Source organism: Streptomyces sp. NPDC017202, from assembly GCF_044331705.1.
GTDB lineage: Bacteria > Actinomycetota > Actinomycetes > Streptomycetales > Streptomycetaceae > Streptomyces.
The window spans coordinates 1-115,027 of sequence record NZ_JBIRNP010000017.1 but is presented as its reverse complement, the minus strand read 5'-3'; the positions used below and the strand labels follow the sequence as shown (position 1 = coordinate 115,027).

Below are 115,027 nucleotides of genomic sequence, written 5' to 3'. Positions count from 1 at the left end.
TGGTAGCGGCCGTTGAGGACGCCGATACCGTCACGGATCCGGTACGGGGTCGCGGTGTTGGCTGACACGGAGAACCTCCCTGGTCCACGTCGCCGCCCATTCCAGCAGCGCCCTGGGCCCCAAGTCTTCTTCTACGATGCGGAGTTGGCGTCACGAGGCTTCCCCGGGCACGAGCACCTCAAGCAGTTCGGCGGTGCACATCATGTAGCCGTCCGGGGCCGGCAGCCGCTCCAGGTAGTGGGCGAGGTCCGCGCCCAGGGTGAACACCCGCACCGGGGTGCGGGTGGCGCGCGCGGACTCCACCACCGTCCGCACCCCGTCCAGGACGGCCGGATGCCGGGTCTGGTAGGTGCCGGCCACCAGGTGGTTGCTGCGGTCCGCGGCGAGATAGAACTGCACCAGGTCCTTCATGCCGAGGAACAGCTCGCCGGCGCCCGCGGCGCACAGCGCCGTGCTGGCGTGCACCGCCGCGGGGGTCTCCACGAACGCCGACAGGGGCAGCTCGTCCGGCAGTTCCAGGTGCGCCCTGAGCCGGACGAACTCCTTCTCGTCGGTGAGGAACGGCGCCGCGAGGCTCACCCGGCCCGCGTCCTCGCCGAGCCGTTCGCCCAGCAGGGCGAGCAGGGCGTGCAGCGCGTCCCGGTAGGCGGGGGAGCCGAGCAGCCAGCGTGCGCCGTGCAGGCCCAGTTCGGGGTTGGGCTCGACCGCGACCGGGGCCTGCTCGGTGACGTCGGCGGCGTGGTCGGAGCGCAGGTCGAGCAGCCTCAGCACCAGCCGCTGGCCGGGCAGCAGCGCGTCGACGAAGGCGCACAACCGGTCCGCGACGGCCCGCCCGTAGGCCGCGATGGCGGCCGGGCCGCCCACCAGGGCGTCGAGCGGCCGCAGGTTCGCCGCCAGGCACAGGAACTCCTCCCGGATGAAGAAGGACTCCACCCGCTTCGCGTCCGGCCCGCAGGAGTTGACGGTGCGGATGTCGCGCAGGTCGGCGATGACGGCGCAGGCCGATCCGAGGTCGTCCGGTGAGGGAGTCCTCGCCGGGATGTCGGGGCCGACGACGACGGACTGGCTCTCCAGGTGAAGCGTCACCTCGCCGGCCAGGTCGGCGAGATCCGCCGGGTCCACGAGGAGCACGGGTATTCCCCGGCCGCGGCAGATGGACTGCATGTGACCGGTCAGCCCACCCGTGCCGCAGACGACGGCCCGGGCCGCCAGCATCGCGTCGTACAGCCGGGCTTCGAGACGGGGGGCGACGAGAACGGAATCCTTGAGTGGATATCTCGTGCGGTTGCAGATTCCGCGCACCACGCGGTGCGGTCCACCGGTCAAGAGGGAACCCTGAATCCGTCGCCCGTTCAACTAGCCCTCCCGTTGTTCGGAGTTCTCCAGGTTCAACTGCCGGCGCAGCTGCCGGGGACTGACGGACACGTCGGTGAGCCGTTCGACGGCAGCCCGGTTGACGGCCACCCGCAGCAGACGGCGGCGCCGGGAGGCATCCTTCGGCAGTGCCGGAACTTCGCCGACGGACCGAATGCAGGTGTCCAGCCGGGAATCCAGCAGTTCCCGTTCATTACGGGAACGCGTGGCAAGCCTTCGCACCTCCAGAAGTACAGCTTCTTCCCAGCACGCCCGGACCGCATCCTCTGTATTGCTGATCAGCCGTGCGCATGGGGAAGCGTTTCGAGCCGGACCGTCGCCGTATTCGAGTTGCTCGATCACCCGTGCGGCGACCGCGACGGAGTGGTTCTTGATGGCGGCGAGATTGAAGGCGAACGCACCGGTCCGGCCGTTGCGCACGATCTCGTCGCCCTCCCGCGGCACGCCGACCGCCCAGAGCGGTCCGGCCGGCCGGCCGTCGCGGCCCAGCAGCGCCCCCTCGGCGTCGACCTCCACGCCCCGTCCGGTGCGGTCGTGGGGTACGGCGATCCCCTTCCCGACGAGACGGCGCCACAGCGGCTGCCGGGCCTTGCCGTAGTCCCCTTCCCGGCCCACGTTGCACACCACCAGGTCGGCCTCGACGCTGCGCGGCCCCTCCGGCGTGGCGACCGAGACGACCAGCCGCCCGGACCCCGCCGGCCCGATCCCGTCCACCCTGCCGACGAGCAGCCTCACCGGCCCGTCTGCCGCGGCCATCGCCCGCTCGATGACGGTCATCGTGTATTGCACCGCCCCGACCCGGAAAGCGGCTATCACGGTACTGAATTCATCCAGCAGGCTTCGCAGTTCCGGGGAGGGAATGCGCTCGATGATCTCGGGAAGATACGGCTCCCACGCCTTCGTCACCCGCTCCGCCACCACCGCGGGCAGGACGTCGGGACGCTGCCGGGCCACCGACGAACACGCCGTCTCCCACTCGCTGCGCACCCGGGCCAGGAAATCCGCACGGCCCCGGTACGGCTCGAGTAACGATTTCGGACAGGGCAGCCGTAAGACCTCGTGCTCATGGCCGTCCGGATAGGTCCGGAAGAGCGTCCCGGTTCTGGAGATCAGATGAACGGGGCCGGTGTGGCCCCGGCGCAGCAGCAGACCCGCCGAGTCGTAGGCGCTCAGCACCGAACCGACGATCGCGACGGTCGCCCCGGGCGGAAGCGCCATGAGTTTTCGGACACCGTCCGCGGAGTACGGATTCCGCACGAACGACGGATGCGCGAGCACCTCGGTGGCGAAAGGCGGCTCCTTGAGTTCGAGGCCGGTCGCGAGAACGACGTGGTCGGCGGGTATCACCTCGCACTCCGGCTCCCGACCGTCCGCGGACGGCCGTCGCACGGTCACCTCGACGCCCCGGGGGCGCACGTCGACGTCCACCGCCTCGCCGTCCTCCTCGACGAGCACGACGCCGGGACCGGCTTCCCGCGCGGCCTCGGCGAGCCGGTCGATCAGGTAGTCCTGGAAGATGCGCCGGGGCGCCGGGCTCTGTTCGGTGAACTCCAGACCGGCCCACGGGGCCGGCCAGTCCCCGCGGTCGGCCTCGGTGTTGGCCCAGCGGACGAAGTCGAGGACGTCCTCCCGGAACACCGACATCCGGCCCGCCTGGATGTTGAAGACGTGGTCCCAGGGATTGCCCTCCCGGTGGTAGGCGAGGCCGGCGGACCGGTAGTCGGCGCGCCGTTCGAGCAGGACGATCTCGACGGGCCGGCGCGCGAAGCACAGCAGACGGATCGCCGTGGCGGTGCCGGCCAGACCGGCACCGACGATCAGAACCCGCGACCGGCTGCCTGTTCGACTCACGGTGGATCCTCCCCAGTCGAGCGCTGCGAGCCCGGCCAGGCCATCCCCACCGGGCTTACGGACAGGGCCAGTTGACGTCACGTCAGCTTTTCGGCCCGCGCACCAGGCTAGAGGCTGGAGGGTGCGCGCCGCCCGGGAAACCGGGGCGGGCCGCTGGATCCGGCGCGCCCCGGCACGGCGCCCGTGCGCGGATCAGGAATGGGCCGGACGGTCGAGCGAGATGCTGTGACGCTCTCCACGGGCGGGGGCGCAGAAGAGGGGAAGGACGGCGACGCCGTGATCGGCGGCCTGTTCGATCAGCTCCCGGTAGTCCCGCTCGTGGTCGGTGATGGACATGATCACAATGATGCCGGACCCCTGGGCGGACATGCGCTCGGCGACCGTTCTGACGGCCGTCAGCTGGGCGGCGTCGCCGTCCTCGCCCCGGATCGCCACGACGGCGACGTCGATGCCGCCCGTCCACTCCACCAGCTCGGCGGTGTACTCCGCTATCTGGCGACGGTCGAAAAGGTCGACTTCGGCCGCTTCGGCGACCGCGCCGGCGGCAATCACCCGGCGGGCGGCCGCCTCGGCCGCATCCCGTGAAGAATCTGCAAAGAAAATCATAGAACGCTGGCCGGCGAACGCCCTGACCAGCGCAGCGCTGTGCGCTGCCGAAGCACCGTATACCACCACCGTCTTGTCCTCGAGGAGCACGAAAAACACTTCCTATCCATGTACGCAGTTGCGAGAACCGAACCGCTCCCGACCTTGGTAACGACGGCTACCTTCCCACGTGGCGTCGGCGGTCTTGCTCCTTTTCGGACGGCTCGCCGGGCGGCCTCCTTTCGAAAGAGAGTCGGAATGATTAGGGAAGCACTGGTTGTGCAAGTCGCCAGATGCTGGTCACGGACGATCGTGTCGGCGCCCGGTGCGCCATGTCGGCATGTGCACGGCAATGGCAGGGTAGTACAGGAGAGGCCGAATCAGTACCCATCGGTAATCTGTGATCCGTGTCAAGATCACACCGAGCGGGTGATCTTGCGCGCATTCGGCGTTATATGGAGAAACCCGGGCGAGCCGCGCGAAATCCGAATCGCGGGGATCCTGTTTTCGGTGGCCCGCGCCAAAAGTAATCGCCGGGTGATATCGAATAAGAAACTCCGGTTGGCGGGTGACCCGGGAAGGTCACCCCGCCAACCGGAGCTTCGTCATTCGGCCGACCGCCCTGTTTTTCGGGCTACCGCACGAGCTGGGCCGCCCGCGGGGCCGTGTGCTCGAGCCACCAGTGCGCGAGCAGCAGGTTCATGACCCAACTGCCCCACATGGACAGTTCGAGGATGAACGAGATGCTGACGTGCAGGCCCGGGAAGGCCTGCATGAGTTCGGCCAGCACGCGGCCCCAGGTGGTGCCCAGCGAGAGGGCGAAGCTGTAGACCATCCAGCGGCGGTGGTCGACGTACCGGCGCTGACGGACGGCCCGGTAGCCGAGCAGCGTGGTGGCGATCCACAGCACCCCCGACAGCGTCAGTCCGAACGCGCCGAAGGGGGCCTGGCTGTGGGGCACCAGGACGAAGGCCAGCACGGTCGTGGGCAGTGCCGCGGCGAAGATGTAGATCCGGCCGCTCACCCGGTGCAGCCGCGGGTGGTGACGGCGTACCCAGGGCAGGACCTGGAGGAAGACCGTCACCAGGGCGAGGTTGCCGAGCACGGCGTGCAGCACCACGACCAGGAAGTGCTGCGAGAAACCCGGATCCAGCGGGATCCGGGACTGCTCACGATCCCCGGACAGGTAGCGCGGGAGGGCGTACAGCAGATTGAACACCACGATGACGGCCAGCGCCGCCGCCCATGGACTCTGCCACCAGCCGGGTTTCGGGCCCGCCACGCGCCGGGTGCCCGTGCCGCGGTGTCCCACCCTGGTGGCCGGGGCACCGGTTCCCTCTCTGTTCTGTGTCACCGCGGAGCCTCAACTTTCCTCTGGGGCGGTCAGTGGTGCGCGGGCATGGCGGTCAGTGGTGGAACTCGCCGGCGTTGGCGTCCAGGCAGTGACCGGTGACGGCGCGGGACATGTCGGAGACCAGGAAGAGCACCACGTCCGCGATCTCCTCCGGCTCGGGCAGCCGGCCGAGGTCGAGGGTGGCCGCGATCTCGTCGTAGACGTCCTGCACGGTGACGCCCCGCTGCTCGGCCCACTGGCCGAAGCCTTCGCGCAGGGCGTCCGCCCAGATGTAGCCGGGGGCGACGGTGTTGACCCGGATGCCCCGGGGCCCCAGTTCGGTGGCCAGGCTCTGGGCCAGGGACAGCAGGGCGGCCTTGCTCATCTTGTAGGCGCCGAAGAGCCGCTTGGAGTGGCGCAGCACCGCGGAGTTGACCATCACGACCGAGCCGCGGCTGTCCGCCAGCGCGGGCGTGAACAGCCGGGTGAGCCGCAGCGCGGCGTACACGTTGGTCTCGAAGCCGGCACGCACGTCGGCCAGGTCGACGTCGAGGAGGTCGGCCAGCGGCGGAACGGCGAAGGCGTTGTTGACGAGGGCGTCGACCCGGCCGAAGGTGTCCGTGACCACCTTGGCGAGGCCGGCGGCCGACGTCTCGTCGGTGATGTCGGTCGGCACGGCGAGCACGCGGCGCCCGGTCTGCTCCTCGATCTCGGCGGCGATCCGCGCCAGCCGGGACTCGGTGCGGGCGGCGAGCACGACGTCGGCCCCCGACCCGGCCGCCCGCAGGGCGACGGCCCGCCCCAGGCCCGGTCCGACTCCGGAGACGACGACGACCTTGTTCTCGAGCACGGTGAACCTCCGTAAGGGAGCCCTAGGCGGACGGGAGCTCGACGGACAGCGAGTGACGGAAGACGTTGCGGGGGTCGTAGCGCCCCTTGACCTGCCGCAGGCGCGGGTAGTTGGCGCCGTAGTAGATCGTCGACCAGGGCACGCCCGAGGTGTTCCAGGCGGGGTCGGCCAGGTCGGCGTCGGGATAGCCGATGTACGCCCCGGCGTTGACGTCGTCGGGTACGGGCACCCCGCCGGTGCCGGCGTAGACGTCGCGGTAGAACCGCCGCATCCACGCGATGGCGGCCTCGTCCCGGTCACCGGACTGCCAGACCCCGCCGCTGTAGACGACCTTGAGCACCGCGTCCCGCTGGACGGTGGCCGTGGCCCCGGGAGCGACCGTGTTGACCTTGCCGCCGTAGCCGGCGATCACGACGCACGCCGTCGGATTGGACTGCTCGGGATCGGTCAGGTAGCGGTGGATCACCTCGCGCTGGTGCGCGGTGAAGCCCTTGCGGAGGTTGCCCGACTTGTCCTTGTAGCGGCCCTGGGGATCGTTCGGGAAGGTGTAGGAGGGCATCCAGGAGCTGAACCAGGGGACGACCTCGCAGGTGTGCGTCACCGGCGCGACCCCGACGCCCCGGGTGACCCACTCGTACTGCTCGTGCAAGACGCTCTCGGCGTCCGGCCCGTCATGGTCGATCACCACCGTCATCCCGAACATCCCCGAACTCCGGTGGGTGGCGATCAGATTGCTCCACAGTCCCGCCGCCGGGCTGTCGGCGTCGTCGTGCTTCTCGTACCAGGCACCGTAGTTGCGCAGCAGGGTGTCGAAGGCCTCCGCGGTCATGCCCTGCCAGGGCCACATGACGGTGCGCTTCCACACCCGCGCCGGGGCCCTGGGCAGGAGCGCGGCGGGGTCGTCGGAGCCGGCGCCCGGCGTGCGCAGCCAGTACCGCGTCACCACACCGAAGTTGCCGCCACCGCCGCCGGTGTGCGCCCACCACAGATCGTGGTGCGGGTCGTCGGGGTCGGCGGTGGCCACCACGGCCCGCGCCCGGCCCGACCCGTCCACGACGACCACCTCGACGGCGTACAGATGGTCCACCACCAGGCCGTCGCGGCGCGAGAGATGGCCGTAGCCGCCGCCCATGACGTGCCCGCCGGCGCCGACGTCGAAGCAGGTGCCGCCGGGCACGGTCACCCCCCAGCGTTTGAACAGCGTGCGATAGACGTCGCCCAGCGTGGCCCCCGTCCCGACCTCGATGGCGCGGCGCCGCCGGTCGTGGGCGATGTTGTTCAGCTGCGACAGGTCCAGCAGCACGGCGATCTCGGGCGCGGCGGTGAAGTCCTCGAAGCAGTGCCCGCCGCTGCGCACCGCGATCCGCTTGCCGGCGTCCACCGCGTGCTGGACCGCCGCCACCACCTCGTCGGTGTCCACCGGCAGGCACACCCGCTCGGGCCGACCCGTGAAACGGTGGTTGTAGCCCTGGACGAGGTTCTCGTAGCGGGCGTCCCCCGGCTCGATCACCAGCAGGGACGTCGGTTCAACGGCCGTGTCCGTCATGCTTGTTCGCGCCTTCCTGTGTCCGGTGCAGCAGACGTTCGCACGGCGGCGCCACGGTCCACATCTCGCGCCTTGCGCAGATCCTCCCCCGGACCGCCCCGCCCGTCCGGGGCGGCGAGCGACCGCGCCAGCGCGAGGGCGTCCGCACGCACCCGCCCCCCCAGCCGCGGCCGCTGCCCGGTGTCGGAGTACTCCCTGGGCGCGGCGCCGCTGGTGCGGCGGAGCACGGTCATGCTGTTCTGCCGCAGCTTGTGGCTCTCCAGCAGGCTCAGCACCTCGAACTCGCCCGGCCGCAGCCGCTGGCTCTCGGCGATGTACCGCAGGATCGCCTCGCCCTCCGGGTACGTCATCAGATAGTGCATCACCACGATCCCGCCGTCGGGATTGACCAGCTCCCAGCAGTTCTCGAAGAAGTGAAGGCAGTCCCAGGCGTCCACCCACGCGAAGTCGATGGGCCGCCATTCGTCGGGCAGGCGCTCCACGGCGTTGCGCAGATCCGCGTTGACCACCGTCACCCGGTCGGCCAGGCCGAGTTCGGCCAGTGCCCGGGTCACCCGGGGAGCCGACGAACCGGCGTCGGAGAAGTCGTCGATCGCCACGAGCCGGGGCCGCAGGGGCTCGAGATAACCGGACGGCGTCAGCAGCGCGGGCTCGGCCTCGACCCACTCCTCGTCCAGCTCCCTGCCGTCCTCCAGATACGGCACGGTCTTGCGGGCCAGCCCCTCGGCCTCCGCCGCGGCCAGCTCCTCGACCTCGGCCAGCGCACGGGCCAGGTACGGGGTGGTGTGCCCCATGCCGATCTCCAGCACCCGCCGCGGACGCACCAGATGGATCAGGGAGGCCAGGAGCGGCGCCACCACCTCGGTTCCCATGCCCGGCATCCGCAGCGGCTCGACCACGGCCCGGAACCGCCGGTCGGCCGCCGCCTCACGTGGCATTGCCGCCCCCCCTGCCCTGCTCGTGCTCGACCGCCTGGTAGAGCGCCCTGATGTTGCCGCTGCCGAAGGAGCGCGCCCCCATCCGCTCGATGACCTCGAGGAACAGCGTGCCCCTCGGGTGCACGGACCGGGTGAAGATCTGGAACAGCTGTCCGTCGTGGTCCTCGTCGATCAGGATGTTCAGGCGCTCCAGCTCGGCGACGGAGTGCCGCAGCGGTGTCAGGCGGTCCGGCAGCGCCCGGTAGTAGGCCGACGGGGTGGGCAGGAAGTCCACGCCCCGGGACACCAGCGAGTCCACGGAGCGCACGATGTCGTTTGTGGCGAAGGCGATGTGCTGCACGCCGGGCCCGTTGTGGCTCTTCAGGAACTCGTGCAGATGGCCGGTCGCCCTGGCCGGGTCCGGAGTGACCAGGGTGAAGGTGACCGCGCCGGAGCGGCTCTCGACCACCTTGGTGATCATGACCTGGTCGTCCACCTCGATCCGCTCGGTGAAGATCAGCTCGAAGTCCAGCACCGTGCGGTAGAACTCGACCGTCGCATCCATGTCACCGGGCTCGACGGCGATCGCGAAGTGGTCGATCTCCCGCAGACCGCAGTCCACCGCGGTGCCGTCGTCCTCGACCGGGCAGAGACCGGGCAGCGCGCGCTCGTCACCGCCCGCCACACGCTGCACGAACGTGTGACTGATGTCGCCGACCCCCGCGATGGTCGCGGTGACCAGGTCGCCGTGCGCGGTCGGCGCCGACACCGGCCGGGCACCGCGGCGCACCGCCTCCGCGAAGGCGGCGACCGCGTCCGGCACGCTCAGCGCGATGTCGGCCACGCCGTCACCGTGCTTGTCCACGTACTCCGCCCCGGGATGCGTGCCCGCGACCGGCCGGCTCAGCAGCAGCCGGACGTCGCGCCGGCCCAGCGCCACCGAGCGCGCCCCGGACGCCTCCCCCTCGCCGTCCGACCGCGCGTACACGCTCAGGCCGTAACCCCGGGCCAACCAGTCGGTCGTGCCCGCGAGATCGCTGACATGGAACCTGACATGGTCCAGGCCCACATCCGACAAGGCGGCCGCGGCCGCCCTGGTCGGTCCGCTCATCGTCGTCTCCTCGAATGTCCGCAGGCGCCGCACGAGGGTGCGCGGCCTGAGGTCCCTCCAGTGCTCGCCCACATGGGCCAGTGCCGTGGCGCGGGTGCCCGCGGGGCGGGCCACGCTCCACCCCTTCGGCACCTCCGCGCCGGCCGGCCAGAGCGAGTGCCGGCCCTCCGCGTCGACCAGGACCGAGAACATGGCGTGCTCGTCGTCGAAGGAATCGGTCATCGTCGCGCTCCTTCCGTCCGGGCCTTCGGCACCGGTCCGGCCGCCCCGAGCAGGTCGTCCAGGCCCAGCACCGTCGGCGCGTCGAAGAACTGGGTGATCGTCAGGTCCGTGTCGAACAGCGACCGGATACGGCTGACCAGGCGCATCGCCGCCAGCGACTCCCCGCCCAGATCGAAGAAGCTGTCGTCGATCCCGACCCGCGGCACCTCCAGCGCCTCCGCGAACATCACGCACAGCGTCCGCTGCCGCTCGCTCACCGGCTCCCGGCCGGCGGCGTCCGTCTGCGGCCCGGGCTGCGGCAGCGCCCGCCGGTCCACCTTGCCGTTGGGGGTGAGCGACAGCTTCGGTACGGTCACAAAAGCCGTCGGCATCATGTAGTCGGGCAGCAGCGACGCCAGGTGCGCCCGCAGGCCGGCGACGTCGACGGCGTCGCCCGACGGCACGTAGTACGCCACGAGCCGCCGCTCCCCGGACTCCGACGCCACCCCCGTCACCGCCGCGTGACGCACGCCCGGGAAGCGCGCCAGCGCCGCCTCCACTTCGGCGAGCTCCACCCGGAAGCCCCGCACCTTGAGCTGCTCGTCGGCGCGGCCCAGATACTCCAGCAGCCCGTCGCGGCCCAGCCGGACGAGGTCCCCGGTCCGGTACATCCGCTCTCCCGGCGCGCCGAACGGGTTCGCCACGAACCGCTCGGCCGTCAGATCGGGCCGCCCCAGGTACCCGCGGGCCAGACCGCGCCCCGAGATGTGCAGTTCCCCGACGTCACCGGCCGCAACGGCGCGCAGGTCCGCGTCCAGGACGTGCAGCCGGACGTTGTCCATCGGCCGCCCCACCGGCACCGGGCCCTCGACCCCGAAGGGAGCCGTCATCGGCAGATGGGTGCTGAACAAGGTCGCCTCGGTCGCGCCGTACATGGCCCGCACCACCAGGTCCGGGTTGTGCTCGAGCGCGCCTCGCACCGCGTTCGGCGCGATGACGTCGCCGCCGGTGAGCACCTCGCGCACCCCGGTCAGACACCCCGGATCCTCCTCCATCAGCACCCGGAACAGACCGGCGGTCAGATGGAGCCCGGTGATCCGCTCCTCGGCGATCAACCGGCGGATGTCGGCCACGCCGAGGTCCCCCGCGGGGGGCACCACGAGGTGCCCGCCGTGCAGCAGCGGAACCCACAGCTCATAGGTGGAGACGTTGAAGGCGTACGGCGCCAGCATCAGCACCCGCTCGTGCCGGCCGCCCTCCCAGATCGAGTCGAGGGCCAGGCCCAGCGCCTCCTGGTGGGGGACGGCGACCCCCTTGGGCACGCCCGTCGAGCCCGAGGTGTGGATCACGTACGCCAGCTGCGCCGGGTCGACCGGGACGGACGGGGTGGTCGCCGGGTACGCGGCGAGTCCCTTCTCCCCGTCGACGGTCACGACCGCGGCACCCCGCGGGACGCCGCGCCCGCGCATCTCCTCGTCCACCAGCACGACCGGCGCGGCGCAGTGATCCATGATCGCCTGCATGCGCGGCAACGGGTGGGCGGTGTGCAGCGGGAGGTAGCAGCCACCGGCCTTGAGCACGGCCAGGATCGCCACCACCACGTCCACGGACCGCTCCATCAGCACCGCGACCGGCGTCTCGGTGCGCACCCCGAGCTGTCCGAGCCGGTGGGCGAGCCGGTTGGCGCGCTCGTCCAGCTCCCGGTAGGTCAGACGGAGCCCGCCGGACGAGACCGCGACCGAATCCGGCGTCCTGAGTGCCTGTTCGGCGAAATTCCCGTGGAGGGAAGGGGAAGCCATGGTCTTCTCCGATGTGTGGAATCAGCTGTCGAGAAGGTCCTGAACGGATTGCCGCAGGTCGGGGAACGAGGAAAGGTCCGGCACCGTCCATCCGCTGAGGTCGTACTCCGCCATGCACTCGTCGACGAGCGCCTTGTAGGAATCCACCTGACCGTTGGCCAGCTGCGAGAAGAGCAACTCGATCCGAGTGTTCTCGTGGTTTCCCGCGTAGTTGCGCTCGTAGAGTTCATGGCGCCCGCCGAACTCGCTGCCGACGGCGTCCCACAGCAGTTTCATCAGCTTGACGCGCTCGACCGCCTCGACGCCGCCAGAACCGCGGACGTACTTGTCCAGATAGGGCCGGATCTCCGGATTGGCGAAATCCCGGGAGCTGGAGTTGACGTAGATCAATCCGCTGGCCACGTCCTGCAGGACGATCTCCCTGATCCGCGGATAGCCGACCTGCATGAACCAGCGGTACGCGAGACCGTACTGCGGGTTGGGCAGCACCGCCCCGTTGTGCCAGGCGACCGGGTTGCGGGCGGCGGCGTCCGACAGCCCCCAGAACAGATTGCGCCAGGCCAGCACCTCGCCGATACGGCTCTGCACACCCCGGAAGTCGCTCGTCCCGGTGATCTCCAGGGCCTTGGCCAGCAGGCCGGCGATGAACTCCAGCTTCACCGCGAGCCGCGTGCAGCCGTGGAAGGTGAAACGCTCGATGAAGCCCGACTGGCCGGTGAACATGCGGATCTTCTCCGGCTGCCCGTAGACGAAGACGTTCTCCCAGGGGATGAGCACCTTGTCGAGCACCAGGATGGTGTCGTTCTCGTCCAGCCGCGAGGACAGCGGATAGTCGAAGGGGCTGCCCGTCGCCGCCGCCGTCGCCGTGTAGGACGTGCGGCAGATCAGCTTCATGCCGGGGGCGTTCATCGGCACGGTGGCGACCAGCGCGAAGGTGCGGTCCTTGATCGGCAGACCGTAGTGGGCGATGAAGTTGTAGTGCGTCAGCGCCGACCCGGTCGCCACCACCTTCGCCCCGGACACCACCAGGCCGGCGTCCGTCTCCCGCTCGGCGTGCACGAAGACGTCGGCCACCTGGTCCGGCGGCAGCGAGCGGTCGACCGGCGGATGCACGATCGCGTGGTTCCAGTACAGGACCTTCTCCTGCGACTCCGCGTACCAGCGGCGCGCGTTGTCGGCGAACGGCTCGTAGAAGTCCGCGTTCGCGCCGAGCGTGCCGAGGAACGACGCCTTGTAGTCGGGACTGCGGCCCATCCAGCCGTAACTCAGCCGGGCCCAGGCCGCGATGGCCTGCTGGGCGCCGACCAGGTCCTCGCTGCTGCGGGGCGTGGTGAAGAACCGGTGCGTGAAACCGTCGCTGCCGGAATCGGTGGGCGCCGTCAGCACCGGGCGCTGCCGCGGATCGTGCAGGGCGTCGTAGAGCCGGGCGACCATCCGGGCCGGATTGTGGAACGCGGGATGCTCCGTGACGTCCTTGACGCGTTCCCCGTAGAGGTAGATCTCGCGGTCGTCGCGGAGGCTGTCGAGATATTCCCCACCGGTCAGCGGGCGGGTCTTGCGTCCGTCCCCGACACTGCTGTCCCCACCCTCGGTCATCAGACGCCTCCCGTTGCCACCGCCTCGAAGGAACACCTCAGAGCGTCGCACCCCGAACACCCGCCGGGCTTCTCCCAAGATGCGCGGCCCGGACGCCGTGGACCGGCCGACTCGGCAGTCTCGGAGATGCTCCGGCGGGGACCGGTGCAAATCATGGGCAGGGCCCGTCCGGCAAGACCTCCGAAGGAGAACACCGGAATGCGGAACCGCATCGACATTGACATCTGGGTGCCGCTCTACCCGTTCATGCCGTACTTCCTCGACCGGACCCGGGAGTTGGCCGAGCAGTTCATCTCCGCCCATCCCGAATACCGGATCCACGTCACCGGAAAGGACTGGCTGTCGCTGCCCCAGGCCGTGCACGACGCGGCCCGCGAAGGTGCCGCTCCGACCATCGCGCAGTACTTCTACACCTCGACCCGAGAGGCCCTCGACGCCCGACGGCCGGACGGGGGAGCGCTGTTCACGCCGGTGGAGCGGGCGATCGCGGGCCGCACCGAGATCCTCGGCGAACCGGTGGTCCTCGACGACGTCACCGCGGCGGCCCGCCGGTACTACACCTTCGACGGCGAGGTGGCGGCCATGCCCCCGCTCACCTCGACCACCCTGCTCTACGCCAACACCGACCTGCTGGCCCGGGCCGGTGTCGACGACGTCCCCCGGACCTGGGCAGAGCTGGAGGCCGCCTGCCGGGCCGTCGTCGCGCTGCCCGACGGCCCGGCCCACGGGGTCAACTGGCCCAACCACGGCTGGCTGTTCCAGCAGGCGGCGGCCCAGCAGGGCGCGCCGCTCGCCGATCACGACAACGGCCGGTCCGGCCGCGCCGAGACCATGACACTCGACTCGGACGCGATGCTGGCGTACTTCCACTGGTGGCGACGGCTCCACCGGGACGGGCTGTACCTCTACCGAGGCAGGCCGACCGCCGACCGCAGCGACTGGGACGCCAACTTCGCCGCCTTCGCCGAACAGCGGGTCGCCTTCACCCTCACCACGTCGGTCGAGGCCGAGCGCATGATCGGAGCCGGCCGCGACGGCGGCTTCACCGTCCGAGCCTGCCGGATGCCCCACAACGAGCAGGTGCCCTACGCGGGCAACGTGATCGGCGGTGACGCCCTCTGGCTGGCGGACGGCCTGGACCCGGACACGCTCGACGGGGCGCTGGCCTTCATGCAGTTCCTCAACGCCCCCCGGGCCGCCGCCGACCGCCACCGGGACACGGGCTTCATCGCGGTCACCGACGGCGCGATCCGACTGCTCGACGAGGAGGGGTGGTTCAAGGAGAACCCGCACTTCCGCACCGCCCTGGACCAGCTCGCGGCCAACGACGGCTCACCCGCCGCGCAGGGCGCGGTGCTCGGCGACTTCGCCGGCATCCAGGACGTACTGACCCAGGCCATGCACGACGTCCTGGTGACCGACGTGGACGTGCGCGACCGGCTGACCCGGGCCAACGCCCAGGCCCAGCAGGTGCTGGACGACTACACCGCCGCCTGCCGCGGACTCCGTCCCCAGGGCCCGATCCGGGTGGGCTGACCGGACGGGGTGCGGGGCGACCCGGTGGCGGCCCCGCACCCCGCCCGCCTCTCCGACCCAGGGCCTCTCGTCGGGATCGGGCCGGGCTCGCGGAGTCCGGCCCGATCCCACCGAAAGACCCTACGGCTCACCGCGCAGATCCAGCGGCGCGTCCGGCGCGGTGACCACCTCCGACAGGAGACGCCGGAACCGGTCCACCATCGCGGCCACCGAACTCTCGTCGTACAGGTTGCTGTTGTACTGGATGCCCGCGACGACATCGCCCGCCGGATCGAGGTTGAGCGTCCACAACGCGCCGTTCGGCACGTCCGAGCACACCGGCTGGGAGTCCAGCCGGCGCCGTATCTCGGTGTACTCGACGTCGCCGATACCCTCCCCGTCCAGCACGAAGGGGAACGGGAACACCTGGAAGACACAGGCGGCGCGGTCGTCCTCCATGACCGGCTCCATCAACTCCGGCGCCTCCGCCAGAATCTGCACGAACGGGATGTCGTGCGAGTACGCCTCCAGACAACTGGCCCGGACCCGGGCCACCACCTCGCGGAAGTCCCGGCACCCGGCCAGCTCGGTACGGAGCGGCAGCAGGTTGAGGAACGGCCCGACCGTGTGCTGGAACTCCTCCCGCTCGCGCCCCGGTGAGAACGTCGGCACCACCACGTCGGTACCGCCGCCGGCCCGCTGGACCAGGAGACAGAAGGCACCCAGCAGCACCATGAAGGGCGTACTGCGCAACGACCTCGCCATCTCCAGCACCCGTGACACCAGGGGGGCGTCGATCGTGAAGCGGTACACCGCCGTGGACTCCGGCAGACCGGACGACTTCGGCCGGTCCGTGGGCACGGACATGACGCGGGCACCCGCGAGCCTGTCCCGCCAGAAGTCCCGCGACCGCTGCGCCGCCCCGCTCTCGGAGAACGCGCGCTGCCAGGTCACGAACTCCCGGTAGGGGAGCGCGGGCGGCGGTTCGGGCACGGCGCTCCCGCGCCGCGCGGCGTAGCGGAGCGCCAGGTCGCGGATCATCCGCCGGACCGACCAGCCGTCGGCCGCACTGTGGTGCACGATGAGCGCCAGAACCGCGCTCTCCTCGTCGAAACGCAGCAACGTCGCCTTGAACAGGGGAAGTTCACGCGCGTCGATGGTGCCGGACTCGACCTCGGTCAGCAGCCGCTGCGCGGCCCGCTCCCGGGCGTCCGCGTCGAGGCCGGCCGCCTCGCGCACCTCCAGCCGCCCCCGCATCGGCGGGCGGACCTGCTGGTACCACTCCTCGGCGCCCCGGACGACGACGGTGCGCAGCGCCTCGTGACGTGCCACGACATCGTCCAGCGCCTGCTGCAGGGTGTCGACGTGCACCTTTCCGCGCAGCCACCAGCCATGGACGATGTGGAACCGCGGGCCGAACGGCCCCTCGTCGTCACCCCTGTCGAATCCGTAAAGGAACTCCTGGTTGTAGGAGAGCGGAATCCGGCCGACGGATTCGCCGGCCTGTGGCTCCATGTCAGGGCTCATGGGGGTTTCGTCCTCCCATCGGGATCGGCCCAACCGTGCGGGGAACCCTAGCCGCCGGCTTTTCACCGGGGTTCTTCCGGCATGCTGGCAATCCGAAAGATGTGCCGTCCCCTTGCCGCATGTGACCGTGGCTGCCAGCCCATCCGCCCCTGGAAGAACGGCTAAGGAGCTGCGCTGGAATGACGGCCGCCACGATTCGCGCATCCGAACCGCCCTCCCCGCCCGAACCCGACGTGACCCCCGCCGAGATCATCGCCAGGGCGGAGGCGATCGCGCCGACGCTCGTGGCCCGCCAGGCCGAGACCGAGCAGCGCACCTACTACGCCCAGGACACCCATGAGGCGTTCGCCGACGCGGGCTTCTACCGCATCCTGGTCCCTCGGCGCTACGGCGGCTACGAGTTCGGCATCGACACCTTCCTGCGGGTGTCGACCGCACTCGCCCGCGGCTGCCCCTCGACCGCGTGGATGTTCTGCCTCGGCGCGACCCACGCGCTCCCGGTCGCCTCGCTGTTCGGCGAGCGGGCGCAGGCCGAACTCTTCCGCGGGGGTGACTTCATCTGCCCGGCGACCATCGTGCCGAGCGGCACGGCACGGCGGCTGCCGGACGGGGACTGGGAGATCGACGGGACCTGGAAGTACTGCTCGGGAGCGCCGTACGCGACCCACTTCCTCGGCCATGTCCTGGTCGCCGGCGACGACGGGGAACCGCCGGCACCGATGCTGTTCGCCGCCCCCCGCAGCGCGTTCCGCCGGCTCGACGACTGGGGCGGCCAGCTCGGCCTCAAGGGCAGCGGATCACACAGCATCGTCATCGACAACGGCAGGATCCCCGCGCACTTCACCCTGCCCGCAACGCACATGAGCGAGGTCGACACCACCCACGGCACGCCGGGCAGCCGCCTGCACGGCAACCCGGAGTACGGCGGCGGCCCCCTCAGCTTCATGCTGCTGGAGGTCGCCTCGCTCGCGGTCGGCATGGCCCAGGGCGCCCTCGACGCCTACGAGGAGCTGATGCGCGCGCGGACCACCCTGTTCCCGCCGGTCACGACCCGGGCCGAGAACCCCGACTACCAGCTCTGGTACGGAGAGGCGGCCGGGCTCGTCGCGACCGCCGAAGCCGCCGTCCGGCAGGCGGTCCAGCAGTGGCACGACCTGTGCGCCGCCGGCCCGGGCGCCTTCAGCCGGGAGCAGGACCTGCGCCTGGCCACCGTGTGCCGCGAGGTGATCCGGATGTGCTGGCGTGCCGTGGAGGGCCAGCTGTTCCCCACGGCCGGTTCCAGCGCGGTCCGCCAGGGCGAGCGCGTCGAGCGGGTCTGGCGCGACCTGTCCACGCTCCACAGCCATGCCGGAGTCGGCGTCCTCCTGCGGTCCGTGACCACACGGGACCTGGCCCGCGCCCGGTTCGGCATCGCCTAGCCCTCCACGAAAGGAACCCTCGCATGACCCGGACCGAGCCGCCGGCCCTGACGATCGCGCGCCCCGGGGAGGCGCCGTTCGCCGCGGCGACCGCCGTGTTCAACCTGGCCGCCCCGGTCCGCCCCGCCGCGGCGGTCACCGTCCGCACCGCCGAGGAGGCGCGGGCCGCCGTGCGCCACGCGGTGTCCGAACGGCTGTGGGCGCGGCCGCTCACCAGCGGCCACGCCTCCTCCTCGGCCCGCCCGATGCGCGACTCGCTGCTGATCCGCACCGAGCCGGCGGGGCCGGTCGAGATCGACGCCGGGGCCCGAACCGCCCGCGTCCCGGCCGGGACGCGCTGGGGCGCTGTCGTCGAGGCGGCCGCCGCGCACGGACTGGCCGCCGCGCACGGGACGTCGGCGACCGTCGGCGTGGTCGGCTACCTGCTGCGCGGCGGCATCGGCGTGTACGGACGGCACACCGGACTGGGCGCCAACACCGTCCGGGCCGTCGAACTCGTCACCGCGGACGGCGCGGTGCGGCGCGTCGACACCACGTCCGACCCGGAGCTGTTCTGGGCGCTGCGCGGCGGCGGGGGCGGCTTCGGCGTGGTCACCGCGGTCGAGATCGGCCTGTTCCCCGCGGCCCAGGTGATCACCGGTGCGGCGTTCTGGCCGGCGGCGCACGCTCCGAAGCTGTTCACCCGATGGATCCGCTGGACCCGCGACGCCCCCTCGACCGTCACCACGGCGCTGCGGGTGATGAACCTGCCGGACGTGCCCGGGATCCCGCCCGAGCTGACCGGGGGAGCGGTGGTGTGCCTGACCGGCACCGTCCTCGCCCCCACCGACCACGACGCGGGAAGCGCGCGGCAGCGGGCCGAGGACCTGCTCGGACCGCTGCGAGCCGTCGCCCAGCCGCTGCTGGACACCTGGGGCGCCGCCGCGCCGCAGGCCGTGGTCCAGGCACACATGGACCCGCCCGACCCCGTGCCCGTGGTGGGCGACCACCTGCTGCTCTCCCCGCTCGACGGGGACGGCGTCGACACCTTCCTCCGGCTGCTCGGCGAAGGATCGAGGTCGCCCCTGGTCAACGCCGAACTGCGGCAGCTCGGCGGCGCCTTCGCGGCGCACGAGCCGAACGGCGGTGCCCTCAGCCGCCTCGACGCGGCGTTCGCCTTCACGGCCGGCGGCCTGGTGACCGATCCGGCCGCACGGGCCGCGATCGAGGCCCACTGCGCCAAGGTCCGCTCGGCCCTGGCCCCCTGGGACACCGGGTGGACCGCGCCCACCCTGGTCGAGCGGCTCGACCAGCCCCAGCGGCACCTCACGCCCGACGCGGTCGCCCGTGTGGACGACGTCCGCCGCCGGATCGACCCCTCCGGCGTCTTCCGCCACGACGTCCCTCCGGGCGCCTCGGCCCGCTACTGAGAAAAGGGATCAACTCGGGGCTCCCACGATGTCGAATCCCGGCCATCGGCACCGACCTACGGACGAGTGACGTCTGTAGGGGGCGTCCGTGACGTCAGGAGCGCAGGTGTGAAGTACATGCTGATGCTGCACATGGACCCCGCCGCATGGAACGTCCTCACGGACTACGCCCGCGAGGAGTTCGTGCAGCGACACCGCGCCTTCCACAAGAGCGTCGCGGAGGAGGGCGAGCTGGTCGCCGGACACACCCTGGCCCACGTGTCCCAGAGCACCGTCGTCCGTGTGGCCGACGGTGCCGTGTCGGTCTCCCGCGGTCCGCTTCTGGCCCATCCGGTCCAGTTCTCCGGCTTCTACCTGATCGACTGCGAAACCGCCGAGCGGGCTCACGAGCTGGCCGCCCTCCTCCCCGAGGCCCGCATGGCGGGGCTGGGCATCGAGGTGCGGCCGATCATGCTGCCGTCCGGCATCGAGATGTGACCGGCCGGGCGCGCGACCGCGTGGCGGCGCGCGCCCCGCCGGGAGACCGAACCGTGTCGCCCAGCCGTCCACGACCTGGAGAAAGAGGTTGCACATGAGTTCGCCGTCAGCGGCCCCACCGAGAACACTGCGCTCGCTGGAGGGCCTGCGGGCCATCGCCGTGATCTTCGTCTTCGTGAGTCACGCCCTCGTCCTCGGGGCCTTCACCGACCAGGACGCCTCCTCCGTCCTCAACACCCTGACGGGTGAGGGACGTATCGGGTTCCTCGCGGTCTCGTTCTTCTTCGTCCTCAGCGGATTCGTGCTCACCTGGTCGGCCAAACCGGGACAGAGCGCGGTGGGCTTCTGGCGGCGCAGGCTGATGCGCATAGGCCCCGGCCACCTGCTGATCGCCGTCATCGCACTGAGCCAGTTCGCCGCCGCGGGCGAGACGATCAGGTGGGGCCCCGCGGTGGCCAACCTCTTCCTGGTGCAGAACTGGTGGCCCGAACAGGACCTGATCCTGTACCAGTTCAACGGCGCCACCTGGACGCTCGCGGTCGAGCTGCTGTGCTACGCGTTCTTCCCCCTGCTGCTGCGGCTGGTCAACCGGCTCAGCACCCGCGCCCTGTGGTACGGGATCGGCGGCCTGGGCCTGACCGCGATCCTGATCCCGCTGGTCAGCTACCCGCTGCTGTCCGGGTTCCCGCCGAGCGCGTTCTATCCCGCGGGGTCCTGGCCGCAGCTGTGGGCGCTGTACTTCTTCCCGCCCGTCCGCTCGATCGACTTCGTCATCGGCATGTTCCTCGCCCGGATCGTCGCCACCGGACAGTGGCCCCGCATCCGGATCATGCCGGCCGTCCTGGTCAACCTCGGCGTCTTCCTCCTGCTGTTCCACCTGCCCATCCCCTTCGGGATCGCCGCGCTCTACCCGCTGCCGGCCGCGCTGCTGATCGGCGCGCTGGCCACCAGGGACCTCTCCGGCAAGGGCACGGTGCTCGGCGGGCGGTTCATGGTGTGGCTGGGGGAACTCTCCTTCTCCTTCTACATCATCCACCTCACCGTGATGTTCGCGGTGCACGCGGCGTTCGCCGGCGACCTGGTGGGATACGCCCACGCCTACACCCGGACCTCGTTCGACACCCCGACCGCCATCGTGTTCATCATCGGCCTCTACGCCCTGTGCGTCGGGCTCGCCTGGGTGCTGAGCCACACCGTGGAACGGCCGGCCATGCGGCGGTGGAGCCGCCCGGCGTCACCACGCACCCCCCGCAGGCCGGAAACGACGCCCCAGCCTCAGCCCCAGCCCTGACCCCCCCCCACACACACACCGTGATCGGAGACCGCCATGGCCGACGCCGCCGACATACCCGAGACCACCGAGCACCCGGCCTACCCGATGCGCCGGACGTGCCCGTACACGCTGCCGGACGGATACCGCGAACTTCGTGAACGCCCGACCATGGGCAAGGTCAAGCTGCCCAGCGGACGGCTCGCCTGGGCCGCGACCCGCTACGAGGACGTCAAGGCGATGCTGGGCGACAACCGCTTCAGCTCCGACCTGCGCCACCCCGGCTACCCGGTGATGATGGACCACCAGGTCCCCGCGCCCGAGTTCTCCACCTCGCTGGTCGGGATGGACCCGCCGGAGCACACGCTGGCCCGGCGCGCGGTGGCCAACGACTTCACCCCGCGCAGCGCCAGACAGCTGCGGCCCCGGGTCCAGGAGATCGTCGACGAGTACATCGACCGGCTGCTGGACGGGCCCCGTCCCGCCGATCTGATCGAGGCGTTCGCCAACCCGGTGCCCCTGCTGCTGATCTGCGAGCTGATCGGTGTGCCCTTCGCCGACCGCGACTTCTTCCTGCGGATCTCGCACACCGTCATGAACGCCACCACACCCGAGGCCGGCGTCCAGGGCATGGCGGAGCTGATGGGCTACATGGACAAGCTGGTCACCGACAAGGAGCGCGAACCCACCGACGACGTGATCGGGCGGCTGGTGGTACGACGCGGCGAGCCGGGCGTCCCCGACCATCGCGACCTCGTCGCCATGGCGTTCATGCTGCTGATGGCCGGCCACGAGACACCCGCCAACCTCATCGGCCTGGGCGCCATGATGCTCCTGGACCGCCCGGACCTGCGCAAGGCGCTGAGCGACGACCCCTCGCGCTGGCCGGCGGCCGTCGACGAGCTGCTGCGGTACTTCACCATCGCGGAGATCGCCAACTCCCGGGTCGCGCTGGCCGACGTCGAGATCGGCGGGGTGCGGATCGCGGCCGGCGAGGGCGTGATCGGTCTGACCGTGGGAGCCAACCGGGACCCGGAGCGGTTCGCGGACCCCGACGCCTTCGACCTGGACCGCGGGGACCAGCGCAGCCTCGCCTTCGGGTACGGCACGCACCAGTGCCTCGGCCAGCACCTGATGCGGATGGAGCTGGAGGTGGCCCTGTCCACCCTGTTCGCGCGCATCCCCGAGCTGCGGTTGGTCGATCCCGTCGAGAAGCTGCGGTTCAAGGAGGAACACGTCAACTACGGCCTGCACGCGCTGCCGGTCACCTGGTGAGGGGGAGCGCATGCGGATCCGCAGCAACCCCGACACCTGCATCGGCGCCGGCCGCTGCTTCCTCACGGCACCGGAACTGTTCGACCAGAGCGAGGCCGACGCCACCGTCGTCGTCCTGGTCGACCAGGTGGCGGGCGACCGGCTGGACAAGGCGCGCGAGGCGGTCGACGACTGCCCGACACGCACGCTCTACCTGACCGAGGACTAGGTCCTGTCGTCAAATTCCTGCCGTCCGCCTGGAGGGCGGGCTCTGCGGCGTCAGGTGCGTGCTCTCGGCGTGCCGGGCCCTGATCCTCGTACTGGACGTACTCGGGTCAGGGCCCGGTGCGGCGAGAGTGCGTGCATGGCGCCGCGGGGCAGGCGGGAATTTGACGACAGGACCTAGGACCGGGCCCCCGACGACCGAGACCGACGCGGAGCCCTCGGGCCCCGCGTCGCTCATCGGGTCAGGTCATTCGCCGGCCGCGCGGCTCGCCCGCTGGAAGTAGACGCCCGCCAGGACCGCGAGCAGGACGAAGACCGCGGTGGAGACGGCGGCGACCGCGTTCAGCCCGCTCACGAACGCCGCGTGCGCCGAGTCCAGCAGCGCGGCCGAGGCGTCGGAGCCCAGGTGCGAGGCCTCGGCGGAGGCCCCGGCGACGGTCTCCCGCGCCCGGTCCGCGGCGGCCTCGCTCATCCCCGCGGGGATGGCGTCGTCGACGCGGTGGCTGTACACCGCGGAGCCGATCGTGCCGAGGACCGCCAGCCCGAGCGCACCGCCGAGGTAGTTCGCCGTCTCCGCCATCGACGCGGCGGAACCCGCGCGCTCCGGCGGCACCGAATTGACCACCAGACCGGTGCCGAGCGCGAACAGCGGACCTGCCCCCATTCCGATGATCGCGGTGCCGAGCACCGGCAGCCAGGCGCCGTGGTCGTCGTTCACCACGGTCAGCACCGCCGCGCCGGCCGCGGAGAGGAACATGCCGCCGATGATCGCCGTCCGCGGCGTGATCACGCGGGTCAGGGCCGGCGTGGACATGGTGCCCACCGCCATGAACAGGCCCATCGGCATGAACCACAGAGCCGAGGCCAGCGCCGAGTAGCCGAGCACCGTCTGCAGCTGCTGGGTGACGACCAGCGCCGTTCCCGCCAGGACCATCCCGGCGAGCGCCAGCGCTGTCAGGATGAGCGTGAACGAGCTGTTCGCGAAGAGCCGGAGGTCGAGCAGCGGGTCGTCGCCGCGGAGCTGACGACGCACGAACAGGGCGCCGAACACGCCGCCCGCGATCAGCGCCACGCCCGCGACGAGCGTGCTGCCGCTGCCCAGCGAGAACACCTTGATCGCGTACACCAGCGGCAGGATCCCGAGCAGGGAGAGCACGACGCTGGTGATGTCCAGGCGCCGCGCCTGCTCGGGACGGAACTCCGGCAGCAGCACGGGTCCGGCGATCAGCACCACCGCCGCGACCGGGACGGACAGCAGGAACACCGCGCCCCACCAGAACGGGACGAGCACCACGCCGCCGAGCACGGGCCCGACGGCGGCTCCCGTGAAGGTGCAGGTGGCCCAGATCGAGATGGCCTTCCCACGCTGCCTGTCGTCGCGGAAGATGTTGGTGATCAGGGCGAGAGTGGACGGCATCAGCGTGGCGCCCGCCATGCCCTGCACGCCGCGCGCCACGATCAGCATGACGGGGCTGGTCGCCCACGCGCAGGCGAGCGAGGCCAGCGCGAACACCGCCATGCCGATCATGAGGAGCCGACGGCGTCCGATCCGGTCGCCGAGCGTGCCCATGGTGATCACCAGACCGGCCACCATGAAGCCGTAGGCGTCGGTGATCCACAGCTGCTGGACGTTGCTCGCGCCCAGGTCGGCGGTCAGCTCGGGCAGCGCCAGGAGCAGAACGTTCGCGTCGAGCGCGACCAGCAGCGTCGGCAGCGCGAGGACCGCGAGCGCCCACCAGGGCCGTGCTCCGGTTTGTGTGGGGCTTGTTGCCGCCGCAGTGACGGTCATGTCGTGTTCGTCCTCTCGCTCGTCAGAGTGTCGTTCACGACGTCGTCGGAGCGGAGAGCGGAATCTTGCGCCGGATCACGGAACTTTTTTTGCCGGGAGGTCCGCGCGGCGCGGCATGTCAGCCGTCCGGCTTGCCCAGGCGGTCCGCCCGGGACTCCAGGAAGCGCCTCTCCGGGAGGCTGGCCGTGCGCCGCGCCGCCTCCCGGTAGCTCTCGCGGGCCGCGCGGTGGTCGCCGGCCACCTCCAGCAGGTGGCCGCGCACGGCGTGGAGCCGATGATGGTCGGCCACCCGGTCGTCCTCGGCGAGCGGACGCAGCAGGTCGAGACCGGCCTGCGGACCGTGGGCCATGGCCGCCGCGACGGCGTGATTCAGGGTGACCATGGGATTGGGGGACACCTGCTCGAGAAGGCGGTACAGGATGACGATCTGGCGCCAGTCCGTCTCCTCGGCACTCGGCGCCTCGGCGTGCACCGCGGCGATCGCGGCCTGCAACTGGTAGGTGCCCATCGGCCCGCCGGCGAGCGCCTCGGCGGTGAGGGCGATGCCCTCCTTGAGGGCGGCCGCGTCCCAGCGGGCGCGGTCCTGCTCGGTGAGCGGGACGAGGTTCCCGTCGTCGTCGGTACGCGCGGGCCGCCGGGCGTCGGTCAGCAGCATCAGCGCGAGCAGGCCCGTCACCTCCGGGCTGTCGGGCAGCGTGCGGCGCAGCGCCCGGGTCAGCCGGATCGCCTCGCGTGTCAGCTCGACCTGGTGCAGATCGGCGCCGGAGGTGCTGGTGTACCCCTCGTTGAAGATCAGGTAGAGCACGTGCAGGACCACGCCGAGCCGCTGTGGCCGGTCCTTCGGCGGCGGCAGTTCGAACTCCGCGCCCGCCGCCCTGATGCGCTGCTTGGCGCGGCTGATGCGCTGCGCCATCGTCGCCTCGGGCACCAGGAAGGCGCGGGCTATCTGGCTCGTGGTCAGGCCCCCGCACGCCCGCAGGGTCAGCGCCAGCTGGGACGACGGGGACAGACTCGGGTGACAGCACAGGAAGAGCAGGATGAGCGAGTCGTCCTGGTCCGAGGGGTGGAGTTCGGCGGGCCCCGACTCCACCGGCTCGTCCGCCCGCACCATGGCCGCCACGGTCGCCTCCCGGCGCCGGCGGGCGATGTCGCTGCGGGCACGGTCGGCGAGCCTGCGGTGGGCGACCGTCGTGAGCCAGCCCAGCGCGTTGTCGGGCACACCGTCCTTGCGCCATTGCACGATCGCGTCGAGCAACGCGTCCTGGGCGGCGTCCTCGCACTCCTCGAACCGGCCGTAGCGGCGGACCAGGGTGCCCACCACCTGGGGGATCAACTCCCGCAGCGGCGCGCCGACCTCGGTGTCGCGGTTCACCGGGTTCCCCGGCGACGAGCCGGGAGCGCCGAGCGGAGAAGGGATACGGCAGTCATGCGAACTCGGACCATCCCCCGTCGTGCGGCTCGCGGCACTGCCGATCGCCCGGCAGCCGGTGCCGACACAGTACCCCAGGCCGGCCGGGCGATGCCGCTGTGAACCGGCGGGAGCCAGGAGGACGGCCGAGTCAGTGGTGGTATTCGCCGCAGTTGACGTCGAGGCAGTGACCCGTGACGGCGCGCGCCATGTCCGAGGCCAGGAAGACCACCGCGTCGGCGGTCTCCTCGGGACTCTGCAGACGGCGCAGATCCATGTCGGCGGCCACCTCGTCGTAGCCCTCCCGCAGGGACATGCCGCGCGCGGCGGCGAGCTCCCCGACGAAGCCCTTCACCTTGTCGGTCCACATCGGGCCCGGCGCCACGCTGTTGACCCGGATGCCCTGCGGGCCCAGCTCGGTGGCCAGGCTCTGGGCGAGCGCGAGCAACGCGGACTTGGCGATCTTGTAGGCCCCGCAGGCACGCTTGGAGTGCCGCAGGACCGACGAGTTGACCATGACGATCGAGCCGTGGCTGTCGCGCAGCGCCGGGGTGAACAACCGGGACAGCCGCAGTGCCGCGTAGACGTCCACCTCCATGCCGAGGCGGATGTCGTCCAACGAGGTGTCCGCGAGCTCCGTGTGCGGCGGTTCCACGAGCGCGTTGTTGATCAGGGTGTCGACCCGGCCGAACGTCCCGAGCGCCTCGGCGCACAGCGCCTCGGCGGCGACCGGATCGGTGATGTCGGTCGGAACCGCCAGCGCGCGGCCCCCGGCCTCCGCCACGGCCTTGGCCACCTCGTCGAGGTAGGACGAGGTGCGCGCCGCGAGCACCACGTCGGCCCCGGCCTCGGCACACCGCACGGCGAGCGTCCTGCCGAGCCCGGAGCCCACACCCGACACCACCACGACCTTGCCGTGAAGCAACGCGGGAACTTCCATCAACGTACGTCCTCTCGATGCGGACCGGGCGGACTCCGGGGCAGAAGCGGGGCCCGGGGGCACGAGGGCCCCCGGGCAGGCGGTCACGCCGACGCGTCCTCGCTGAACACGATCGGCCGGACCTCGATCCCCAGGCCCTCGACCGCGGCGTCCGGGATCATCGCGGCGACCTCGTGCGCACGGTCCCGGTCCTTGACCTCGACGACGTAGTAGCCGCCCATGAGTTCCTTGGACTCGGCGTACGGACCGTCGGTCACCGCGGGCACGCCACCGCGCACGCGCACCACGGAGCTGTCGTCCGGGCCGCCCAGGGCCACGGTGCCCACGAACTCGCCCGTCTCCTTGATCTTCGCCATGAACTCGCCGTGGCCCTGGAACACGGCGTTGCGCTCCTCCTCCGACAGGGCGTCCAGGACCTCGGCGTTCGGGTACATCATGATCAGGTACTTCATGGTGCTGCTCCTTGCTCACGTGAGGCGTCGAGCGCGCCTCTTCACCTCTTCGTCGGTGCCGAGGCGCCGTTCTCTACATCGGCGCGAGAAATTTTTTCCCGCGGTGGACCACACGCCCGAACGGGCGCGCCCGACCCGGGCCGGCCACCGCATCAGTACGTCACGACCGCCCGGAACCGGACGTCGCCGGCCGCCGTCCGCTCGACGGCGGCGGAGACCTCCTCCTTCGGGAACACCTCGACGAGCGGCGTGACCGAGCCGCTCGCGACCAGGTCGAGGGCCTCCGTCAGATACCGCAGGCCGTTGTGCGTGGCGCCGATGACCTGCTGGCGCAGCGACCAGAACGGGCTGCCCGGCGCGATGGTGAACGAGCCGTTCGGGTCGATCGTGGCCAGGACGATCCGCCCGCCCGGCCGCAGCCCCTGGAGGGCGTCCGTGGCGGACCGGTAGGAGGTGCCGGTGACGAGGATGACGTCCGCGCCGCCCGCCTCGCGCAGTTCGGCGCCGTCGGCCACCACGGTGCCGGCCCCGAGCCGCACGGCCAGCTCGTGCTTGTCGGGCGAGCCCGTGACGGCCACCGTGTCGAAGCCGCAGGCGCGCGAGAACTGCACCGCCAGGTGCCCGAGCCCGCCGATGCCCAGCACGGCGACCCGCTCATGAGGCCGCGGCCGCGCCGCGCGCAGGGCACTCCACGAGGTGTAGCCCGCGCACAGGACGGGCGCGGCCGCCGTGTAGTCCAGGCCCTCCGGGAGCAGCACCGTGCTCGCCGCCTTGACGGCGAGGTACTCGGCGTGGCCGCCCTGGGTGTTGAGCCCGGTCATCACCGACGCGGCGCAGTTCATCCCCGACTGCCCGGTGAGGGGGAGGTTGCGGCGACAGTAGTCACACCGCCCGCAGGTCTCCTGCACCCAGGTCGTCCCCACCCGGTCGCCGACCCGCCGGCCGGTCACTCCCGGGCCGAGCGCCACGATCTCGCCCGCGGCCTCGTGACCGGTGACCGCCGGACTGAAGGAGGGGAACGGGAAGACGCCCTGCGCGGTCCAGACGTCGTTGTGGCAGACGCCGCACGCGCGCACCCTGACCAGGACCTCGCCCGGCCCCGGCTCGGGCGTGGGGATCTCGCGGATCTCCCAGGGCGCCTTGGGCGCCGCGATGACGGCGGCCTTCATCCGCGGCCCCCCTGCGGTCCCAGGCGCACCGGCAGCGATTCCAGCCCGTTCATGATGAACGTGCTCTGCGGCTTGATCTGCTCGGGACGGACGGCCAGTTCGAGGTCGGGGAAGCGCTGGAAGAGCGCGGGCAGCGCGATCTGGAGTTCGGCGCGCGCCAGCGGCATGCCGATGCAGCGGTAGATGCCGTGCCCGAAGGCGAGGTGGGTCTTGTCCTCACGGGACAGCTCGAACCGGTCGGCACCGGCTCCGTGGACCGAGGGATCGCGGCCGACGGCGGCGAACGCGACCAGTACCGGATCGCCCTGACGTATCGTCACGCCGCCGATCTCCACGTCCTCCGTGGCGAACCGGAACGGCAGGTGGGCCACCGGCGCCTCGGCGCGCAGCGTCTCCTCGATCACGTCGTCCCAGGAGGCCTCCCCCTTGCGCACCAGCTCGTACTGGTCCGGGTGGGTGAGCAGCGCGTGGACCGCGTTGCCGATGAGGTTCATCACCGGCTCGGTGCCCGTGGCGAGCATCAGGTGCAGGGTGCCCACGAGTTCGGACGGGGTCAGCCGGCTGCCGTCCTCCTCCTGCGCGGCGATCAGGTCGCTGGTGAGGTCGTCGCCGGGACTGCGGCGCTTGCGTTCCACGAACTCGTGCATCTGCCGGTGCCAGCGCTCGACGTTCGCCGCCGCCTCCTCGGGGCCGGTCGTCGTGTCGACGTTCACCTCACCGCCGCGCAGCAGTTCGGCGCGCTCCTGTTCGGGGACGCCGAAGAGGTCGGAGATGACCCGGGCGGGCAGCGGATGGGCGAACCGCCGCTTCAGGTTCACGGGCTCACCGGGCGCCGTGCCGGCCAGCTCGTCCAGCAGCTCCGCCGTCGCCCGCTCGATCATCGGGCGCATGGACTCCACCCGGCGCGGCGTGAACGCCTTGGCCGTCAGCCGCCGCAGCCGGCTGTGGTCGTTGCCGTACGCCGTCGTCAGGTTGTCCATCAGCACCCACCCGATCAGCGGGAAGTCCGCGCCGATCTCGCCCCGGCGGAACGCGGGCCAGTGCTTGCGGGGGTCCTTGGAGAACCGCGGGTCGCCCAGGACCCGCAGGGCGGCCTCGTAGCCGGTCACCGACCAGGCCGGTACCGACCCGGGGAGCTCGATCCGGGCCACCGGGCCCTGACGGCGCAGCGCGGCCAGCTCGGCGTGGACGTCGGCACCGGTACGGTCGATGACGGTCGGGGGATGATCGGTCACAACGGCCTCCGGAGATGAGGGCGCGAGCCCGCGTCGGCTACACGTAGAGGGTGTTCGGCTCGAGCCCGCAGGCGATGCGCCCGTACAGCTCGAAGTTGGTGTTCGGGTGCAGGATCGCGTGCAGGCTGAGCGTCTGGACGTCGCGCTCGATGCGCTGGATCGGCACCGTGGTGAAGACCGAGGAGCCGCCGCTGGCGTCGTTGAGGATGTCCACGGCCTCCTTGGCGCGCCGGCAGACCGAGCCCAGGTCGAGCCGGACGCGGGCGCGTTCCTCCAGCGTCCACGGCTTGCCGGCGGCGGCGTTGGCGTCCACCAGGTCGGCGGCGCGCCGGGCGTGGAACTCCGCCTCGTCGATCCTGCTGACGGCCTCGGCGACCTGCAGGTGCGTCACGGGCGCCTCGGCCTGGTTCTCGTACGTGGTGTAGGTGATCTTCCGGCCCGGCAGGCGCTCGAAGAAGCTCTCCTTGGCGGCCCGGGCCAGCCCGACGGCGGGCGCGGAGATCGTGGCGCACGCGGTGGCCATGAACGGCGCCCGGAAGACCGGTGACCCGGCGTTGGCCAGCGAGCGGTGCTGCCCCTGCAGAACCGGGCCCATGGGCAGGACCCGCGCCTCGGGGACGAACAGGTCCCGGGCCACGGTGGTGACGCTTCCGGAGGCGCGCAGGCCCGCCGTGTGCCAGTCGTCGACGATCTCCAGGTCGGCGACCGGGACCGCCACCATGACCGGCTGCGGACCCTCCGGCGTCAGCAGCACCGCCGCGTTCGTGTTCCACGTGCTGTGCAGCACACCCGAGTTGAACGACCACTTGCCGTTCAGCACGATGCCGCCCTCGGCCGGCACCGCGGTCGCGGTCGGGCTCAGGATTCCGGACACCCGCACGCCGGGCTTGGCGAAGATCTCGTCCTGGACCTCGTCCGGGAACAGCCCGGCCATCCAGGTGCTGATGGCGAAGACCGACATGACCCAGGCGGTGGATCCGTCGCCGCGGCCCAGCTCGGCGATCACGTCGACCACCGTGCGCATGTCGCACTCGTAGCCCCCGTACCGGGTGGGAACCCGCAGGTTCAGCAGCCCGGACTCGGTCAGCGCGTCGAGGGTCTCCTCGTGGACGCGCCGGTTCTCCTCCCCCCAGAGCGCGTGCTTCTGCAGCAGCGGCACCAACTCCGCGGCGCGGTCGATGAGTTCCTGCCTGGACGGGATGTCGTTCGACATCGGCTGGTCTCCTCGGGGACTGGTGGTCGGACGATCGGCCCCGTCGAGGCTGGCATTCGGGCGGTACTCCCGCATCTCTCTGGTTGCGGCGCCCGGCGCGGCCGTGCCGTCCGTGACCGGGCGCAATCGGGAAGATGCAGCCCGCCGTGGCGGCGTGTGAGCCTGTCCGTCGTCCGGAAGTCGACTGCTGCCGAAGGAGAGGCCATGGCTGCCAACCCGTCGTTGGACACCGGCGACACCGCCGCGCTGAGCGCCGTCCCGCAACACATCGTGGAGGCCTGGGCGGAGCACGACGCCGACCGGTTCGCCGAGGAGTTCACCGAGAACGCGACCCTGATCCTGCCCGGCGACGTCTTCCTGACCAGCCGTGAGGAGATCCGGGGCTTCATGCGCGAGGCCTTCTCCGGCCCGTTCAAGGGGACCCGCGTGACCGGCGCACCGGTGTCGGTCCGGCTGCTGGGGCCCGGCGTCGCCGCGCTCGTCACCCGGGGCGGGGTCCTGGCGCCCGGCGACACCGAGCCCACGCCCGCCCGCGCGATCCGCGCGACCTGGGTCCTGGTGCAGGAGGGCGCCGACTGGCGCATCGCCTCCTACCAGAACACCCCCATAGCCGCCGCGTGATCCGGCCCGGCGGGCAAGCCCGCGGCAGAAGGAGGTACCGGCGATGGGCCGCCATGTAGGGGATCGCGCGGTCGTGCTCGGCGGCAGCATGGCCGGGCTGCTGGCCGCCACCGTACTGACCGAGGCGTACACGGAGGTCCTGGTCGTCGACCGGGACCGGCTGGACGGCGTCACCGAGGCACGGCGCGGCGCCCCGCACGGACGCCACGCGCACGGCCTGGTGGCCCGTGGCCAGCAGGTCTTCGAGGAACTCTTCCCCGGCCTGACCGAGGAACTGCGCACCGCCGGTGTCCGCCCGGGTGACTTCGGCAGCGCCATCCGCTGGTACTTCAACGGCCACCGGCTCGCGACCGGCCACTCGGGGCTGCTGTCCGTGCCCGCGACGCGGCCGGTGCTGGAGTACCACGTCCGCCGCCGGGTCCAGGACATGCCCCGGGTCACCTTCCTCGAGGGGTACGACATCCTCGGCCTGGAGACCTCCGCCGACCGCAGCCGGGTCACCGGCGCCCGGGTCCAGAGCCAGGACGGCGGATCTCCCGAGGTGCTCTCGGCCGACCTGGTCGTCGACATCACCGGGCGGGGCTCGCGCTCCCCGCTCTGGCTGGAGGAACTCGGCTACGCCCGCCCCGAAGAGACCAGGATCAAGATCGACCTGGCCTACACCACCCGCCACTTCGCCCTGGACACCGATCCGTTCGGCAAGGAACTGGCGATCATCCCGGTGGCGACCCCGGCGCATCCACGGGGCGCGTTCTTCTACCGGGTGCCCGGTGACGACGGCCAGGTGCAGCTGTCGCTCACCGGCATCCTCGGGGACCATCCGCCGGCCGACCTGGACGGGTTCCTCGCCTACACCCGGTCACTGCCGGTACCGGACATCTACGACGCGGTCCGCCGGGCCACGCCGACCCTCGACTCGGGGACGTTCAAGTTCCCCGCCAGCGTGCGCCGCCACTACGAGCGGCTGACCCGCTTCCCGGAGAACTTCCTGGTCATGGGCGACGCCGTGTGCAGCTTCAACCCGGTCTACGGGCAGGGCATGTCGGTCGCGGCACTCGAGGCGCTCGCCCTGCGACGGCAGTTGGAGCCCGGCACGCCACCGGACTTCCGCCGCTTCTTCCAGGAGGTCGCCACCGTCGTCGACGCGCCGTGGGATTTCGCGGCCGGCGCCGATCTCGGCTACCGCGGCGTCGAGGGGCGTCGGACGCCCCGCATCCGGATGGCCAACGCCTACGTCGACCGGCTGCACCGCGCCGCCACCCACGACGCCGAACTCACCAACGCGTTCATCCGCGCCGCCGGTCTGATCGACCACCCAGCGGCCCTGATGCGGCCCAGGACCCTGCTCCGCGTCCTGCGGCACTCCGTGCGCCGCCCGGCGGGCGCGGCCGCCACCACGCCCGAACCGACCCACGTCGTACGACGCTCCAGCTGAGAGGCGTTGCCATGCGTCCCTTCCACATCGCTGTCCCGCAGGATGCCGTGGACGACCTGGAGCGCAGGCTCGCCGCCACGCGCTGGCCGGACGAACTGCCCGGCGCCGGCTGGCAGCGCGGGGTCCCCGTCGGCTACCTGAAGGAACTCGTCGAGTACTGGCGCACCGGCTTCAAGTGGCGCCGGGTCGAGGAACACCTCAACGCGTTCCCGCAGTTCCTCACCGAGATCGACGGGGTCGACATCCACTTCCTGCACATCCGCTCGCCCGAGCCGGACGCCATGCCGCTGATCGTCACGCACGGCTGGCCCGGCTCGTTCGCCGAGTTCCTCGACGTGATCGGGCCGCTGACCGATCCGCGCAGCCACGGCGCAGACCCCGCCGACGCGTTCCACCTGGTCATCCCCTCGCTGCCCGGATACGGCTTCTCGGGCCGCCCCCGGGAGGCCGGGTGGGACACCGCCCGGGTCGGCCGCGCCTGGGCCGCCCTGATGGAACGGCTCGGCTACCGGCGCTACCTCGTCCAGGGCGGCGACTGGGGCATGCCCGTCTCACTGCGGACGGCACTGGCCGACCCCGAGCACGTCGCGGGCGTCCACCTCAACATGCTCGCCACCATGCCGCCGCAGGACCCGGACGAGATCGCCCGGCTGGATCCCGAGGACCTGGCCCGGCTGGAGTTCGCGGCCCGCTTCGAGCAGGACGGCGCCGGGTGGCGGAAGATCCAGTCCACCCGTCCGCAGACCCTCGCCTACGGCCTCACCGACTCACCGGTCGGCCAACTGGCCTGGATCGTCGAGAAGTTCAAGGAGTGGACGGCGGCCGAGTCGGCGGCGGAGATCCCGGTGAGCCGGGACTGGCTGCTGACCGACGTGTCGATCTACTGGTTCACCGCCTCCGCCGGTTCCAGCGCCCAGCTCTACTACGAGTCCAACCGGCTGGACGCGGACTTCGTCCGGACCTGGGCGGGCCCGTGGCCGCTGGCCGTGCCCGCCGGGGTGGCCGTGTTCCCCGACGACGCGGTACGGCCGGTCCGCCGCTGGGCGGAGCGGATCCTGCCCACGCTCACCCGCTGGTCCGTCTTCGACCGGGGCGGGCACTTCGCCGCCCTGGAGCAGCCGGACCTGTTCGTCGGCGACGTCCGGGCGTTCGCGCGCACGGTGCGCTGAGCCCGCGGCCGTCCATCCCCCCGGGAACGCAAGAGCACTTCGACCAGCCCGGATCCACGGACCGGCACCGGGCGGAAATGAGGCCGGCTTGACAGCCAACACCCACACGAGCGCCCGCGGGACCCACCGGGGCAGACAGTTCGCGGGGGGCCGGATCGCCCTGACCGGGCTGGCCGCCCTCGCCCTGCTCGTCGGATCGGGCTACACCGCTCCGCAGAGCGCCGGGGCGCAGGCGCAGGAACCGCCGGCCCCGTCCCGGCACGGGCGGGCGACCGACTGGCCCCTCGCCAACGGCGACCTCTCCAACACCCGGGCCACCACCCGCACCCCGATCAACTCCAAGAACGTCGACGACCTGAAGGTGAAGTGGCGGCTGCCGCTGAAGGGCACCCCCACCTTCGCCGGCCTGATGGCCTCCAACCCGATCGTGGTGGGCTCGACGGTCTACGTCATCGACCTCAACTCCACCGTCTCCGCCGTCGACAAGGAGACCGGCGAGGTCCGCTGGAAGCGCGAGTTCGAGGACCCCAACGTCGGCCCGAACGGCGTCGCCTACCGCGACGGGCTCCTCTTCGGCACCACCTTCACCAGCGCCTTCGCCCTGGACGCGCGCACCGGCCGGACCCTGTGGACGAGGAAGCTGATCGACGCCGGCAAGGGCGGCATCGACGTCGCCCCCCAGGTCTACGGCGACACCGTCGTGGTCAGCACCGTCCCGTCGACGTTCGGCGAGTACGTGCCCGGCACGATGGGCATCGTCTGGGCCCTCGACATCGCCACCGGCGAACCCCGGTGGAGCTTCAACACCGTCAAGGACGGAGACCTGTGGGGCCACCCGGAAATCAACTCCGGCGGCGGTCTCTGGTTCCCGCCCGCCATAGACGAGCGGGGCCGGATCTTCCTGGCCGTGGGGAACCCGGCGCCCATGCCCGGCACACCCGAGTACCCCAACGGCTCCAGCCGGCCGGGCCCCAACCTCTACACCAACTCCCTGGTGGCCCTGGACGCCCGCACCGGAAAGCTCCTCTGGCACCAGCAGGCCCTGCCGCACGACATACGTGACTACGACCTCCAGATCTCGCCCGTCATCACCACCGTCCCGATCCGGGGCGTGCAGACCGAGGTCGTGATCACGGCGGGGAAGATGGGGAAGGTCTTCGCCTACCGCGCCGACGACGGCAAGCCGCTGTGGACCCGCTCGGTCGGACTCCACCAGAACGACGTGGGCCCGCTGCCGAACGAACCGGTCACCATCTATCCGGGCGTCCTCGGCGGCGTGGAGACACCGATGGCCGCCGCGCGGGGACGGCTCTTCGTGCCCTGGGTCGACCTTCCGGCCGAGATGAGCGCCACCGGCGGCATGACCTATCCGGGCACGGACGGGGGCCGCGGCGGACTCGCGGCACTCGACACCGACACCGGCGAGGTGCGCTGGAAGCGCGATCTGCCGCAGATGCCGCTCGGCGCCGCGACCGTCGCCAACGACGTGGTCTTCTGCAGCACCTACGACGGCCGGATCTTCGCCTTCGACACCCGCACGGGCGCCACCCTGTGGCAGACGACCGCACCGGCCGGCATCAACTCCTTCCCCGCCGTCAGCGGCGACACCCTGCTGGTGGGTGCCGGTGTCGCCGGCGACTCGAAGGACGCGCGGCCCGAACTGATCGCCTACTCGCTGGACACCGACCGCCCGCGGACGTAGCGGACGCGCCCGACACCGCAGCCCCGGACCGTGCGGCGGTCCGGGGCTGCGCCGCGTGCGGCGTCAGGCCGACGGGACGCTGTCCGCGTCCTCGGCGCCCTGCTGCCGGCCGGTCGGCGGGACGTGCCGCAGCAGCGCGGTGACCAGGACCGCCGCGGCCAGGAGCAGCGCGCCCGCGAGGGCGACCACGAGATGGAGTTCCGTGGTGAAGGCCGCGCGGGCGGCGTCCAGGACGGCGTCGGCGGTGTGGCCGGGAAGCTGGCGCGCGGCCTCGTCGGCGCTCGCGAGCGAGTCCTCTGCCGCTGCCGCGGCCTGCGCGGGAAGCCCCGCGGGCAGGTCGATCGTGCCCCGGTAGACCACGGTGCCGATGCTGCCGAGCGCCGCGATGCCCAGGGCGAACCCGAGCTGGCCGCTGGTCTCGTTGAGCGCCGCGGCGGAACCGGCCTTCTCCGGCGGGGCGGAGCCGATCACCAGGCCGATGCCGAGGGTGACCATGGGACCCGCGCCGAGGTAGACCACGGCGAAGCCGGCGCTCAGCAGCGCGGGACCGGAACCGGCCCGCACCTGGGTGATCAGCGCCATGCCGAGGACGCAGACGAGCAGACCGAGGCCGATGACGTGGGCCGGACGGAAACGCCGCCCGAGCCGGGGAGCGACGACGAAGCTGACGGTGTTGGTGACGATCGCCGGCAGCATCCACAGGCCGGCGTCCAACGGGCTGCGGCCGTACAGGAGTTGCAGCGACTGCGTGACGAAGTACATCACCGCGCCGGCGAGCATGGTGCCCAGGAACAGGCTGACCAGGGCCGCGCAGAGCCCGCGCCGGGCGAACAGGCCGAGGTCGAGCAGCGGGTCGGGCAGGGTGCGCTGGCGGCGGGTGAACACGACGCCGAAGCCGATGCCGGCCAGGACGGCGACGACCGGCCCGCCGTGCCAGCCGCCGGTGGCGAGCTCCTTCATGCCCCAGACGGCCGGGAAGACGGCGGCGCACGACTGCAGGACGCTGACCAGGTCGAGGCGACCGGCATCGGGATCGCGGTACTCCGGCAGCAGCACCGGTCCCAGCACCAGCAGCACCACCAGAGCGGGCACACCGACGAGGAAGGCCGAGCCCCACCAGAAGCGGGCGAGCATCAGGCCGCCCACCAGGGGGCCGACGACGGCTCCGACGGAGAAGCACGCTCCCCAGATCCCGAGCGCCGTACCGCGCTGCCGGGCGTCCGGGAACATGGTGGAGATCAGGGAGAGGGTGGACGGGGCGAGGGTGGCCCCGGCGACGCCCATGACGGCGCGCGCCGCGATCAGCACGCCGGGACCGGTGGCGTAGGCGGCGGCCACGGACGCGACACCGAACGCCGCGGCGCCGACGAGCAGCAGCCTGCGCCGGCCGATCCGGTCGCCGAGGCTGCCCATGGTGATGAGCAGACTGGCGAGCACCAGGGGATAGACGTCGGTGATCCACAGCTGCTGCACACCGCTCGCACCGAGCGCGGCCGACAGCGCGGGCAGCGCGAGCAGCATGACGTACACGTCGATCGAGACCAGCAGGGTCGGCAGCGCGAGCACCGCCAGCCCGATCCACTGCCGCCGGCCGGCGCGCGGGCCCGGTTCGCCCCATGCCGCGTGGGCGCTCATCACACGTCCTTCCAGATCGTCGACGCGGTGACACCGAGATGCCCCGGCACCCCTTGTGTCGGACCCGGAAGAGCGGTTTCGACATCCGCCGGCCGGTACGAGCCGGCGCCGCGCACCGGCCGGTGCCGCGCGGTCACCTTCCCCGGCCCGCCGCCCGGTTCACCCGCGAGCCGCGGGCGGCAGACCCTGCAGGCGCAGCACCAGGTCCGCCACGTCGACCGCGCGGACCTCACCGGCGGACGTCAGCCGGGGCCGCCAGTCGGGTTCCGAGCAGAGCACGACGGGGCCGTCGGCCGGCGAGTCCGGGAGGCGGCCGTGCGAGCCGCGGACACAGGACGGGTCCAGCGGCACCGCGTTCATGGTGTAGCGCAGGCCCAGCTTCTTGCGGGCCAGACCGAGCGCCGCCCGGGCCTTGACCAGCCGGTCCGCCGGGTCGAAGAACAGTTCCGCCGGGTCGTAGCCCGGCTTGCGGTGGATCTCGACCGACCGGGCGAAGTCGGGCGCCCGGTCGTCGTCCAGCCAGTAGTAGTAGGTGAACCAGGAGTCCGGCGCGGCGACCGCCACCAGTTCACCGGAGCGGGGGTGGTCCAGCCCGTACACCGCCTGCTCCTCGCGGCCCAGCACCTCGGCCACGCCGGGCAGCCGGCCGATCAGGTCGCGCACCTTCGGCACGTCGGCCTCGTCGGCGACGTAGACATGCGCGCTCTGATGGTCGGCCACGGCGAACGCCCGCGACGCCCACGGATCGAGGTACTCCATCCCCGCCTGCTCGTACACCTCCAGCCAGCCCTCGCGGCGCAGCGCGCGGTTGATGTCCACCGGGCGGTCGACCGCGGTGATGCCGTACTCGCTGAGCGCGATCACGGCCGCACCCTCCTGCTCGGCCTGCGCCAGCAGCGGCGCGAGTTCCGCGTCGACGGCGCGGGCGGCGGCCGCGGCCTGCGGCGAGTCGGGGCCGAAGCGCTGCAGGTCGTAGTCCAGATGCGGGACGTAGACCAGCAGCAACTCGGGGCGCTCGGTGCGCAGGATGCGGCGGGCGGCCGCGACGATCCACCGGCTGGAGGCCAGCCCGGCGGTCGGCCCCCAGTACTGGAACAGCGGAAAGGGGCCCAGCTCCGCGGTGAGCCGGTCGTGCAGCGCCGGCGGCCGGGTGTAGCAGTCGGGCGACTTGCGTCCGTCGGCGTGGTAGACCGGGCGCGGGGTCACCAGCACGTCGGTGGAGGCGCCCATCGCGTACCACCAGCAGACGTTGGCCACCCGGTAGCCGGGATGCGCGGCGCGGGCGGTGTCCCACAGCTTCGGGCCGCGGACCAGCCCGTTGTGCTGCCGCCACAGGTGGATCTCGCCCAGCTCGCGGAAGTACCAGCCGTTGCCGACGACGCCGTGCCCGGCGGGCAGCCGCCCGGTCAGCAGGGTGGACTGGACGCTGCACGTGACGGCGGGCAGGACCGTGCGCAGCGGGGCGGACCCGCCGCGCGCCGCGAGCCGGGAGAGGTTCGGCATGTACGGCAGCAGACGCGGCGTCATACCCACCACGTCCAGGAGCACCACGGGCCTCATGCCGCCCGCCCCTCGGCCGGCAGCTCGCGCTGCGCCCACGCCAGTTCGGCGGCGATCCCGTCGACGGGGTCGGCCCCGTGCGGCAGCACCTGCCAGGTGTAGGTCTCGACCTCGACCACGGCCGGCTCCCGTACGGCCGCCACGGCCCGCCGCAGCACCTCGGTGGTGCTGCGCAGCGGACGCGCGGGCGCGGCGTGCAGCGGGATGTGGAAGTGCACCCGCCAGGGCCCCCGGCCGGGCAGCTCCTGAAGCGCCTGCGGAAGGTCGTCGGCCGCCAGCACCCGGCCCCGGCCGCCGAGCTCCCTCACCTGGTGCAGGTACCGGGGCTCGGCGTACCCGGCGAGCAGCCGCCGGGCCCGCGGGTCGCGCGGATCGTCGACGTGCAGGGCCGCGGACGCCTGGATCTTGACGACGGCGAGGCCGGCCCGCCCGATCTCGGCGACGGCCTGTTCCGGGTCGGCGAAGGAGACCGCGAGATGAGCGGTGTCCAGGCAGATCCCGACGACCTCCGGGTCCACCCGGGGCGCGAGCCAGCGCACCGCGTCCGCGACGGTGTCCAGGACGCAGCCCGGCTCCGGCTCGACCGCGAGCCGCAGCGGACGCCCGGCCCGCGCGGAGGCCTTGCGCAACTCGCCGGCGGTCCACCGCAGCGCGGCTTCGGCGGCCCGGTCGGCGGCGGGCGACCAGGGAGTGCGCCAGCCGAGCGGCAGCGTGGACAGGCTCCCGCCGTCGGCGTCGTCGGGCAGCAGCCCGGCCAGTACGTGCGCGCAGTCGGCGGTGTAGCGGGCCCGCGCCGGATCGGTCCAGTCCGGGCGGTAGACGGTGTGCTTGACGACCTGCCGGTGGAAGCCGCCGTAGGGGAACGCGTTGAGGGTCAGCACCGCCAGGCCGCGGGCGTCCAGCTCGGCGCGCAGCCGGCGCAGCGCCGCCGGGTCGGCGGCCAGTTCCGCGGCGGCCCCGGCCGCCAGCCACAGACCCAGGCCGAGCCGGTCGTGCCCGAGCCGTTCCCGGACCGGGACCGCGTGGGTGTCGAGCTGACGCAGGATGCCGGCCACGTCCTCGGCGGGGTGGACGTTGGTGCAGTAGCACAGCCCGGTCATGACTGGCCCCGCAGCACCGAGTTGCCCTCGTGGAGGGCCGCTCCGGCGCCGTCCTCCCGCTCCACGTCGAGGATCAGACGCCCGCCGCGCCCGTAGAACTCGACCGGGTTGCGCCACAGCACCCGCTCGACGTCGGCGTCGCCGAACCCGGCCTCCCGCATCGCCAGGCCGACCCGATGGGTCTTGAGCGGGTCCGAACGGCCCCAGTCGGCGGCCGAGTTCACCAGCATCCGGGCGGTGCCGTACTCCTTGAGCACCGCGACCACACGGTGTTCGTCCATCTTGGTGTCGGGATAGACGGAGAAGCCCATCCAGCAGCCGGAGTCGGCGACCATCCGCACCGTGACCTCGTTGAGGTGGTCCATCAGCACCGCACCCGGGTCGATGCCCGATTCCCCGACCACGTCCAGGCTGCGGCGGGTGCCGACCCGCTTGTCCCGGTGCGGGGTGTGCACCAGGACCGGCAGCGACCGCTCGACGGCGAGCGCCAGCTGGCGGGTGAAGGCCTCGTCCTCGGCCGTGGTCATGGAGTCGTAGCCGATCTCACCGACCGCCACCACGCCGTTCTTGCCGAGGTAGCGCGGCAGCAGGTCCAGCACCTCCGCACACCGGGGGTCGTTGGCCTCCTTCGGGTTCAGGGCGATCGCACAGTTGTGGCTGATGCCGAACTGCGCGGCCCTGAAGCGCTCCCAGCCGATCAGGCTGTCGAAGTAGTCGACGAAGGACGCCGGGCCGGTGCGGGGCTGGCCGAGCCAGAACGCGGGTTCCACCACGGCCCGCACGCCGGCCGCGTACATGTTCTCGTAGTCGTCCGTGGTACGGGAGGTCATGTGGATGTGCGGATCGAAGATCCTCATCGGGGGTCGTCCTCTCCTCGCGAGGGCACCGGGGCGGGCGGTACGGCCACATCGAGCAGGGCCCGCAGGTCGGGGCCGGTCTCCCGCCCGGCGGCCCGGCGCTCCTCGGCCAGGTCGCGGGCCATCCGCAGCAGCTCGGCGTCGGCCCGTCGCTCCAGGCCCGCCACCGCCGCCAGCGGCACACCGACGAACAGGCACTTCAGCACGCCCTGCCGCCACGCCCGCTGGTCCAGGTGCGCGGCGGCGAACGGCCCCATCGCCGCCGCCACCAGCCGCGGGTCGTTGCTGCGCAGGCCGTCCGCGACCAGCGTGAGACCGAGCCCTCTCACCGAGGCGGGCAGCACGGGCAGGGCGCGCAGCACCCCGCGCCGTTCGGCGTCGTCACCGTGCCGGTAGAGCCGCTCCGTCTCGCTTCGCAGTTCCTGCGGCGACAGCACCTCGGCCAGCACCGAGAGCAGCCGCGCACGGGCCCGGTCGTCGTCGGTGCCCAGGACCAGCGCGTCGGGACCGGTGCCGTGCCGCACGGGCGGCCGGCCGGCCAGCGGGAACTCCTCGTGGATGGCGCGGGGCCGCTCCCGGACGCGGCGTTCCGCGGCCGCGAGCCGGTCGTCCGCTCGCGCGTCCATGCCTAGACCCCTCCTCTCGTGGACGGCACCGGCGCACCGTCACGGGCCCGGCGCAGCGCCGCCATGGCATCGGCGGCGACCCGGGGCGCGGCGTGAGCGTGCCGCGGCAGTTCGACGGCGGCGACACCGCGGTAGCCGATCCGGTCGAGGGCGGCCAGCGTGCCCGCGAGGTCGAGGTCGCCCTGCCCGAACTCGAGGTGCTCGTGCACCCCGGGCAGCATGTCGTCCAACTGCACGTTGAACAGCAGCGGCCCGGCGCGGCGCACGCACGCGGCCGCGTCGACCGGTTCCACGGCGACGCAGTGCCCCACGTCCAGGGTGATGCCCAGCACCTCCGGCTCTCCGAGGGCCCGGCGCAGCTCCAGCGCCTCGTCGAGCCGCTCGACGACCATGCCGGGCTCGGGCTCCAGCGCGAGCCGCACGCCGCGCCGCTGCGCGTCGGCCAGGACCGGCTCCAGATGCCGGATCATGCGCAGGCGGTTGTCCGGTGCCGGCACGCCCGGCTCGCCGACGCCGGACCAGAAGGACACGCACGAGGCGCCCAGCGACTCGGCGATCCGCACGGCGCGCAGCAGGAAGTCGACGCGCTGCCCGGCCTGCTCCGAGACCAGGGTGGGATGGTGCTTGCGGGACGGATCGAGCAGATAGCGCGCGCCCGTCTCCACCACACAGCGCATCCCCGACGACGACAGCAGCGCCGCCAGCCGGTCGGTGGCCCGGGCCAGGCCGGGCGCGAACGGGTCGAGGTGGTGATGGTCGAGGGTGAGACCGACGGCGGTGTACCCCAGGTCGGCGATGACGCGCACCGCGTCGTGCAGCCGGTGGTTGGAGAAGCCGTTGGTTCCGTACCCCAGGTCGAACGAGTTCATGTGGGACTCCGCTTCATGTGGGACTCCGCACCGTGGACAGCCGACGGACGAGGGGCAGGACGCCCAGCACCAGCGCGGCTGCGTCGAGCGAGCCGGACCGCGCGGCCAGCGCGGCCTGGAGCGGCACCATCCCGTGGATCCCGCACACCGTGGCGGTCCGTACGGCAGCGGGGTCGGCCGGGCCGCCGGCGGTGGAGCGGGCGCGGGCCGCGGCGAGTTGAGCGGTGGCCGTGGTGCGCGCGTAGACCAGGGCGCACAGCGCGGCCGCGCCCCGGTGCCGCGCGCGGGACGTGCCTTTGCCGCAGGCCAGGGCCGCGGAGAGCAGGGTCGTGGTCAGCGCCACCCGGACATCGGCCCGTCGCCCGCCGTGGACCTCGCCCCGGGAGAGCGCGGTCACCCCGAACGTGTGGGCCGCCAGGGCCAGCGCCGGGGTCCGGGCGGACACCCCGCGGCCGGCCCCGGCCCCGAGCAGGACGTCGAGGGCGCGGCAGGCCGCCATGCCCAGCGGCGCCGCCCGGGTCGGCTTGAGCAGGGTGTCGTACGCCCAGATCGCCGCCGTCAGCGGAACCGCGACCCGCAGGGCGTCCCGGCCACCGGCGAACGCGGCCAGCGCGAGCCCGGCACCACTGAGCAGGGCGGCCCCGGCGAGGGCCGCCCCCGGCGCGATCCGGCCCGAGGGAACGGGCCGCTCGGGCCGTTCGGCCGCGTCCACCGCGCGGTCGGCCCAGTCGTTGAGGGCCATGCCCGACCAGTACAGCGCGGCGGAGGCGAGCGGCAGCGCCAGCCGCCGCCCGTGCAGCGGACGCCCGGCGGCGGCGGCCCCGGCCACCGTGTCGCCGAGCACGGTCAGGGCGGCGGGCGCGCGGACCAGTTCGAGCCAGTCGCCCGGCCGGCGGCCTCGCGGCCGAGCGCTCATCGGGACACCGCGATGCGCCGCGCCCAGGCCACCAGGTTGCGTTCCTGCTCGGCGAGCCGGTGCTCGTCGCTGCCGACGGGGTCCTTGAAGAAGAAGGCCAGCGCCCCCAGCGGCCCCGACTCACCGGCCGCGTGTGCGCCCGCCACGAGCCGGGCCAGGTCCAGGACCAGCGGCGCCGCCAACGCCGAGTCGTGGCCCTGCCAGGTCAGCTGCAGGCTCATCCGGGTGCCGAGGAAACCCTCGAAGGAGACGTGGTCCCAGGCCACCTTGCGCTCCCCGAGGTCGGGCACGTAGTCGATGTGCAGCGGCGCGTCGGCCTTGCCGCCGAGCAGCGCCTCCAGCCCCCGGGACTTGGCGGCCAGCTTGCCCGCCGCACGGCCCTCCCGGGCGAGGTTCGCGCCGTCGCCGCCCCCGAGCAGGTTGGTGCCCGCCCACGACCGGACGTGCAGTCCGCGGGCCACGAACATCGGCGCCAGCGCGCTGCGCAGCAGCGTCTCACCGGTCTTGCCGTCGCTGCCCGCGTAGGGCAGGTTGCGCCGGTCTGCCAGCTCGGTGACGGCGGGCAGCCGCAGCCCGGGCGAGGGAGTGAAGTCGACGTAGGGGCAGTCGGCGGAGAAGGCCGCGTAGGCCGCCAGCGCACTGGGCGGGAGCACCCGCCGGCCGGGAGCGGCCAGGGCGCGGTCGAGGGCGGCGAGGTCGGTGTGCTCGGGCAGCGGGCGGACGGGGGGCTCGGTGCTGGAGACGTTGACGACCACGACCCGGTCGAGGGCGTGGGCACGGCGGAACCCGGCGATGTCGCCGGCCAGCTGCTCGACGGCGTCGATCTGGCGGGCGGGCCCGTCGGCGCCGTCGTGTCCCGGCCGGATCTCGCGGTCGGCGGCCTCCAGCTCGTCGGAGAGCGCCGCCGGCAGCCGGGCCGGCAGCACACCGGCGGCGGCGAGTTCCTCGGCCCGCTTGCGCAGCGGGGTCCGGGCGATGTCGTGGCCGCCGACCACCAGATCGGACCAGCCGGGGAAGACGGCCGGATCCAGGTCGAGGCGCTCGCTGACGGAGCCGGTGGCCGGGGACAGCCCCGCCCTGAGCGCGGCGAGGCCGCAGATGGCGGTGGTGGCCACCGAGCCCCTGCCGCCGATCAGCCACAGGCCGCTTCTGCCTTTCATCGTGCAACTCCCTTTCACAACCGGGTGAGCGATCACGTCCCGAGGCCCGTGGGCCGGCTCAGTCGTCGGTGGCGGGGAGCCGGTCCCAGCCGTCCCAGCGCAGCAGCCGGCCGGTGCCGGCCTTGGCCTCGACCCCGTGGTCGGTCATCTCGAACGCACCGAAGTCGAGGACGAACAGCGCCCGGTCACCGGGCGCGAACCCGACGTCGATCGGCCGGTGCAGGTCGGGCTCGGACGGCAGGGCGTAGGCGGACCAGTCGTCCGGGTCGACCATCAGCAGGTGCCGGCCGAGTTTCGGTCCGCCCGCCGGGAGCGTCATCGGGGCCTCGTCCCCGAACAGCGTGACCACCAGATGCCCGGCGAGCGGGGAGCCCGGCGGGGCGACGGCGAACTTGGTCGCCGCGACGTGCGCCTCGAAGTCGAGCACGGGACGCTCCGGAGGCGGCAGACGGTCGTGGCCGGCGAGCAGGAACGTCGGCTGGGGGCCGCGCTCCGGCTTGAACCGCGGGTCGGTGACGGGGATCCCGCCGACGAAGTCCGGCCAGCCGTACCAGGCGCCCTCACGCACCTCGAGCAGCAGGTCGGGCGCGTTGCCGATGGGCCGACTGCCCCGGTCGTCCGCGCCCTGGTCCACCGCGAGCAACCGGCCGTCCGGCAGGAACCCGAGCCCGAAGGCGTTGCGTATGCCCCAGGCCACCAGCTCCAGGTTGCCGCCGTCCGGATCGCAGCGCATGACGGACGCCGTGCAGGGCAGTGCGGCCGGGACGCGCTGACCGGGGCGGGTGGAGGTGCCGAAGGGCACGAACGCGCCGGTGACGGCCTGCGCGTCCGGGACGCCGCTCAGCGGGTCGCGGGTGGTGACGTTGACGCCGGTCAGCTCCACGTCGAGACCGGGAACGTCGTAGGAGTGCGGAAGCCGGCCCAGCCAGCCCAGCTCGTAGGCGTCCAGCCCGATGATCCCCAGGTTGGACATGGCTCCCTGAGCGAAGTACAGCTTCTCGTCGGGGCCGACCACCGCCATGCTGACGTGGTAGTTGCCGGGGCCGGGCAGGCCGTCGACGACGACACCGCGCCGCCCGTCGGGGCCGATCCGGGTGATCCGCCCGGCACCGCCCTCGGACACGTACAGGGAACCCTGGTGCCACAGCAGCCCGGTCACCGGCTGCGCCAGCCCGTCGGCGACGAGCCGGCGGCCGGTGCCGTCCGCGTCGAGGCGCCAGATCCGGCCGCCCGGCGCGGCGCCCCCGAACGGCAGTCCCGACTCGGCCACGTACACTCCGCCGTCGTCGTCGAAGGCCAGGCTGGTCGGGAAGTCCAGCCCGTCGGCCACTGCGGTCGGTACAGACACGAAGGCTCCTCCAGAGGGTGCGCCCGGACGGTGATCGGGGGGGGAATCAGCGGTTCGCGGGAAGTGCGGGGCCGGCACGGCCGCACCCGGGAGACCGCCCGCACCCGGCGTGCGCGAACGCCGGGGCGGCGGGACGGCATCCGCGGGCCGGTCCACCGGTCAGGCGGCCACCTCGTCCAGGCCGGACTTCGCGGCGGCGGAGAAGAGATCGGGTGCCACGTCCCGGGCCATGGCGGTCGCCGACTGCCAGCCGATCTCGTGCGTGTTGCCGACTCCGCCGCACAGCAGCACGAACCGCCTGAATCCCGCGGACGTCAGCGCGTCCAGTTTCGCCTTGACGGTCTCGACCGATCCGACGAGGGCGAACGGATTCCTCAGATAGGAATCCGCGGGCGCCTCGAACACCCCTTGCACGCCGGTGTCGCCCTCCTTCGCCAGCGTGTCCAGCGCGCTGTCGGCGGGATCGGCCCCGACCAGCCGCGCCAGATGCCCGCCCGCGGCGGCGACGTGCGAGGCGAAACCGTCGCGCACCAGCTCGGCGGCTTCCCTGTCGGTGTCCGCGATGACGGTGAAGCAGCTCGCCGCGACATTCGACATGGACAATGCGTGCCCGTTCTCCTGCCCGATCTCGAAATACCGGTGCAGGCGCGTGACCATTTCCTCCACGCCGACCTTGGACATTCCGCCGGCGGCCGGGTCGAGGTTGAGTCCCGTGAACACGTTCCACCCGCGGCGTGCGGCGGTGGCGAGGGACCCGTCGGTCTCCGCCGCCACCCACAGCGGCACCCGCGGCTGGACGGGCCGGGGCCACACGGTGACCCTGGCGGTCTCCACGTCCTGCGCGAAGGGCGCCAGCGCCGGCGTCAGGTCGGCCTTCGGCACCGGGTGGTCGATCTGGTTGAGGACACCGTCGACGAGGTCGGCCGCGTGCTCGAAGGCGGCACGGTCGCCGCGCCGGCCGAGGCCCACCTCGAGCCGTCCGCCGGAGAGCACGTCGATCATGGCGAACTGCTCGGCCAGGTGCAGCGGGTTGTGCAGCAGGGCCAGGTTCACCCCCGAGACGATCCGCGCCCTGGTCGTCCGCGCGGCGAGCGCGGCCAGCATGATGTTCGGGTGGGTGACCAGTGAGGACGGGCCGAAATGTTCCGGCATGCTGAGGCCGGCGTAGCCGAGCCGCTCCGCCTCGACGCAGTGGTCGAGATAGCTTTCGTAAAGCTGGGCCCCCAGTCCGGCGTCCCACTTCTCCGGGTCCCGGGATCCCGGCGGCGCGTAGGTGAGGTTGTCCCAGTAGATGAACTTGACGTTTTCCGAGTCGTCGCCGATTTGGCTCATTCCGCCAACGCCCCTCTGTTCGCAGTAAGGACCCTCCTGGACGTGCCTCAATTTATCCGCGTGCCGGTGACCGGCCATCTTCCATATTGCCCAGGGACCGTCGCCCGCCGGCCGGCGTCCGGTTGCCGCCCGTCGCCGGGGGAGAGGGAGGAGGGCGGGACGTGGGAGTCGCCTCGATCGCCGTACGGCTTGTGGCAAGGACGGACGAGGGGGTCGTGTACTCCTGGCTGGTGCCCGACGACGGACGGCACGGTTGGATGCTGTTCACCCCGGCGGAGGGGGTCTTCCGAGAGTGCGGCGAGACGGGAACCGTTGCGCGGGACGGCATGGAGGTCTGTTTCGGAATGCCCGAGGAGGAGTCGCTGCGCAGGCACGCCCGGTGGGAGGGCGGCCGGGAGTGGCGGGTGATGGTGACGGCGGCCTACGGCGTCTGGAAGAAGTTCCAGGAACACGGGGAGCCGCCGCGGCAGGCCCACCGCACCTTCCACTAGGGCGTGTCTGACAATTCCCGTCGGGCGCGCGACGCCTGGCACGGCACCTCGCCGCGTTGTCGGATCACCCGAGTACATCCAGTACACGGGCGATCCTCCGCCTTGCGATGCACCGCACCAGACGCCGCGCACTGATCCGACGCGAATTGTCAGACACGCCCTAGGGCGTGTCTCTCCGGTGGGCTGACCGGTTGATCGGGTCTGCCCGTCCGATGAGGTGCCGGGACCGTCCGGCCGCCGACGTGGACAGGGGCGGGGCGGGGCGTCCCGGACGGCCCCGGCACCTCACCGTCCGGGCGCTCCGACGCGGAGCGCGTCCATGACGAGGTCCAGCAGGAGGGTCGCCCGGGACTGCCAGTCGCCGCGCGGGTCGAGTGCCCACAGGCCCCCGATGGCGAGGAACAGGTCGTCCGCCGTGATCCCGGGGCGGATGGTGCCGGCCTGCTCGGCGGCGCGGAGCAGGCGCTCGGCCGCCTCCGTCACCGGGGTGTGGCCCGGCTTCTGCGCGCCCGGTGCGCCGGTCGCCTGCCGGATCGCGTCGGCCAGGCCCGCCTTGGTCATGGCGAACCGGGCGAGTTCGTCCATCCACTCGCGCAGCGCCCGGTCGGGTTCCCGGCCGCACAGCAGCCGGGCCGCGGTGTCGGCGACCTGCTGCATCTCGTGGCGGTAGATCTCCAGGACCAGGGCCTCACGGGTGGGGAAGTGGCGGTAGAAGGTCCCCTGCCCGACGCCCGCCTTCTTGGCGATCGTGCTCAGCGGGGTGTCCGCCGAGCGGGTCAGTTCGGCCAGCGCCACCTCCAGGATGCGCGCGCGGTTGCGCTGCGCGTCCGAGCGCAGGGGCGCTTCCCTGTTCTGGCCCACTGGCCCTCCTCGCGGTGATGGCCGAAACCCGGCCCTTGTTGAGCGGACAGTTGTCCGTTACGTTTTCCGGGTAACGGACAACTGTCCGCTTGTTTTCATCGTATCGGCGTCCCGCCCCGTGCGGGACAGCCCGGGGCAGCCGGACGCGGCCCCCGCCCCGCATCCTGCACGCTCGTCCACCGGCGCCGCCAGCCGCAGCGCCCACCCCTTTGCCCGGCCCGCCTCACCCCGTGAGAGAGAAGGCTTCCATGGCCCCATCGACGTCCAGCGACCTCACCCTGTCCGTCAACGGCGAGAAGTACCCGCTGACCGTCGACCACCGCACCACCCTGCTCGACGCCCTGCGGGAACGGCTCGACCTGACCGGCACCAAGAAGGGCTGCGACCAGGGGCAGTGCGGCGCCTGCACCGTCCTGGTCGACGGCCGCCGCAGCGTGGCCTGCCTGCAACTGGCGGTCGCGGCCGAAGGACGCGAGATCACCACCGTCGAGGGCGTGGCCGACGGCGACCGGCTGCACCCGGTGCAGCAGGCGTTCCTCGACCTCGACGGCTTCCAGTGCGGCTACTGCACACCCGGCCAGATCTGCTCGGCCATCGCCGTGATCGCCGAACACGCCGCGGGCTGGCCGAGCGCCGCCACCCACGACCTGCGGCCCGAGGCGGGACCGCCACCCCTGACCCCCGAGGAGATCCGCGAGCGGATGAGCGGCAACCTGTGCCGCTGCGGCGCGTACGTGTCCGTCGTCCAGGCCGTGGCCCGCGCCGCCGAGGCGAACGGAGCACCGGCATGAGGGAGTTCGGCTACCGTCGCGCCCACGACGTCCCCGGCGCCGTGGCGCTGCTCGACGGTGACACCGACGCCCGCTTCCTGGGCGGCGGCACCAATCTGGTCGACCTGATGAAGACCGGCGTCGAGCGGCCCGCCCGGCTCGTCGACATACGCGAACTGCCCCTGAACCGTGTCGAGTCGACGCGGGACGGCGGACTGCGCATCGGCGCGACCGTCACCAACAGCGATCTGGCCGCCCACCCCGAGGTCCGGCGCCGCTACCCGGCCCTGGCCCAGGCGGTACTGGCCGGCGCCTCCGGGCAGCTGCGCAACATGGCCACCGTCGGCGGCAACCTGCTCCAGCGCACCCGCTGCGGCTACTTCACCGACCTCACCTCGCCCTGCAACAAGCGTGATCCGGGCAGCGGCTGCCCCGCCCTCACCGGCGAGCACCACAACCACGCCATCCTCGGCGCCTCCGACGCGTGCGTCGCCACCCACCCCTCCGACATGGGCGTGGCCCTGGCCGCCTTCGACGCCCGCGTGTCCTACGAGACCGCCGACGGACCGGGCGAGCTGCCGCTCACCGACCTCCATCTGCCCGTGGGGCGGACACCGCACCGCGAGACCGCCCTGCCGCAAGGCGCCCTGATCACCGCCGTCACCCTGCCGCCCAGCGCCACGGCGGCCAACTCCCGCTACCGCAAGGTGCGCGAGCGGGCCTCCTACGCCTTCGCCATCGGCTCGGTCGCCGCCGCCCTCGACCTCAGGGACGGCGTCGTGCACGACGCGCGCCTGGCCTTCGGAGCCGTCGCCTCCCGCCCCTGGCGGGCCCGCGCGGCCGAACGCGTCCTGACCGGCGCCCCGGCCGACGCCGAGACCTTCGCGGCCGCCGCGGACGCCGAACTGGCGGCCGCGAGGCCCCTGCCCCGCAACGGATACAAGGTGACCCTGATGCGCAACCTCGTCGTGGCCGTCCTCAGCGAACTCGCCGAGGAGAGCGCCCGATGACCACCACCACCGGCCGGTCCGCCGCCGAGCGCGCGACCGGCACCGCCCACCCCCGGGTGGAAGGCCGCGACAAGGTCACCGGCGCGGCCCGTTACGCCGGCGAGATCCCCTTCGCCGAACTCGCCCACGGCTGGCTGGTGCTGTCCACCGTCGCCCGCGGCCGCGTCCGCGCCCTGGACACCGACACCGTCCTGGCGATGCCCGGCGTCCTCGCCGTGCTCCACCACCACAACGCCCCGCGCGTCGACACCGGCTTCGTCGGCATGATGGGCGCCCCGCCGGACCCGAGCACCGGCCTCTTCCAGCACGACCGGGTGCCCCACCTGGGCTGGCCCGTGGCCCTGGTCGTCGCCGAGACGTCCGAACAGGCCAGGGAGGCCGCCGAGACCCTCGCGGTGACGTACGACGAGGAGCCGCACGACGTCGCGTTCTCGGCCGCACGGGAGGCCGAGGCGTACCCGGTCGACGGGCACGTGCCGGCCGTGGCGCGCAAGGGCGACCTGGACCGGGAACTCGCGGCGTCCGCCGTCGTGGTGGACGCGCAATACACCACCCCGGAGGAGCACCACAACCCGATGGAGCCGCACGCGGCGACCGCCCGCTGGGAGGGCGGCCGGCTGGAGGTCGTCGAATCCAACCAGGGCACCACCTGGGTCGCGGGAGAGCTCGCGAACCTGTTCTCCCTCGACCCCGGCGCCGTGCGCGTGCGCTCCGAGCACGTCGGCGGCGGCTTCGGCAGCAAGGGCGGGCGCGCCCACCAGGTGGCGGCCGTGATGGCCGCGACCGTGCTGCAGCGGCCCGTCCGGGTCGTCATGACCCGCCGGCAGATGTTCTCCCTCGCCGGCTACCGCAGCCCCACCGCGCAGCGCGTCCGCCTCGGCGCCGATCCGGACGGGCGGCTGCGCGCCCTGGAGCACCGCTCCCTGAACCAGACCTCCACCGTGCACGAGTTCGTCGAGCCGAGCGCCGCGGCCGGCCGGTCGATGTACGCCGCCGACGCCCACCACACGGTCAACCGACTGGTGCGGCTCGACGTCCCCACCCCGACCTGGATGCGCGCCCCGGGCGAGGCGCCGGGCTCGTTCGCGCTGGAGTCGGCGCTCGACGAACTCGCCGAGAAGTGCGGCGTCGACCCGATCGCACTGCGCCTGCGCAACGAACCCGAGGTGGGGCCGGTCTCCGGACTGCCGTTCGCCGGGCGCAACCTCATCGCCTGCTTCCGGGAAGGCGCCCGCAGGTTCGGCTGGGCACAGCGGGACCCGCGCCCGGGCGTGCGCAGAGAGGGGCGCTGGCTGCTCGGCACGGGCACCGCGGCCGCCTCCTTCCCGGTGATGGCCATGCCCTCCACGGCGTCCGTGACAGCGGAGGCGGACGGCACCTTCACGGTGCGGATCAACGCCGCCGACATCGGCACCGGCGCCCGGACCGCGCTCACCCTGGTCGCCGCCGACGCCCTGGAGGTGCCCGCCGACCGCGTACGGGTGCACATCGGCGACAGCGACCTCGGCCCCGCGATGATCGCCGGCGGCTCCGCGGGCACCCGCTCCTGGAGCTGGGCCGTCACGGCCGCGGCCGAGGAACTGCGCCGCACCCTCGCGCCGGGCGGGGACGTCCCGCCGCAGGGCATCACCGTGCGGTCGGACACGACCGAGGCCGTCGGCGCGCTCGCCCAGAAGGAACGGCACTCCTTCGGGGCCCAGTTCGCCGAGGTCGCCGTCGACCCGGCCACCGGCGAGGTCCGGGTGCGCCGCATGCTGGGCGTCTTCGCGGCCGGCCGGATCGTCAACCCGCTCACCGCCCGCAACCAGCTCGTCGGCGGAATGATCTGGGGCCTGTCCATGGCCCTGCACGAAGAGGCCGTCCGGGACCCGGCGAGCGGCGGTACCTACGGCGCCGACCTGGCCGGCTACCACGTCGCCGCGCACGCCGACGTCCCGCACGTCGAGGCCGACTGGGTCGACGACCCCGACCCCGACCCCGACGACCCGATCGGCATCAAGGGCATCGGCGAGGTCGGCATCGTGGGCGCGGCCGCCGCGATCGCCAACGCCGTCTGGCACGCGACCGGCGTACGCCACCGCGACCTGCCGATCCGGCCCGACCGCGTCCTGTCGGCGGCCGGCGATGCTTGATCTGGCCGGGGCCCTGCACGCCTGGGCCGAGGAGGGCCGGGACTTCGCCGTCGCCACGGTCGTCGCCGTCGGCGGCAGCGCCCCGCGCCCGCCCGGGGCGGCCCTGGCCGTCGACGCCGACGGCACGGCGATCGGCTCGGTCTCCGGGGGCTGCGTCGAGGGCGCCGTGTACGACCTGTGCCGCCAGGCCCTGCGCGACGGCGAGCCGCTGACCGAGCGGTTCGGCTACAGCGACGACGACGCCTTCGCGGTCGGACTGACCTGCGGCGGGACGATCGACGTGCTGGTCGTCCCGTTCTTTGCCGGGCGGGCGGTGCACGACGCCGCGCTGTCCGCCGCGGCGGGCGGTGAACCGGTGGCCCTGGCCCGGGTGGCGAGGGGCCCCGCAACCCTGCTCGGCCGCGCCCTGCTCGTGCGCCCCGACGGCTCGTCCGCGGGCGGGCTCGGCGCCGGCCCGGAACTGGACCGCACCGCGCGCGCCGAGGCCCGCGCCCTGCTGGACGCCGGCCGGACCGGCACGGTGGAACTCTCCGAGGACGGCACGCACTGCCCGGGCGGTGTCACCCTGCTCGTGGAATCGGCCGTACCGCCGCCCCGCATGATCGTCTTCGGCGCGATCGACTTCGCGGCGGCGCTCGTGCGCGCGGGACGGTTCCTCGGCTACCACGTCACGGTGTGCGACGCCCGGCCCGTCTTCGCCACCCGGGCCCGTTTCCCGGACGCCGACGAGATCGTCGTCGACTGGCCCGACCGGTACCTGCGGGGCACGGTCACCGACGCGCGGACGGTGCTGTGCGTCCTGACCCACGACGCGAAGTTCGACGTGCCCCTGCTGCGGGAGGCGCTGCGCCGGCCGGCCGCCTACATCGGCGCGATGGGCTCGCGCCGCACCCACGAGGACCGGGAGCGGCGGTTGCGGGAGGCGGGCGTCGGCGCACCCGAGCTGGCCCGGCTGAGGTCCCCGATCGGGCTGGACCTGGGGGCCCGCACGCCCGAGGAGACCGCCGTGTCCATCGCGGCGGAGATCATCGCGCAGCGGCGCGGCGGGACGGGGGCCCCGCTCACCGGCGCGGCCACCCCGATCCACCGGCCGGACCGCGAGCCCCAGCCGGTCTGAGCGGTGACACCGGCCGGGCCGCAGGCCGCGCCCGCTCCACCCGGGAAGGAGCGGGTACGACAAAGGGGCCGGGGCCGTCGCCAAAGAGGCCGGGGCCGTCGCCGGCCTCGGCCCCTCCATGACGCGGGTGCGGGCGGGGCGGCCCGCGGCCGGCTCCGTGACGAGGCCCCGCAGACGGCCGACGACCTCCGTCAGCCGCCCGGCGACCCGGGCGCCGTCGTCAGGCCGCGACGAGCTCCTGCTCGCGCTCCGGCGTCTCGGCCTTGGGCTTCTTGTTCGGCAGCGAGAGCCGGAAGACCTTGTGCCACGCGGAGAACACCTGCTTGGGCAGCGGCCCGGTGACGTACTCCAGCTCGTACTTCTCGAACAGCGCGCGCACCTTCACCGCGACCTCGGCGTACCGGTTGCTCGGCAGGTCCGGGAACAGGTGGTGCTCGATCTGGTGCGACAGGTTGCCGGTCATGAAGTGCATGGCCTTGCTGCCGCTGATGTTCGCCGAGCCCATCATCTGGCGCAGGTACCACTGGCCGCGCGTCTCGCCCTTGATCGACCGGCGCTCGAAGACCTGCACGCCCTCGGGGAAGTGCCCGCACATGATCACCGAGTGGGACCAGAGGTTGCGGACCAGGTTCGCGGTGAACGTGGCGGCGAGCGTGGGGAGGAACGACGGGCCCGACAGCAGCGGGTGGATCACGTAGTCCTTGAGCACCTGCTTGCGGATCTTGCGGCCCACGGCCCTGGCCCGCGCGCGGAACTCCGGGCTCTTGCGGCGGCGCTTGTGCAGGTTCTTGCCGAGCTCCAGGTCGTAGGCGGCGATGCCGTACTCGAAGAAGCAGGCGTTGAGGAAGTTCCACAGCGGCTGGCCGAGGTGGAACGGGTGCCACTTCTGGTCCTCGTCGACGCGCATGATGCCGTAGCCGAGGTCGTTGTCCTTGCCGATCACGTTGGTGTACGTGTGGTGCAGCTCGTTGTGCGAGTGCTTCCACTGCTCGGACGGCGAGACGTGATCCCACTCCCAGGTGGTGGAGTGGATCTTCGGGTCCCGCATCCAGTCCCACTGGCCGTGCAGGATGTTGTGGCCGATCTCCATGTTGTCCATGATCTTCGCCACGGACAGACCGGCGGTGCCGAGCACCCACGCGGGCGGGAAGAGCGAGAACAGCAGCACACCCCTGCTGGCCAGCTCGAGCGTGCGCTGCGCGGAGATGACCTTGCGGATGTAGGCGGCGTCCTTCTCGCCGCGGCCGGCGATCACCTCGTCGCGGATCGCGTCCAGCTCGCGGCCGAGCTCCTCGATCTGCTCCGCGGTCAGGTGGGCGGTGGGGTCGATGGCGGTCAAGATGCTCCTACCGTTCGATGGCGCAGGGGCCCGCCGCGGCGGACACACAGGTCTGGATGAGGACGCCCGGCTCGGCCTCGGTGATCTCGCCGGTGCGCAGGTCGCGGACGGCGCCCGCCGTGAGCGGCGTGACGCAGCCGAAGCAGATGCCCATGCGGCACCCGGACGGCATGAGCACGCCGGCCTCCTCGCCGACGTCCAGCAACGGCGTGGCGCCGTCCGCGTCGACACTCTTGCCGGTGGTGTTGAACGTGACCTCGCCGCCGCCGTCGCCGGCGACGACGACGGTGGGGCGGAAGCGTTCGGTGTGCAGGCGCTCTGGTACGCCGTGCCCGCTCCAGTGCTCCTCGGCGGCGTCCAGCAGGCCCGCGGGCCCGCACGCCCAGGTCTCGCGCTCGGCCCAGTCGGGCACGAGTTCGCCGAGACGGGCGATGTCGAGCACGCCGTCCGTGGCGGTGTGCACCTCGGTGAGCCGCAGCTTCCCGTCCGCGACCAGGCCGTGCAGTTCGTCGCGGAAGATCACGTCGTGCGGCTGCGGCGCGCAGTGGACCATGACGACGTCGTCGAACTCGGTGTCGCGCAGCATGCCCATCACGGGCGTGATGCCGCTGCCGGCCGTCAGGAAGAGCACCTTGGCGGGCCTGGCCTCGGGCAGCACGAAGTCACCGGTCGCCTGGTCGAGCTGGATCAGCGTGCCCGGTCTCGCCCTGCGGACCAGGTGGTTGCTGACCTTGCCGTCCGAGATCGCCTTCACGGTGATCGTGACGCGGCCGTCCCGGCGGTTCGTCGGCGAGGTGAGGGAGTAGGCACGCCACAGGCGCACCCCGTCGACGTCGACCCCGATCCGCACGTACTGACCGGCCGTGTGGCCGCGCCAGCCCCGCCCCGGCCTGATCACGATGGTCGCGGCGTCACCCGTCTCGGGATGCACGGCCTCGATGCGCCCCCGCAGGTCGGCACCCGCCCGCAGCGGGCTGACCAGGTCGAGGTAGTCCGACGGCAGCAGCGGCGTCGTGACCATCTCCAGCAGTTTCCACGCCCTGCCGCGCAGGGCCGTACTCGTCATGACTCCAGCTTGCTGCGCCTCAAGGCGTAAAGTCCTGACCGCAGGACGTAAATCTGGTCGATTGAATTGTTCGCAGGAAACAAAACGTGAGCCATGCAATCCGGAGGGCCAGCGAACTGACCCTGGACGAGACGACGGTCACCGCACTGCGGGCCGCGCTGAAGACCACCGCCGACGAGGTCGTCCAGGCGATCATCGACGAGGTCCCTCCCTACGCAGGCGCCCTTGCGGGCCACATGGGCGCCACCATCCGCCGAGCCGTCCGCACCGCCCTGGGGCACTACCTGGACCTCGCGAGCGGCAACGCCACAGGCGGCGACGCCGGTGACGCGGCCTACGAACTGGGCCGCGGCGAGGTCCGCGACGGCCGTTCGATGGACGCCCTGCTCGGCGCCTACCGCGTCGGCGCCCGCGTGGCCTGGCGATGCCTGGCGGCGGGCGCCGTACCCGCGGGCCTGCCCGCCGCCGAGGTCGCCAAGTTCGCCGAGCTGACCTTCGCCTACATCGACGAGCTCTCCGCCGCGAGCGCCGCGGGCCACGCCGACGAACTGGCCGCCCGGGGCCGGGACCGCGAACGCCACCTGGAACACCTGGCCCGCGACCTCCTCGCCGACGCGAGCCCGGACGTGCTGCTGGCCTCTGCCCACCGGGCCGGGTGGCAGCCTCCGGTCTCACTGACCGCGGTCCTGCTGCCCGCCGCCCAGGCCCGGCCCGCCTACCGCGCGCTCGACCCGGGCACCCTCGTCCTCGACGATCTGCCGGACGCCACCGGTGTGCTGCTCGTCCCCGACGCCGACCGCCCCCATCTCCTGCGGCGGCTGACCGACCGCACCGCCGTGGTCGGCCCGGCCCGGCCGTGGACTCGCGCGTCCGCCTCGTACGCACGAGCCGTCCGCGCGCGCTCCCTCTCCTGCGACATCCGCGACACCGAGGACCACCTGCCCGAGCTGGTGCTGAGCGCCGACGGGGAGGCGTTCGCGGACCTGCGTGCCCGCGCCCTCGCACCGTTGCGGACCCTGCCCGCCGCGACCGCACGGCGGCTGGAGGAGACGCTGCGGGCGTGGCTGCTGCACCAGGGCAGGCGGGAGGAGGTGGCGGCGGCGTTGTTCGTCCACCCCCAGACCGTCCGGTACCGGATGTCGCAGCTGCGGGAGCTGTTCCCGGACCTCGCCTCGCCCCACCGGGTCCTCGAACTGACGCTGGCGGTCGGCCTTCGGGACGGCTGACGCGTTCTTCGGGGCCGGCCCGGCACACCGCGCCGGGGATGATGGGGAGGCAATGACGGAACGCGAGGTCAGGAGCTTCCATGGCGAAGAGGGTGCACCGACCCCGTGAGGACGCGGAGTTCGACTTCATCCTCGGGATGAGCGCAGTCCCGGTCCTCGCGTACTTCACCGGGACATGGCCCAAGGCGGTCGAGCCCTGCCGGGTGATGGACCTCGTCGTGGGGGGCATCGCCGACGAGTGCACGGGCCGCCTGACGGCCGTCCGCACCGACATCACGCGTTGTCCGGGCGCGACCGAGCGATACGGGATCACCGCAGCCCCGTCCTGCGTCCTGCTGAAGGAGGGGGAGGCGGTGGCGCACGCCACGGGTCCCATGACCATCGCCGAGGTACGGACGTTCCTGGACGGCCACCTCTGAGCGGCCGCTGCGGCACGCGGCCGCGCCGCCCGTCACGTCGCGTCGCGTCCAGGGGAGCCGCGCCGCCTGAGAGACCGTGAGGGCTGAGACACCGTGGGGCTGAGACACCTCCACAGGTCACACGACGCCGTCCGGCGCGGTCGCGTCCGGCAGCCGCGCGGCGCCGGCACCGGCTTCACCCCCGCACCCTGAACGCCGTCGCCGGCCACGGCAGGCGACCCGCGGAATCAGCCGCCGGGCCGATCGCCGCAGGGGCAGGCGCTCAGCGGTCGCCGCGGCGGGCCTCCAGTGGGCAGCCCTACGGTTCGGGGCGGTGACCCCGGCGCACCGCGTCGCCGGTCCGAGCGGTGGCCCGTCCTGCTGCGACGAAGAGGAACTGACCGATAGTGTGCGCGTCGCGGGCGTGATGTACGTCACTTCCGCATGCCGGGCCCACGCCGCGACGGCCGAGGGTGTCGGCACCCCACCGGCGGAGGTGTTGCGTCCACTTGTCGGGACTCCTGACGCAATGTGTGGACAACCAGGGGAAAAGTCGTTCCGCGAAGAACACGCGGCTCCACACCGCCTTCACCGTGCACCGGTCCGGCCGCCGCCAAACCACTGCGCCGCGAGTCCCCAGACGCACCGCACCGGGGTGAACACAACGGGCCAATATGCGGATCGGTCTTGCTGCTGGCATCTCCCGAGATCCACACTCGCTCCTGTACGACGAATGATCGTTCGGCTCTTTCTCCAGCTGTGAGCACAGCTCCCTCACGTGCCCTTCTTCCGGCATGTTCCGCGTCGGCGTCCCATCGGCACGCTCCGGTCTCCATCTCCCTCCCGAAGGAGTTCGTCATGTCCCGTACCCAGAACCAGCAAGACGCCCTGGAGCTCCAGGACCTCGCCCTGGACGCGGACCTGGACCTCACCGACCTGACCGTGACCTCGCTGCGCGACACCGCCGCGCTGCCCGAGAACGGCGCCTCGTGGGGCTCTTGCTCCTGCCAGGCCTCGTCGTCGTGCGCTCAGCCGCAGGAAAACGGGCCCGTGGTCCTCTGACCCTGCCCCAGGCCCGAACGCCGCCCTTCGAACCCGAGGGGCGGCACATGCCCTCCTGGCGTGCCCCCGGCCTCGCATCCCGCGGGGCCGGTGGGCCGCGACCACCGTGCGGCCGGCCGGCTCGTCCGGTCCCGCCCGGCCGGCCGCACGCCCACACCTCCGATCGCCACGCGGTCCGCCGATGTGCCCCTGGTGTGCGTTCCCGCCCGGCCCGCGTTTTCGCCCGCTCCACCGATCCCGCCCGTCTCCGAGCCGTACGCCGGGAGCCCCGCCATGCCGTACCCCGCCCCGCCGGGAGCCCCGGTGCGCGTGCCGCCACCCGGCCGGGCCGACCAGGCCGCGACACACGGCCCTGCGGGCCCGTACGGCCACGCCGACCCGGCAGGTCCCCATGACCCGGCGGACCCGGCGGACCCGTACGACCGCACCGCCCCGTACGCCCTCGTCCGTACGACCGTGCTTCCCCACCCCGCCGAGACCGCCCCCTCCGCCGAGGTGCGGACCCTGCTCGCCCGGCTCACCGCCCTGGCCGCCCAGGACGCCGCCCTGCGGACCGCCCTGTCCGAAGACCTCTTCGCCGCACGCGCCGCCCACGACGAGGACTTCCACCGCCAGGTCGTCCTCCCCCTCCGCCGCGCCCTGCACAACGGCCGCGAGCCCCGCCCCGCCCTCCTGGACCGGCTCGGCGCCCTGCCCGAACGGGTGCCGCGGCTCGCCGACTGGCTCGCCGTGCGCGCGCTGCGCACTCGACTGCTCGACGAGCTCGGCACCGCCGTCCCGCCCGCCCTGGCCGCCGAGCGCGCCGCGCTCGCCGGCCTCTGCCGTTCCCCCGCCTTCACCCGGGCCATCGCCCTGACCAGCGCCGACCTGCTGCGGGCGGTCGACCGGGCCGGCCGGGGCGAAACCGGGCGACGAGCGCGCAAGGAGGAACCCTCGGTCCTGCGGCACGCCCTGCGAGCCAGCACGAAGACCAGTCCGCTGTCGTGGTTCACCGCCGTCGGGTGGGCGCCCGGCCCGGCCGCCCACCCGACGGGCACGGCCACCTCCGCGCCGGAGCCCGATCCGGCGCCCACCCACTCGCTGACCCCGGTCGTCAAGGAGAACCGCGCACTCGTCGCCGCGCTCACCGCGGCCCTGCTCGACGAGCCGCGCCGCCGCCGCGCGCTCCCTCACCGGATGACGAGTACCGCACGGGCGGCCGACGGGCGGGTCCGCCTCGCCCGCACGGAGGTGCTGTTCGCCGGCGGCCGATACCTGGTCAGCCGGGAGGACGAGGTCGAGCTGGCCGCCCGCCCGGCACTGGACATGCTGGCCGCCGCCCTCGCCGACCGCCCGCTCACCCTCGGCACGCTGACCGCCCGGCTCGCGGCCGGTCTGGGCCGCACGGCGGACGACTCCGCTGTCGCGGGCTTCGTGGACCGGCTCGCCGGCTCGAGGCTGCTCGTGCCCGCGGAGCCCGTCGAACCGCAGCACCCCGCCCCGCTCCTGGCGCTCGCCGACTGGCTGCGCCAGTGGCCCGCGGACGCCGTCCTGGCGGACCGGATCGTCACACTCGCCCGGGACACGGGGCGGTTCCCGACCACCCCCGCGGCCGAGCGCCCTGCCCTGCTCGCCGCCCTGGCCGGCCGCTGGCGCGAACTGCTCGCCGACACCGGCCGACCCGTCGCGCCGGACGCGGCCCCGCTGACGGTCCTCACCGAGGACGTCGTCGCCCCCGTCCCCCTGCCCCCGCACCGCCCGCCGGCCTCACCGGGCGTGGACGGGCGCACCACGGGACCGCCGTACGAGGACCGGCCCGCCGGGTACGACCCGCTCACCCCCGCCGACCACGCCGCGCTCACCGAACTCACCCCCCTGGCCGAGCTGTTCGACCTGGGTCACGTGATGAGCCGGGGCGCCCGGGACCGCTTCGTCGCCCGCTACGGGGAGGGCGGCACCTGCCGCGACCCGTGGGACTTCGCCACCGCCACCGCCGCCGCCTGGGAGGAGTCCGGCCGCCTCGCCGGCCTGCGGTCCGACGACCCCGAACTGCCTTCGGGACTGGTTCGACTGGTGCGCCTGCGCGAGGAGTTCACCGCACTGGCGCGGCAGGCGGCGGGACCGGCCGGGGACACCGCTGCCGAGATCGTCCTGCCGGCCGAGCACATCCGCACCCTCGCCGCCCGCCTGCCCGGCTGGACGGCCACCCGGCCACTGAGCTACTCCCACTTCGTCCAACGCGCCCACGACGGCGAGTTGTTGTGCGTCAACCACGTCTACGGCGGCTGGGGCCGGTTCACCAGCCGCTTCCTCGACGCCCTGCCCGCGCGCGCCGCGGCCGAGATCGGGGAGCGCATCCGGCGTGGCCTCGGCGCGGGCGCGCGGGCGGCGCAGATCCGGCCGGTGGGCGGGTTCAACGCCAACCTGCACCCGCTGCTGCTCGCCGAGGAGATCGGGCCCGACCGCGGCCGGACCGCCCTCGCCGAGGCCGATCTCGACCTCGTCCACGACCCGGCCACCGACCGGCTGCGGTTTCGCGTACGGGAGACCGGCGACCTGCTGGACGTGCTCTACCTCGGCTTCCTCGCCCCGATCATGCTGCCGGGGCGGCTCGGGCCGCTCCTGTCCGACCATCCGGAGGGAGTGGTGGACTTCCGCCCGCTGCTGCCCCGGCACGCCGTGGCGGCACCGGGCGGTCAGGTGGTCCGTACCCCGCGACTGCGCCACCGCCACCTGGTGCTGGCCCGGCGCCGCTGGTACCTCGGCCCGGGCGTGCTCGACGCGCTGCGCGCCGACCTCGCCGCGGAGGAACGGGAGGTGCCGGCCGCCGCAGTCGTCCGCTGGCGGGCCCTGCTCGACCTGCCGGAGCAGCTCTTCCTGCACCCGGTGCCGCGCCCCCCGGCCGGACGCGCGGTCGACGACTTCGTCGCGCGGCTGCGGTTGCCCAAGCCGCAGGCACTCGACCTGGGCAACGCCCTGCACCTGCGCTGCCTGGGCAGCTGGCTGGCACGCCGTTCCGGGGGTGTCGTCCTGGAGGAGGCCCTGCCCGCCTTCGGCGGCCGCGACCAGCCCGCCCGTGCCGTCGAGTCCGTCGTCGAGACGTACCGCCCGGCGCGCCGTCGTCCGGCCGACCGGGACGCACGCCGGCCCGCCGACCGACCCGCACCCCGCCGAGGAGACACCCGATGAACACCCCGGCCGGCCCCGCGGCCGCCCCCCCGGACCCGGCCGCGCCCGGCTCCGCCGCAGGACTCGACGTCGTTCTGTACGACTACCGCGAGGACAAGGCCCCGCTGCTGCGCGAGGCGGTGCTGCCGCTGGCCCGCCGGGCCGCCGCCGACGGGCTGACCGCGCATGTCGAGCGTCACTGGCTGTACGGCCCCCACGTACGGCTCCGGCTGCGCGGCGCACCCGGCCCGGTGGCCGCGGCGGCCGAGCGCACCGCGGCGGCCCTGCGCGGCTGGGCCGCCGACCGTCCCCCGACCGCCCAGGTCACCGAGGAGGAACTCCTCGCCCGGGCCGAGGCGGCCGGCCGCGCCGAGCTGATCGCCCCGCCGTACGGCCCGCTCGTACCGGACGGCACGGTCCGCGTCGAACCGGTGGACCAGTCGGCCCCGCACGCCCTGATCGGCGCCGACGGGATCCGGCTCCGCGACGACCTGCTGGTGCTGGGCCTGCCGGCGCTCGGCACCGGGTGCGCGTTCCTGGGCGAGCACGGCGACGCGCCCGCCGCCCGCGTGCAGCTCGCGGTCGCCGCCCTGGCCGCGCACGCCGCGGCGCACCCGCAGGGGCTGATCGGCGGCCACTACTCGTTCGTCTCCCACCTCGAGGACTTCCTGGTGCACGAGGACCCGGACGGCCGGCTGCGCTCGGCCTTCGAACGCCGGTGGAACGCCACCGGGCCGGCCGTCACCGCACTGGTCGCACGGATCACGGCCGGCGGGGCGGCCGGCTGGGAACGCGCCTGGGCCGGCTGGTCCGCCGAGGCGTGGCGCATCGCGGCAGAACGGTTGGCGGCGGGCGCGGACCTCGCCGGCGACCCCCTCGCGTACCGGGACCGGGCGGCGGCACTGGGCGACCGGACGGTGGCCGACCGCTGGAACCCCGACGTACGCACCCGCTACAGCGAGTTCCACCGCCGGCTGCGCCGCTCGGACCCGCGAGGGACGATGTGGAGCCGGCCCGACTACCTGATCTACCGGGCCTGCACGAACGCGCTCTACCGGCTGTTCGCCATCTGCGACGTACGGCCGGTGGAGCGCTACCTCGCCGCGCATCTGGTCGTGCGCACCGTGCCGGAGCTCACCGGGCACACCTGGCAGGACCGCGTCGACGAGGTGATCGCTGCGGTGGAGGGCTCGTCATGACCACCCCCGCCGCAGCGCCCGGCACGGCCCCACAGCCACCGAACCCCGCTCCGGGAGCGGAGCCCGCCCCGCCGGCGTCCGAAGACCCCGCCGCGTCCGCGCCGCGGCCGGAACAGCGGCTCCGGCTGCGGCCCGGCGTGGCCGTCACCCCGCTGCTCGCGGGGCTGCACCTGCGAGGCCGCGGCGTCGGCGTCACGCTGGAAGGCAGCCGCGCGCTGCCGGCCCTGTGGCGACTGCTCTCGGCCCGGCTCGCCCCGGACCGCGCGGTGCGGGGCGACGGCGGCCCGCGGACCGGCACCGGGCCGCAGGCCGGCGCCCGGGGCCGCACCGGCACTCAGGCCCAGGCCGACGCCGACGCCGGGGCTCAGGCCGACGCCGGGGCTCAGGCCGAAGCCCGCGCCCAGGCCGAAGCCGGGGAGGGGGCCGACGCCCGGGCGCAGGGCTCCGCGAGTGATCAGGCCGACCCTCGGGTGGAAGCCGCGCTCGCCGCGCTCACGGCCCGGCTGCGCGAGCACGATCTCGTCGTCGAGCACCCGCAGGGCGCCGAACTCCCGCCCTGGCCCGGTTCGTCCGCCGCCCACCCGGCGCAGGCGGCCGAAGCGATCCGGAGCGCGCGACCGGTCGTCGCCACACCGGACCCCGAGGGTCCGCTCGCCGTCAGCCTCGTACGGGCGCTCGGTCGCGCGGGGGCGAGCCCCCGGGCCGTCGCCGACGGGCGGCTGCCCGCCGGCCAAGCCGTGATCACCGCCGACGCGCCCACCGGGACCGTGGCGCTGGCCGTGTCCTGCGACCCCGACGGCGGCTTCGTCACCGCGCCCGGGCTCCCGCACCGCGCCCGCTCCGACGCCGCCGCCGTCGCCACCCGCCTCGGCGCCGCCTCACCACCGTGGGCGGTGAGCGGTCCCCCCACCGCGCGGTCGACGGCGCCCGTCCCGGCGCCGCCCGGGACGACGTCTGTTCGTGCCGGCGCACCGCGGCGGACGGCTGCCGCCGCCGAAGAACCGTCCCGCACGCATGTCGCGCTGCTCGCCGGTGCCGCGGCCGGGCGGCTGCTCGCGGCCGTCGCCGGCCTTCCCGACCCCGCCGGACACGAGGACGCCTCCGGCACGGGGAGGGCCGGGCATCCGGCCGTGCTGATCGCCCGGACCGAACCGCCCGAGGCGACGTACCACCCGTGGGCCGCGGCCCCGCCCGCCGCCCGCCGGGGTCCGGGCGCCCCGCCCGCGCCGGACCTCGGGGAGGCCCTGCGCCGGGTCACGGCCCTGGGCGACCCGCGGCTCGGTGTGCTCGACGCGCCACTGCCCGGGGACCTGCCGCAGCTCCCCGCGTCGCTCGCCTCGTGCCGGACGCCGGCGGGCCTGCTGGTCGCCGGCGCCGTACGGGCGGATCTGGCCCGGCTGGAGGCGGCCTGCCGGGCCGCCGAACTCGCCCTCGCCGACGCCCTGCCGGCCCCGGTCGTCGGCGCGAGCCCCGACCACGCCCACGGCCGGGCACTGCGCCGCGCCGCCTTCGACCTGGAAGCCGCCTCCACCATGGCGGAGACGGCCCCGGCCGCTGCCCGCGCCCACGGCATCGGGGACGACGTGTGGCGCACGCACCCCCAGGCCCACCACTGGTGGACCGTGCTGACCGAACGCATGGGCCGCTCCGCCGAGCTGTCCGTCCGGCAGCTCGGCTCCGGTGACGTCCACGCGGCCGTCGTCCGGGTCCGGCCGGCCCCCTCCGACGCCGGCGCCGCGCCCGCCGCGGTGAGCCGCGCCGTCGAGGCCACCGCGGCGGACGCCGTGGCCCTCGCCGCCCTCGACGCGGTCACGCGCGTCATGGCGGCGCAGCACGCACCGGACCGGGCCCGGCACACCGCGCTCAGCGGCGCCGCCGCCCCGCTCGCCGCGGCCGGTGCCGAGCCGCCCGGCTGGGCGGACGAGGGCTGGACCGACGTCTGGCTGGCCGCGATCGCCGCCCGGGAACCGGCCCTGCGCACCGCTCTGCACCGCCTGACCGGCCTGCGCCCCACCCTCTGGCAGGGCGCCGGCCACCACCCGCTCGCCGATGCTCTGCACGCATCCGGATTCACGGTCCTGACCGCACGGGGAGGCCCCCGATGAGCACCCCCGACCCGTACGCCCTCCCCGCCCCCGCCCCCGCTCCCGTTCCCGTCCTCGACGCGGCGACGGCGCTCACCACCGTCGCGGGCACCGCCATCGTGCGGCTGACCACGTGGGACCTCGCACTGGCCGAGCGGCTCAGCCGGCACGCCCTGGCCCATCCGGTGCGGTTCGTGCCGGTGCGCGAGGACGGGGCGCTGACCGTGATCGGGCCCGTCCTCCACCCCGGGGCGCGGGCCTGCGCCGGCTGCGCGGAGTACCAGCGGCTGGCCACCGCGGGCGGCCGGGTGCCGTGGCGGAGTCCGCGGCTGGCCCTCGGCGGCACCGGGACCCCTCCGCTGGCCGAGGCGGCGCTCCGGCTCGCGGCGGACCTGCTGACGACCGACCCGCGCGCACCGGAGCCGCCCGCCGCCGACCGGCACGCCCCGCCCACGGCCGCCCCGCCCACGGCCGCCCCGCCCGCACCCGCCCCGCCCGCACCCGCCCCGCCCACGGCCGCCCCGCCCACGGCCGCCCCGCCCACGGCCGCCCCGCCCGCACCCGCCCCGCCCGCACCCGCCCCGCCCGCACCCGGCCCGCCCGCACCCGGCCGGGTCGCGGCCGGCCCGGTCGCGGCCGACGACCGGGCCGTCGTCCACCTGCTCCACGGCGACCGGTACACCTGGTCCAGCCACCGCGTCCGGCCGGTCGGAGGCTGCCCGGTGTGCCGGCCGCTGCCGGACGACTCACCCGCCGGCGCCCGGTTGCCGGCCGAACCCCGGCCGCTGCCCGACCCGTCGGTGCTGCGCGGCCCCAACACCCGTACGACACCCGCCACCTTGCGGGACGAACTGCACGACGAGCGGTTCGGGCCGGTGCGTCGCCTCTTCCGCACCGAGGACTCCGCGTTCGCGCTGACCACCGCCTGGGTGACGGACGGCCGCTCCCTGGACGAGGGCGGTTACGGCCGCTCGAGCGACTTCCGCTCCAGCGAACGCATCGCCCTCTTCGAGAGCGTGGAGCGGTTCGCCGGAATGCGGCCCACCGGACGCCGCACCGTGCTGCGCGCCTCGCACGCCGACCTCGTCGCCACGGGCGAGCACGCCGTGCTCGACCCCGTCCGGCTCGGCCTGCCCGATCCCGAGTTCGACGGTCATCCGGCCCGGCGCACCGTCCCGTACTCCCCGGACCTCGCACTCGACTGGGTGTACGGCTGGTCACTCACCGAGCGCCGCGCGCTGGCGGTACCCGAGCACGTGGCGTACTGGGACGTACCGGGGCCGGACCGGCCGCGAGTGGTGTACGAGTCCTCGAACGGCTGCGGACTGGGCAACAGCCCCCAGGAAGCCGCGCTGTACGGGCTGTTCGAGGTCGCCGAACGCGACGCCTTCCTGATGGCGTGGTACGCGCGCACACCGCTGCCCCGGGTCGCCGTCCCCGCCGACGACCCGGAGGTCACCTCCCTGGCCGACCGTGCCGCGCTGCTGCGCTACCGCCTGAGCCTGCTGGACGCCACCAACGACCTGGGCGTCCCGGCGGTGATCTCGCTCTGCCGCTACGAGGGCACGCATCCCGACGCGCCCCGCGCGTTCCTGGCCGCCGGCGCCCACCACGACCCCCGGGTGGCGATCCGCTCGGCGGTGGCCGAGGTGGTCACCAACGTCCAGGAAGCAGCCCGCCGTTCGGGCCCGGACGGTCCCCGGGCCCCGGAGCGGCTGCGCCCGATGCTGGACCGCCCCGAGCTGGTGCTGGACCTGGACGACCACGTCGGCCTCAACACCTTGCCGGAGGCACAGCCCCGGCTGGACTTCTTGTCCGCCGACACCGCGGAGGCGCCGTGGTACGAGCGGTGGCCGGGAGCACCCGAGCCGGTGGCCGACCTGACGGTGCTGCTGGAGCGGACCGTGGAGCGGCTGGCAGCCGAGGGCCTGGAGATCATCGCGGTCACGCAGGACGAGCCGGGCGTACGGGACCGGCTGGGCCTGCACTGCGCCAAGGTGATCGTCCCCGGCACACTGCCGATGACCTTCGGGCACGTCAACCGCCGCACCGCCGGACTGGACCGGCTGCTGGAGGTGCCCCACCGGCTCGGTCGTACCGCCCGGCCGCCCCGCCACGACGAACTGCCCCTGCACCCCCACCCCTTCCCGTGAGGACGCGATGACGACCGCCCGCCCCCGCCCGGCCGCCTCCGAGGCCCCCGGGCAGCCCTGGCACAGCCTGCACCTCGCCCTGCACACCGGCGGCGCGGCAACGGACGTGTTCGTCACCGACGACCTCGCCCCGCTGATGGACGGCCTGACCGCCGACCCGCGCGCCGCCTGGTTCTTCATCCGCTACGGCGAGGGCGGTCCCCACCTGCGGATCCGCTTCCGGGGCCCGCTGTCCGCCGGCGCCGCCACCGAACTGCCGGCCGCCCTGGCGGAGCTGGCGGCCGCCCGGCCCGCGGAGTTCACCGGTCCCTGGCCGTCCCGGCACGGCGAGGTGCGCGAGGTGCCCTACGTCCCCGAGACCGAACGCTACGGCGGCCCCGCCGCCCTGCCCCTGGCCGAGGACGTGTTCGTTCACTCCACCCGCACGGCCCTCCAGGCCCTGCGCGCGACCCCGGACCGCGCCGCCCGGCTCCCGCTCGCCCTCGACCTCGCCCACACCACCGCCCACGCGCTCGGCCTGGACGAACTGCACGCCGCGGCCTGGCTGCGCCGGCACGCCGCCTCCTGGCGTTGGGCCACCGAGGTGGAGCCGCTGCCCGCAGCCGCCGTCCACTCCAACGTGAACTCGGTGTTCGCCCTCCAGCGGCCGGGCCTGGTGCGGCGCGCCCGCTCCCTGCGCGCCGCCCTCGACGCGGGCACGGCCGCGCCCTGGCTGGCGGAGTGGGCACGCCGGGTCGGCGCCACGGACGCCCGGTTGCGCGGCGCCGTGCCCGCGGAGCAGGCCGCCCGCCGCGTGCCCTGGGTGTGGGCCTCCCACCTGCACATGCTGTTCAACCGGCTCGGTGTGACCCCCGACGAGGAGCGGGCCGTGTGCCACCTCGCGGCCCGGGCACTGCTGGAGACGGAGGACGACCCCGGGTTCTTCCCCGCCGGGCACCGCGCGGCCGACTACCGGTACCTGGAGCGCAGCAAGTTCCGCATCGGGCGGCCCGAGGACACCGCGCTGCGCGACCTGCCCCCGCCGCCCGCCCCCTCGGCTGCCCAGCTGGCGGCCGAACTCCCTCTGCCCGGACTTCCGTTGCCGCAGTTGTCGCTCGCCGAGGCGCTGCGCCGGCGCAGCTCGGCGCGCGGCCCGCTGTCCGGGCCACTGGACGCGGAGACGCTGGGCGGGGTGCTGTGGTCCGCGTATGCCGAGAGCCACGCGACGCAGCGGCCGCTCGCCGACGGCGGTGCACGCACCCTCCGGCACCGTCCGTACCCCAGCGCCGGAGCCCTCTACAGCGTGCGCGTGCGCCTGGTGGCGCTGGACGTCGCGGGGCTGGCCGCGGGCACGTACCGCTGCGTACCGGAGCGCCGCGCACTGCTCCCGATCGGCCCGGCGCCCACCGTCGCCGAGCTCAAGGCGCTGTCCTCCTACCTCTCCCGGCCGGCGGACGACCCGGACGCGGTGGGCATCGACGAGGCCCCGGCCGTGCTCGCGGTCCATCTCGACCTCGGTCTGCTGCGTCGTCGCTACGGCCTGCGGGCGCTGCGGCTGGGCCTGCTGGAGGCCGGCCACCTGGCGCAGACACTGCTGCTCACCTCGGCGGCGTTCGGCCTGGCCACCCTCCCGCTCGGCGGCCTGCACGACGACCTCACCCACGAGCTCCTCGGCCTCGACGACCTCGACGAGCCGGTCCAGTACCTCCTCCCCCTGGGCCGGCCGACCACTCCCGCCGGGCGGTGAACCCGGACGGCCGAACCCCTGAGGACGAGGACGGCCACACCTGCACGCTCCACCACCGGTGGAACGGCCGGTCAGCCGGCGGCTCACCGTGCGGGAGCCCCGCCACAAGCTCGCCCGCGCGTGCGCACGGAGCACCGGCGCGTCCGGCCACCTCCGCGGCCGGGCGCGCCGATGGGCATGGGAGGTGAGGACCACGCCGTGTGCCGCGCCCGAACCGCGGCCGTCACCGCCGCGCTCGCGGCCCTGCCCGTCCCCGCCACCGCCCAGGCCATGGCTGTCGTGGTCGCTGTGCGCGGGCCGGGCCGGGCCGGAGCGTCATTGTGCCGGTGCACGACGCGCCCGGTTGGCCGCCCGTCCTCGACGAGCGGCCGACGCCGCCGCCGGCCTCACGGCGTCGTCGGCTCTGTTGTCAGTGGTGTGCAGCATGATGCGGGGCAGGTGACGGCCTGCCCGACAGGGGGCTTTGGAGGCCGTCCTGGACGAGGGGGTGCTGTGCGCAGGCCGGTCACGGGCGAGGTGCATGTTCACTACGGTCAGATCTACGTCGAGAGTGATCCGGCCGGCACGACCCCGGGCCTCCGGGAGGCGTTCGCGGGCCAGAGCGGCGGGTTGTGCGGGGCCGCGGTCCCGGGCGTGCTCTGGCTGAGCACCGGACTGCACACGGGCGATGTCGGCTTCGTCGTGGAGGTCCACGACGCACCCCCTCCGTTGGACCCGGCTTGGGAGGACGTGGTGGAGGTGTCCTTCCGGCCGGTGTCGGAACGCACCCACCTGGTGCAGTGGGCCGGCGAGGCCGCGTGGGACCTGGACCTCACCCCCACCGACCACCGGGTGCGGTACTGCGCCCGGGGGATGGACGAGGGACGCGAACGCGACACCAGGGTGACCGGGGAGCCGCAGGCGGACAGCTACCTCCTGCAGTTCTGGCCCGCGCCGCCCCGCCCGGACCGGGTGATCCGCCAGACCTCACAACACGCTGCCCGTCGGCACCGCTACGCGCGCGAACTTCCGCCCCCGCCCACACCCCAGCAGCGCGCCGAGACCGAGCGCCTGGCCCGCCGGGCGCAGGAGCGGGCAGCCGAGGAGCAACGACTGCACTACGAGCGCTGGCAGTGGGGCGGACGGCTGCCGAGCCGGGCACTGCGCGCTGCCCGCGAGAGCAATGTCCTCGGTCTGCTCCGCTTCGACAGCGACCTGGTGCACGCCCTCGACGCGGCGGGCCCCGGCGTTCAGCGTGCGGTGGCGCTGCTGGCCGCCCGGCGGGCCTGCGAGGCGGCGGGCCTGACCGATGTGCCGTGGGTCGCCGAGGCGCTCACCGAGGTGACACGGGGACGCCCGCTGCCGCCGCCGTTCGACGACCGGGCCCTGCTGTCGCAGACCCTTCGCTCCGATCCGCGCGTACCGCAGCGGTCGGTGCTCGAGGCGATACCTCCAAAGCGAGCGCCGTACCGGCCGCCGACCCTTTCGGACCTGCCGCCGCGCCAGCAGCAGGCCCCTGCGGCGGCGACGGCCGGAAGAAAGAGGAAGTGGGTCTCGGCCATGGAGTCAGGAGAGGACGCACCGAGCCGGCCGGGCCTCGGCCGGGTACCGGGCAAGCTCGAAGCGACGGCGCCCGCCGGCCGGAGCACGACACCGCCCGCGGGCACGGGACACGATGCCGCCGTGGTGGTCCACACCCGCGGCACCCCGCGCGAACCCTCGCGGATCTCACAGCCGCACTTCGCCCTCCCCGCCGTACTCGCCGCAGCCGAGCCCGTCCCGCTCAAGGCGGCACTGGACGCGGTGTGGCACGCCCTGAACACCTATGGCGAGCACCACCCGGAACTGCTGGAAGAGGTCCGGTCGGCGTGCGCCGAGGGGACGGGGGAGTAGACCGCCGCGAAGGCGCAGCCCGGCCTCACCGACGCGCTCAACCAGAAGTTCCGCGTCCGCCCCGGGTACGAGCGCTCCACGAAGGACCTCGGCAACGTGAGCACGTGGGGCGGCCGGCTCTGCTTCGTGGTGCGCACCTGAAATCCGTGACCTGGCCGGAGGCCGTCCGGACGAGGCTGGGCCGTGCCGTGCCCGGCTCTCCTCCACCTCGCAATCCGCGACTGCTCGAGCACACGCTCGCCGGGGTGCGAGCGCCACGGGCTCGTCTTCGTGCGCGGCGCTCGTATCCCGGCGAGGGCGGTGTGCCCTCAGTGGGCGGCTCGGCCCTGAACGGCCGAGGTGACGAGATCGCTCTTGACGAGGCGGCCGCCGTCGGTGGCGGCCGCCGCCCAGGCCTCGGTGGTGGCGACCGCGGCCCAGTTCGAGTGCAGCAGCGCCATCAGGGTCTCGTGGACCTGCCGCGCGGAGGCGGTGCCGGCCTCGTTGGCGAGGTGGACGGCGCCGGTCGCGTCGGAGAGGACCTCGATCGTGAGACCGAGGGGCTCGGCCGCGGCGGAGGTGGACAGGACGCAGTTGTTCGTCATGTGGCCGACCAGGGTCAGGGTGTCGATCTCGTTCTCCCGGAACCATCCGGCGAGACCGGTGGAGGTGAAGATGTCGGAGTAGTTCTTGATCACCCGCTTGGTCGTGGAGCCGATGCGGCGTTCCACCTCGGGGTGGTTCTCCCAGCCGGCCGAGCCGGCCGCGAAGACCGGGGCCCCTTCGGGGGACTCGTGCCGGACCGCGACCACGGGTATGTCCGCCTGCGCGGCGACGTCCAGGGCGCGCAGGATGTTCGCCAGCGATTCGTCGCGGGGCGGGTACTGGATGCTCAGCGGCCCGTCGAAGTACTCCTGCTGCACGTCGATGAGGACAAGGGCTCGGCGCGGGGCGTTCAACGTTCTCTCCTGTGTCTGCCGGATCCGGCGCGGACGGCGCCGTGGACTCCATCCTCGGGGGACCGCGGGAACTACAGTGAGTGGCAGAAAAGCGGATAATCGATGAGATCAGGACAGGCATGCGTATCGCCCTGCACGTCTTCGACGGGATCACCGCGTTCCACCTTGCCGCGCCCCTGCTCGTGTTCGGCGAAGTCGCCCGCCAGGATCTGGCCCCGGGATGGACCACCACGGTGTGGAGCACGGACGCGCACTCGGTCCGCACCTCGGAGGGAATCGTGATCGACGACCTCGCCGGACCGGCCGCGGCGGAAGCGGCCGACCTGCTCGTCTTCCCCTCCTGGCCCACCGACCTGCCGGAACCGGACGGCGAACTCGTCACCCTGATCCGGGACAGGCACGCCCGCGGAGCGGGGATCGCCGGGCTCTGCCTCGGCGCGTTCCCCGTGGCGGGCAGCGGGGTGCTCGACGGGCGCACCGTGGCCACCCACTGGGCCTCGGCGGAAGAACTGGCCGCCCGCTACCCGGCCGTGGACGTGCACGCGGACGCCCTCTACCTCGACCACGGTGACGTGCTCACCTCAGCCGGCACGGCCTCCGGGCTGGACGCCTGCCTCCACATCGTCCGCGACCGACTGGGCTCGGCGGCCGCCGCCACCGTCGCCCGCCATCTCGTCATCGCGCCCCACCGGGAAGGCCACCAGGCCCAGTACATCGACCGGCCCGTGCCCGACGACGCCGCAGGGCCCATCGGCGACACGATCACCTGGGCCCTGGCCAACCTCGACCAGCCCTTGTCCGTCACCGAACTCGCCGCCCACGCACACATGAGCCCACGCAACTTCTCCCGCCGCTTCCACGAGACGACCGGCATGAGCCCGGCCAAGTGGATCCTCACCCGCAGACTCGACGAGGCCCGCAGACTCCTGGAGACGACCACCTGGAGCATCACCCGCATCTCCGCAGCATGCGGGTTCGCCAGCGCCGTGACCTTCCGGCAGAACTTCACCGCGCACTACGCCACCACACCGACGTCGTACCGCCACCGCTTCACCGGCCACACGCGGGCGACCGGCTCCGCACCGGAGCCCTCCGCTCCCCGGGCGCAGGAGGCACAAGCCCCGGCACGCGGTCACCGGCGCGGACGGTCGCCGTCGTAGCCCTCTTCGCGCGCAGCCCGGCGGGCCGCCGTCCGCGCGGGCCGCGGGCGGGATCGGATCGGCGCAATACCGTACGCGAGCGGCTGGAGTACCCGGCTGCCGTGCGGGCCGGCACCGGAGACCCCGACGGGGCGGACGAGGCGGGCGAGGGATCCGATGCGGCCGGCGGTGCCCCTGGGAAGGCGGAGCGCCCTGGGTGCTATTTGGGTGAAGGTGAGTACCCGTACCCATACGGGCAGTGATCAGCTTCCTGCATGTTGTGTGCATGCGATCGATATCCCTCTCGAAGCCTGTTGTGGTGGCCGCGCTTGGCTGCATGGTCCTGTCCGGCTGCGGCACTCAGCACGCCGCCACCGATCAGACCCCCGCGGGCAGCGCCGTCTCGGCGACCACCCCGCTGGATGCTCCGCACGACGATGCGGAGACGCGCTTCCTCGAACTGATCACCCGCATCACGCGGGGCTGCGCCCCGGACGCCCCCGACGACAAGGGGGAGGATGCCGTGCCCGAGCCGGAGGACCTGCCCGGTTGGGAGGAGGCGCCCCCACCGGGACACGGGCCGGGCGAGACCCCGCCGGGTGTCCCGAACGGGGACGGCGACATACCGGTTCCCCTTCCTTCGGATGCCCCCGAGCCGCCGGAGTCGCCCCCTTCCCCCGCCAACCCCGAGTCGCTCGAGGAAGTGCCGCTGACCGGCATCGAGAAGTGCAGCGGCGGCGAGCACGCACAGCGCGTCGGCGAAGGGTTCGAGAACACGAGGACGACCGGCTACCGGGCGATGCACGAGAAGCTGACGGACCTGGACTACCCGGCATCGCGGATCCACCGGATGCCGGACCGTGCGGGTGCGCCACGGGCAAGGCTCGACCTGCGCTTCATCGGCAGCCACTTGGCTCTGGAGGTCACCGCCACCGGCAGCGCAGTGATCATCGAAGCGTTCGGGGTCCCGGAGGCGGAGGACGTGAGGATCACCGACGTGAAACGGAGGCCGATGCCGGCCGCGTCCACGTCCTGACCGGATCGCACGGGACGCACGCAGGAAGGGACGGACCTTCTATGTCCCTCGCCGAGGGCGGACGGCCTCGAGCAGAGGCGAGAGACGGCCACACTCGGACCGGCGCCGGAGTGCCGTCCGTCCTCGAGGACAGAGCCAGGGGCGGGCCGCCGCGGGATCTTCGCATCTTCTGCGGGTCACCCTTTCGATCGGGAGGTGGGTACAAGGCGGGTACGCCGCGATGATCGTGTCATTCGTGAGATCGCTCGCGAAAGCGGGTTTGTACGGAATCACATCAACCACTTCTCGGTTGCCGGGAGTTGCTCGGCTGACGGTGCGCCACAGGCCCGCGAAAGAATCTGCTGCAAGCCGGTCCGAGCTGTCACCGACATGGCAGCCACGCCGTTTCGTGTCGGTGGTGGTGAGAGTCGGTGGTGTCGTTCCGGGGTGGGGTGTTCCGGGCCGGTCAGCGGCTGTTCATGGGCGGGTGGGCTGCTGTCATGAGGTGAGGGATCGACGGGCGGGATCGCTGCCGTGGGGCTTTGTCGGGCTTGTCGCACAGCAACTGATGCTGTCTCAGACGCGAGGGTTCTTGAGCGGTGAGGTGGGCTCAGCCGGTGTGATCGTGGGGTGGATCACGAGGTGAGGGCCGGCCGTGGGCCTGTGCTGCCCAGGAGGTTGGTGGTGCGTCGGCTGCCGGAGCGGCAGCAGGCGGGGGAGTCGTCGACCCGGCATGCGCGTGCGGTCGCTGAGACGGTGGGCGTTTTTGAGCGTACGGTGTGGCGCTGGCTGGAGCAGGCCAGGACGACCGGGCAGCTACGCAGCCACACCGAGCCCGAGCGGCCGCGGCCGTCACGGCGCAGAGCCGTGCCGGTACGCCGCTTCGGCTTCGAAGCACCCCCGCGCCGGCGGGGAACCGCACTCCCCACGGCCCTTTTGACCAGGCCGGACAGCGAAACGCTGCTGGAGTACTAGGCTGTGCGCCGGTCGGCCCCAGGCGCGGGGTCCCAGGGGGCGGGGAACAGGTGTCCGGAGAACGTCACATAGCGGGGATGCTCCAGCAGATCGCCCGTCAGCAGGACATGGTCGAGATCGCCCCCCAGGGCTCCACACGGAAGGCGGCCGCCCTGGCGCACGTGGCGGAGCAGTACGGCTACACGTACGGCACGGCGTACAGGACCGGGTTCAAGAACTCGCTCGTGCAGGTCCGCATGTACCGGGACCCGCGGCCCGACGCGCGCGTCCGCGAGGCGGCCACCATCGCCGCCCATCCGCAGGCGGGCAACGGCGGGACGGTGCCGGGGCTGGAGCAGGGCTCGCTGAAGCCGCTCCCCGAAGCGGCCGGTGCCGTGGCCGTGCTGAAGGACCTCGTCACCTTCGACGTCATGGCCCAGTACGTCGCCGACCGCACCCAGAAGGTGCTGGGCTACCTCGCCTGCGCGGTCCTGACCGTCCTCCTGCTCATCGACAGCTCACCGGTCGAAGCGGTCGCCTCCGGCGGTGCGGTCGCGCTGCTCTTCACCGTGGCGTTCAAGGTGGGCGCGATCCGCCGCGGGAAGATCGCACAGCGGCTGACGGACGCGGGGTTCCTCGCGGTGCGTGACGAACAGGGCGGGCAGCGGTTCCTGCGCCCGGGATAGCAGTCACCCGGCCACACCCACACCTTCGACCACTACCACCCGGCCGGCCGCGCCACGGTCCGCATCCACACCGGCCTCGGCCGCGACACCCGCACCGACCCCCACCAGGACCGCCGCCACTACGTGTGGAACAACAACCACGACACCGCCACCCTGCGCAACGGCCGCAACCGCCTCATCGACCGCGAGTCCTGGGGCCGGGGCCGCGGCGGCCGCCACTGACCGCCCCCTCCACCGCGCACCGGTGACGGCTGACCGCCCCACCCGCGCGCACGCATGAAGCATCGGCGCGTCCGGCCACCTCCACGGCCGGGCGCGCCGACGTACATGACCCCCTTTGTTGCGCCGCCCGCCACGGCAAGACCGCCGAAGCGGTCGGGAGCGCTGCGACCTCATCGCCCCGCGCCGTCGACCCCCGTACGGGCGTGCTCAGTTCGCTCGTCGCTACAGTGCATCCCATGTCGAACGCCCAACCCGCGGAGCCCGGCCCGCAGGGCCCGTACCGGCCGCCCCAGCCCCCGGTACAGCAGGCCCCGAACCCCCCTTCCGGCCCCCCACAGACCCAGGCCGCGTACGGCCCCGGACCCTACGGTCCCCCCGGCCCGTACGGCGCTCCCGGACCGTACGGGCCGGGGACGTGGGGCCGGCACCCCCAACCGTTCACTCCGCCCTTCCCGCTCACCATGCCCACCTCCGTGCGGAGCGCGCAGGTGGTGAACTTCGCCATCGCGGGACTCGGAGTGCTCCTCACCGTCGCCGCGGGTGCCACGTCCGGCGCGGAGGCCGCCGGACGTTCCCTCGCGGGATATCTGACGGCACTCGTGCTCTGCGTCCTCGCACTCCTCTACCCGAAGGCGGGCAACGGCGTCCGGGTCGCATCCGTCGTGCTGGCCGTCCTGCAGATCCTCGCCGGCATGGGCGCCGCGGCGAACCACAACCCCGGTGGCATCATTCCGCTCGGCGGTGCCATCACCGCAGTCGTGCTGCTCACTCAGCGCTCGGCGATCCAATGGTTCGCACGGCCCCGTACACCCGGCGCACCGCCGCAGCCGCCGTACGCCTGACACCCGCTCGCATCCGTGCACACGTGCACGAGAGGGGCCGGTGCATCCGACCGCCCGCCTCCGGAGACAAACGCAGGCAGGGCTCCCGTCCTGTGACCACCCCTACGACTCCTCCGAGGACCCCGACGAGCCGGTGGTGCTCGTCGGGGATCCTGCGCGGCTGGAGGTGCCGGTGAAACACGAATCCCCAGAGGCCGGGGCTGAGGAGGTCCCGCAGGTGTACGGCCCGATTCCGGTGGACGCGGTGACCGGGGTGGAGCCGTGGCGGTGACGGGCCGCCGCAGGTGGTGGCGGTGGGCGGTGGCGGTATGGCTGGTCCTCGTGGCCGTGGCGGGCGGGCTGACCCTGTGGTGGCCGGACCCGGAAGAGCCGCAGCGGCCCGCCTGGGAGAAGTCCGGCCCGACCCCGTCGCTCCCCGCCGGGTGGGAGACGGCGTGCGCGCACGCCACACCCGACGAGAACGGCCGGGCGCTCTGCTTCATCAGGACCCGTTGACCGCACCACCCGCCCCGAGTACGGCTCATGCGAGGCGAAGGCCGGCCTTGCGCATCCTCACCGGACGGGCTGCGAAGTGCCGCAGCGAGCGGGGCCGGGGGAGTGGCCGGGCGAACGCCTTCCGCATGCGGTTCGTACGCGGACGCCCACCCCGTCGCTGGCTGCGAGACCAACGCCATGGGCGCTTTTCGTACGGCAAACGTACGCGATAAGTACGGTTCGCAGGTTAGGGTGTTGCTCAGGAGGTGTTCGATGTCCGAGTTGTTCGACGCGGTCGATGCGCTGGTCGCGTCCCGGTCTGCGCTGCCGCCGCCTGCGGAGCGTAAGCGGCTGCGGGCCGCGCACGGCCTGACGATCGACGAGGTGGCAGGCGCGCTGAAGGTACGGCGGGCGACCGTCAGCGCCTGGGAGTCCGGCAAGACCGAACCCCGCCCGCCGGAGCGCGACGCCTACGCCCGGCTGCTGAACCAGCTCGCGGAGCTCTACCCGGCGCCCTCAGCGCCGATGCAGGAGACGGACGCCCCCGCGGTGCGGGCCGCGTTCACCGCCCCACCGACCCCGGCTGAAGCCCGGACCCCGGCTGTCGTGGCCGCGGACATGACTGCAGCCGAGAACACCCGGACCAGCCCCGCCCCCGTCGCCGCTGCCCCGGCGGCTGCGACGGGTCCGGCGCGCACCACCAGGCCGTCGTCGACGTCGCGACGCCCGGGCGCGAAGAAGGCGGCCCCGGCCGGAACCCCGGCGGGCGGCACCGACCCACGGTTCGCGAACGGACCGCTCGCGGTCCTCGACGTCGACGCGGACGGTCGGGCATACGCGTACTGCGTCGGCGGCCTGGTCCTGGATGTGCCCGCGAAGTCGATCCCGTCCCTGGTGGACTGGACGCTGCGGGAGGCGAAGCTCGGGGCGCCGAAGCTGTCGGGTCCGGGCAAGGACGCCGACCCGCTGATCGTCCTCACCCCGTCCGCGCTGGAGCGTTACGGCCTGCCCGTCGCCCTCACGCAGGAGGAGCGGCATGCCGGGCGGCTCCCGGAGGGCCACAAGGTCATCAAGCAGCTGGTCCGCGCGGAGTGGAAGCTGACCAAGCGCGGGTTCGGGCCGTGGGCGAGGATCTACCGTCCCGCGACCGGTTCGGAGCGGGCGTGCGTGCAGTTGTGCATCCCGTCGTGGAACGCGCTGGATTCCCGGCACTGGGGCGAGGCCGCACAGCTTCCGCCGGCGGACCTCGCCCGGGTCCTGGGCGTGTACGCGTCCCGGGTGATGACCCCGCGCGGATCGACCGCCGTGACCGGTCTGGAGCTCATGACCGCGCTGCACCCGCCGACCCGCGCCTCCGAGCCCGACGCCGACGGCAGGCGGCACTCCGAGCACAACCCCGGCAGCCTGGGCAAGGACCCGGTGGACTGCGCGCCGTGCGAGGCTCCCGACGGGCACCCGCTCCTGAAGGATCTGCCGCGCTTCCACGTCCGCGGCCCGGGGGAGAAGCTGTTCGAGGAGGCCTACGACTGGGCCCGGCCGATGACGGACGCCGAGTGCACCCTGCGGCATCTGGTCGGCATCGACGTGAACATGGCCTTCGCCGCCGGCGCCAACGGCCTGGTCGTCGGCCTCGGCGCACCCACCCACGTCCACGCCCCGGTGTTCGATGCGAAGCTGCCCGGCTCCTGGCTGGTCGACCTCTCCCACGTCGACCTGTCGCGGGTGAAGGTCGGCAAGGACACGTGGGCGGACCTGGACGCGAGTCTGCTGCCCAGCCCGTTCACGCCGAAGGGCGAGCAACCGCAGGGCCCCGCCTGGTACGCCACCCCGACGGTCGCCTACGCGGTGGAGCTCGGCTACGAGGTGCGCCCGGTCGAGGCGTACGTCCGCCACGAGAACGGCCGCTATTTGGACGGCTGGTACCACCGGCTGCGCGACGCGTACCTGGCCACGATGGCCGACCTCGGCGTGCACGCGGACATGGACCCGGCCGACTTCCTCGCCGCGATGGACGGCTACCGGCAGCGCGACCCGGAGCTGGCGATCGCCGTCTCAGCGGTCAAGGCGACCGTCAAGGGCGGCCTGGGCAAGCTCCGCGAGCGCCCGCGCGGCGAGGGCTGGAAGCCCGGGCAGCCGTGGCGGGCCCTTGCCCGCCCGACGTGGCGCCCGGACATCCGCGCGGCGGTCATCTCCCGCACCCGGGTCAACCTCCACCGCAAGATCGTCAAGCATGCGGCGTTCACCGGGCAGTACCCGGTCGCGATCCTGTCCGACTGCGTCGTCTACGCGGCCGACGGCACCAGCCCGCTGGACTTCCTGCCCTACCGGGACGGCAAGCCGCTGCCGGGCGGCTTCAAGCTCGGCATCAACCCGGGCCTGGTCAAGCACGAGGGCACCCAGAGCGTCCTGTGGGGCGAGGAGGTCCGCGAGCGGTTCGACGCCCCCGAGCTCAACCTCGCCCGGTACATCAAGGACGGGCAGGTCACGGACAAGGACAGCGGGGAGTAGCAGGCGATGAGCATGTTCGGGGACGGCCTGGACCAAGCGGTGCAGCGGGCGTTCACACGCCCGGTCCCGAAGTCGGCCGGCGCCCAGATGCGGTACCTGGTCAAACAGCTGGGCGGCACCAAGGCGGTTGCCCGGACGCTGCGGATCTCCCAGCGCACCGTCGAGCGGTATGTGAAGCATCAGATCAAGAAACCCCGCCCGGACCTCGCCGCGCGCCTGGAGCGCGAGGTGAAGAAGCGGTGGCAGCCGCAGATCCGGGCCAAGGCCAGACAGCAGGCGGCGACGACCGGCGGCATCGTCATCGACACCCGCGCCCGCCTCGGCTACACCGCGCCGATCGGGTCGACGGACCAGGACCGCGTCCGGCACCTGACCGTCGCCCTGCCCCCGCAGTACGCCGCCCGTCTCTTCGACGCCCAAGAGGCCGGCGCCGGCGACCGCGAGCTTCAGGAGATCGCCGCCGAGGCACTCAAGGAGGTGTACTTCCAGGACGGCGGCCGCCGTGCCGGGAGCCTGGAAGAGGTCCGCTTCACGGACATCGAGCACCTCGAGTTCGACCTGTGAGGCTGGTGGTGGCTGCCTGCAGCGACTGGGTGGCGGCGTCGATGGTGGGGCTGATTGCCTTGGGGGCGGCTCCGGTGCGTCTGAGTCGTTCGGCGTCGACGAGGCCGGCAGCGGCCAGGGCGGCGTCGCTTGCTGCTTGTGCCGGAGCGCTGGAGTCGTCGTCGAGCGTGGCTCCGACGGCGCTGCGGGTCAGTCGCATGCTCAGGAGCCGCAGGCGGGTTTCGTCTGCGGGTGAGGGGATGGCCGAGCGGTAGCCGGTCAGGAGCTGGGGCAGGCCGTGCGGGGGTGTGCAGCCCCGGGCGTCACCGTCAACCCGGTCGACAACAGCTACGGCGACCTCGGACTCCGCGCCGACCAGCGGCGCCGCCAGGGATCGTCGTCAAAGGTCAGATCCAGAGCGGGACGGAGGCGATGGGGAGGGCGGCCTGGTAGGACTCGCGGGTCTTGTCGTGGCGAGTGGCCGGTCCGCGCCATTGCTTGAGGCGGTCGAAGCAGCGTTCGACGACGTTGCGGCGGCGGTAGAGGGACCGGTCGAAGCCGGGTGGCCGGCCGCCGCGCGTGCCGCGGTTCGGCCGGCCCAGGATCTGGTCGACGCGTTCGGGGATCGGGTGCGCGATGCCACGTCGTCGCAGGGAGGAACGGATCTTCCGGGAGCCGTAGCCCTGGTCGGCGACCACGTGGTCGGGCCGGGTGCGCGCACGCCCGGGCCCGACTCCGGGCACGCTGATCGAGCCCGTCACCTGCTCGCGGCCGACGGGACAGCCGGTGTCTGGCCGGCCGCCCCGTTCCTCGAGCACCTCGCCACCGCATTCCCCGAGCGGCAACCATCACAGGTGGCAGAGCTGGATGAACGTCAAACTAAGGCCTTGCCAGGAACGGGTCGATCGCTGCCCAGGTCGCGTCCGGGGCTTCGAGGTGCGGGAGGTGCCCGGCTTCCGGGATCTCGACGAACCGCGCGCCTGGCACCGCGTGTGCAACAGCCCGCCCGTATGCCGGCGTGACGATCCGGTCGCTCTCGCCCCACACCACAAGCGTCGGGACGTTCACCGCGCCGAGCCGGCCGAGCAACGTCGGGTCGCTCATGCTCGTGCCGGCGATGGCGGCCATCGTGTGTCCGTTCGCCTGCTGGATCGCGCGCTGCTCATCGGTGAAGCCGGCCGGGTCGACGTATCCGCGCTCCGGGTCGTGCCAGGCGGCCTCGGCGAGCCCGCGGGCGTCGAGGGCGAAGAAGTCCGCAACAGGCTCGCCCTCCACCACCGCACCGACGCCGTCGATGTCGACCACGGCCCCGATCAGTCCCGCGTACCGCTCGTCATCGGCGGCCTGCACCGCCATCTCGAGTGCGATCCATCCACCGATCGAGGACCCGATCAGTACGACGTCATGCTCTGCGTGCTCGAGCAGGCGCGCGAGATAGCCGGCTGCGAGCTGCGCGACCGAGGTGATGGAGTCGGGGCGTGTTGTGCCGTCCCAGCCGGGATGCGTCGGCGCGAACGCGTGCATGGTGGCCGCGAGGTGCCCCACGACGGGTGCGACGGTCCGGGGCCCGCCGCCGCCGTGCAGCACGAGTGCCGTGCGTGACTCGGGGTCGCCTGCCTGAACGACGGGAAGGTCCTCGGGGAGGGAGATACGCATGACGCTCCTCAATGAATCAACATGTTTATATACTGATGTTGATAATGTAGCACCATGACGACCGACCTCGAAGCCCTCGGCCAGGCGATCAAGCGTGCGCAGTACCGGAACCACCGCACGATGGATGCCGCACTGCGTGAGATCGGGGTCAGCCTCGTCCAGTGGGACGCCCTGCGCGCCATCGAGCGAATGCCGGGGGCCTCCGGGCACGAACTCGCCGTCGCGACGTTCCAGAGCGATCAGGCGTTCGGCACCCTCGCGAGCCGCCTGGTGGACCGCGGGCTCGTCGCCCGGTCCGCAGGCCGCGGGCGACGCCTCGAGCACGTCCTCACCGAGGCGGGGCACACAGCACTCGCCGAGGGTCGGCAGTTGTCGATCGGCGTGCTGCAAGACCTCTTCGCACCTCTCGACGAGGCGCAACGCACGGAATTGCTTCGATCACTGCGGAAACTCACCGAGGACACGTGATCAGACATCACGCGGCTCGATCACCCCGGGTCTCTGCCTCGGACCGCATTCGAGGTCTTCCGTGTCCCGTGGTGAGGCGCTCGTCGAGCTCACAGTGAGCAGTCCTGGGGGTGGGTGTCCGTCGGACCTGACGGATGAGCGGTGGGCGTCGGCGGAGCCGTTGCTCCCCTCGGCGCGAGTGGGTCCGAAGGGTGGCCGGCGGGAGAGGCATCCGCGGCGGCGGATCGTGGATGCGATCTTCTGCGTGGTGCGGACCGGGTGTTCCTGGCGGCAACTGCCGAAGGACTTCGCTCCGTGGCCGACGGTGCACCGGTGCTTCACGTGGTCAGGGCTGATTCATAGCCGTCGTGGCCACAGGCTGTTGCTGGTCAGGGCAGCCTGAGGAGGTCGAGGGGGCGGGCGTGGGGCGCGTAGGAGACCTCGCGCAGGCCGGCAGCGATGCTGCGGTTCCCGGCCCGACGGAGGGTGTCGGTGCGCGAGCCGCGCGCGGTCTGCGGTGTCCCGGTGCGACCCGCGTCCGGTCGGCGTGCCCGCGGGCCTTCGGGCAAGCCGAGTGCCTGGCACAGGGCCGTGAGGTGGCCGCGGGCGGCGAGGGCGTGCCGGACGATGCGGGAGAGCTGTTCGCTCCGTTACTCCGACCGCACCGGCCAGCGCGCACCCGGCACCTTGACCACCCGGTCGCCGACGCCGAGCGACCGATACGTCCGGCCGTTCACCTCGATGCTGAGCTCCCGCCCCTCGTCGGTGCGGATGTGCATCATGTAGTGGCCCGTCGGGCCGTAGGTACCGGTCGAACTGCTCACCCCCCGGCCGGTGACCTCCCCGGTGTAGGCGTCCTTGCTCTCGCTCAACCCGTGCGCGGCGATCATCGCCAGGACCATGACGAGCGGGCCGATGGACAGGAGCAGAACAATGGTGTTCGACATGTGCGACCCCCCGCATCGACGACGGCACAGGCCATCCACGGCAGCGTACCGGTCTTGTGGGCACCAGCCCAGAAGGCATACCCGGAGGGGCTGTTCGGCCCCGGTCCGGGGTCAGCGCTGACTCATGGTCCGGGTGGTGGGCGTCGTGCAGGTCACCGGAGGATGACGGAACTGGCGAGGCCGTCACGCACGCACGGAGGCTCCGGTTGACGGGGGGCCGGCCAAAGTCGCCCTGCATCACCGGAGCCTCGATGTGCCGCCAGTCCGCCACCGCCTGCCTGATCAAGTCGCCCAGCCCCGCCACACGCGAACTGTCCGTGCTGACGGACCGGTTGACGGCTCTGCCCGACCCGCGCGACCGTCGCGGACGACGACACTCGCTGGTCGCGGTTCTCCCCACCGCCGTCTGCGCGGCCCTGGCCGGCGCCCGCTCCTGCCTGGCGATCGGGCAACGGGCCCGCCACGCTCCCCAGCACACCCTCGCCCGGCTCGGCATCCGCGCCCACGGACCGCTCGGGGTCCGCACTCCGCCGTCCGCCTCCACCCTTCGCCGCGTCCTGGTCGCGGTCTGCCCCGGCGGCCCGGCCGACCTGCTCGGCACCGACCCTGCCGGGACCGACACGGTAGCCGTGGACGGCAAGACCGCGCGCGGTTCGCGCACCGGTACGCAGGCCGCCGCCCACCTCCTCGCAGCAGCCACCGGAACCGGGCACACTGCCACCCAGCTGCGGGTCCCCACCAAGACCAACGAGGTCACCGGCTTCGCCCGCCTGCTCGCGCCCTTCGATCTGACCGGCGTCACCGTCACCGCGGATGCCCTGCACACCCGGTGCGACCCCGCCCGCCACCTCATCGAGGACAAGAACGCTCACCACCTCCTGCTGGTCAAGGGCAACCAGCCCCGCCTGCACGCCGCCCTTCGCTCCCTGCCCCGGAGCCAGGTGCAGGCCCGGCGCTCTACGACCGCGAACGCGGGCACGGGCGGCGCGAGACCCGCTCCACCCGCGTGCTCACCGTCACCGACCTCCACCTGGACTTCCCCCACGTGGTCCAGGCCGCGAAGATCCTGCGGCACCGCACGGACGTCCGCACGCGCAAGGTCACCCGCCAGACCGTCTACGTCATCACCGACCTGACGGCCCAGCAGGCATCCCCGCAGAAGGCCGCGCACCTCGCCCGCTCACAGGGGACCATCGAGAACCGGCTCCATTTCGTGCGCGACACCACCTTCGCCGAGGACGCCTCCAAGATCCGAACGGGGCACGGCCCGGAGAACATGGCCACCCTGCGCAACCTCGCCATCGACACCCTCCGTCGGGCCGGGAACCGCAGCATCGCTGCCGGCCTGCGCGAGGTCTCCTACGCGCCCCACACCCGCCCCCTCGACCTACTGGGGTGCACCCCCGGTACAGCTCCGGGAGCCGGCAAAGGGGGCCATGGAAGGTGTCGGTCGATGCGGCTGGGTCGCGTCAGGTGGTCGCGGAGACGCCGATGCCGATGGCGATGAACAGCCAGCCGGTGGTCAGCTCCCAGCGGTGGCGGACCTTCGGACGGGCGAGAAGGGCACCCAGTCGTGCGGCGACGGTGACGAGGGCGAACCAGTAGACGACGCCGATGACGACGTCGAGGATGCCGAGGAAGAAGATCTGCCGGGCCATCGACCCCCCGCCGTCCACGAACTGGGGCAGGATGCTGAGGAAGAACAGTGCCGCCTTGGGGTTGAGCACGTTGGTGAGGAACCCCTGGGTGAAGCCGGCCCGCCACCGGTGCGGTTCCGGCTCGCCCCGAGGTGAGGGGGACGGGGCCGGACCGTCCTGGGGATCGCCGCCCCTCTCCCGTCCGTGCGTCCGCTCGCGGGCGGACCGCCGGGCCGCCAGGACCGCCCGCACCCCCAGGTAGACCAGATAGGCGGCGCCCAGGAGCTTGATGGCGTCGTACACCAGGGGGGAGCGGGCGGCGATCACCGACAGTCCGGCCGCCGCGGCGAGCATGTGCACGCACAGCCCGGCCTGCGCGCCGAGCGCCGCCGCCCGTCCCTTCGCCGGGTGCTCGGTCGCCGACCGCACCACCACGAGGAAGTCCGGCCCGGGCACCACGTACGCCACCAGGACGACGCCGAGGAAGCCGACGAGGTCGACCGACATCCGCTCTCCGTTCATCGGGCCCGTCGGCCGGTACGCCGCCGGGGAATTGGTCCGGGAGCCGAAGCGTCCCCGTCCTGTCAGGCCGCCAGCGTCCGCACGCCGGCCACCGAGGCGACGGCCGCGTCGAGTGTGCCGAGGCCGTGGGCGAGTTGCTCGTCGGTCACGGTCAGCGGCGGCAGGAGCTTGGCCACCTCGTCGTGCGGCCCGGCCGTCTCGAGCAGCAGACCGCTCCGGTAGGCAGCGCCGCACACCTCGCGGGCCGTGCCCGGACGGTCGAAGGGCAGCGCCCAGGCCAGTCCCAGGCCGCGCGGCGCGGGCAGTCCGTACCGGTGGGCGGTCCGCGCGAGGGCGCCGCCCACCCGCTCGCCCAGGGCGGCGGTCCTGGCCTCCAGCGCGCCGTCGGACCAGAACAGCTCCAGCGTCCGGGCGGCGGTGACGAACGCCGGGTTGTAGCCGCGGAAGGTGCCGTTGTGCTCGCCGGGCTTCCACACGTCGTACTCGGGGCGCAGCAGCGTCAGGGCCATGGGCATCCCGTACCCGCTGAGGGACTTGGACAGGCAGACGAGGTCGGGGACGATCCCGGCCCGCTCGAAGGAGAAGAACGGGCCGGTGCGCCCGCAGCCCATCTGGATGTCGTCCACGATCAGCAGTGTGCCGTGGTCCTGAGTCCAGGACGCGAGCGTGCGCAGCCATACGGGGCGGGCCGGGTGGACTCCGCCCTCGCCCTGGACGGTCTCCACCACCACGGCCGCCATCGGTGCGTGTGCGGCGGCGGTGTCCAGCGACCGGACGAGCCCGGCCACCGCGCGCTCCTCGTCCTGCGCCGGGTCGTCGAAGGGCAGCGGCACGGTGTGGGGCAGCGGTACGCCTGCCCCGGCGCGCTTGGCCGGATCGGCGGTGACCGCCAGCGACCCGAGGGTCATCCCGTGGAAGCCGCGGTCGAAGTAGGCGACGGCGTGCCGCCCGGTGACCTTCCGGGCGAGCTTGAGCGCGGCCTCGACCGCGTTGGTGCCGCCCGGCCCGGGGAACTGGACGCGGTAGTCCAGGCCGCGCGGCACGAGGACCAGGTCCCGGAACCGCTCGAGGAAGGCGCGCTTGGCCGTGGTGTTCATGTCGAGGCCGTGGGGGACGCCGTCGCCGGACAGGTACTCCAGCAGCGCCGCCTTCAGCCCGTGCGGGGCACGGGGGCGAGTCCTGCTCGGGGCTCGGATAGCCGTTCATCCTTCGGCTGCTTCTGGCAACGGAGCTGTATCGCCTGTCCGGCCAGGATGGTCTGACGTGACGGTGAGCGGCAGTTCGCGCATCTTGCCTGCGGGGCTCAACGCCAGGACCGGCCAGGAGGCGGCCAGCGGTACCGTTATGACCCACATTGTGGGACGAATGCCAATGGCCGAGTCTGGAAGGCCGCCCAGTGCAGACTGCCGGCCCGCGATGAGTAGGCTGATCGTTTGTTGTCGGACCGGGGAGGTCGGCGTGGACTATGGCGACAAGCTCTTCTGGCTCTCGGTTGTGATTCAGCGCAAGTACGCGCAGATCTGCGCCGGGTTCGACCTGACCCCCTCGCAGGCCACGCTGCTCTGCGCAGTCAGGAACGAGCCGCGGCAGATGGCTGATCTCGCCGCGTCGTTGGGTATGACCAAGAACGCGTTGAGCCAGCTGGTCGATCGCACCGCGCGGCGCGAGTTGGTCGGCCGGGCGAGCTCGGCGCAGGACCGACGGGTCGTCATGCTCAGTGCGACGCCCGCGGGGAAGGTGCTCGGCGAGGCCGTTTACGCCGAGGTCGCCAAGCGCCTGCCCGAGATCGCGAGGAATCTCGACGCCGACGACCAGCGCGACTTCGAGCGCGTGGCCACCGCCATCGTGGACACCTCGGACCTCTCTTCGCCCACCTCGAACCAGCCCATCACGCCGTGAGGTCCCGCTACACCCGCACCTTGACGACGTTCATGCCGTGAACTAATTTTGTTCACGCCGTGAACTAGTGAAGGGTGGCAGCGGTGAGCACACAGACAGCCGGCACGATCGCAGTCTTCGGCGCGACGGGGCAACAGGGCGGGGCGGTGGTCGACGCGCTGCTGGACCACAAGGCGCGGGTGCGGGCTTTGGTCCGCAACCCGCAGTCCGACCGGGCTCAGGCGCTGGCCGCCCGCGGCGTCGAGCTGGCGGCCATCCGGGCCGACGACCCGGCGTCGCTGGCCGCCGCGCTGGCGACGGTCGAGGGGTTCTACTTCATGACCCCGGAGGCGAACAGCCTCGAAGAGGTCGAGGCGGAGATCCGCATCGGTACCGCGCTCGTCGACGCGGCGGTCGAGGCGGGCGTCCCGCACGTCGTGTTCAACTCGGTCTTCGGAGCGGACCGGGAGTCGGGTGTGCCGCACCACGACTCGAAGCACTCGATCGAGGAGCACCTGAGGAAGTCCGGCCTCAGGGCCGCGATGGTTCGCGCGACCGCCTTCATGGAGAACTTCGCGAGCGTGATGGCACCGAGCCTGGAGCATGGGGAGATCGTGCTGAGGCTGCCGCTGCCGGAGGACGTCGCCCTGAAGATGATCTCGGTCAGGGACATCGGCCGGGTCGCCGCCGCGCTCCTGCTCGACACCGCGGAGGCGCCCGGCGGAGCCGTCGACCTCGTCGGTGACGAACTGACGGGCCCCCAGATCGCCGCGGCGTTCGGCGCGCGCGCCGGGCTCCCGGCACGGTACGAGGCCCTCCCGTTGAGCGTGCTTCCCAACGACCTCGACAAGGCGATGTTCCGCGAGTTCGCGAAGGCGGCGGAATACCCTTCGGACCTCGCGGTGGTGCGCTCGATCGAGCCGGCCCCCCTGGACCTGGCCGAGTGGATCCGAGCTACCGGCTGGACCGCGCCCACAAACATGGCTGGTTCCTGAGCCTCCGGCCGCGATGAACGCCCCGCGATCGTGCCCACGGTCTCGGCGCTCTGGGCACGGCAACGCATCCGCCAACGGTTGAAGTAGTCACGAAGCTCCCGGGGCGTGCCCGAGGCCGACACCGGCACACTGGTTGTCGGGAGGCCGCCGGCCGACGGCGAGGTAAAGATCCACGTCCAGCAGGCCCCGGGCCGTCCTGCCGTGGACGCCCCGGCCCCCTCCACCGGGTACCCCATAGCAGGTCAGCGGGCCCGTCCTGTGCGCAGAAGGCAGGAGAAAACAGCGCGGCTCCTGCACCCCGTGCGGCGCGTAAAGGCCCCTGCCGGGGCGAATTCCAGGGGTCGTAGCAACACCGCGGTGAGTTGATCAGGCCGCGAGCAGTTCAAAGGCTGTCCCGTAACCGCTGATTGCGGCAGGCGCCGGGCTGTTTCCCTGTGTTGGGCGCCACTGAGCAGGCGCGGGCGTTGTCAGTGGGCGAGGACACACTGACGGCATGAGCGCCTTTTCTCCACCGCAGTCGACGCGTCCCACACCCCTCTTGTCTGGGTGGAGTCGATGGGCGGACCTTTGATCGTCATCCCTGTCTCCGCTCTGGCGGCATGGCGCGGATGCACGGAGACGGGGGTCATGGCGGGAGACGCCACTGCGGCAGACGACTACGACCGGGCCTGTGCAGTGGAGGATCTGGCTGGTGTGATCACTATCAGGGAGACCGGTGCGCAGGCGCTGGTTTTGGCGGACGAGCCCGCTACCAGCTGCTATCTGCCTGAGCACCGAGCGTTCCTGCGGCGGCTTGCCGCCGACTCCGAGGCCGGGCTGAAGGCCGCAGCAGAGGGTGTCCTTGCAGACCCGGCCACCGACTGGGAGGAGTACGGCACATGGGCGTCGGATGGTCCGACCGTGCTCATGGACTCCGCTGAAGCAGGCTCCGAACTGGGCATCGAGTATCCCGGCGGCGGGATGCCTGCCCAGGCACCGGTCCTGCTGCCCGCCGGCCGCTGGAGGGTTCGAGCCAGCCCCACCAGGGCGGACGAGGAGAACTGGGTCGGCCTGGTCCAGCTCCTGCCCACCGAATCGTGACCGGGCAGTTGTTTCGGTGAGTGCAGTCACGCGCGGCGCGCAAGGTTGTGCAGATGGGCAATGCCGAGCATCGCGTAGTGGACGCCCTCGACTTTCAGCCGGCAGTCGCGGAGGATCTTCCAGGTCTTCATGCGAGCGAAGGCGTGCTCGACGCGAGCACGGACACGGCGGTGCGAGGCGTTGTCCTGCTCCTTCCATGCCGCAAGTTCCTCGCCTGGAGCACGCCGGTGCGGGATGAGCAGCCCGGTGCCGCGGTAGCCGCCATCAGCAATGGTGCTAACCCGGCCGACCATGGCCTTTGCGCCTGATTCTCCCCATGCCGTGCAGTCGTTGCGGTTGCCGGGCACTGGCCGGCCGACGGCGACGACCAAGCTGCTGTCCGCGTCGAGCACGATCTGGTGATTGGTGGAGTAGCGGTAGTTCTTGGACTGCTGGGCAATGGCGCGGTCGCGGGTGGGCACCAAGATGCCGTCCACGATCAGAACGGCGCCCCTGCGGAAGCGCTGGCGCTGCTTGAGCGCGAGCAGCGGGCCGGTGCAGCGGACGATCCGCGCGGCCGCAGACTTCGACACTGCGAACAGCGGGGCCAACTGCCGCAGCGTCAGGTTGGTGCGCCGGTACGCCACCACGAGCAGCACCCGGTCCTCCAGCGGCAACGACCAGGGCCGCCACGGGCGGGAGACACCCGCTTCCTCTCGACGCAGCGCCCTGACCAACGCACCGAAGGACCGAGGGGACAGTCCCGTAAACGGAACTATCCAAGGAGGCAACGCACCAGACCCGTACGCCGTCTGGTCAACCGAGATGGCGCTGAGGCGGTGCCCGTCAGGAGCGGAGCGAATTGTGTTGACCGGCTTGCTGACCGCCGTTGCGGCATCCGTTTGTTACGGCACAGGGTCAGTCCTGCAGGCCGTGGGATCCCGCAGGTCCGCGCAGAACCACGCGGCCGCTACTGCCCGCACCCAATACGGCGGGCCCAGCCTCTCCTCGACGGCGAAGGCCGCGATGACCTGGGAATTCGTGATCGGTACCGTCCTTGACTTCGTGGGCTTCGCGATGGGTGCACTGGCCGCTCGGCTACTGCCCCTATTCCTCTCGCAAACCGTGATCAGCGCCAACCTGATCATCACTGCCGTGTTGAGTGTCAGGCTCCTCGGTATCTGGTTGACTCGCGCCGAGTGGATGTCCATCGGCGTGGTCTGCGTGGCACTCGTTCTCCTCGCAACGGCGGCGGGCGAAGAGGGCAGTGCGCACGGCATCCCGATCTCCACGCACTGGTGGCTCCTGGCGATCTCGCTCGCTCTCATGGCAGGCGGCACGCTCGCGGTACGCCTCCTCGGTCCCCGCGCCGCAATCCTTGCCGGCCTGCTGTCCGGACTCGGTTTCGGCGCGCTCGGCGTGGGCGTACGTCTTCTGAACGGCCTCGCCCCCCTCGATCCGGCCGCCATGCTTACAGATCCTGCCCTGTACGCGATCGTGACGGCCGGCGCAGGTGGGATGTACCTGCACACCGTCGCCTTGCAGATCGGTTCGGTCAACGGAGCCACGGCCGCCCTGGTCGTTGGTGAGACCGTGCTGCCCGGCGCAATCGGCGTGCTTTGGCTCGGCGACGCCTCACGGGCTGGTCTCACCTGGATGGCTGTGCTCGGCTTCGTCCTGGCGGTGTCAGGCGCGGTCGCGGTGGCATGGTTGGGAGGGCGTGAGGCGTATCTGGAGGAGGAACAGCCGCAGGAGGCAGCAGCACCGGCTCCTGCGCGCTGAACACCAAAATCCTCGTCAACAGCGCATGACACTGAACGCCTCTGCTCGCGTCAGGTGAGTAACTCCATGGCGCGGTTTTCCGGCACCGTCCAGCCAGGGTGGTTATGCCCGCGCGGTGTACGAGCAGCAGTGCCGACATGCACGACAGCCCCGGCCTGCGCCGCTCGTCCGTGGCATTCCGCCGATACGTGCGCCGGGAACGAGCTGTGCACCGTCGTTGCCGTCGCGCAGGGAATGGATCACCCTCTGCAGGATCCGGAACGCATCCGACTACTCGGTCTCGGTCATGCCGGCCAGCATTCCGACCTCGGCGGACCGGAGACCGCTACGGCCTTCTCCAGGCTCCGTCGGCTGCGAGGCGTGAGCCGCGCGGGAAGAACTTTCCCGACGGGCGCCTCCGCGGGCCTGGTCACGTAGCCAGCTCGTTCCCGGGCGGAGGCCGCCCGCCGCACCGGGGCAGACCGAGGCGGTGTCGTCGTGGCCGAGGTTGCCGCCCAGGTCGCAGCAGGGTTTGGCGTCTCCGCCGCCACCGTTGGCTGCTATGTGAGCGAGACGGTCAATCTCCTCACCGAGTGTGCTCCGAACCTGCGCGAGTCGCCCCCGGAAGGGTTTCGTCATCCTCGACGGCGCTTTGATCACCGCCGACCGCATCGCGGCGGACGAGCCGTACTACTCGATGAAGCACCGCCGTCAAGGGATGAACGCGCAGATCGTGGCCGCTCTGGACGGGGCACCGCTGTGGTTCTCGCGAGCGCTGCTCGGCCGCAGGTGTGACCTGAGCCACTGCTTCCGGACCGAGCGCCGCTACTGGAACAACGAACGGCTGATCCAAGTGAACCCCTGGCCGGGCCCTCCATGGCGCCGGCCCCCGATCCCGGGGACGCTCACTCCAGCCGGCATCTGTTTGCTTTTGTTGAGGGCGTGCGCTTTTGTGCATGTGCACGCCTGTTGACGCGCTCAAGACAAGGGCTTTACTTTTCACAGAAAGCGCTTGCCTTCAAGTGAGCCGGCATCTGTTCAGCACAGCCCTCCAATAAGCACCCTCTTCGGCATGCTCGAAAGACGGTACAGAAAGGGCTATCCTGTCATGCGATTATTCAGACGCGGTGCGTCTCGAGCTGGACTGATCGCCGCCGCACTGGTCGCCACCACCCTCACCACCTCGCCGGTCGGCTCCGCCGCCGCGGCCCTCTCAGCCTCTGCCTTTGCCGAGACCGCCGACGGCTTCGCCTCCGTCAGTGCCCTGGGACAGAACGGCACCACCGGTGGCACGGGCGGCTCGGTTGTCACGGCTGCCACTGCGGCGCAGCTCCTCGACTACATCTCGCGTCCCGAACCTCTGATCGTTCAGGTCAGCGGCACGATCACGCTGCCCACCGGCTCCAGCGACGGCATGCACCCGGTCGCCTCGGACAAGACCATCATCGGTCTGGGCGGCACCGCCCGCCTGACCGGCGGGGGTCTGCACATCGGCCTTCCGGTGAGCGGTGGTGTCATCTCGCCACCCGCCGGCGCAGTGCACAACATCATCATCCGTAACCTGTCGTTCGACGGGGCCACGGACGACCTGATCAACATCCAGATGTTCTCGCACCACATCTGGATCGACCACAACGACTTCTCCGACGGTGACGACGGCGCCGTGGACATCAAACGCGGCTCGGACTTCGTCACCGTGTCGTGGAACCGGTTCCACGACCACGACAAGACGCTGCTGCTCGGGCACGACGACGACAATGCCGCCCAGGACCGCGGACGGCTACGCGTCACCTACCACCACAACTACTTCGACGCCTCCGACCAGCGCAATCCGCGAGTGCGGTTCGCCGAACCGGTGCATGTCTACAACAACTACTACCGCGACAACAGTTACGGCGTCGCGTCCGCCATGGACGCCGCAGTGGTGCTGGAAGGCAACTACTTCCACAGCGTGAACAATCCCGCCCGGGTGGACTTCAGCGGCGAACCCGGCCGCCTGGTCGAACGCGACAACGTCCTCGTCGAGTGCAACCACCCCATCGAGAAACGGGGTTCGGTCGTCGAGCCGCGCACGTATTACGCCTACACCCTGCACCGGGCGGCCGAGGTGCCGACCGTCGTCCCGGCCGGGGCCGGCGCCGGGAAGATCTGAGGGACGGAGACGAGGATGAGGAACTTCCCCTCCATCACCCGCCGCGGCCTGCTCGCGGGCACCGCCGCCGCCGCGGCCTCCGCCGCTCTGCCGGCCACCGGCGGGAACGGCCACCCGTGGGCCGCCGCGCCCGCCTCCGTACGACGGACGCGAGCCGCCGTGGCGGCGCAGAGCGCCGACGGCTTCGCGAGCGTCCCCGCGCTGGGTCTGTCCGGCACCACCGGCGGAGCCGGCGGACCGGTGGTCACCGTCACCGACGCTGACACGTTCCTGGACTACTGCGACCGCAACGAGCCCTACGTCATCCAGGTCTCGGGGACTCTGCGCATCAGCAGCAAGCAGGGCCTCCGCTCGAACAAGACCATCGTCGGGCTGGGCACCGACGCGGAGATCACCGGCGGCGGCCTGGACATGTACCGCAGACAGAACGTGATCATCCGAAACCTGCGGTTCACCGGCGCCGACGACGACTCCCTCAGCATCCAGCAGTCCTCGCACCACATCTGGATCGACCACTGCACCTTCAGCACGGGAGCGGACGGCCTGATCGACATTGTGCGCGGCGCCGACTGCATCACCGTCTCCTGGAACCACTTCCACGACCACAGCAAGACCATGCTGATCGGCCACTCGGACGCCAACAGCGGCCAGGACCGGGGCAAGCTGCGAGTCAGCTTCCACCACAACTTCTTCGACGGCACGGCCCAGCGCCACCCACGCGTCCGCTTCGGCGAACCCGTCCACGTCTACAACAACTACTACCGCAACAACACCCTCTACGGCGTGGCGTCCACCGAGGACGCGGGTGTGCTGGTGGAGGGCAACTACTTCGAGGACGTCGCCCACCCCATCTACTCCGGCTACGACGAGAGCGGACCCGGTCGGGTGGTGGAACGGAACAACGTCTACGTGCGCTGCGGGGTGCCCGAGACGCTCGGCACCGTCGTGGAACCGCGCACCTTCTACGCGTACACCCTCGACGCCCCCGCGAGCCTCCCCGTCATCGTGCCCGCCGGTGCCGGCGCCGGCCGGATCTGAAGGAGCTCTCGTGCCAGACGTTTCCCCGATCACCCGCCGCCGCCTGCTCACAGGCACCGCCGCCGCTGCGGCTTCCGCCGCCCTGCCGGCAGTTGGCGCGGCACCACTCGCCCGAGCCGCCACCGGCCCGGGCCGGCTCGCCGCCGTGGCGGCGCAGAGCGCCGACGGCTTCGCGAGTGTCAGCGCGCTCGGCCTGCCCGGCACCACGGGCGGCGCAGCCGGACCCACCGTGACGGTGACCACCGGTACCCAGCTCGCCGACTACGTAGGTCGCAACTCCCCTTACACCGTCCTGGTGTCCGGCCGCATCGAGATCGATGGCATGATCACCGTGGTGGCCGACAAGACGGTCCTTGGCGTCGGCTCCACCGCCGAGATCACCGGCGGTGGTCTCCAACTCGGCTCCACCACCAGGCCCGGCAACAACGTCATCATCCGCAACATTCGCTTCACCCATGCCTCCGACGACTCCGTCAGTGTCACCAACCGCGCCCACCACGTCTGGATCGACCACTGCGACTTCTCGCAGGGCTACGACGGGCTGCTCGACATCAAGCGGGAGTCGGACTACGTCACCGTCTCCTGGAACCACTTCCACGACCACAGCAAGACGTGCCTGCTCGGCCACAACGACAGCTACACAGCCGACCGGGGCAAGCTGCGCGTGACGTACCACCACAACTTCTTCGACGGCACCGACCAGCGCCACCCACGCGTCCGGTTCGCCGAGCCGGTGCACGTCTACAACAACCACTACCGGAACAACCGGCTCTACGGCGTGGCGTCCACCGAGGACGCGGGCGTGCTGGTGGAAGGCAACTACTTCGAGAACGTCGCCCACCCGATCTACTCCGGCTACGACGACAGCGGACCCGGCCGGGTGGTCGAGCGAAACAACCTCTACGTCAACTCCGGGGCACCCCAGACGCTGGGCACCGTGATCGAACCGCGCACCTTCTACACGTACACCCTCGACGCCACGTCGACCGTCCCCACCACCGTCCCGGCCGGCGTCGGTGTCGGCAGGATCGCCTGAGAGCCCGGGAGGCACACGATGCACCGTAAAGGCACTCTCCTCCTCACGGCCATGGCCGCTCTGACCGCCACGGCCGCCGCCCCCTCATCCGCCCCGACGGCCCCCGCCGTACTGGCGGAACCTGCGCCCGCCGGGTTCGCGAGCGTCAGCGCGTGGGGGCAGAACGGGACTACCGGCGGCGCGGGCGGTCCGACCGTCACGGTCTCCACCGCCGCGGACCTCATCGCCGCCGTCAAGGCCGAGGGCCCGAGGACCGTCCGCGTCAACGGCATGATCACGTTGCCCGCCGGAATGTACGACGTCAGCTCCGACAAGACGATCGTCGGTGTCGGCGCGAGTTCCGGCGTCTCCGGCGGCGGCCTGAACATCGGCCTCCCGGTGAGTGACAACGTCACCTCACCGCCCGCGAACGCCGTGCACAACGTCATCGTCCGCAACCTGACTTTCAAGAACGCCAGTGACGATTCCATCAACGTCCAGATGTTCTCGCACCACATCTGGATCGACCACAACGACCTGTCCGCCGGGTATGACGGGCTGCTCGACATCAAGCGGGGTTCCAGCTACATCACCGTTTCCTGGAACCACACCCATCACCACGCCAAGAACATGCTGCTGGGCCACTCCGACAAGAACGGCGCCCAGGACATCGGCCGACTGAAGGTGACCTACCACCACAACTGGTACGACCGTACCCCGCAGCGCAATCCGCGCACCCGCTTCGGTGACCCGGTGCACATCTACAACAACTACTTCCTCGACAACAGTGACACCGGCCCGGCCTGCAACGCGGACTCCGGCTGCTTCGTCGAGGGCAACTACTTCGACGACGTCGAAGAGCCCATGACCAACAGCTACTCGGGGCCGGAGGGCAACATCGTCGAACGGAACAACGTCTTCGTCGGCGACACCGGCGAACCGGTCACGGGAGGCAATGTCGAGAACCCGGCGGACTACTACGACTACACCGTCGACGACCCGCAGACCGTCAAGGACGCCGTGATGCGGGGCGCGGGCCCGGGCACCATCGGCCTCTGAGCCGAGCTCCGTCCATGCCTCGTCCCGTTGGGACGAGGCATGGGCGGACCCTCACGCAGCCGTGTGAGGAGGGAAAACCCTCCGTGTCGCACACCGAACGATTTACCGTCCCACCGTTACGAGCCTCATTCCGAGAACGCGCAGATGGCCACGATCTACCTGGCCGGACTCCGCATTGCGAGCATCTTCCTCTGGTGCGCTCGGTGATCCGGACGAAGGGCCTCAGCCGTCGGTGTGCCGGTCGATCCAGGCCAGGGCCGCCGCGCGTTCGGTCTCGGTCGGCGAGGGCTTCAGCTGGTCCGGGTAGCGGATCAGGCAGTGCTCGCGGGCGGTCCGCAGTCCGATTGCGCGGGCCTCTGGGGAGAGGCGGGGGTGCTCGGCGACCTCCAGGGCACGCTGCCACCAGCCCCGACTGCGGGAGTCGATGGCGTAATGCCACAGCGGCTGTCCAGAGTCGGCCACACCGATCAGCACCCGGTGCAGGACGTGGTCGCGGATGCCCGGCGTGCCCAGGAGCCGGTCGGCCACGAGCAGCGGGTGCTCCCCGTCGAGGCGGGCCCGGACCAGCACCCAGGTCATCAACTGGCCCACGTCGTGGGCAGGCGAGGTGACGAAGTCCCACAGCTCGGCGGCCTTGGCCTCGTCGGGGGCGCCGAGATAGGTGAGGAGCCGCAGCTTGTCCTTCCAGACCGGCCGGGCTCCGTTCCACCAGGAGACCAGCTTTCCCGCGGCCGGATGGTCCAGGTCGAGGGCGAGACAGGTCAGAGTGACGAGCGGATGGCGCCACTCGGTGTACGTGGTCTCGTACTTCTTGGTGAGGTCCTTCAGCCGGCGCGGCAGCAGCGCCTCCACGTCGGACCCCGTGGCCAGGCCGTGGGCGAGGAGGAGTTCGAGGCAGAAACCGAGCCCCTGCAAACCGGTCTCTGGGTCGGCCACCCGCTCCCGCAGCCAGCGCACGTCGCCGTCGGTGAGCGTCCGGTACCGGTGCCACACGTCGCCCAGCGCGCCCTCATAGGTGCTGAGATCGGGTCCGGTGCCGGACAGAAGCCCCTCCCGGGCGGCCTCGTAGCGGTCCACGGAGGCCAGTACCTCGGCGGTGCCAGTGCCGACAAGCACGGAACGACCGGGCCGGAGCGCCTCCTCCCGCACGAGATCCACCCGGTCGCGGGCCGCGCCCGCCGCGAGAACGCGCAGGGCGTACGGCAGCCGTTCGTCGATGCCGAAGCGGACCGCCGCAAGGGCGGCATAGAACCGGCCGGCACGGTGGTCCGCCCCCGTCTCCCGGCACCAGTCTGCCGTGACGCCCCCGATCAGCGCGTCGTACAGCCCGCGCAGTGAGGTCTCCGGGACGTCGTGCGCGGCCAGTTCCGCCGCGATGGCGGCCGCGGCCCGTACCGCGTCGGGCTCGTGGAGCGACCGGTGCAGCGCCAGCCAGGCGGGGACCGCACCGCGGTCGCCGGCGAGCGCGAGCCCCCGCACGACTGCCAGGCCCCGCTCGGACGGCACCTGGCACAGGACACCGGACGCGCGCGAGCCGAGGACGGCGACGATCTCCCAAGCCTCCTCGTGGCCGTGGCGCAGCAGCGCGTGGAGCAGTGCCGGCCCGGCGCCCCACTCCGCGGGCCGCTCTTCGTACCCCACTCGCCAGGCGCGCAGCAGCCGCTCCGTCTCGTCGGGTGTGAGCCCGTCCCGCCGTTCCAGCGAGACCGCGAACCGGGTCGCGGCGGAGAGATCCAGGGGGTCGCACAGCCGATCATGGAGCCACTCGGCCTCGGCCGGGGACAGCGGTCGGTACCGGAAGGAGGGAGCACTGCGGTCCACCGGCTCGTCGAGCGCGTCGAGGAACTGGCGTACGCCGTCGGGGTCCACGGGGTCGGGCAGGCCCGCATCGTCTCGGTGGGTGACCCGGTCCAGCCGGAAGGCGCCCCGCGGCCCGCCGTCGACGACCAGGAAACCGGTCGGCCCCTCGCCGAGCCCGGCGGCGACGGCGGCGTGGTCGCCGCCCCAGTGCAGCATCAGTTCGCCCGTCAGGGTGCCGGAGCGGTCGAAGGCACGCTCATGGGACTGCCAGTGCCAGTACGCGAAGGAAGCGGGGCCGGTGAACCCCCGCGCCGCGAGGAGTGCGGCGGCGTCCTCATGGCCGTCGGACTGGGTGTAGCGGCCCCGCTTCGGCGGCGGCAGCACGAGAAACCCGTCGCCACCGAGCCCCCGCCACCAGGCCGTGATCGTGGTGAGGTCCGAGGGTCGCCGCGCCGAACGGTGCCTGGGCGGGGCGGTGTCGGGGCTGTTCACGTGCTGCTCCCTGGGCTCTCTCCGGGATCCGTTCCGGACGAATCTTCCGTCCGGGACTCACCCTGCCACAGCGGTCTGACAGCCCCTCTTCCCTGCTGGTGGTCGACCCATCAACGCGTACACAGCAGTCGCGTGCGCGGCGATCCCCTCGGTGCCCCTCCGCTGTCATCTCCACCGCATGGGAGGCGATCACCGCTGCCGACCACCGGGCCCGAGAGGCGGGGGTGCTCCTCATCGCGACTGCGGATCGCCCTCAAGGCCGACATCGACGGCGGCCTGCTGCCGCAGATCCTGGACACCTGCAACGCCGACGGCGCCTCCTTGCCGCCAGAACTGATCCTCGGGGGATTCGGCGAACAGCCACAGGCCCTGCGCGACGGCCGCGCCGACGTGGGCCTCGTCCTGTCTCCCTTCGACGACCGCGGCCTGGACAGCGAGCTGCTGCTGACCGAGCCGGTGCTGGTCGCCCTTGCAGCCGCCGACCCGCTGGCCGCCCGGACCACGCTCTGCCTGGACGACCTGACCGGCCGCACAGTCCCCGGAGGAGCCCCGGCAAACCACGGACGCCCCGTTGGGAACGGCCATCGACCCGATGCGGCACGGCCGCCGTCGAACCTGTCAGAGATCTTCAGCCTCGTCGAGACCGGCACCCTTGCCTTCTTCGCCCCCACCTCGGTAGCCCAGCGCTACCCGCGCCCCGGAATCGCCTACCACCCGGTCAGCGATCTCCCCGACTCCACCCTGGCCGTCGCCTGGCCGCAGGACGCCCGCTCCCCAGCCGTTGCCGCCTTGGTGCGCGCAGCCTGCAGCGTCGCAGCCGCCCAAGACGCACAAGCAGAACCGCTCGTACAGAACACAACTCCTTGACCCGCCGACCGCCCGTCGGCCGTTCCGTCACCGGCACCACTCGGAGGCGGCAGGGATGCCGACCGACCCGGCGCGAGGAAGGGTGTCTTGGACGGCAGTCATCGGCCGAAGACCCGCCGTCCCGGTAGCGTCTTCGGCCGAGCGGCAACACGCGGCAACCGTCCGCGGAAACGGTGCGCTCCGCGGTGCCGTACGTTGCGGGCGCCGACCGCGACCAGGGCCTCCCTCCCAGAGCCGGACGGCCGGGTTGCATCCGGCCCGCGGAAGCGGCGCTCCGAGCACGATGAGCGGCGCTCCGAGCACGATGAGCTGGGCTTCGGCGTACTGGCGGCGCTGCTCCTGGCGGCGGAACTTCTGCGCCGTGCGGTCATGAGCGCGCAGGTTCGCGGATTCCTGGATGCGGTCGCGCCCCGGCCCGCGCGTTGACGGCCGCCTGACGGGTGGTCTGCGCACGGGTTCGACGACAACGCGTTCACCGCGCTGTGCACCCCGGACCGCGATCCGGCACGCGAGGGCGGTGGGAACATCCCGGGACGGCCGCTCCGACCGACAGGTCGCGGTACGCCGAGGTCTGGGGCAAGTCACGCCAGTCCTCGGAGAAGGCTGCCGATGCCGAAGGGAATCGTGCACATGAGCAGAGGGTGACGGGCCCCCATGTGGCCGGTCAGGCCCCTTCCGTTCCGCCAGACTCCTGAAGACGGACGCTCCGGTGGGGCGCGCGGATGGGGCGATACGGGGTGGGCGTGACCGAGCGCGGTAGGGCCGAGCGTGCCGCTGCGGATGAGACGGGGCCGGGTGTGAGGGGCCAGGACGTCCGGCGCGCACGCGCGGCGACGGGGGACCGGCCGGGTGGGCGACAGGACAGCGACGAGCAGTGGCGAGTCGACGGGCCGGTGCGTGCGGTGCCGCGGCACGTGGCCTGCGTGATGGACGGCAACGGCCGTTGGGCTCAGCGGCGCTCGCTTCCCCGGACGGCGGGGCATCGGGCCGCGGAGACCACCGTCATCGACATCATCGAGGCCGCCCGGGCGGCCGGCGTCGAGTGGCTCAGCCTGTACGCCTTCTCCACCGAGAACTGGAACCGTCCTGGTCCCGAGGTCGACTACCTGATGCGCCTGGTCCGCCGGGTGGTGCGCAAGCACGCGCCGCTGCTGCTCGCCCGCGGCATCCGCTGCCGCTTCCTCGGGGCTGCGGACCCGCGCATCCCACGTGAGCTGGCTCGGGATTTCGAGGATCTGGCGACGCTGACCGCCGACAGCCGGGGGATGACGCTGACCGTCGCCTTCGACCACGGCGGACGCCGGGACATCGTGGAGGCCGCCAGGTCGCTGATCCGAAGCGGGACGCCCGCCGAGGAGGTGACCGAGCGGCTCTTCGCGGACCACCTGCCGTTCCCCGACACCCCCGACGTGGACCTCGTCATCCGCACCTCCGGCGAGCAGCGCATCTCGAACTTCATGCTCTGGCAGGTCGCCTACGCCGAGTGGGTCTTCCCCGAGGCGCTCTGGCCGGACTTCCGGGCCCCGGACTTCCTCGCCTGCCTGCACACCTACCGGTGCCGTGACCGCCGCTTCGGCGGCGTGCCGCCCCAGACGAACGGAGACCCGTCATGACGACTGGAGCCCCCACAACGGCCGACGAAACACCCTTGTTCGGGCCGCAGTCGCAGTTCAGAGCCTTCTTCGACGACCCGCGCTGGGCGCTGGCCGTGATCCGCGCCACCGTGTTGGAGGCCGCCCACCCGCAGATCGGTGCTGCACTCGTCGACAACTCCACCTTCGTCGCCCACCCCTGGCGCCGGCTGCGCAACACCTTCCTCAGCATGCGGCGCATGTTCGACGCCGATCCGGCGGTACGCGAGCGGGAGGCCGCCCGGCTCAACAGGCTGCACGCCCGCATGAGCGGCTCCGACTCCCGCGGCCGCGCCTACGACGCCATGGACCGCGCGACCCGCGCCTGGGTGGTCGCCACCCTCTTCGAAAGCGCCGTCAGCATGTGCCGACTGAGCGGCCAGCCGCTCGACCAGGACGCCATGGAGCGCATGTACGCCGAGTACCGCGTGTTCCTCGCCGCGCTCGACGGTGACGCCGGAGAACTCCCCGAAGACCTGAAGGACTTCTGGCGGTACTTCGACAGGGTCGTAGAGGACGAGCTGGAGAACACCGAGGCAGCCCGCATCATCCTCTACCGGCTCTTCGACCACCTGCCCGCCCCCGCGCTGCTCGCCGGCGCACCGACACTGTGGGCCGCCGGCCGGGCCGTCGTCGGTCCGCTTCTCGGCGCGATCACCGTCGCATCGCTCCCCGAGCCGTACCGGCGCAGGGCCGGCCTGCCCGAGATGCCCGGCGCCCCGACCCTCATGCAGGGCGCCTACCTGGCCGCCGGGCTCACCCGATTCCTGCCTGAGGGCTGGGTCGACGCCGAAACCGTCATCGAGGCCCTGTCCCTCCCACCCGACAGCGACGACCCCCGCGCCCGGACCGTGGCCGTACTGCGCGCCCGCATGAAGCGGGCCTCCGCCCTGCTCCGCCTCCTCACACCACTGAGCGACGAGACCGGTCCCGATCCGGTCCCGGCCGCCTCGCGGGCGACGGGAGAGGGCCGGCGCTCGGCGGAGGAGTTCTTCCGTCAGGTGCTGGACCAGACCGGCGACGGCCACCTCGACTGGCCTGACCTCGCCGCCATGGCACGCGAACTGGCCACCCGCCTCGACCTGGACGAACCCGAGGAGACCCGCCTCTACGACGCCTTCGCCGCCTGGTGGCGCGAACTCCAGGCCACTCTCGACACGGACGGCGACGGCCGCGTCAGTGCCGACGAGTACGCTGCCGCCGTCCCCTCCCTCGCCGGTCCCGCGCTCATCCGCGTCGCCGAGGTGCTCTTCGACGCCACCGACAAGGACGGCAGCGGGACCATCGACGCGGACGAGCACAGGACGCTCTTCCGCACCGCCTTCCAACGCGACCTCACCACCACAGCCGAGGGCACCTACGGCCGCAGCGCCTTCGTGGGCGACTTCCTTTCCTTCATGTCAGGCCGGCGCACGAACACCCCGTACGACCCCCTTCTCGCCGACGCCTGACGAACCGTGGGGCGTGCCGCCACCGGGTACCGGCACTCCGCCCGCGGCACACGGCGCGCCCCGGTAGTCGACCCCGCCCGCAAGAGCAGCGTCCGCCCCGGCGGCGTCCACGTTGCGCAGGACGGTGACGCCCGCCCCGCTCAGGTGCCGCTGATGACCGACGCCGAAGCCGCCGACCAGCTCACCGCCGGAAGGTCGTAACCGCGGCGTGGCCGCGCATCCTGCCGCTTGCGGGTCGGCCCCGCGGCGGGAGGAAAACAAGTTGGCGCACGGTCGTCGAAGTGGGACGATCCGCCTGTTCGCGGACAGGAGGATGTTTGTTCCTATTCGTCTGTGCGGGATGCGAGACGGAACTGACCGCCCCCCTGCACCGGGTCGAGTTTCCCGACCACGCCCACCAGGGCTACGGCAACGGCGTGTCGATGCCGGTCCTGATGGACGAGGGCACCTTCGCCGTCGACCCGCTGCCGTCCGGGCCGCCGTGGCGCCGCTGGGAGGACCTCCCGGAAGGGGAGACCGAGGCGCTGGGCTGGTATGCGCCCGTCTGGGGGATTTCGTACGGTCCTCCAGGGGCGGTACTCATCGCTCCTGGCGACTCGTGGGGCACGGCGCTGGTCCCCGAGCGGCGCGGCGAGGGGTCCTGCTGCGGCATCAACGGGGCCGACGGCCCGAACCTGGCGTGCCTGGCCTGTGGCGCCCTGGTCGCCACCCGCATCGACGACTGCTCGCTCTGGCAGGCGGTGTGGCTGGATCCGAACGCGGTACGCCGTGTCGCAGCCGGACCGCCGCCGGAGCCGCTCACGTGGGAGGCTCTGCTCACCGAGCGCCGAATCGTCCCGCCCGCGGACCAGCTCGGGCACTGGAGCCCGGTCTGGGAGGCAGCGGTCGGCGCGGCCCTGGCCCATGTGGTGGCGGCCTCGGAGGGCCGGCCCGTGGACGTGCCGGAGGGCCGGGTGGCGGAGGTGTTCCGGCACACGCTGGACGGTCTGTTGCCGCGGGTCCCGGGGGCACGGGCGAACCGGATGGTCCTCGCGGGACCAGGACTACCCGCGTCGGACGGGTCCGCGGACCTCGTCCTTGTACCGCGGCACCCGGAGACGGGCGAGGCGTGGGGGCCGGCGAGAGTGCGGGACGGCCGGCGGCCGGTCGTCGTGCCACTGGCCGCCGCCGTATGGCTGTGCCTCGCTTTCGGCGAGCCGCCGTCGCTGCCGCTGCCGGCGAGCGGCCGTCTGGCCCGGGACGTCCTGCGCGACGAGCCGCTGCCGCTGCGCCCGAACTGGATCTTCCGCCCCGACGGGGCGATCTTCGCACGGACCCTCGCCCGGCAGCCGGAGGCGCGGGCCCCCTGGCTACGCGACGTCCTCGACGGCCTCCGCCACCGCCGGCCCCGGTACCAGGGGCTTTTCTGAGGTGTTCGGAAAGTCCCGTCCGGCTCGCCGGGCAGACGACACTGCTTTCCGGACACCCCCTGACGAGCTCGTGCACGGTGGGCGGTGAGGCGTCGCGAGCTTCGGTGTGGCCCGGGTTCACGTCTGCCGTGCCGGCTTCAGGTCCACGGTCTGCTGGTGGGACAGCAGGCCGGCGACGGCCTGGACGGTGTGACTCATGTGCTCGCGGCGGCCGAGGTGGCGGGCCAGGGCCTGCCAGTTCCTCGGATGGGCGATGCCGTGCTCGACGCGGACACGGCGTGAGGAGTGTGCTGTGCGCCGGCGCTCGTGCATCTCCTCGTACCGGTCGGGGCGTTCTTCTTGAACGTGCGGTGCGGTGCGGTGGGGTGATCACCGCCGCCCGCGTGCTGGACGCCTGCCCGCCCGAGCGGGCTGATGGCCTGCACCAGCAGGCCTGCGCGGCACTCGGTCCGGTCCCCGCCGCCGAGGAGATCGACCGATTCCTGCCCGCCGCCGGCGTGGACGAGGCCGGCCGCCGGGACGAGCCGCTCGCCTCCTGGTTGCGCGTCTGGGCCTGGTCGCCGGTCCTCCCCGCGCCGCTGCTGGCCGGCTTCGCGCCGCTGCTGGCCGCGCTGCGCCAGCGGGGGCCGGCCGACCCGCCCGACCCGCGGACCGCCGTCCGCCCGCACTCGCGCCATCACACCGACGTCGCCCTTGAGGACCTGCGGGAGCTGGCCGCCGCGGCCGGACCGCTCGCGGCCGCCGCCGCCCTCGCAGGCGCCCCGGACGCGGGCGCCGCCGGCTACGCGATCGTGCTGCAGTGCCTCGTGGCGGCCGCCCCCGCTGCCTGGACCGCCGACGTCCCCCACGTGCTCGCCGCCCTGGCCCGGCCGAAGCTCGCCGCGTTCTACCTCGCCGCTACCGCGAACGCCGCCCGCCGCCCTGGTGCTTTTCCCGCCGGGGTGGCCGAGGCCGTCCTCGCCGCTCTCACACTGAGCCGCGCCCTGCCCGCTCCGGCCAGTCCTTATGTTCTCGATGCGGCGGAGTTCGCCGGCCGGGCGTGGTCCGGTCTGCTGAACTTCGTGTGGCGCACCGGTACCGGCCTCGCCGGTGACCAGTCGGCTGTCCTCAACCACCTGCACGCCCTCGCCGAGCCCCTCACCCGCCCCGCCCCACCGCCGCCCGCCGGCGCCCCGGCAACGCCGGCCTGGCCGACGACAGGGTGGACGCGCAGGAGCCGAAGCAAGCGCTTGACCGTGCAAGCGGAACCACGCACCGTGCCACCGGCGTCTGTCGCCGACAAGAGCGCACATCTACTGGACAGGACATGAACACCCCTTCAGACACCAGCACCGGCGCCGCCGGATGCCTCCTTGCCGGCTTCGGCGCGGCCACTGCCGCCCTTGCGTGGGCACCCCGGGCTGCGGTCAATATCGACGGTGGGTTCGAGGGGCATGCCCGTGATCTGAGCGTGCTCGTCATCGATCTCCCGCTCGTTCTGCTCGGCGGTGCTCTGGTTCCGCTTCTGGCCTGGGCGATGACCACCCGCTGGGTGGGCCGTCCCTGGATTGCGACACTCGCCGCCCTGGCCGCGCTCGCCCTTGGAGTGTGGGGACTTCTGGAGTGGTGGACTCCCCGCCAACCTCCCCACCCCGGGTACGGACACGGCATCTGACGAGCTCGTGCACGGTAGGCGGTGAGGCGTCGAGCTCGTGATCGTTGATCATGGTCGTGTGGTGGGGAACGCATCTCGTGCAGCGATCATCGGCGACCGGAGGATCACGGGCCTGTCGGCCGATGTGATCGCTGAACTCGTGGCCGAGCTGGGCCCGTTGTGGCATGAACAGCACCAGACCAAGCTGATGTCCCGGCAGCGGAAGCGCGCGATCGGTGCCGGCGCGAGGCACCGGCTGGTCTTCGTCGACCGGCTCCTGGCCACCCTCGTCCATCTCCGGCACGGAGCCACGCACGACGTGCTGGCCTGCTGGTTCGGTGTGGACCGCTCCACCATCACCCGCGCCATCGGCGAGGTGCGACCGCTGCTCGCCGAGCGAGGCTGCACCATCGGTCCCGGAGTGCGGTTGCGGACCCTGGCCGAGGTCGTCGACCACCTCGGCGCGAGTGAGGAGACCGGCATCATCGACGGCACCGAGATCCGCGTCCGGCGGCCGGCCTCCGGACGCAAGGACCGGGACAGGTTCATCTCCGGCAAGAGCAAGCAGAACGCGGTCAAGACCATGGTCGTCACGGACGGCGACGGCCGCGTGCTCTTCTGCAGCCCGACCAGGCCCGGCAGCTGCGCGGACATCCCCCACGCCCGCCAGTCAGGGCTGGTCACGCTCCTGGCCGACGGACCCGCGGTCGAGATCCTCACCGACGCCGGCTCCCAGGGGCTGGGCGCCCGGACCGGCGGCCGGGTGATCACCCCACCGCACCGCACGTTCAAGAAGAACGCCCCCGACCGGTACGAGGAGATGCACGAGCGACAGCGCACAGCGCATTCCTCGCGCCGCATCCGTGTCGAGCACGGCATCGCCCACCTGAAGAACCGGCGGGCCCTGGCCCGCCGCCTCGGCCGCCGCGAGCACATCAGCGACACCGTCCAGGCCATCGCCGGCCTGCTGTCCCGTCAGCAGACCGCAGACCTGACATCGACACGGCAGAAGTGAACCTCGAGCCCCACCACCACCCTCGACGCCTCACCGCCTACCGCGCACGAGCTCGTTAGCGAGGTGCCGCGAGTACGTCCCGGAGTACGTTCGCGAGCGTGACGCGGGCCAGCTCGTGTCTCACGGTCTCCTCGATGCCCTCGTAGATGCTCTGCATTGCCGGCTGGATGCCGTGACCCACCACGCATCCCTGGTCCGGGATGGTGCGGTGCATGGCGAACAGCGGGCCGGGTTCCACTGCCTCGTACACGTCGAGCAGGGTCATCGACTCCAGCTCGCGTGCCAGCGACCAGCCCGCGCCCACGCCCCGCCGGGACTCCACGAGCCCGGCCCTGCGCAGCTCGCCGAGCAGCCGTCTGATCACCACCGGGTTGGTGTTCGCGCTGGTCGCGATCTGCTCGGAGGTGGCGACCTCATGGCCCTGGCGCTGGTAGAGGCCGATCCAGGCCAGCGCGTGGGCGGCGATGGTCAGCCTGCTGTTGGCGCTCATGGACTCCTCCTCTCGGCCACAACGCTTCATGTTACGGCAGTCGTAACAGTGAAGGTTGCAGCATGCTGTCGTAACAATTAACGTTGCGACTGCCGGAAAGGATCAATCAACGAGGTGAGAAGAATGAGCAAGCCACTCACGGGCAAGGTCGCCCTGGTCACCGGAGGATCGCGCGGACTGGGAGCCGCGACCGTACGACTGCTGGCCGAGCAGGGCGCCGGCGCTGATCGACGACGTAGTCGCGCACTTCGGCGGCCTGGACATCCTCGTCAACAACGCGGCGATCTCCGTGGCCGGCACGGTGGACGACCCGGACGCCGACACCGCCGCACTGGACCGGATGCACGCCACCAACTACCTCGGCGTGATCTCCGTCATCCGGGCCGCCTCCCGAGTGCTGCGCACGGGCGGCCGCGTCATCACGGTGAGTTCCGGGCTGGGCTCCCGGGTCGGCGCCCCCGGCCTTGCCGACTACGCGGCGACCAAGTCCGGGATCGAGAGGTACACCATGGGCGTCGCACGCGACTGCGATCTCTCGGGTTGGTGTCGGTGGTGGTGAGAGTCGGTCGTGCTGGTCCAGGGGCTGGTGTTGCGGGGCTGGTCAGTAGGTGTTTGCGGGTAGGTGGTCCGCTGTCATGAGGTGAGAGATTGAGGGGTGGGATCACTGTCGTGGGGCTTTATCGCATGGCAGCTGATGCTGTCTCAGGTTCGTGAGTTCTTATGCGGTGAGGTGTGCCAGGCCGGTGTGATCGGGGCGTGGATCAAGAGGTAAGGGCCGGTCGTGGGTCTGTGCTGCCCAGGGGGTTGGTGGTGCGTCGTCTGCTGGAGCGGCAGCAGGCGGGGGAGCTCACGACGCGGCATGTGCGTACGGTCGCGGAGACGGTAGGTGTCTCGGAGCGTACGGTGTGGCGCTGGCTGGAGCAGGCGAAGGCGACTGGGCAGGTGGAGGCGCCGGTCCGGCAGGGGTATGCGGTGTCGGACGAGGTGTGAGCGCTGCTGGGCGAGGTCGGAGGGAATGTCGCTGAGCTGAGGCGCCGGCTGGCCGCTGCCAGCGGCGGGGCCTTGGTTCCGTCGGCGTCGACGCTGCATCGGGTGATCCGCAGGGACCGTCGGGCGGGGCGGGCGTTGGTGGTCGAGCGGGAGCCTGTGGTGGCCGGGCCGAGCAGGCTTGATCCGCTCAGCGAGCTGGGCTTGAACGTCGTGGCCGGTCAAGGCGTCGGTGGGCAGGTGTTTCTGCGGGAGCAGAAGCACCTGGCGCAGGTCCCGGTCCTGGTCCCGGATGCGCAGGTGGTGCACACGTCCGCTGTGCGGTCGGTGCTGCGGACGGTCGCGCACGCGGCCGCGGTGGGGGCGGTGGTGTGTCTGCACGGCGACGCCGGCCAGGGCAAGACCGTCGCGTTGCAGTACGCCCTGTCCCAGCTGCCGCACCCGGCCAGGGTCCGCCGGGTCCACGTCGGTGTGCACCCGACGGTGCCCGAACTGCGCCGGGTACTCGCGGACGCCCTCGAGCTGGGCAGGCGTCTGCCGCGCGGGGCGGGGGAGGCCGACTTGATGCTGGTAAACGCGTTGAGACAGCCCCGCGTGCTGGTCCTGGACGAGGCACAGCGCCTTCCGGGACCGGCGTGTGGGGTGCGGGGTTGTTTGTGAGGCGGGAGTTGCCTTTCTCCAGCTGTCTCGTTGATGACATCGGTGGCGCGCGCAGGATTCAGGTGCTGCCTTGAGCGGGGGTCATCGACGTGATGGTGGTGGAGTGTGGGGGAGAGGCCTTTTCTCCGGCTGGTGGAGGGCGGGCTCGCTGACTGGGACCCCGATGCCGGACGGGCACGGGACGTGTGGGTGTTCCAGGCCGGCTGTGTCCGGGCGTTCGCCGCGACGTGGGTGGTGCGGGGGTTCGCCCCGACGACGATCGGCGCCTATACCTCCTTGCTTCCCCGGGTGCTGGCCCACTTCGACCGCCCGGTGTGGCAGATCGAGCCCGCCCATGTGGACGCGATGCTCCACACCCTGCTGCTCGCGGGCCGGACCGCGGGAACCAGACGCCGCTACCTGGACATGCTGCGCGCCTTCCACACGTTCGTACGCCTGCGCTACGCGAGTGAGATCCGCGCCCTGTACGGAGCCACCGTGGGTGACCCGCTGGACCGCTTCAACCGGCTGCGCCACGTCCGGGACGAGCCCGCGCAACGGCTGCCGCCCACCGCCGAACGCCTCACGGCCTTCTTCGCCCATGCCCGCGCCCGCCTGGCCACCGTGTCCGACTACCCGGCCGCGGCCCGGGACTACGCGCTGTGGCGCACCCTGTACCACTGCGCGCCGCGGCTGAGTGAAGCCCTCCGCCTGGAACTGTGCGACGTCCACCCCGAACTCGGCCCGTCCGGCAAGCTCCACGTGCGGTTCGGCAAGGCGGCCAACGCCTCGGGACCACGCCCGAGATGGGCCCCGATGCTGGACGGCCTGGACCGGATCCTTGCCTGGTACCAGAGCGACATCCGCCCCCTGTTTCCCGATACCGCCGCACTGTTCTGCGACGCCCACGGTGAGGCGCTGAAGCCGGAAACCGTACGCGACCGCCTGGCCCGCCTTCTGGACACCGAAGCCCGCATCGAAGGTGCCCAGTTCACCCCGCACGACCTGCGCCGCGCCTGCGCCACCCACCACTACGAACAGGGCATGGACCTGATCACCGTCCAGCAGCTGCTCGGCCACGAGCACATCGCCTCCACCATGGCCTACGTCCGGCCCTGCCTCACCTTCGTCGAGGACGCCTGGCGCCGCGCCACGTCCCGAGCCCTGACCGGCCTGGCCGGCTGACCCCCAGGACTCCCCGTGACAACACCTCCGCTGCGTGCCGTGGAGACCCCCGCCCCACCACCGGTGGAGTGGAAACTGCGCATGACCGCGGCACAGCGCGGTATCTGGACCGGCACCGAACTGCGCCGTCTCCTGGCCGAGCGCGCCGGTCTCGAACTGTCCGCGGCATCGGTGTCTGCCCTCTTCACCAAACAGCCTTCCCAGGTGAAGCTGTCCACCCTGACCGCACTGTGCGCCGCCCTCGACTGCACTCCCGGCGACCTGCTGACCCTGCCCGGATCCACCGCACCCTCAATGCCTCAGCCGCGCCCCGACCCGGTCCCCGACCGGCAGCCTCCGCAGCAGCAGCCCGCGTCCCGCCACCGATCACTGCCACCGCTGTGACCGCACCCGAGCCCGCCGCGAACCCACCCGCGCCTTTTGCCGCTGCCGTACCCCGGACGGCCAGGGACACCTGCCCGGCCTGCCATCGCCTGCGCCGGCTGCGCCCCGACACCGGCCACTGCGCCTGGTGCTCACGGACCTGCGCCCTGTGCGGCGCTCCACGGCGATCCGCCCAGGACCTGTGCGCGGCCTGCCGACACCACTCGGAAGGCCGACGGGCACGGGGCCCGTGCCGGCACTGCGGGCGCCGGCGCACCCTCGACGCGGCGACCCGGCGCTGCCGGACCTGCACCGACCCGGCCACCGCACCGCCCCCGGCATACTGTGAACGCTGTGGCACCAGCGGCCAGTGGGCCAAGGGCCTGTGTAAATCCTGCTACGAGCACTCACCCCACACCGTCATCACCCGTGCGGTCGGCTGGGCCGAGCGCATGCCTGCCGTACCACCCTGGTGGAGCGACTTTGCCGCACACCTCGCAGATCACCGCCACCCCATCTACGCGGCCGACGTCGTCGCCGCCACCGCACGTCTGATCACCGCGGTCGCGACCGGCGACCCCGGAGAACTGCTCGCGCACGCCCGCAGCAGCGCACCCGAACTCGTGGGAGCGCTCACCGATTTCTTCCGCGCTCACGGCCGCCTCGCCCCGCCACCGGACCTCGCCGACCGGCGCGCAGCAGCCCGCCGCACCCGCCGCATCGGGGCCGTCCCCGGCCCGCTGCGCCCCCAGGCCGCCGCCTTCGCAGATTTCCTGCTGCTCCAGCGCGAGCGAGCCCAGCAGCTCGGGCTGCGCCCGAACCGGCTGGAGACCGTTGAGATCCGCCTGGACACCATCCGCGACCTGGCCCTCCACCTTGAGGGACACAGGGCCTGGGCAAGCGTCACCACCGCAGACCTGGAGTCCTTCCTTGCCCTGGCCCCGGCCCGCCGCGCCTCCCACCTCGCGGGCATGCGTCAGTTCTTCGCCCACGCCCACCACTCCAGGGCCATCCTCCACAACCCCACGGACCCGATCACCGCCGTCCAGCAGAGGGGATTTCACGGACCCACCCTCACCCCGGCCAGGCAGCGCACCCTGTACGAACGGTGGGCCACCAACCACGACATCCACCCGCACGAGGCCTTCATCGGCCTCGCCGCTCTCCTCCACGCAGCAACCATCACCGAACTGCGCCGGTTCACCGACGCCGACATCGACCCCGACCGCCACAGCGTCCGCTTTCCCGGCAGATCAGTGCACCTCCCACTGGACAGCGCGACGTGGAAGGCGCTGCAGCGCTGCCAGGAGCACCGGCGCCGACTCGGTACGGGCAATCGCCACCTGCTCGTCACCAGGCTCACCCGAACACACCACGGACCTGCCAGCGCCGCCCATATCCGCGACAGCCTCGCGCCCGCCGACCTGCTGCCCCGAGTTCTGCGCTCCACACGTCTGCTTGCTCTCGCCGACGAACTCGACGCCAAGATCCTCACTGTCTCCCTGGGGATGTCCTACGCGGGAGTCGCTCACTACCGGCCCTCCCCAAAGCTCACCAGACCCGTGTGACGGGCCAGACTCAATTCCGCTGCGCCCGAACTGTTCGTCATGCCCAGTTGATGCCCAGCTTGGCGAGGGCGGCGAGCTGGTCGGCGTCCAGCCGATCCCTCCTCGATTTCGTGTTGGAGATCCATACGCCCAGCTTCACGGTCACCGGCTCCGCCTCGCCGTCGACCGCGATCTCTTCGCTGTGCCCCCTCGGCACCGGCCGGTCCGCGCCTTCCCGTTTCACCCACTGCGTGAGGGCCGCGAGGCCGCGTTGGAAGGCCTGCTGTGCCTTGGTCGGGCTCTTCGCCGTACGCGCGGTCGCCAGGGCGGGAGCCGGGTCCTGAGCGGGCTGCACGCCCAGCTTCGCCAGCCGCTGCTGCTGTTCGCTCGACAGCAGCTTCCAGGTGCTCGGGTTCTTCTGCCGCTCCAGCCATCGTCCGATGTCGTCGCCGTCCATGAGTACGCCGGGGTGGATGTCGGGCAGTACCCCACCAGGCTCGTCGGCGGCGAGGTCGGCGAGGTGGCGGTAGTGGCGTTGCCAGTCCAGCGGCCACGGGCAATTCCAGTCGGGGTCGACCGCATCCAGCTGCGCCGCGCGCACTCGCACCCGTTCCGGGTCCTTGCCGAGGCCGCCTTTCCTGCGGAGGTTGGCCATGTGCTGGCCGACCGGAACCAGGCCCTCGGCTTCGCTCTCGCCCCACACGGCGTCCTGGCGGGGTGCGAGGTGCCCCATGGCCCGCCGGTAGGACCGCAGCGCGGCGAGCTTGTTCTCCCACGCTTCCTCACCGGGTTCCCAGACCATCCCGGCCTCGGGGGCATCGAGCAGCGTCTTGCGCCGTGGCTCGAGTTCCCCGGCCCGCAGGGCCTTGCGCTGCTGGTGGACCCACCGGCCAAGCGGAAACGCCTTCGTCGCCCCCACTTCGACCTCCACGTCGTAGGGCACGGCGTAGACACTGGTGATCTCGTTCTCCGCCCGCCACCGCAGCAGGGCCTGGTAGCCCTCCAGCCAGACCAGGGATTCTGGCCGGTAGACCCGGGTGCGCAGGAAGGCCGCGATCGTGGCCGCGTCGCGCGGGCTGGAGAAGTGGAGCAGGGCTGACTCGGCAGCGGCATCGGTGCCGTTCTGCGCCTGGTCCTCGCCATCACTCTCCCCGCCGGCTCCGATGATCCGCCCGTCCTCGTCACGCTGCACGTGGACCTTGCGCTTGCCGCTGGTGAGCGCGCGTGAGGCGAGCTGCTCGACCAGGCGCTCATCGTGGCTGCGTAGGCCTTGGAGCACAGCGACCAGCCCGGCATACGAGGCGGAGGCGACCATGTCGGTCGGGTCCTCGCCGGGCTCGAGGAAGACGGGCACGATGATCCGCGCGACCTTCGTGGAGCCGTCCTTGTTGAGCCGGAGCGCGCGGCCGATGTTCTGCACGATCTCGACCTGGGAGCCGCGGGTGTCGGCGAAGCAGACCGAGTCGACTCCCCGTTCGCCGGTGATGTCCACGCCTTCCCCCAGGACGCGGCAGCTGGCGAGGAACGCCCGGTGCACCCGACGCCCGGCGGCGTCGATGCCGTTGGCGAACTGCTGGAGCACCTCGCGGCGCTCGGCGACGAGGTGGTCACCGCACAGCCATGCCGACCACACCCGCTCCGGGGAGACGTGGCGGCCCGGCTCCAGCTCGTAGAAGGCCGCGTCGATCGACGACTTCGGCAGCCGGCTCGCGGCGGCCAGGTCGTCGTCGGTGGAGTCGTTCATGTACAGCGCGGCTGCCGTCTCGGGCAGCTTCTCTGCGAACGCGGCGGCTTCCTCGACCTTCTGGTGGAACGTCATGACCGTACGGAGGTTGTACGCCGCGGCGTGCTCCAGGAGTGCGGTCTGCAGCAGCGCCAGGCGCCGGCCCCGCCGGGCCTCCTCCGATTCCCCGAGGACAGGGGAGGGGTCGCGGATCTCGAGGACGTCGATCTCGAACCCAGCGAGGATGCCCCGCTCGATCGCCTCCGAGAGTCCGAGCTCGGCGAGCCACGCGCCGTAGGTGCCCTCCGGGTCGTCGGCCATGGTCGCAATCTCCGCCTCCTGGCCGTCCGCGCCCTTCTGCGGCCGGGGCGCGGCGAGGATGCGTGGAGTCGCGGTCAGGTAGAGCCGGAAGTCGGTGGGGATGCGGGTGTTGTCGTGGATCGCTGCCCAAGGTCTGGCAAGATCGCCTACGGTTGAGTGGGCTTCGTCGATGATGGCGAGGTCGAAGCCTGCCATCTGCTGGCCGTAGAGCCGCTCCCCGCCGATCAGGGCGGCCTCCAGCGGCCCGCGCACCTTCCGCTGGCCCGTCGAGTCCTCCGGGTCGTCGCGGTCCACGAGGGAGGCGTACGTGGCGAACACGACGACCGGCCCCTTCCCGGCCCACAGGGCGAGCTGGATCGGGTTGGTGGTGGTGCGCACCCCCAGCTCACTCAGTACCGCATCGTTCTCCAGCGAGCACACCGCGACCATCGGCGCCCGGTGGCCCACCAGCCGCCACGCCTGGGCGGTCTGCACGAGCAGGTCCAGAGTCGGCACGGCCACGAGGATCCGGCCGTGCGGGAAGTACTCGAGCGCACTTGCGGCAGCCATGATCGTTTTACCGGACCCGGTCGCTGACACGATCGTGCCACGGGCACCCTGAGGCGGCACAGATGACCTTGCAGGAAATCCGACCCACTTTCGGAAACTCGACTTCTGCTCTAACTGGTGCTCCCTGAGCTGAATCACAGACCCTCCTCACCTCTCTAACCTCGGCAATGATAAAGACTCAGTAGAACGTCAGATGTGATTGCGGTGGAGGATGGCACGAACAGCAGCTTCGAACTCACGCACCGCCAAGCCATGTTCATCGCGAGCCGCGGCCCAGGCCGAATCCTGCCCGTATGAATCCCGAAGCCGGTAGTACGCATCCATCAGACGCGAAGCCTGAGAACGGAGTTGCTCACTACCAGGAGTCATGAAGAACTGGGTCGTCACTTCGTAGCGGAGCGGATCTGCAACGGCCAGATCTGACACCGCTACACCAGCTATAGAAGCGTCAATTATCTGCCCACACAGCCGGTTGTACATAGAGGAGAGCCGCGCACTTACTTCTACGAGTCTATTCACTTCCTCTTTGCGCCTTTCGACTCTCCGTCGAATGAAATCGCCGAAGAGAACCAGAGTTCCACCAAGAATTGCTCCAAGCAGTGCCAGCACACTTTGCATTTCATCACTCCGCAACGTAGGACCCCTCATGGTTCTGCCAACACTACATGCTGCATCATCCGACGTGTGCGATACGCTGGAATCCACGCGAACGAGCACCTCCCACAGCCAGCCACCCCTCGCCCTTGGCGCCCGGGCCGTAGGCCCGTTGGCTGATCCGCGTAGCGGGGCCGGCCTTCTTGAGCGCGCAGCGCTCCAGGTGGCTGGAGCGCTGCGGAGGCCACCTCGCGAGGCCGCAGGCCCCGCAACTCCGGGAGCGTCACCGTCCCGGCGCAGCCGGGACGGTGGACTGCTCGCGCAGCGAGCAGCAGCGCACCCGCGGAGCGGGTGTTCGCTTGCCCATCGCGCAGCGATGGGGTACCCGCTCCGCGGG

General features: G+C 72.3%; 99 protein-coding genes and 4 pseudogenes (1 of these 103 cut by a window edge). 58 read left to right on the top strand and 45 right to left on the bottom strand.

Annotated features, from left to right (window positions below):
• From ACH4N1_RS27080 to ACH4N1_RS27030, 11 genes are all read right to left on the bottom strand, one after another.
• Positions 1-68: the 5' end (the start) of a hypothetical protein gene (locus ACH4N1_RS27080; protein ID WP_398100916.1), read on the bottom strand. The gene continues 493 nt to the left of window position 1, outside the view; 68 of the gene's 561 nt are visible here — the first part of the coding sequence; the start codon lies at positions 66-68; its stop codon lies beyond the left edge, outside the window.
• Between the two features lie 82 nt (positions 69-150).
• Positions 151-1,326, bottom strand: coding sequence for a putative PEP-binding protein (locus ACH4N1_RS27075; protein ID WP_398100914.1), 1,176 nt, complete (start codon positions 1,324-1,326; stop codon positions 151-153).
• A gap of 30 nt (positions 1,327-1,356) precedes the next feature.
• Complete coding sequence (locus ACH4N1_RS27070; RefSeq protein ID WP_398100912.1) at positions 1,357-3,225, bottom strand: FAD/NAD(P)-binding protein; 1,869 nt, start codon at positions 3,223-3,225, stop codon at positions 1,357-1,359.
• A 192-nt stretch (positions 3,226-3,417) separates the two neighbouring features.
• On the bottom strand, positions 3,418-3,930 hold the full coding sequence (locus tag ACH4N1_RS27065; protein ID WP_398100911.1) for a hypothetical protein: 513 nt from the start codon (positions 3,928-3,930) through the stop codon (positions 3,418-3,420).
• A gap of 514 nt (positions 3,931-4,444) precedes the next feature.
• The gene (locus ACH4N1_RS27060) at positions 4,445-5,164 is read right to left on the bottom strand and encodes a DUF2306 domain-containing protein (RefSeq protein WP_398100909.1); all 720 of its coding nucleotides are present in this window, start codon (positions 5,162-5,164) and stop codon (positions 4,445-4,447) included.
• 52 nt (positions 5,165-5,216) lie between these two features.
• A complete protein-coding gene (locus ACH4N1_RS27055) occupies positions 5,217-5,993 on the bottom strand; it encodes an SDR family oxidoreductase (RefSeq protein WP_398100907.1) in 777 nt (258 codons plus the stop codon).
• A gap of 22 nt (positions 5,994-6,015) precedes the next feature.
• A complete protein-coding gene (locus ACH4N1_RS27050; RefSeq protein WP_398100905.1) occupies positions 6,016-7,539 on the bottom strand; it encodes an FAD-binding oxidoreductase in 1,524 nt (507 codons plus the stop codon).
• A complete protein-coding gene (locus ACH4N1_RS27045; RefSeq protein WP_398100903.1) occupies positions 7,536-8,477 on the bottom strand; it encodes a class I SAM-dependent methyltransferase in 942 nt (313 codons plus the stop codon). The genes ACH4N1_RS27050 and ACH4N1_RS27045 overlap by 4 nt, the downstream gene beginning before the upstream one ends.
• Positions 8,467-9,789, bottom strand: coding sequence for a 4-hydroxyphenylpyruvate dioxygenase (hppD, locus tag ACH4N1_RS27040; RefSeq protein ID WP_398100901.1), 1,323 nt, complete (start codon positions 9,787-9,789; stop codon positions 8,467-8,469). The genes ACH4N1_RS27045 and hppD overlap by 11 nt, the downstream gene beginning before the upstream one ends.
• Positions 9,786-11,567, bottom strand: a complete 1,782-nt coding sequence (locus ACH4N1_RS27035; protein ID WP_398100899.1) for an amino acid adenylation domain-containing protein — start codon at positions 11,565-11,567, stop codon at positions 9,786-9,788. The genes hppD and ACH4N1_RS27035 overlap by 4 nt, the downstream gene beginning before the upstream one ends.
• Before the next feature lie 21 nt (positions 11,568-11,588).
• Positions 11,589-13,163, bottom strand: a complete 1,575-nt coding sequence (locus ACH4N1_RS27030) for a 4-hydroxyphenylacetate 3-hydroxylase family protein (RefSeq protein ID WP_398100897.1) — start codon at positions 13,161-13,163, stop codon at positions 11,589-11,591.
• Positions 13,164-13,361: 198 nt separating this feature from the next.
• Here ACH4N1_RS27030 and ACH4N1_RS27025 point away from each other — a divergent pair, with 198 nt between their 5' ends.
• Complete coding sequence (locus ACH4N1_RS27025) at positions 13,362-14,699, top strand: extracellular solute-binding protein (RefSeq protein WP_398100895.1); 1,338 nt, start codon at positions 13,362-13,364, stop codon at positions 14,697-14,699.
• Between the two features lie 120 nt (positions 14,700-14,819).
• On the opposite strand, the gene ACH4N1_RS27020 is transcribed toward ACH4N1_RS27025, so the two are convergent.
• Complete coding sequence (locus tag ACH4N1_RS27020; RefSeq protein ID WP_398100893.1) at positions 14,820-16,205, bottom strand: condensation domain-containing protein; 1,386 nt, start codon at positions 16,203-16,205, stop codon at positions 14,820-14,822.
• A gap of 179 nt (positions 16,206-16,384) precedes the next feature.
• Here ACH4N1_RS27020 and ACH4N1_RS27015 point away from each other — a divergent pair, with 179 nt between their 5' ends.
• The 6 genes from ACH4N1_RS27015 to ACH4N1_RS26990 all read left to right on the top strand — a co-directional run bounded on the left by ACH4N1_RS27015 (position 16,385) and on the right by ACH4N1_RS26990 (position 22,262).
• Positions 16,385-17,623, top strand: a complete 1,239-nt coding sequence (locus ACH4N1_RS27015; RefSeq protein WP_398100891.1) for an acyl-CoA dehydrogenase family protein — start codon at positions 16,385-16,387, stop codon at positions 17,621-17,623.
• A gap of 23 nt (positions 17,624-17,646) precedes the next feature.
• Entirely contained in the window at positions 17,647-19,032 is a 1,386-nt protein-coding gene (locus ACH4N1_RS27010; protein WP_398100889.1) for an FAD-binding oxidoreductase, read from the top strand.
• Between the two features lie 117 nt (positions 19,033-19,149).
• Positions 19,150-19,509 (top strand): YciI family protein, encoded by a 360-nt coding sequence (locus ACH4N1_RS27005; RefSeq protein WP_398100964.1) that lies wholly within the window; start codon positions 19,150-19,152, stop codon positions 19,507-19,509.
• Positions 19,510-19,603: 94 nt separating this feature from the next.
• The gene (locus tag ACH4N1_RS27000) at positions 19,604-20,800 is read left to right on the top strand and encodes an acyltransferase family protein (protein ID WP_398100887.1); all 1,197 of its coding nucleotides are present in this window, start codon (positions 19,604-19,606) and stop codon (positions 20,798-20,800) included.
• A gap of 36 nt (positions 20,801-20,836) precedes the next feature.
• Entirely contained in the window at positions 20,837-22,054 is a 1,218-nt protein-coding gene (locus ACH4N1_RS26995) for a cytochrome P450 (protein ID WP_398100885.1), read from the top strand.
• A 10-nt stretch (positions 22,055-22,064) separates the two neighbouring features.
• Positions 22,065-22,262, top strand: coding sequence for a ferredoxin (locus ACH4N1_RS26990; protein ID WP_398100883.1), 198 nt, complete (start codon positions 22,065-22,067; stop codon positions 22,260-22,262).
• A 243-nt stretch (positions 22,263-22,505) separates the two neighbouring features.
• On the opposite strand, the gene ACH4N1_RS26985 is transcribed toward ACH4N1_RS26990, so the two are convergent.
• The 7 genes from ACH4N1_RS26985 to ACH4N1_RS26955 form a co-directional block, all read right to left on the bottom strand.
• Complete coding sequence (locus tag ACH4N1_RS26985) at positions 22,506-24,047, bottom strand: MFS transporter (protein ID WP_398100881.1); 1,542 nt, start codon at positions 24,045-24,047, stop codon at positions 22,506-22,508.
• 118 nt (positions 24,048-24,165) lie between these two features.
• Positions 24,166-25,419, bottom strand: a complete 1,254-nt coding sequence (locus ACH4N1_RS26980; protein WP_398100879.1) for an RNA polymerase sigma factor — start codon at positions 25,417-25,419, stop codon at positions 24,166-24,168.
• Between the two features lie 187 nt (positions 25,420-25,606).
• The gene (locus ACH4N1_RS26975; protein WP_398100877.1) at positions 25,607-26,395 is read right to left on the bottom strand and encodes an SDR family oxidoreductase; all 789 of its coding nucleotides are present in this window, start codon (positions 26,393-26,395) and stop codon (positions 25,607-25,609) included.
• Between the two features lie 83 nt (positions 26,396-26,478).
• Positions 26,479-26,847 (bottom strand): YciI family protein, encoded by a 369-nt coding sequence (locus tag ACH4N1_RS26970; RefSeq protein ID WP_398100875.1) that lies wholly within the window; start codon positions 26,845-26,847, stop codon positions 26,479-26,481.
• 152 nt (positions 26,848-26,999) lie between these two features.
• Positions 27,000-28,016, bottom strand: coding sequence for an alcohol dehydrogenase catalytic domain-containing protein (locus tag ACH4N1_RS26965; protein ID WP_398100873.1), 1,017 nt, complete (start codon positions 28,014-28,016; stop codon positions 27,000-27,002).
• Positions 28,013-29,251, bottom strand: a complete 1,239-nt coding sequence (locus ACH4N1_RS26960; RefSeq protein WP_398100871.1) for a cytochrome P450 — start codon at positions 29,249-29,251, stop codon at positions 28,013-28,015. Before ACH4N1_RS26960 ends, ACH4N1_RS26965 begins: the two co-directional genes overlap by 4 nt.
• Before the next feature lie 37 nt (positions 29,252-29,288).
• Positions 29,289-30,464, bottom strand: a complete 1,176-nt coding sequence (locus ACH4N1_RS26955) for an acyl-CoA dehydrogenase family protein (RefSeq protein ID WP_398100869.1) — start codon at positions 30,462-30,464, stop codon at positions 29,289-29,291.
• A 204-nt stretch (positions 30,465-30,668) separates the two neighbouring features.
• On the opposite strand from ACH4N1_RS26955, the gene ACH4N1_RS26950 reads away from it, so the two are divergent.
• From ACH4N1_RS26950 to ACH4N1_RS26935, 4 genes are all read left to right on the top strand, one after another.
• Complete coding sequence (locus tag ACH4N1_RS26950; RefSeq protein ID WP_398100867.1) at positions 30,669-31,085, top strand: SgcJ/EcaC family oxidoreductase; 417 nt, start codon at positions 30,669-30,671, stop codon at positions 31,083-31,085.
• 43 nt (positions 31,086-31,128) lie between these two features.
• Positions 31,129-32,520, top strand: coding sequence for an FAD-dependent oxidoreductase (locus ACH4N1_RS26945; RefSeq protein WP_398100865.1), 1,392 nt, complete (start codon positions 31,129-31,131; stop codon positions 32,518-32,520).
• An 11-nt stretch (positions 32,521-32,531) separates the two neighbouring features.
• Entirely contained in the window at positions 32,532-33,689 is a 1,158-nt protein-coding gene (locus tag ACH4N1_RS26940; RefSeq protein ID WP_398100863.1) for an epoxide hydrolase family protein, read from the top strand.
• A gap of 88 nt (positions 33,690-33,777) precedes the next feature.
• On the top strand, positions 33,778-35,391 hold the full coding sequence (locus ACH4N1_RS26935; protein WP_398100861.1) for a PQQ-binding-like beta-propeller repeat protein: 1,614 nt from the start codon (positions 33,778-33,780) through the stop codon (positions 35,389-35,391).
• 63 nt (positions 35,392-35,454) lie between these two features.
• Here the strand turns inward: ACH4N1_RS26935 and ACH4N1_RS26930 are convergent, their stop codons facing one another.
• From ACH4N1_RS26930 to ACH4N1_RS26885, 10 genes are all read right to left on the bottom strand, one after another.
• Positions 35,455-37,026: an MFS transporter gene (locus ACH4N1_RS26930; RefSeq protein ID WP_398100859.1), complete on the bottom strand. Its 1,572-nt coding sequence runs from the start codon at positions 37,024-37,026 to the stop codon at positions 35,455-35,457.
• Positions 37,027-37,185: 159 nt separating this feature from the next.
• Positions 37,186-38,586, bottom strand: a complete 1,401-nt coding sequence (locus tag ACH4N1_RS26925) for an alkaline phosphatase family protein (protein WP_398100857.1) — start codon at positions 38,584-38,586, stop codon at positions 37,186-37,188.
• Positions 38,583-39,686, bottom strand: a complete 1,104-nt coding sequence (gene eboE / locus ACH4N1_RS26920) for a metabolite traffic protein EboE (RefSeq protein ID WP_398100855.1) — start codon at positions 39,684-39,686, stop codon at positions 38,583-38,585. The genes ACH4N1_RS26925 and eboE overlap by 4 nt, the downstream gene beginning before the upstream one ends.
• A complete protein-coding gene (locus ACH4N1_RS26915; protein WP_398100853.1) occupies positions 39,683-40,543 on the bottom strand; it encodes a TatD family hydrolase in 861 nt (286 codons plus the stop codon). Before ACH4N1_RS26915 ends, eboE begins: the two co-directional genes overlap by 4 nt.
• The gene (locus ACH4N1_RS26910; RefSeq protein ID WP_398100851.1) at positions 40,540-41,169 is read right to left on the bottom strand and encodes an EboA domain-containing protein; all 630 of its coding nucleotides are present in this window, start codon (positions 41,167-41,169) and stop codon (positions 40,540-40,542) included. Before ACH4N1_RS26910 ends, ACH4N1_RS26915 begins: the two co-directional genes overlap by 4 nt.
• A gap of 2 nt (positions 41,170-41,171) precedes the next feature.
• Positions 41,172-42,038: a sugar phosphate isomerase/epimerase family protein gene (locus ACH4N1_RS26905; RefSeq protein WP_398100850.1), complete on the bottom strand. Its 867-nt coding sequence runs from the start codon at positions 42,036-42,038 to the stop codon at positions 41,172-41,174.
• Between the two features lie 13 nt (positions 42,039-42,051).
• A complete protein-coding gene (locus ACH4N1_RS26900) occupies positions 42,052-42,954 on the bottom strand; it encodes an SCO3242 family prenyltransferase (RefSeq protein ID WP_398100848.1) in 903 nt (300 codons plus the stop codon).
• The gene (locus ACH4N1_RS26895) at positions 42,951-44,114 is read right to left on the bottom strand and encodes an inositol-3-phosphate synthase (RefSeq protein WP_398100846.1); all 1,164 of its coding nucleotides are present in this window, start codon (positions 44,112-44,114) and stop codon (positions 42,951-42,953) included. The genes ACH4N1_RS26900 and ACH4N1_RS26895 overlap by 4 nt, the downstream gene beginning before the upstream one ends.
• Positions 44,115-44,172: 58 nt before the next feature.
• Positions 44,173-45,462 carry a PQQ-dependent sugar dehydrogenase gene (locus ACH4N1_RS26890; RefSeq protein WP_398100844.1) on the bottom strand — a complete coding sequence of 430 codons (1,290 nt, stop codon included), beginning with the start codon at positions 45,460-45,462 and terminating at the stop codon, positions 44,173-44,175.
• Positions 45,463-45,621: 159 nt separating this feature from the next.
• Positions 45,622-46,794: an LLM class flavin-dependent oxidoreductase gene (locus ACH4N1_RS26885; RefSeq protein WP_398100842.1), complete on the bottom strand. Its 1,173-nt coding sequence runs from the start codon at positions 46,792-46,794 to the stop codon at positions 45,622-45,624.
• Positions 46,795-46,955: 161 nt separating this feature from the next.
• On the opposite strand from ACH4N1_RS26885, the gene ACH4N1_RS26880 reads away from it, so the two are divergent.
• Entirely contained in the window at positions 46,956-47,285 is a 330-nt protein-coding gene (locus tag ACH4N1_RS26880; protein WP_398100840.1) for a hypothetical protein, read from the top strand.
• Between the two features lie 285 nt (positions 47,286-47,570).
• On the opposite strand, the gene ACH4N1_RS26875 is transcribed toward ACH4N1_RS26880, so the two are convergent.
• Positions 47,571-48,146 carry a TetR/AcrR family transcriptional regulator gene (locus ACH4N1_RS26875; protein WP_398100838.1) on the bottom strand — a complete coding sequence of 192 codons (576 nt, stop codon included), beginning with the start codon at positions 48,144-48,146 and terminating at the stop codon, positions 47,571-47,573.
• Between the two features lie 248 nt (positions 48,147-48,394).
• On the opposite strand from ACH4N1_RS26875, the gene ACH4N1_RS26870 reads away from it, so the two are divergent.
• From ACH4N1_RS26870 to ACH4N1_RS26855, 4 genes are read left to right on the top strand one after another with little or no spacing between them, the layout of a single operon-like run.
• The gene (locus tag ACH4N1_RS26870) at positions 48,395-48,937 is read left to right on the top strand and encodes a (2Fe-2S)-binding protein (protein WP_398100836.1); all 543 of its coding nucleotides are present in this window, start codon (positions 48,395-48,397) and stop codon (positions 48,935-48,937) included.
• Positions 48,934-49,926 carry an FAD binding domain-containing protein gene (locus tag ACH4N1_RS26865; RefSeq protein WP_398100835.1) on the top strand — a complete coding sequence of 331 codons (993 nt, stop codon included), beginning with the start codon at positions 48,934-48,936 and terminating at the stop codon, positions 49,924-49,926. The genes ACH4N1_RS26870 and ACH4N1_RS26865 overlap by 4 nt, the downstream gene beginning before the upstream one ends.
• Positions 49,923-52,058, top strand: a complete 2,136-nt coding sequence (locus tag ACH4N1_RS26860) for a xanthine dehydrogenase family protein molybdopterin-binding subunit (RefSeq protein WP_398100833.1) — start codon at positions 49,923-49,925, stop codon at positions 52,056-52,058. Before ACH4N1_RS26865 ends, ACH4N1_RS26860 begins: the two co-directional genes overlap by 4 nt.
• Entirely contained in the window at positions 52,051-53,175 is a 1,125-nt protein-coding gene (locus tag ACH4N1_RS26855; protein ID WP_398100831.1) for an XdhC family protein, read from the top strand. The genes ACH4N1_RS26860 and ACH4N1_RS26855 overlap by 8 nt, the downstream gene beginning before the upstream one ends.
• 220 nt (positions 53,176-53,395) lie before the next feature.
• Here ACH4N1_RS26855 and ACH4N1_RS26850 read toward each other — a convergent pair whose 3' ends face one another.
• Positions 53,396-54,514 carry a fatty acid desaturase family protein gene (locus ACH4N1_RS26850; protein ID WP_398100829.1) on the bottom strand — a complete coding sequence of 373 codons (1,119 nt, stop codon included), beginning with the start codon at positions 54,512-54,514 and terminating at the stop codon, positions 53,396-53,398.
• 7 nt (positions 54,515-54,521) lie between these two features.
• The gene (locus tag ACH4N1_RS26845) at positions 54,522-55,580 is read right to left on the bottom strand and encodes a ferredoxin reductase (protein WP_398100827.1); all 1,059 of its coding nucleotides are present in this window, start codon (positions 55,578-55,580) and stop codon (positions 54,522-54,524) included.
• 86 nt (positions 55,581-55,666) lie between these two features.
• On the opposite strand from ACH4N1_RS26845, the gene ACH4N1_RS26840 reads away from it, so the two are divergent.
• The 9 genes from ACH4N1_RS26840 (at position 55,667) to ACH4N1_RS26800 (ending at position 70,447) form a co-directional block, all read left to right on the top strand.
• Positions 55,667-56,806, top strand: coding sequence for a PucR family transcriptional regulator (locus ACH4N1_RS26840; protein ID WP_398100825.1), 1,140 nt, complete (start codon positions 55,667-55,669; stop codon positions 56,804-56,806).
• 80 nt (positions 56,807-56,886) lie between these two features.
• Entirely contained in the window at positions 56,887-57,225 is a 339-nt protein-coding gene (locus ACH4N1_RS26835; protein WP_398100823.1) for a thioredoxin family protein, read from the top strand.
• A gap of 837 nt (positions 57,226-58,062) precedes the next feature.
• Entirely contained in the window at positions 58,063-58,266 is a 204-nt protein-coding gene (locus ACH4N1_RS26830; RefSeq protein ID WP_398100821.1) for a thiazolylpeptide-type bacteriocin, read from the top strand.
• Positions 58,267-58,539: 273 nt separating this feature from the next.
• Positions 58,540-61,434, top strand: a complete 2,895-nt coding sequence (locus ACH4N1_RS26825; protein ID WP_398100819.1) for a lantibiotic dehydratase — start codon at positions 58,540-58,542, stop codon at positions 61,432-61,434.
• Positions 61,431-62,612 carry a hypothetical protein gene (locus ACH4N1_RS26820; RefSeq protein WP_398100817.1) on the top strand — a complete coding sequence of 394 codons (1,182 nt, stop codon included), beginning with the start codon at positions 61,431-61,433 and terminating at the stop codon, positions 62,610-62,612. Before ACH4N1_RS26825 ends, ACH4N1_RS26820 begins: the two co-directional genes overlap by 4 nt.
• A complete protein-coding gene (locus ACH4N1_RS26815) occupies positions 62,609-64,717 on the top strand; it encodes a hypothetical protein (protein WP_398100815.1) in 2,109 nt (702 codons plus the stop codon). The genes ACH4N1_RS26820 and ACH4N1_RS26815 overlap by 4 nt, the downstream gene beginning before the upstream one ends.
• Positions 64,714-66,849, top strand: a complete 2,136-nt coding sequence (locus tag ACH4N1_RS26810; RefSeq protein ID WP_398100814.1) for a TOMM precursor leader peptide-binding protein — start codon at positions 64,714-64,716, stop codon at positions 66,847-66,849. The genes ACH4N1_RS26815 and ACH4N1_RS26810 overlap by 4 nt, the downstream gene beginning before the upstream one ends.
• A 7-nt stretch (positions 66,850-66,856) precedes the next feature.
• The gene (locus tag ACH4N1_RS26805) at positions 66,857-68,575 is read left to right on the top strand and encodes a thiopeptide-type bacteriocin biosynthesis protein (RefSeq protein WP_398100813.1); all 1,719 of its coding nucleotides are present in this window, start codon (positions 66,857-66,859) and stop codon (positions 68,573-68,575) included.
• Between the two features lie 492 nt (positions 68,576-69,067).
• Positions 69,068-70,447 (top strand): hypothetical protein, encoded by a 1,380-nt coding sequence (locus tag ACH4N1_RS26800; RefSeq protein ID WP_398100811.1) that lies wholly within the window; start codon positions 69,068-69,070, stop codon positions 70,445-70,447.
• A 308-nt stretch (positions 70,448-70,755) separates the two neighbouring features.
• Here the strand turns inward: ACH4N1_RS26800 and ACH4N1_RS26795 are convergent, their stop codons facing one another.
• On the bottom strand, positions 70,756-71,385 hold the full coding sequence (locus ACH4N1_RS26795) for an isochorismatase family protein (protein ID WP_398100809.1): 630 nt from the start codon (positions 71,383-71,385) through the stop codon (positions 70,756-70,758).
• Positions 71,386-71,504: 119 nt separating this feature from the next.
• On the opposite strand from ACH4N1_RS26795, the gene ACH4N1_RS26790 reads away from it, so the two are divergent.
• The 9 genes and pseudogenes from ACH4N1_RS26790 to tpg all read left to right on the top strand — a co-directional run bounded on the left by ACH4N1_RS26790 (position 71,505) and on the right by tpg (position 79,789).
• Positions 71,505-72,545, top strand: a complete 1,041-nt coding sequence (locus ACH4N1_RS26790; RefSeq protein ID WP_398100807.1) for a GlxA family transcriptional regulator — start codon at positions 71,505-71,507, stop codon at positions 72,543-72,545.
• A gap of 265 nt (positions 72,546-72,810) precedes the next feature.
• Positions 72,811-73,560 (top strand): hypothetical protein, encoded by a 750-nt coding sequence (locus ACH4N1_RS26785; RefSeq protein ID WP_398100805.1) that lies wholly within the window; start codon positions 72,811-72,813, stop codon positions 73,558-73,560.
• 1,031 nt (positions 73,561-74,591) lie between these two features.
• Complete coding sequence (locus tag ACH4N1_RS26780) at positions 74,592-75,179, top strand: hypothetical protein (RefSeq protein WP_398100803.1); 588 nt, start codon at positions 74,592-74,594, stop codon at positions 75,177-75,179.
• Positions 75,180-75,188: 9 nt separating this feature from the next.
• Positions 75,189-75,401 (top strand): annotated as a pseudogene (locus tag ACH4N1_RS26775) (lamin tail domain-containing protein); the annotation flags it as partial.
• A gap of 461 nt (positions 75,402-75,862) precedes the next feature.
• On the top strand, positions 75,863-76,243 hold the full coding sequence (locus tag ACH4N1_RS26770) for a hypothetical protein (RefSeq protein ID WP_398100968.1): 381 nt from the start codon (positions 75,863-75,865) through the stop codon (positions 76,241-76,243).
• Entirely contained in the window at positions 76,143-76,514 is a 372-nt protein-coding gene (locus ACH4N1_RS26765) for a DUF952 domain-containing protein (protein ID WP_398100801.1), read from the top strand. The genes ACH4N1_RS26770 and ACH4N1_RS26765 overlap by 101 nt, the downstream gene beginning before the upstream one ends.
• Before the next feature lie 29 nt (positions 76,515-76,543).
• Positions 76,544-76,738, top strand: coding sequence for a hypothetical protein (locus tag ACH4N1_RS26760; protein ID WP_398100799.1), 195 nt, complete (start codon positions 76,544-76,546; stop codon positions 76,736-76,738).
• 252 nt (positions 76,739-76,990) lie between these two features.
• Positions 76,991-79,225 (top strand): telomere-associated protein Tap, encoded by a 2,235-nt coding sequence (gene tap, locus ACH4N1_RS26755; protein WP_398100797.1) that lies wholly within the window; start codon positions 76,991-76,993, stop codon positions 79,223-79,225.
• A 6-nt stretch (positions 79,226-79,231) separates the two neighbouring features.
• Entirely contained in the window at positions 79,232-79,789 is a 558-nt protein-coding gene (tpg, locus tag ACH4N1_RS26750) for a telomere-protecting terminal protein Tpg (RefSeq protein WP_398100795.1), read from the top strand.
• 386 nt (positions 79,790-80,175) lie between these two features.
• Here the strand turns inward: tpg and ACH4N1_RS26745 are convergent, their stop codons facing one another.
• Both ACH4N1_RS26745 and ACH4N1_RS26740 read right to left on the bottom strand, forming a co-directional pair.
• Positions 80,176-80,586, bottom strand: coding sequence for a transposase (locus ACH4N1_RS26745; protein WP_398100794.1), 411 nt, complete (start codon positions 80,584-80,586; stop codon positions 80,176-80,178).
• 61 nt (positions 80,587-80,647) lie between these two features.
• Positions 80,648-81,424 (bottom strand): alpha/beta fold hydrolase, encoded by a 777-nt coding sequence (locus ACH4N1_RS26740; RefSeq protein WP_398100792.1) that lies wholly within the window; start codon positions 81,422-81,424, stop codon positions 80,648-80,650.
• Positions 81,425-81,478: 54 nt separating this feature from the next.
• On the opposite strand from ACH4N1_RS26740, the gene ACH4N1_RS26735 reads away from it, so the two are divergent.
• Both ACH4N1_RS26735 and ACH4N1_RS26730 read left to right on the top strand, forming a co-directional pair.
• Entirely contained in the window at positions 81,479-81,892 is a 414-nt protein-coding gene (locus ACH4N1_RS26735; protein WP_382787872.1) for a MarR family winged helix-turn-helix transcriptional regulator, read from the top strand.
• 118 nt (positions 81,893-82,010) lie between these two features.
• Positions 82,011-82,211, top strand: a pseudogene (locus tag ACH4N1_RS26730) (transposase); the annotation flags it as partial.
• 310 nt (positions 82,212-82,521) lie between these two features.
• Here the strand turns inward: ACH4N1_RS26730 and ACH4N1_RS26725 are convergent.
• Complete coding sequence (locus tag ACH4N1_RS26725) at positions 82,522-82,818, bottom strand: hypothetical protein (RefSeq protein ID WP_398100790.1); 297 nt, start codon at positions 82,816-82,818, stop codon at positions 82,522-82,524.
• 251 nt (positions 82,819-83,069) lie between these two features.
• Between ACH4N1_RS26725 and ACH4N1_RS26720 the strand changes: the two genes are divergently transcribed.
• Positions 83,070-83,954 (top strand): ISAs1 family transposase, encoded by an 885-nt coding sequence (locus ACH4N1_RS26720; protein WP_398100788.1) that lies wholly within the window; start codon positions 83,070-83,072, stop codon positions 83,952-83,954.
• A 333-nt stretch (positions 83,955-84,287) separates the two neighbouring features.
• Here the strand turns inward: ACH4N1_RS26720 and ACH4N1_RS26715 are convergent, their stop codons facing one another.
• Positions 84,288-84,962, bottom strand: coding sequence for a LysE family translocator (locus ACH4N1_RS26715; protein ID WP_398100786.1), 675 nt, complete (start codon positions 84,960-84,962; stop codon positions 84,288-84,290).
• A gap of 77 nt (positions 84,963-85,039) precedes the next feature.
• Positions 85,040-86,140: pseudogene (locus ACH4N1_RS26710) on the bottom strand (diaminobutyrate--2-oxoglutarate transaminase); the annotation flags it as partial.
• Between the two features lie 295 nt (positions 86,141-86,435).
• Here ACH4N1_RS26710 and ACH4N1_RS26705 point away from each other — a divergent pair.
• The 3 genes from ACH4N1_RS26705 to ACH4N1_RS26695 all read left to right on the top strand — a co-directional run bounded on the left by ACH4N1_RS26705 (position 86,436) and on the right by ACH4N1_RS26695 (position 88,930).
• The gene (locus tag ACH4N1_RS26705; RefSeq protein ID WP_398100784.1) at positions 86,436-86,876 is read left to right on the top strand and encodes a MarR family winged helix-turn-helix transcriptional regulator; all 441 of its coding nucleotides are present in this window, start codon (positions 86,436-86,438) and stop codon (positions 86,874-86,876) included.
• A gap of 83 nt (positions 86,877-86,959) precedes the next feature.
• Positions 86,960-87,850: an NmrA/HSCARG family protein gene (locus tag ACH4N1_RS26700; protein WP_398100782.1), complete on the top strand. Its 891-nt coding sequence runs from the start codon at positions 86,960-86,962 to the stop codon at positions 87,848-87,850.
• Positions 87,851-88,405: 555 nt separating this feature from the next.
• Entirely contained in the window at positions 88,406-88,930 is a 525-nt protein-coding gene (locus tag ACH4N1_RS26695) for an Imm21 family immunity protein (protein ID WP_398100780.1), read from the top strand.
• A gap of 26 nt (positions 88,931-88,956) precedes the next feature.
• Here ACH4N1_RS26695 and ACH4N1_RS26690 read toward each other — a convergent pair whose 3' ends face one another.
• Positions 88,957-89,736: a transposase gene (locus tag ACH4N1_RS26690; protein ID WP_398100962.1), complete on the bottom strand. Its 780-nt coding sequence runs from the start codon at positions 89,734-89,736 to the stop codon at positions 88,957-88,959.
• A 37-nt stretch (positions 89,737-89,773) separates the two neighbouring features.
• Between ACH4N1_RS26690 and ACH4N1_RS26685 the strand changes: the two genes are divergently transcribed.
• Positions 89,774-90,691 carry a hypothetical protein gene (locus tag ACH4N1_RS26685; RefSeq protein WP_398100778.1) on the top strand — a complete coding sequence of 306 codons (918 nt, stop codon included), beginning with the start codon at positions 89,774-89,776 and terminating at the stop codon, positions 90,689-90,691.
• A 207-nt stretch (positions 90,692-90,898) separates the two neighbouring features.
• Here the strand turns inward: ACH4N1_RS26685 and ACH4N1_RS26680 are convergent.
• Positions 90,899-91,125, bottom strand: a pseudogene (locus tag ACH4N1_RS26680) (MarR family transcriptional regulator); the annotation flags it as partial.
• A gap of 653 nt (positions 91,126-91,778) precedes the next feature.
• Here ACH4N1_RS26680 and ACH4N1_RS26675 point away from each other — a divergent pair.
• The 4 genes from ACH4N1_RS26675 to ACH4N1_RS26660 are packed head-to-tail and all read left to right on the top strand — an operon-like array spanning position 91,779 to position 95,934.
• The gene (locus ACH4N1_RS26675; protein ID WP_398100776.1) at positions 91,779-92,822 is read left to right on the top strand and encodes a polysaccharide lyase family 1 protein; all 1,044 of its coding nucleotides are present in this window, start codon (positions 91,779-91,781) and stop codon (positions 92,820-92,822) included.
• Between the two features lie 15 nt (positions 92,823-92,837).
• The gene (locus ACH4N1_RS26670) at positions 92,838-93,860 is read left to right on the top strand and encodes a polysaccharide lyase family 1 protein (RefSeq protein ID WP_398100775.1); all 1,023 of its coding nucleotides are present in this window, start codon (positions 92,838-92,840) and stop codon (positions 93,858-93,860) included.
• Between the two features lie 10 nt (positions 93,861-93,870).
• Positions 93,871-94,896: a polysaccharide lyase family 1 protein gene (locus tag ACH4N1_RS26665; RefSeq protein ID WP_398100773.1), complete on the top strand. Its 1,026-nt coding sequence runs from the start codon at positions 93,871-93,873 to the stop codon at positions 94,894-94,896.
• 51 nt (positions 94,897-94,947) lie between these two features.
• Positions 94,948-95,934: a polysaccharide lyase family 1 protein gene (locus tag ACH4N1_RS26660; RefSeq protein WP_398100771.1), complete on the top strand. Its 987-nt coding sequence runs from the start codon at positions 94,948-94,950 to the stop codon at positions 95,932-95,934.
• A gap of 222 nt (positions 95,935-96,156) precedes the next feature.
• Here ACH4N1_RS26660 and ACH4N1_RS26655 read toward each other — a convergent pair whose 3' ends face one another.
• Complete coding sequence (locus ACH4N1_RS26655; RefSeq protein ID WP_398100769.1) at positions 96,157-98,226, bottom strand: hypothetical protein; 2,070 nt, start codon at positions 98,224-98,226, stop codon at positions 96,157-96,159.
• A 132-nt stretch (positions 98,227-98,358) separates the two neighbouring features.
• Here ACH4N1_RS26655 and ACH4N1_RS26650 point away from each other — a divergent pair, with 132 nt between their 5' ends.
• The 4 genes from ACH4N1_RS26650 (at position 98,359) to ACH4N1_RS26635 (ending at position 103,584) form a co-directional block, all read left to right on the top strand.
• On the top strand, positions 98,359-99,093 hold the full coding sequence (locus tag ACH4N1_RS26650) for a LysR substrate-binding domain-containing protein (protein ID WP_398100767.1): 735 nt from the start codon (positions 98,359-98,361) through the stop codon (positions 99,091-99,093).
• A gap of 893 nt (positions 99,094-99,986) precedes the next feature.
• Positions 99,987-100,706 (top strand): polyprenyl diphosphate synthase, encoded by a 720-nt coding sequence (gene uppS / locus ACH4N1_RS26645; RefSeq protein WP_398100960.1) that lies wholly within the window; start codon positions 99,987-99,989, stop codon positions 100,704-100,706.
• On the top strand, positions 100,703-102,175 hold the full coding sequence (locus tag ACH4N1_RS26640; RefSeq protein ID WP_398100765.1) for an oxygenase MpaB family protein: 1,473 nt from the start codon (positions 100,703-100,705) through the stop codon (positions 102,173-102,175). Before uppS ends, ACH4N1_RS26640 begins: the two co-directional genes overlap by 4 nt.
• Before the next feature lie 317 nt (positions 102,176-102,492).
• Complete coding sequence (locus ACH4N1_RS26635; RefSeq protein WP_398100763.1) at positions 102,493-103,584, top strand: hypothetical protein; 1,092 nt, start codon at positions 102,493-102,495, stop codon at positions 103,582-103,584.
• 117 nt (positions 103,585-103,701) lie between these two features.
• Here ACH4N1_RS26635 and ACH4N1_RS26630 read toward each other — a convergent pair whose 3' ends face one another.
• The gene (locus tag ACH4N1_RS26630; protein WP_398100761.1) at positions 103,702-103,896 is read right to left on the bottom strand and encodes a hypothetical protein; all 195 of its coding nucleotides are present in this window, start codon (positions 103,894-103,896) and stop codon (positions 103,702-103,704) included.
• A gap of 53 nt (positions 103,897-103,949) precedes the next feature.
• On the opposite strand from ACH4N1_RS26630, the gene ACH4N1_RS26625 reads away from it, so the two are divergent.
• The 3 genes from ACH4N1_RS26625 to ACH4N1_RS26615 all read left to right on the top strand — a co-directional run bounded on the left by ACH4N1_RS26625 (position 103,950) and on the right by ACH4N1_RS26615 (position 106,232).
• Positions 103,950-104,894, top strand: coding sequence for a hypothetical protein (locus ACH4N1_RS26625; RefSeq protein WP_398100759.1), 945 nt, complete (start codon positions 103,950-103,952; stop codon positions 104,892-104,894).
• Complete coding sequence (locus ACH4N1_RS26620) at positions 104,891-105,238, top strand: hypothetical protein (RefSeq protein WP_398100757.1); 348 nt, start codon at positions 104,891-104,893, stop codon at positions 105,236-105,238. Before ACH4N1_RS26625 ends, ACH4N1_RS26620 begins: the two co-directional genes overlap by 4 nt.
• Before the next feature lie 61 nt (positions 105,239-105,299).
• Positions 105,300-106,232 carry a transposase family protein gene (locus ACH4N1_RS26615; protein WP_398100755.1) on the top strand — a complete coding sequence of 311 codons (933 nt, stop codon included), beginning with the start codon at positions 105,300-105,302 and terminating at the stop codon, positions 106,230-106,232.
• Positions 106,233-106,287: 55 nt separating this feature from the next.
• On the opposite strand, the gene ACH4N1_RS26610 is transcribed toward ACH4N1_RS26615, so the two are convergent.
• Positions 106,288-106,722, bottom strand: a complete 435-nt coding sequence (locus ACH4N1_RS26610; protein ID WP_398100753.1) for an Rrf2 family transcriptional regulator — start codon at positions 106,720-106,722, stop codon at positions 106,288-106,290.
• Between the two features lie 223 nt (positions 106,723-106,945).
• Here ACH4N1_RS26610 and ACH4N1_RS26605 point away from each other — a divergent pair, with 223 nt between their 5' ends.
• From ACH4N1_RS26605 to ACH4N1_RS26580, 6 genes are all read left to right on the top strand, one after another.
• A complete protein-coding gene (locus ACH4N1_RS26605) occupies positions 106,946-107,281 on the top strand; it encodes an SDR family NAD(P)-dependent oxidoreductase (RefSeq protein WP_398100958.1) in 336 nt (111 codons plus the stop codon).
• A 251-nt stretch (positions 107,282-107,532) separates the two neighbouring features.
• A complete protein-coding gene (locus ACH4N1_RS26600; RefSeq protein WP_398100751.1) occupies positions 107,533-107,712 on the top strand; it encodes a helix-turn-helix domain-containing protein in 180 nt (59 codons plus the stop codon).
• A gap of 102 nt (positions 107,713-107,814) precedes the next feature.
• A complete protein-coding gene (locus ACH4N1_RS26595) occupies positions 107,815-108,369 on the top strand; it encodes an ATP-binding protein (protein ID WP_398100749.1) in 555 nt (184 codons plus the stop codon).
• 105 nt (positions 108,370-108,474) lie between these two features.
• A complete protein-coding gene (locus ACH4N1_RS26590; RefSeq protein WP_398100747.1) occupies positions 108,475-109,533 on the top strand; it encodes a tyrosine-type recombinase/integrase in 1,059 nt (352 codons plus the stop codon).
• A gap of 15 nt (positions 109,534-109,548) precedes the next feature.
• Positions 109,549-109,917, top strand: coding sequence for a helix-turn-helix domain-containing protein (locus tag ACH4N1_RS26585; protein ID WP_398100746.1), 369 nt, complete (start codon positions 109,549-109,551; stop codon positions 109,915-109,917).
• 431 nt (positions 109,918-110,348) lie between these two features.
• Positions 110,349-111,464: a hypothetical protein gene (locus ACH4N1_RS26580; protein ID WP_398100744.1), complete on the top strand. Its 1,116-nt coding sequence runs from the start codon at positions 110,349-110,351 to the stop codon at positions 111,462-111,464.
• A 37-nt stretch (positions 111,465-111,501) separates the two neighbouring features.
• On the opposite strand, the gene ACH4N1_RS26575 is transcribed toward ACH4N1_RS26580, so the two are convergent.
• The gene (locus ACH4N1_RS26575; protein WP_398100742.1) at positions 111,502-114,174 is read right to left on the bottom strand and encodes a Helicase associated domain protein; all 2,673 of its coding nucleotides are present in this window, start codon (positions 114,172-114,174) and stop codon (positions 111,502-111,504) included.
• A 51-nt stretch (positions 114,175-114,225) separates the two neighbouring features.
• A complete protein-coding gene (locus tag ACH4N1_RS26570) occupies positions 114,226-114,654 on the bottom strand; it encodes a hypothetical protein (RefSeq protein ID WP_398100740.1) in 429 nt (142 codons plus the stop codon).
• Positions 114,655-115,027: the final 373 nt, after the last annotated feature.

Excerpts from the sequence above, each read along its gene's own strand:
- eboE (WP_398100855.1), bottom strand. The coding sequence starts at position 39,686 with ATGACCGGGCTGTGCTACTGCACCAACGTCCACCCCGCCGAGGACGTG.
- ACH4N1_RS27025 (WP_398100895.1), top strand. The coding sequence starts at position 13,362 with ATGCGGAACCGCATCGACATTGACATCTGGGTGCCGCTCTACCCGTTC.
- ACH4N1_RS26715 (WP_398100786.1), bottom strand. The coding sequence starts at position 84,962 with ATGTCGGTCGACCTCGTCGGCTTCCTCGGCGTCGTCCTGGTGGCGTAC.
- ACH4N1_RS26640 (WP_398100765.1), top strand. The coding sequence starts at position 100,703 with ATGACGACTGGAGCCCCCACAACGGCCGACGAAACACCCTTGTTCGGG.
- ACH4N1_RS27030 (WP_398100897.1), bottom strand. The coding sequence starts at position 13,163 with ATGACCGAGGGTGGGGACAGCAGTGTCGGGGACGGACGCAAGACCCGC.
- ACH4N1_RS26815 (WP_398100815.1), top strand. The coding sequence starts at position 62,609 with ATGACCACCCCCGCCGCAGCGCCCGGCACGGCCCCACAGCCACCGAAC.
- ACH4N1_RS26805 (WP_398100813.1), top strand. The coding sequence starts at position 66,857 with ATGACGACCGCCCGCCCCCGCCCGGCCGCCTCCGAGGCCCCCGGGCAG.
- ACH4N1_RS26780 (WP_398100803.1), top strand. The coding sequence starts at position 74,592 with ATGCTCCAGCAGATCGCCCGTCAGCAGGACATGGTCGAGATCGCCCCC.
- tpg (WP_398100795.1), top strand. The coding sequence starts at position 79,232 with ATGAGCATGTTCGGGGACGGCCTGGACCAAGCGGTGCAGCGGGCGTTC.
- ACH4N1_RS26905 (WP_398100850.1), bottom strand. The coding sequence starts at position 42,038 with ATGAACTCGTTCGACCTGGGGTACGGAACCAACGGCTTCTCCAACCAC.
- ACH4N1_RS26570 (WP_398100740.1), bottom strand. The coding sequence starts at position 114,654 with ATGCAAAGTGTGCTGGCACTGCTTGGAGCAATTCTTGGTGGAACTCTG.
- ACH4N1_RS26725 (WP_398100790.1), bottom strand. The coding sequence starts at position 82,818 with ATGTCGAACACCATTGTTCTGCTCCTGTCCATCGGCCCGCTCGTCATG.
- hppD (WP_398100901.1), bottom strand. The coding sequence starts at position 9,789 with ATGACCGATTCCTTCGACGACGAGCACGCCATGTTCTCGGTCCTGGTC.
- ACH4N1_RS27010 (WP_398100889.1), top strand. The coding sequence starts at position 17,647 with ATGACCCGGACCGAGCCGCCGGCCCTGACGATCGCGCGCCCCGGGGAG.
- ACH4N1_RS26770 (WP_398100968.1), top strand. The coding sequence starts at position 75,863 with ATGCCCACCTCCGTGCGGAGCGCGCAGGTGGTGAACTTCGCCATCGCG.
- ACH4N1_RS26810 (WP_398100814.1), top strand. The coding sequence starts at position 64,714 with ATGAGCACCCCCGACCCGTACGCCCTCCCCGCCCCCGCCCCCGCTCCC.
- ACH4N1_RS26695 (WP_398100780.1), top strand. The coding sequence starts at position 88,406 with ATGGGCGGACCTTTGATCGTCATCCCTGTCTCCGCTCTGGCGGCATGG.
- tap (WP_398100797.1), top strand. The coding sequence starts at position 76,991 with ATGTCCGAGTTGTTCGACGCGGTCGATGCGCTGGTCGCGTCCCGGTCT.
- ACH4N1_RS26740 (WP_398100792.1), bottom strand. The coding sequence starts at position 81,424 with ATGCGTATCTCCCTCCCCGAGGACCTTCCCGTCGTTCAGGCAGGCGAC.
- ACH4N1_RS27035 (WP_398100899.1), bottom strand. The coding sequence starts at position 11,567 with ATGGCTTCCCCTTCCCTCCACGGGAATTTCGCCGAACAGGCACTCAGG.
- ACH4N1_RS26895 (WP_398100846.1), bottom strand. The coding sequence starts at position 44,114 with ATGAAAGGCAGAAGCGGCCTGTGGCTGATCGGCGGCAGGGGCTCGGTG.
- ACH4N1_RS26735 (WP_382787872.1), top strand. The coding sequence starts at position 81,479 with ATGACGACCGACCTCGAAGCCCTCGGCCAGGCGATCAAGCGTGCGCAG.
- ACH4N1_RS26900 (WP_398100848.1), bottom strand. The coding sequence starts at position 42,954 with ATGAGCGCTCGGCCGCGAGGCCGCCGGCCGGGCGACTGGCTCGAACTG.
- ACH4N1_RS27005 (WP_398100964.1), top strand. The coding sequence starts at position 19,150 with ATGCTGATGCTGCACATGGACCCCGCCGCATGGAACGTCCTCACGGAC.
- ACH4N1_RS26885 (WP_398100842.1), bottom strand. The coding sequence starts at position 46,794 with ATGAGCCAAATCGGCGACGACTCGGAAAACGTCAAGTTCATCTACTGG.
- ACH4N1_RS26845 (WP_398100827.1), bottom strand. The coding sequence starts at position 55,580 with ATGACGAGTACGGCCCTGCGCGGCAGGGCGTGGAAACTGCTGGAGATG.
- ACH4N1_RS26945 (WP_398100865.1), top strand. The coding sequence starts at position 31,129 with ATGGGCCGCCATGTAGGGGATCGCGCGGTCGTGCTCGGCGGCAGCATG.
- ACH4N1_RS26975 (WP_398100877.1), bottom strand. The coding sequence starts at position 26,395 with ATGGAAGTTCCCGCGTTGCTTCACGGCAAGGTCGTGGTGGTGTCGGGT.
- ACH4N1_RS26915 (WP_398100853.1), bottom strand. The coding sequence starts at position 40,543 with ATGAGGATCTTCGATCCGCACATCCACATGACCTCCCGTACCACGGAC.
- ACH4N1_RS26925 (WP_398100857.1), bottom strand. The coding sequence starts at position 38,586 with ATGAGGCCCGTGGTGCTCCTGGACGTGGTGGGTATGACGCCGCGTCTG.
- ACH4N1_RS26950 (WP_398100867.1), top strand. The coding sequence starts at position 30,669 with ATGGCTGCCAACCCGTCGTTGGACACCGGCGACACCGCCGCGCTGAGC.
- ACH4N1_RS26865 (WP_398100835.1), top strand. The coding sequence starts at position 48,934 with ATGAGGGAGTTCGGCTACCGTCGCGCCCACGACGTCCCCGGCGCCGTG.
- ACH4N1_RS27015 (WP_398100891.1), top strand. The coding sequence starts at position 16,385 with ATGACGGCCGCCACGATTCGCGCATCCGAACCGCCCTCCCCGCCCGAA.
- ACH4N1_RS27045 (WP_398100903.1), bottom strand. The coding sequence starts at position 8,477 with ATGCCACGTGAGGCGGCGGCCGACCGGCGGTTCCGGGCCGTGGTCGAG.
- ACH4N1_RS26580 (WP_398100744.1), top strand. The coding sequence starts at position 110,349 with ATGCCTGCCGTACCACCCTGGTGGAGCGACTTTGCCGCACACCTCGCA.
- ACH4N1_RS26785 (WP_398100805.1), top strand. The coding sequence starts at position 72,811 with ATGCGATCGATATCCCTCTCGAAGCCTGTTGTGGTGGCCGCGCTTGGC.
- ACH4N1_RS26855 (WP_398100831.1), top strand. The coding sequence starts at position 52,051 with ATGCTTGATCTGGCCGGGGCCCTGCACGCCTGGGCCGAGGAGGGCCGG.
- ACH4N1_RS26985 (WP_398100881.1), bottom strand. The coding sequence starts at position 24,047 with ATGACCGTCACTGCGGCGGCAACAAGCCCCACACAAACCGGAGCACGG.
- ACH4N1_RS26670 (WP_398100775.1), top strand. The coding sequence starts at position 92,838 with ATGAGGAACTTCCCCTCCATCACCCGCCGCGGCCTGCTCGCGGGCACC.
- ACH4N1_RS26820 (WP_398100817.1), top strand. The coding sequence starts at position 61,431 with ATGAACACCCCGGCCGGCCCCGCGGCCGCCCCCCCGGACCCGGCCGCG.
- ACH4N1_RS26660 (WP_398100771.1), top strand. The coding sequence starts at position 94,948 with ATGGCCGCTCTGACCGCCACGGCCGCCGCCCCCTCATCCGCCCCGACG.
- ACH4N1_RS26720 (WP_398100788.1), top strand. The coding sequence starts at position 83,070 with ATGTGCCGCCAGTCCGCCACCGCCTGCCTGATCAAGTCGCCCAGCCCC.
- ACH4N1_RS26955 (WP_398100869.1), bottom strand. The coding sequence starts at position 30,464 with ATGTCGAACGACATCCCGTCCAGGCAGGAACTCATCGACCGCGCCGCG.
- ACH4N1_RS26860 (WP_398100833.1), top strand. The coding sequence starts at position 49,923 with ATGACCACCACCACCGGCCGGTCCGCCGCCGAGCGCGCGACCGGCACC.
- ACH4N1_RS26830 (WP_398100821.1), top strand. The coding sequence starts at position 58,063 with ATGTCCCGTACCCAGAACCAGCAAGACGCCCTGGAGCTCCAGGACCTC.
- ACH4N1_RS26675 (WP_398100776.1), top strand. The coding sequence starts at position 91,779 with ATGCGATTATTCAGACGCGGTGCGTCTCGAGCTGGACTGATCGCCGCC.
- ACH4N1_RS26990 (WP_398100883.1), top strand. The coding sequence starts at position 22,065 with ATGCGGATCCGCAGCAACCCCGACACCTGCATCGGCGCCGGCCGCTGC.
- ACH4N1_RS26965 (WP_398100873.1), bottom strand. The coding sequence starts at position 28,016 with ATGAAGGCCGCCGTCATCGCGGCGCCCAAGGCGCCCTGGGAGATCCGC.
- ACH4N1_RS26835 (WP_398100823.1), top strand. The coding sequence starts at position 56,887 with ATGGCGAAGAGGGTGCACCGACCCCGTGAGGACGCGGAGTTCGACTTC.
- ACH4N1_RS26970 (WP_398100875.1), bottom strand. The coding sequence starts at position 26,847 with ATGAAGTACCTGATCATGATGTACCCGAACGCCGAGGTCCTGGACGCC.
- ACH4N1_RS26930 (WP_398100859.1), bottom strand. The coding sequence starts at position 37,026 with ATGAGCGCCCACGCGGCATGGGGCGAACCGGGCCCGCGCGCCGGCCGG.
- ACH4N1_RS27000 (WP_398100887.1), top strand. The coding sequence starts at position 19,604 with ATGAGTTCGCCGTCAGCGGCCCCACCGAGAACACTGCGCTCGCTGGAG.
- ACH4N1_RS26940 (WP_398100863.1), top strand. The coding sequence starts at position 32,532 with ATGCGTCCCTTCCACATCGCTGTCCCGCAGGATGCCGTGGACGACCTG.
- ACH4N1_RS27020 (WP_398100893.1), bottom strand. The coding sequence starts at position 16,205 with ATGAGCCCTGACATGGAGCCACAGGCCGGCGAATCCGTCGGCCGGATT.
- ACH4N1_RS26995 (WP_398100885.1), top strand. The coding sequence starts at position 20,837 with ATGGCCGACGCCGCCGACATACCCGAGACCACCGAGCACCCGGCCTAC.
- ACH4N1_RS26825 (WP_398100819.1), top strand. The coding sequence starts at position 58,540 with ATGCCGTACCCCGCCCCGCCGGGAGCCCCGGTGCGCGTGCCGCCACCC.
- ACH4N1_RS26870 (WP_398100836.1), top strand. The coding sequence starts at position 48,395 with ATGGCCCCATCGACGTCCAGCGACCTCACCCTGTCCGTCAACGGCGAG.
- ACH4N1_RS26910 (WP_398100851.1), bottom strand. The coding sequence starts at position 41,169 with ATGGACGCGCGAGCGGACGACCGGCTCGCGGCCGCGGAACGCCGCGTC.
- ACH4N1_RS27050 (WP_398100905.1), bottom strand. The coding sequence starts at position 7,539 with ATGACGGACACGGCCGTTGAACCGACGTCCCTGCTGGTGATCGAGCCG.
- ACH4N1_RS26620 (WP_398100757.1), top strand. The coding sequence starts at position 104,891 with ATGAACACCCCTTCAGACACCAGCACCGGCGCCGCCGGATGCCTCCTT.
- ACH4N1_RS26610 (WP_398100753.1), bottom strand. The coding sequence starts at position 106,722 with ATGAGCGCCAACAGCAGGCTGACCATCGCCGCCCACGCGCTGGCCTGG.
- ACH4N1_RS26790 (WP_398100807.1), top strand. The coding sequence starts at position 71,505 with ATGCGTATCGCCCTGCACGTCTTCGACGGGATCACCGCGTTCCACCTT.
- ACH4N1_RS26630 (WP_398100761.1), bottom strand. The coding sequence starts at position 103,896 with ATGCACGAGCGCCGGCGCACAGCACACTCCTCACGCCGTGTCCGCGTC.